The organism is Cupriavidus sp. SW-Y-13, from assembly GCF_009793345.1.
Lineage (GTDB): Bacteria > Pseudomonadota > Gammaproteobacteria > Burkholderiales > Burkholderiaceae > Cupriavidus.
On sequence record NZ_WHLX01000002.1, the window covers coordinates 863,013 to 978,355 of the forward strand.

At 62.2% G+C, this 115,343-nt stretch carries 97 protein-coding genes (1 of these 97 only partly in view); 62 read left to right on the plus strand and 35 right to left on the minus strand.

Annotated features, from left to right (window positions below; genetic code table 11):
* The first annotated feature begins 243 nt into the window (after nt 1-243).
* The 6 genes from GA566_RS19610 to GA566_RS19635 all read left to right on the plus strand — a co-directional run bounded on the left by GA566_RS19610 (nt 244) and on the right by GA566_RS19635 (nt 6,331).
* Nucleotides 244-1,218, plus strand: a complete 975-nt coding sequence (locus GA566_RS19610; RefSeq protein ID WP_160473762.1) for a 3-hydroxyacyl-CoA dehydrogenase — start codon at nt 244-246, stop codon at nt 1,216-1,218.
* A gap of 105 nt (nt 1,219-1,323) precedes the next feature.
* Nucleotides 1,324-2,319: a tripartite tricarboxylate transporter substrate binding protein gene (locus GA566_RS19615; protein ID WP_160473763.1), complete on the plus strand. Its 996-nt coding sequence runs from the start codon at nt 1,324-1,326 to the stop codon at nt 2,317-2,319.
* Nucleotides 2,320-2,358: 39 nt separating this feature from the next.
* Entirely contained in the window at nt 2,359-3,762 is a 1,404-nt protein-coding gene (leuC, locus tag GA566_RS19620; protein WP_202126841.1) for a 3-isopropylmalate dehydratase large subunit, read from the plus strand.
* Nucleotides 3,759-4,364, plus strand: a complete 606-nt coding sequence (leuD, locus tag GA566_RS19625) for a 3-isopropylmalate dehydratase small subunit (protein ID WP_160473764.1) — start codon at nt 3,759-3,761, stop codon at nt 4,362-4,364. Before leuC ends, leuD begins: the two co-directional genes overlap by 4 nt.
* 45 nt (nt 4,365-4,409) lie before the next feature.
* Nucleotides 4,410-5,273: an oxaloacetate decarboxylase gene (locus GA566_RS19630; protein WP_160473765.1), complete on the plus strand. Its 864-nt coding sequence runs from the start codon at nt 4,410-4,412 to the stop codon at nt 5,271-5,273.
* A 56-nt stretch (nt 5,274-5,329) separates the two neighbouring features.
* Nucleotides 5,330-6,331, plus strand: coding sequence for a tripartite tricarboxylate transporter substrate binding protein (locus GA566_RS19635; RefSeq protein WP_237380503.1), 1,002 nt, complete (start codon nt 5,330-5,332; stop codon nt 6,329-6,331).
* 40 nt (nt 6,332-6,371) lie between these two features.
* Here the strand turns inward: GA566_RS19635 and GA566_RS19640 are convergent, their stop codons facing one another.
* From GA566_RS19640 to GA566_RS19655, 4 genes are all read right to left on the minus strand, one after another.
* A complete protein-coding gene (locus tag GA566_RS19640) occupies nt 6,372-7,670 on the minus strand; it encodes a DUF1254 domain-containing protein (protein WP_160473766.1) in 1,299 nt (432 codons plus the stop codon).
* Between the two features lie 41 nt (nt 7,671-7,711).
* Nucleotides 7,712-8,722 (minus strand): tripartite tricarboxylate transporter substrate binding protein, encoded by a 1,011-nt coding sequence (locus GA566_RS19645; RefSeq protein WP_160473767.1) that lies wholly within the window; start codon nt 8,720-8,722, stop codon nt 7,712-7,714.
* 7 nt (nt 8,723-8,729) lie between these two features.
* A complete protein-coding gene (locus tag GA566_RS19650) occupies nt 8,730-9,983 on the minus strand; it encodes an alkyl sulfatase dimerization domain-containing protein (protein ID WP_137927216.1) in 1,254 nt (417 codons plus the stop codon).
* A gap of 200 nt (nt 9,984-10,183) precedes the next feature.
* On the minus strand, nt 10,184-11,140 hold the full coding sequence (locus GA566_RS19655; RefSeq protein ID WP_160473768.1) for a LysR family transcriptional regulator: 957 nt from the start codon (nt 11,138-11,140) through the stop codon (nt 10,184-10,186).
* A 193-nt stretch (nt 11,141-11,333) separates the two neighbouring features.
* Here GA566_RS19655 and GA566_RS19660 point away from each other — a divergent pair, with 193 nt between their 5' ends.
* From GA566_RS19660 to GA566_RS19685, 6 genes are all read left to right on the plus strand, one after another.
* Nucleotides 11,334-12,563 carry a CaiB/BaiF CoA-transferase family protein gene (locus GA566_RS19660; RefSeq protein WP_160473769.1) on the plus strand — a complete coding sequence of 410 codons (1,230 nt, stop codon included), beginning with the start codon at nt 11,334-11,336 and terminating at the stop codon, nt 12,561-12,563.
* A complete protein-coding gene (locus GA566_RS19665; protein ID WP_160473770.1) occupies nt 12,560-13,279 on the plus strand; it encodes an enoyl-CoA hydratase/isomerase family protein in 720 nt (239 codons plus the stop codon). The genes GA566_RS19660 and GA566_RS19665 overlap by 4 nt, the downstream gene beginning before the upstream one ends.
* Nucleotides 13,272-14,468, plus strand: coding sequence for an acyl-CoA dehydrogenase family protein (locus tag GA566_RS19670; RefSeq protein ID WP_237380505.1), 1,197 nt, complete (start codon nt 13,272-13,274; stop codon nt 14,466-14,468). The genes GA566_RS19665 and GA566_RS19670 overlap by 8 nt, the downstream gene beginning before the upstream one ends.
* Nucleotides 14,469-14,477: 9 nt before the next feature.
* Complete coding sequence (locus GA566_RS19675; RefSeq protein ID WP_237380507.1) at nt 14,478-15,647, plus strand: acyl-CoA dehydrogenase family protein; 1,170 nt, start codon at nt 14,478-14,480, stop codon at nt 15,645-15,647.
* Between the two features lie 92 nt (nt 15,648-15,739).
* Complete coding sequence (locus tag GA566_RS19680; protein WP_137927211.1) at nt 15,740-16,738, plus strand: tripartite tricarboxylate transporter substrate binding protein; 999 nt, start codon at nt 15,740-15,742, stop codon at nt 16,736-16,738.
* Nucleotides 16,739-16,852: 114 nt separating this feature from the next.
* Nucleotides 16,853-17,890 (plus strand): porin, encoded by a 1,038-nt coding sequence (locus GA566_RS19685; protein WP_255459592.1) that lies wholly within the window; start codon nt 16,853-16,855, stop codon nt 17,888-17,890.
* A gap of 88 nt (nt 17,891-17,978) precedes the next feature.
* Here GA566_RS19685 and GA566_RS19690 read toward each other — a convergent pair whose 3' ends face one another.
* Nucleotides 17,979-20,621, minus strand: coding sequence for an EAL domain-containing protein (locus GA566_RS19690; RefSeq protein ID WP_160473772.1), 2,643 nt, complete (start codon nt 20,619-20,621; stop codon nt 17,979-17,981).
* A gap of 353 nt (nt 20,622-20,974) precedes the next feature.
* On the opposite strand from GA566_RS19690, the gene GA566_RS19695 reads away from it, so the two are divergent.
* Nucleotides 20,975-21,769 (plus strand): SDR family oxidoreductase, encoded by a 795-nt coding sequence (locus tag GA566_RS19695; RefSeq protein ID WP_160473773.1) that lies wholly within the window; start codon nt 20,975-20,977, stop codon nt 21,767-21,769.
* Between the two features lie 92 nt (nt 21,770-21,861).
* Here the strand turns inward: GA566_RS19695 and GA566_RS19700 are convergent, their stop codons facing one another.
* Nucleotides 21,862-22,374 (minus strand): cupin domain-containing protein, encoded by a 513-nt coding sequence (locus tag GA566_RS19700; protein WP_137927208.1) that lies wholly within the window; start codon nt 22,372-22,374, stop codon nt 21,862-21,864.
* Nucleotides 22,375-22,589: 215 nt separating this feature from the next.
* On the opposite strand from GA566_RS19700, the gene GA566_RS19705 reads away from it, so the two are divergent.
* Entirely contained in the window at nt 22,590-23,837 is a 1,248-nt protein-coding gene (locus tag GA566_RS19705) for a molybdopterin-dependent oxidoreductase (protein WP_370459328.1), read from the plus strand.
* An 11-nt stretch (nt 23,838-23,848) separates the two neighbouring features.
* Nucleotides 23,849-24,214, plus strand: coding sequence for a cytochrome c (locus GA566_RS19710; RefSeq protein WP_160473774.1), 366 nt, complete (start codon nt 23,849-23,851; stop codon nt 24,212-24,214).
* A gap of 88 nt (nt 24,215-24,302) precedes the next feature.
* On the opposite strand, the gene GA566_RS19715 is transcribed toward GA566_RS19710, so the two are convergent.
* Complete coding sequence (locus GA566_RS19715) at nt 24,303-25,817, minus strand: CoA-acylating methylmalonate-semialdehyde dehydrogenase (RefSeq protein WP_160473775.1); 1,515 nt, start codon at nt 25,815-25,817, stop codon at nt 24,303-24,305.
* A 185-nt stretch (nt 25,818-26,002) separates the two neighbouring features.
* Between GA566_RS19715 and GA566_RS19720 the strand changes: the two genes are divergently transcribed.
* From GA566_RS19720 to GA566_RS19735, 4 genes are all read left to right on the plus strand, one after another.
* Nucleotides 26,003-26,968, plus strand: a complete 966-nt coding sequence (locus GA566_RS19720) for a LysR family transcriptional regulator (protein ID WP_160474672.1) — start codon at nt 26,003-26,005, stop codon at nt 26,966-26,968.
* Nucleotides 26,969-26,971: 3 nt separating this feature from the next.
* Entirely contained in the window at nt 26,972-27,184 is a 213-nt protein-coding gene (locus GA566_RS19725) for a hypothetical protein (RefSeq protein ID WP_160473776.1), read from the plus strand.
* A gap of 1,128 nt (nt 27,185-28,312) precedes the next feature.
* Complete coding sequence (locus GA566_RS19730; RefSeq protein ID WP_160473777.1) at nt 28,313-29,350, plus strand: YncE family protein; 1,038 nt, start codon at nt 28,313-28,315, stop codon at nt 29,348-29,350.
* A gap of 219 nt (nt 29,351-29,569) precedes the next feature.
* Nucleotides 29,570-30,097: an SRPBCC domain-containing protein gene (locus GA566_RS19735; protein WP_160473778.1), complete on the plus strand. Its 528-nt coding sequence runs from the start codon at nt 29,570-29,572 to the stop codon at nt 30,095-30,097.
* A gap of 41 nt (nt 30,098-30,138) precedes the next feature.
* Here the strand turns inward: GA566_RS19735 and GA566_RS19740 are convergent, their stop codons facing one another.
* Nucleotides 30,139-31,092, minus strand: a complete 954-nt coding sequence (locus GA566_RS19740; RefSeq protein WP_160473779.1) for a LysR family transcriptional regulator — start codon at nt 31,090-31,092, stop codon at nt 30,139-30,141.
* 138 nt (nt 31,093-31,230) lie between these two features.
* Nucleotides 31,231-32,295: a beta-propeller fold lactonase family protein gene (locus GA566_RS19745; RefSeq protein WP_160473780.1), complete on the minus strand. Its 1,065-nt coding sequence runs from the start codon at nt 32,293-32,295 to the stop codon at nt 31,231-31,233.
* Between the two features lie 268 nt (nt 32,296-32,563).
* Between GA566_RS19745 and GA566_RS19750 the strand changes: the two genes are divergently transcribed.
* The 8 genes from GA566_RS19750 (at nt 32,564) to GA566_RS19785 (ending at nt 44,120) form a co-directional block, all read left to right on the plus strand.
* Nucleotides 32,564-33,565 (plus strand): tripartite tricarboxylate transporter substrate binding protein, encoded by a 1,002-nt coding sequence (locus GA566_RS19750; RefSeq protein WP_160473781.1) that lies wholly within the window; start codon nt 32,564-32,566, stop codon nt 33,563-33,565.
* Entirely contained in the window at nt 33,558-34,577 is a 1,020-nt protein-coding gene (locus GA566_RS19755) for a GntR family transcriptional regulator (protein WP_237380509.1), read from the plus strand. Before GA566_RS19750 ends, GA566_RS19755 begins: the two co-directional genes overlap by 8 nt.
* A gap of 541 nt (nt 34,578-35,118) precedes the next feature.
* The gene (locus GA566_RS19760) at nt 35,119-35,538 is read left to right on the plus strand and encodes a cupin domain-containing protein (protein ID WP_160473782.1); all 420 of its coding nucleotides are present in this window, start codon (nt 35,119-35,121) and stop codon (nt 35,536-35,538) included.
* A gap of 211 nt (nt 35,539-35,749) precedes the next feature.
* A complete protein-coding gene (locus GA566_RS19765; RefSeq protein ID WP_160473783.1) occupies nt 35,750-37,210 on the plus strand; it encodes a CitMHS family transporter in 1,461 nt (486 codons plus the stop codon).
* 49 nt (nt 37,211-37,259) lie between these two features.
* Nucleotides 37,260-38,312: an Ldh family oxidoreductase gene (locus GA566_RS19770; protein ID WP_160473784.1), complete on the plus strand. Its 1,053-nt coding sequence runs from the start codon at nt 37,260-37,262 to the stop codon at nt 38,310-38,312.
* A 13-nt stretch (nt 38,313-38,325) separates the two neighbouring features.
* A complete protein-coding gene (locus GA566_RS19775) occupies nt 38,326-38,628 on the plus strand; it encodes a putative quinol monooxygenase (protein ID WP_160473785.1) in 303 nt (100 codons plus the stop codon).
* 72 nt (nt 38,629-38,700) lie between these two features.
* Nucleotides 38,701-40,092 (plus strand): aldehyde dehydrogenase family protein, encoded by a 1,392-nt coding sequence (locus GA566_RS19780; RefSeq protein ID WP_160473786.1) that lies wholly within the window; start codon nt 38,701-38,703, stop codon nt 40,090-40,092.
* A 53-nt stretch (nt 40,093-40,145) separates the two neighbouring features.
* Nucleotides 40,146-44,120, plus strand: coding sequence for an FAD/FMN-binding oxidoreductase (locus GA566_RS19785; RefSeq protein WP_160473787.1), 3,975 nt, complete (start codon nt 40,146-40,148; stop codon nt 44,118-44,120).
* Nucleotides 44,121-44,164: 44 nt separating this feature from the next.
* Here GA566_RS19785 and GA566_RS19790 read toward each other — a convergent pair whose 3' ends face one another.
* The 3 genes from GA566_RS19790 to acnA are packed head-to-tail and all read right to left on the minus strand — an operon-like array spanning nt 44,165 to nt 48,508.
* Complete coding sequence (locus GA566_RS19790; RefSeq protein WP_160473788.1) at nt 44,165-44,896, minus strand: ABC transporter substrate-binding protein; 732 nt, start codon at nt 44,894-44,896, stop codon at nt 44,165-44,167.
* A gap of 13 nt (nt 44,897-44,909) precedes the next feature.
* The gene (locus tag GA566_RS19795; protein ID WP_160473789.1) at nt 44,910-45,818 is read right to left on the minus strand and encodes a GntR family transcriptional regulator; all 909 of its coding nucleotides are present in this window, start codon (nt 45,816-45,818) and stop codon (nt 44,910-44,912) included.
* Between the two features lie 38 nt (nt 45,819-45,856).
* A complete protein-coding gene (acnA, locus tag GA566_RS19800) occupies nt 45,857-48,508 on the minus strand; it encodes an aconitate hydratase AcnA (protein WP_160473790.1) in 2,652 nt (883 codons plus the stop codon).
* Nucleotides 48,509-48,747: 239 nt separating this feature from the next.
* Here acnA and GA566_RS19805 point away from each other — a divergent pair, with 239 nt between their 5' ends.
* The 16 genes from GA566_RS19805 to GA566_RS19880 all read left to right on the plus strand — a co-directional run bounded on the left by GA566_RS19805 (nt 48,748) and on the right by GA566_RS19880 (nt 66,902).
* Nucleotides 48,748-49,809, plus strand: a complete 1,062-nt coding sequence (locus GA566_RS19805) for a lactonase family protein (RefSeq protein ID WP_237380774.1) — start codon at nt 48,748-48,750, stop codon at nt 49,807-49,809.
* A gap of 23 nt (nt 49,810-49,832) precedes the next feature.
* On the plus strand, nt 49,833-51,167 hold the full coding sequence (locus GA566_RS19810; RefSeq protein ID WP_160473792.1) for an MFS transporter: 1,335 nt from the start codon (nt 49,833-49,835) through the stop codon (nt 51,165-51,167).
* A 91-nt stretch (nt 51,168-51,258) separates the two neighbouring features.
* Entirely contained in the window at nt 51,259-52,335 is a 1,077-nt protein-coding gene (locus tag GA566_RS19815) for a porin (RefSeq protein ID WP_160473793.1), read from the plus strand.
* Between the two features lie 21 nt (nt 52,336-52,356).
* Nucleotides 52,357-53,355, plus strand: a complete 999-nt coding sequence (locus GA566_RS19820; protein WP_237380511.1) for a tripartite tricarboxylate transporter substrate binding protein — start codon at nt 52,357-52,359, stop codon at nt 53,353-53,355.
* Nucleotides 53,356-53,550: 195 nt separating this feature from the next.
* Nucleotides 53,551-54,609 (plus strand): porin, encoded by a 1,059-nt coding sequence (locus tag GA566_RS19825; RefSeq protein WP_160473794.1) that lies wholly within the window; start codon nt 53,551-53,553, stop codon nt 54,607-54,609.
* A 231-nt stretch (nt 54,610-54,840) separates the two neighbouring features.
* Nucleotides 54,841-56,028, plus strand: a complete 1,188-nt coding sequence (locus GA566_RS19830; RefSeq protein WP_160474675.1) for an alpha/beta hydrolase — start codon at nt 54,841-54,843, stop codon at nt 56,026-56,028.
* Nucleotides 56,029-56,079: 51 nt separating this feature from the next.
* Entirely contained in the window at nt 56,080-57,786 is a 1,707-nt protein-coding gene (locus tag GA566_RS19835) for an AMP-binding protein (protein ID WP_160473795.1), read from the plus strand.
* A gap of 13 nt (nt 57,787-57,799) precedes the next feature.
* Complete coding sequence (locus GA566_RS19840; protein ID WP_160473796.1) at nt 57,800-58,669, plus strand: VOC family protein; 870 nt, start codon at nt 57,800-57,802, stop codon at nt 58,667-58,669.
* Nucleotides 58,666-59,826 carry an FAD-dependent monooxygenase gene (locus tag GA566_RS19845; RefSeq protein WP_160473797.1) on the plus strand — a complete coding sequence of 387 codons (1,161 nt, stop codon included), beginning with the start codon at nt 58,666-58,668 and terminating at the stop codon, nt 59,824-59,826. The genes GA566_RS19840 and GA566_RS19845 overlap by 4 nt, the downstream gene beginning before the upstream one ends.
* Nucleotides 59,823-60,272 (plus strand): thioesterase family protein, encoded by a 450-nt coding sequence (locus GA566_RS19850; protein ID WP_160473798.1) that lies wholly within the window; start codon nt 59,823-59,825, stop codon nt 60,270-60,272. Before GA566_RS19845 ends, GA566_RS19850 begins: the two co-directional genes overlap by 4 nt.
* An 18-nt stretch (nt 60,273-60,290) precedes the next feature.
* Complete coding sequence (locus tag GA566_RS19855) at nt 60,291-61,049, plus strand: Asp/Glu racemase (protein ID WP_160473799.1); 759 nt, start codon at nt 60,291-60,293, stop codon at nt 61,047-61,049.
* A 60-nt stretch (nt 61,050-61,109) separates the two neighbouring features.
* Nucleotides 61,110-62,366, plus strand: coding sequence for an MFS transporter (locus GA566_RS19860; protein ID WP_160473800.1), 1,257 nt, complete (start codon nt 61,110-61,112; stop codon nt 62,364-62,366).
* 198 nt (nt 62,367-62,564) lie between these two features.
* Complete coding sequence (locus tag GA566_RS19865) at nt 62,565-63,254, plus strand: TetR/AcrR family transcriptional regulator (RefSeq protein ID WP_237380513.1); 690 nt, start codon at nt 62,565-62,567, stop codon at nt 63,252-63,254.
* A gap of 146 nt (nt 63,255-63,400) precedes the next feature.
* Entirely contained in the window at nt 63,401-64,369 is a 969-nt protein-coding gene (locus GA566_RS19870; protein WP_160473802.1) for a tripartite tricarboxylate transporter substrate binding protein, read from the plus strand.
* Between the two features lie 35 nt (nt 64,370-64,404).
* Nucleotides 64,405-65,607, plus strand: coding sequence for an MBL fold metallo-hydrolase (locus GA566_RS19875; protein WP_160473803.1), 1,203 nt, complete (start codon nt 64,405-64,407; stop codon nt 65,605-65,607).
* 119 nt (nt 65,608-65,726) lie between these two features.
* Nucleotides 65,727-66,902, plus strand: a complete 1,176-nt coding sequence (locus GA566_RS19880) for a porin (RefSeq protein WP_160473804.1) — start codon at nt 65,727-65,729, stop codon at nt 66,900-66,902.
* Between the two features lie 822 nt (nt 66,903-67,724).
* Here the strand turns inward: GA566_RS19880 and GA566_RS33695 are convergent.
* Nucleotides 67,725-68,996 (minus strand): tyrosine-type recombinase/integrase, encoded by a 1,272-nt coding sequence (locus GA566_RS33695; protein WP_370459329.1) that lies wholly within the window; start codon nt 68,994-68,996, stop codon nt 67,725-67,727.
* A gap of 503 nt (nt 68,997-69,499) precedes the next feature.
* On the opposite strand from GA566_RS33695, the gene GA566_RS19895 reads away from it, so the two are divergent.
* The 5 genes from GA566_RS19895 to GA566_RS19915 all read left to right on the plus strand — a co-directional run bounded on the left by GA566_RS19895 (nt 69,500) and on the right by GA566_RS19915 (nt 75,655).
* Entirely contained in the window at nt 69,500-70,717 is a 1,218-nt protein-coding gene (locus tag GA566_RS19895) for a tyrosine-type recombinase/integrase (protein ID WP_008648470.1), read from the plus strand.
* Nucleotides 70,657-72,252, plus strand: coding sequence for a site-specific integrase (locus tag GA566_RS19900; RefSeq protein ID WP_237380096.1), 1,596 nt, complete (start codon nt 70,657-70,659; stop codon nt 72,250-72,252). The genes GA566_RS19895 and GA566_RS19900 overlap by 61 nt, the downstream gene beginning before the upstream one ends.
* Nucleotides 72,253-72,278: 26 nt before the next feature.
* Nucleotides 72,279-74,573, plus strand: a complete 2,295-nt coding sequence (locus tag GA566_RS19905) for a hypothetical protein (protein WP_237380094.1) — start codon at nt 72,279-72,281, stop codon at nt 74,571-74,573.
* Entirely contained in the window at nt 74,566-75,045 is a 480-nt protein-coding gene (locus GA566_RS19910) for a hypothetical protein (RefSeq protein WP_008648465.1), read from the plus strand. The genes GA566_RS19905 and GA566_RS19910 overlap by 8 nt, the downstream gene beginning before the upstream one ends.
* Before the next feature lie 112 nt (nt 75,046-75,157).
* Complete coding sequence (locus GA566_RS19915) at nt 75,158-75,655, plus strand: hypothetical protein (protein WP_008648464.1); 498 nt, start codon at nt 75,158-75,160, stop codon at nt 75,653-75,655.
* Between the two features lie 339 nt (nt 75,656-75,994).
* Here the strand turns inward: GA566_RS19915 and GA566_RS19920 are convergent, their stop codons facing one another.
* Nucleotides 75,995-76,585, minus strand: a complete 591-nt coding sequence (locus GA566_RS19920; RefSeq protein WP_160473807.1) for a cold shock and DUF1294 domain-containing protein — start codon at nt 76,583-76,585, stop codon at nt 75,995-75,997.
* A gap of 321 nt (nt 76,586-76,906) precedes the next feature.
* Between GA566_RS19920 and GA566_RS19925 the strand changes: the two genes are divergently transcribed.
* Nucleotides 76,907-78,298 (plus strand): FAD-binding oxidoreductase, encoded by a 1,392-nt coding sequence (locus tag GA566_RS19925; RefSeq protein ID WP_160473808.1) that lies wholly within the window; start codon nt 76,907-76,909, stop codon nt 78,296-78,298.
* 84 nt (nt 78,299-78,382) lie between these two features.
* On the opposite strand, the gene GA566_RS19930 is transcribed toward GA566_RS19925, so the two are convergent.
* Entirely contained in the window at nt 78,383-79,882 is a 1,500-nt protein-coding gene (locus GA566_RS19930; protein ID WP_137924396.1) for a transporter substrate-binding domain-containing protein, read from the minus strand.
* 192 nt (nt 79,883-80,074) lie between these two features.
* On the opposite strand from GA566_RS19930, the gene GA566_RS19935 reads away from it, so the two are divergent.
* Nucleotides 80,075-80,752: a VIT1/CCC1 transporter family protein gene (locus tag GA566_RS19935; RefSeq protein WP_137924385.1), complete on the plus strand. Its 678-nt coding sequence runs from the start codon at nt 80,075-80,077 to the stop codon at nt 80,750-80,752.
* Nucleotide 80,753: 1 nt separating this feature from the next.
* Nucleotides 80,754-81,392, plus strand: a complete 639-nt coding sequence (locus tag GA566_RS19940) for a hypothetical protein (RefSeq protein WP_160473809.1) — start codon at nt 80,754-80,756, stop codon at nt 81,390-81,392.
* A 271-nt stretch (nt 81,393-81,663) separates the two neighbouring features.
* Here GA566_RS19940 and GA566_RS19945 read toward each other — a convergent pair whose 3' ends face one another.
* From GA566_RS19945 to GA566_RS19955, 3 genes are all read right to left on the minus strand, one after another.
* Nucleotides 81,664-82,122: a DUF2846 domain-containing protein gene (locus GA566_RS19945; RefSeq protein ID WP_160473810.1), complete on the minus strand. Its 459-nt coding sequence runs from the start codon at nt 82,120-82,122 to the stop codon at nt 81,664-81,666.
* Nucleotides 82,119-82,502, minus strand: a complete 384-nt coding sequence (locus GA566_RS19950) for a hypothetical protein (RefSeq protein WP_160473811.1) — start codon at nt 82,500-82,502, stop codon at nt 82,119-82,121. The genes GA566_RS19945 and GA566_RS19950 overlap by 4 nt, the downstream gene beginning before the upstream one ends.
* Before the next feature lie 474 nt (nt 82,503-82,976).
* On the minus strand, nt 82,977-83,978 hold the full coding sequence (locus tag GA566_RS19955) for a tripartite tricarboxylate transporter substrate binding protein (protein WP_160473812.1): 1,002 nt from the start codon (nt 83,976-83,978) through the stop codon (nt 82,977-82,979).
* Between the two features lie 120 nt (nt 83,979-84,098).
* On the opposite strand from GA566_RS19955, the gene GA566_RS19960 reads away from it, so the two are divergent.
* Nucleotides 84,099-84,449, plus strand: a complete 351-nt coding sequence (locus GA566_RS19960) for a glyoxalase superfamily protein (protein WP_137924390.1) — start codon at nt 84,099-84,101, stop codon at nt 84,447-84,449.
* Nucleotides 84,450-84,460: 11 nt separating this feature from the next.
* Here GA566_RS19960 and GA566_RS19965 read toward each other — a convergent pair whose 3' ends face one another.
* Nucleotides 84,461-85,261 (minus strand): SDR family NAD(P)-dependent oxidoreductase, encoded by an 801-nt coding sequence (locus GA566_RS19965; RefSeq protein WP_160473813.1) that lies wholly within the window; start codon nt 85,259-85,261, stop codon nt 84,461-84,463.
* Between the two features lie 77 nt (nt 85,262-85,338).
* Between GA566_RS19965 and GA566_RS19970 the strand changes: the two genes are divergently transcribed.
* Entirely contained in the window at nt 85,339-85,932 is a 594-nt protein-coding gene (locus GA566_RS19970) for a TetR/AcrR family transcriptional regulator (protein WP_160473814.1), read from the plus strand.
* A gap of 8 nt (nt 85,933-85,940) precedes the next feature.
* Here GA566_RS19970 and GA566_RS19975 read toward each other — a convergent pair whose 3' ends face one another.
* The 5 genes from GA566_RS19975 to GA566_RS19995 all read right to left on the minus strand — a co-directional run bounded on the left by GA566_RS19975 (nt 85,941) and on the right by GA566_RS19995 (nt 95,847).
* The gene (locus GA566_RS19975) at nt 85,941-88,550 is read right to left on the minus strand and encodes an autotransporter outer membrane beta-barrel domain-containing protein (RefSeq protein ID WP_160473815.1); all 2,610 of its coding nucleotides are present in this window, start codon (nt 88,548-88,550) and stop codon (nt 85,941-85,943) included.
* Nucleotides 88,551-88,769: 219 nt separating this feature from the next.
* Nucleotides 88,770-89,648 carry a flagellar brake protein gene (locus GA566_RS19980; protein WP_137925585.1) on the minus strand — a complete coding sequence of 293 codons (879 nt, stop codon included), beginning with the start codon at nt 89,646-89,648 and terminating at the stop codon, nt 88,770-88,772.
* 102 nt (nt 89,649-89,750) lie between these two features.
* Complete coding sequence (locus GA566_RS19985) at nt 89,751-91,430, minus strand: site-specific integrase (RefSeq protein WP_160473816.1); 1,680 nt, start codon at nt 91,428-91,430, stop codon at nt 89,751-89,753.
* Nucleotides 91,431-91,526: 96 nt separating this feature from the next.
* Entirely contained in the window at nt 91,527-92,474 is a 948-nt protein-coding gene (locus GA566_RS19990; protein WP_160473817.1) for a response regulator, read from the minus strand.
* Nucleotides 92,458-95,847, minus strand: a complete 3,390-nt coding sequence (locus GA566_RS19995; RefSeq protein ID WP_237380518.1) for an ATP-binding protein — start codon at nt 95,845-95,847, stop codon at nt 92,458-92,460. The genes GA566_RS19990 and GA566_RS19995 overlap by 17 nt, the downstream gene beginning before the upstream one ends.
* A gap of 106 nt (nt 95,848-95,953) precedes the next feature.
* On the opposite strand from GA566_RS19995, the gene urtA reads away from it, so the two are divergent.
* From urtA to GA566_RS20040, 9 genes are all read left to right on the plus strand, one after another.
* Nucleotides 95,954-97,216 (plus strand): urea ABC transporter substrate-binding protein, encoded by a 1,263-nt coding sequence (urtA, locus tag GA566_RS20000; RefSeq protein ID WP_160473818.1) that lies wholly within the window; start codon nt 95,954-95,956, stop codon nt 97,214-97,216.
* A 23-nt stretch (nt 97,217-97,239) separates the two neighbouring features.
* The gene (gene urtB / locus GA566_RS20005) at nt 97,240-98,154 is read left to right on the plus strand and encodes an urea ABC transporter permease subunit UrtB (protein ID WP_160473819.1); all 915 of its coding nucleotides are present in this window, start codon (nt 97,240-97,242) and stop codon (nt 98,152-98,154) included.
* A 31-nt stretch (nt 98,155-98,185) separates the two neighbouring features.
* Nucleotides 98,186-99,325: an urea ABC transporter permease subunit UrtC gene (urtC, locus tag GA566_RS20010; protein ID WP_160474677.1), complete on the plus strand. Its 1,140-nt coding sequence runs from the start codon at nt 98,186-98,188 to the stop codon at nt 99,323-99,325.
* Between the two features lie 8 nt (nt 99,326-99,333).
* Nucleotides 99,334-100,077, plus strand: coding sequence for an urea ABC transporter ATP-binding protein UrtD (gene urtD, locus GA566_RS20015; RefSeq protein WP_137925579.1), 744 nt, complete (start codon nt 99,334-99,336; stop codon nt 100,075-100,077).
* A 30-nt stretch (nt 100,078-100,107) separates the two neighbouring features.
* Nucleotides 100,108-100,797 carry an urea ABC transporter ATP-binding subunit UrtE gene (gene urtE / locus GA566_RS20020; protein ID WP_160473820.1) on the plus strand — a complete coding sequence of 230 codons (690 nt, stop codon included), beginning with the start codon at nt 100,108-100,110 and terminating at the stop codon, nt 100,795-100,797.
* A gap of 54 nt (nt 100,798-100,851) precedes the next feature.
* Nucleotides 100,852-102,081 (plus strand): formamidase, encoded by a 1,230-nt coding sequence (gene fmdA, locus GA566_RS20025; protein WP_137925577.1) that lies wholly within the window; start codon nt 100,852-100,854, stop codon nt 102,079-102,081.
* A gap of 27 nt (nt 102,082-102,108) precedes the next feature.
* The gene (locus GA566_RS20030; protein WP_160473821.1) at nt 102,109-102,423 is read left to right on the plus strand and encodes a zinc ribbon domain-containing protein; all 315 of its coding nucleotides are present in this window, start codon (nt 102,109-102,111) and stop codon (nt 102,421-102,423) included.
* Nucleotides 102,424-102,569: 146 nt separating this feature from the next.
* Complete coding sequence (locus GA566_RS20035; protein WP_160473822.1) at nt 102,570-102,857, plus strand: helix-turn-helix transcriptional regulator; 288 nt, start codon at nt 102,570-102,572, stop codon at nt 102,855-102,857.
* The gene (locus tag GA566_RS20040; protein WP_160473823.1) at nt 102,854-104,185 is read left to right on the plus strand and encodes a type II toxin-antitoxin system HipA family toxin; all 1,332 of its coding nucleotides are present in this window, start codon (nt 102,854-102,856) and stop codon (nt 104,183-104,185) included. Before GA566_RS20035 ends, GA566_RS20040 begins: the two co-directional genes overlap by 4 nt.
* Nucleotides 104,186-104,203: 18 nt before the next feature.
* Here the strand turns inward: GA566_RS20040 and GA566_RS20045 are convergent, their stop codons facing one another.
* The 11 genes from GA566_RS20045 to GA566_RS20095 form a co-directional block, all read right to left on the minus strand.
* On the minus strand, nt 104,204-104,938 hold the full coding sequence (locus tag GA566_RS20045) for a GntR family transcriptional regulator (protein WP_237380520.1): 735 nt from the start codon (nt 104,936-104,938) through the stop codon (nt 104,204-104,206).
* Nucleotides 104,935-106,533, minus strand: coding sequence for an ABC transporter ATP-binding protein (locus tag GA566_RS20050; RefSeq protein WP_160473824.1), 1,599 nt, complete (start codon nt 106,531-106,533; stop codon nt 104,935-104,937). Before GA566_RS20050 ends, GA566_RS20045 begins: the two co-directional genes overlap by 4 nt.
* 5 nt (nt 106,534-106,538) lie before the next feature.
* Complete coding sequence (locus GA566_RS20055; protein ID WP_137925572.1) at nt 106,539-107,228, minus strand: cysteine hydrolase family protein; 690 nt, start codon at nt 107,226-107,228, stop codon at nt 106,539-106,541.
* 29 nt (nt 107,229-107,257) lie between these two features.
* Complete coding sequence (locus tag GA566_RS20060) at nt 107,258-108,184, minus strand: ABC transporter permease (RefSeq protein ID WP_160473825.1); 927 nt, start codon at nt 108,182-108,184, stop codon at nt 107,258-107,260.
* Nucleotides 108,177-109,295, minus strand: coding sequence for an ABC transporter permease (locus GA566_RS20065; RefSeq protein ID WP_137925570.1), 1,119 nt, complete (start codon nt 109,293-109,295; stop codon nt 108,177-108,179). The genes GA566_RS20060 and GA566_RS20065 overlap by 8 nt, the downstream gene beginning before the upstream one ends.
* A 63-nt stretch (nt 109,296-109,358) precedes the next feature.
* Entirely contained in the window at nt 109,359-110,456 is a 1,098-nt protein-coding gene (locus GA566_RS20070; RefSeq protein WP_160473826.1) for a BMP family ABC transporter substrate-binding protein, read from the minus strand.
* A 45-nt stretch (nt 110,457-110,501) separates the two neighbouring features.
* The gene (atzF, locus tag GA566_RS20075; RefSeq protein ID WP_160474678.1) at nt 110,502-112,304 is read right to left on the minus strand and encodes an allophanate hydrolase; all 1,803 of its coding nucleotides are present in this window, start codon (nt 112,302-112,304) and stop codon (nt 110,502-110,504) included.
* Nucleotides 112,304-113,125, minus strand: a complete 822-nt coding sequence (locus GA566_RS20080) for an ABC transporter ATP-binding protein (RefSeq protein WP_137925568.1) — start codon at nt 113,123-113,125, stop codon at nt 112,304-112,306. Before GA566_RS20080 ends, atzF begins: the two co-directional genes overlap by 1 nt.
* Nucleotides 113,126-113,128: 3 nt before the next feature.
* Nucleotides 113,129-113,974, minus strand: coding sequence for an ABC transporter permease (locus GA566_RS20085; protein WP_160473827.1), 846 nt, complete (start codon nt 113,972-113,974; stop codon nt 113,129-113,131).
* 3 nt (nt 113,975-113,977) lie between these two features.
* A complete protein-coding gene (locus tag GA566_RS20090; protein ID WP_370459330.1) occupies nt 113,978-114,994 on the minus strand; it encodes an ABC transporter substrate-binding protein in 1,017 nt (338 codons plus the stop codon).
* A gap of 258 nt (nt 114,995-115,252) precedes the next feature.
* Nucleotides 115,253-115,343, minus strand: partial view of an MFS transporter gene (locus tag GA566_RS20095; protein WP_160473829.1) — the 3' end only. 1,202 nt of this gene lie beyond the right edge of the window; the window shows 91 of its 1,293 coding nt (coding positions 1,203-1,293); its start codon lies off the right edge, out of view — the gene reads right to left on this strand; the stop codon is at nt 115,253-115,255.

Here is a 115,343-nt window from a genome sequence, read left to right on the forward strand (position 1 = left end):
GTGATGGCCTGGCTCTGCGGCCCGACTGGCGACGTTTTGTCCGCATTGGTTATTTTGTCCGGACAAATCGTGAGACAAGCATAGGAAGCCGATCCCAAGCCTGCAAGGCGTAGCGCGTTGGGGGTTTCCCGTAGCGCGCAAATATCGACAGTAGCTAGGGGAAAACCTTGAGTTTGCATACGAATGCATGAAAGTTAGCCTGCATACGTATGCATCACCCACCCCCAGAAAAAGCATTACGAAATGACCGATTCCTTCGATGTACACGCACTCTCTGGCGGACGCCACGTCGCCATCGTCGGCGCCGGCCTGGTGGGCGCGGGCTGGGCCATCGTGTTCGCCCGTGCGGGGTTGCACGTGAAGATGTTCGACGCCAATCCCGACATCACGCGCCGCGCCGTGCCGTTGATTGCAACGCAACTCGATGGCCTGCGCCAACACGGGTTGATCGACGAGGCGCCAGCTGACGTGCTGGCCCGCATCGCGCCCGTCGCCACACTGGCCGAAGCTGTGGACGGCGCGATCTACGTGCAGGAATCCGTGCTCGAACGCGTGGATGTGAAACGCCAGTTGATGGTGGATCTCGATGCGCTGGTCGCACCCGATACGGTGGTGGGCAGTTCCACATCGGGCATTCCGGGATCGGCATTCGCGCTGGGCCTGTCGATGTCGCCACGCGTGCTGATCGTCCATCCGGTCAATCCGCCGTATCTCGTGCCGGTCGTCGAACTGGTGCCGTCGCCGGAAACGGCCGCGCAGACCGTGGATTTCGCTGACGCATGGATGCGCGCGGTAGGCCAGACCGTGGTCCATGTACGCAAGGAGGTGGAAGGGTTCGTCCTGAACCGTTTGCAGGCCGTGCTGCTGCGCGAAGCCTGGGCGCTGGTGCAGGAAGGCGTGGCGAGTTGCGAAGACATCGACAAGACGGTGCGCGACGGACTCGGCTGGCGCTGGTCCTTCATGGGTCCCTTCGAGACCATCGATCTCAACGCGCCGGGTGGCGTGGCCGACTACGCCGTGCGGCTCGGACCGCTGTACCAGCGCATTGCGCAATCGCGGCAGCACGACACGCCGTGGGATGCCGCGCTGATCGGACAGGTGGAAACGGATCGTCGCCAGCATCTCTCGCAGACCGATCTCGAAACGCGGCGCGCGTGGCGCGATGAACGCCTCATGGCGATTGCCGCCACGCGACGTGCTACCACGCCGCCGGGCTGAACGCCGCAACGCCAACGACATCGACATCCATATCGACACCCATATCGACATCGCAAGAAAGGCACGCAGATGCCTTCCCCTTTACAAGACTGGAGACGCCTCATCATGCAACAACGTTCCCCCCAACTCACGCGCCGTCGCCTGCTTGGCATGGCCCTGGCCCTGACCGCCTTCGGCACGTCCGCCGTCTACGCGCAGAACAACTACCCTAACAAGCCGATCCGGCTGGTGGTGCCGTTCGCCAACGCGGGCGTGACCGATACCAGTGCTCGCATCGTCGCCGAGAAGCTCGGCCAGGAGCTGGGCCAGCAGATCGTGGTGGACAACAAGCCCGGGGCCGGCGGCAATATCGGCACGCAGATGGTGGCCAAAGCAGAGCCCGATGGCTACACGCTGCTGCTCGGTTACGACGGCACGCTGGTGATCAATCCCAACGTGTATGCCAAGGTGCCGTTCGATCCGGTCAAGGATTTCGTGCCCATCGGCAAGATTGGGGATGCGCTGCTGCTCATCGCCGCCAATCCGAAGCTGGGCATCAAGAACGTTGCGGACCTGCAGAAGTACGCCAAGACCGTGCCGGGAGGCGTGTCCTACGGCAGCGCGGGCAACGGCAGCACGACCCACCTTGCCGGTGAAATGTTCCACCAGCGCACCGGGATGCCGATGACCCACGTGCCGTACAAGGGTGGCGGGCAGGCCCTGCTTGACGTGGTAGGCGGCACGTTGCCCGTGACGTTTGCGGCGGTGACCGGCGCCATGCCGTTCATCAAGAGCGGGCAGGTCGATGCGGTGGCCGTGACCTCGCGCGAGCGTGCGCCGTCGCTGCCGAACGTGCCGACGCTGATCGAAGCCGGCATGAAAGACTTCGAGATCAATTCGTGGGTCGGCCTGATGGCGCCCACCGGCACGCCCAAGCCCATCATCGACAAACTCAGCGCCGCGCTGCAGAAGGTGCTGAACGACCCGGCCATGCGCGAGCGGCTGTCATCCCTGGGGATCGTCGCCACGCCGGGCACGCCCGACGCGTACGGACGCGAGATCGTGCGCGATCTGGCCAAGAACAAGGTCATCGTCAAGGCCGCCCAGATCAAGCTGGACTGAGCAAGCTGGATTGAGTCTGACGCAGGACACCCTCACATCATGACAACGCTATTCGACAAGATCTGGGCGGCCCACGCGGTCGCCCACAACGACGCTGGCGAGGATCTGGTCTATATCGACCGGCACCTCGTGCAGGAGGTATCGAGCCCGCAGGCATTTGCCAGCATGGCCGAATCCGGCCACACGCTGCGCTCGTCGCCACGCCATATCGCGGTTCAGGATCACAACGTTCCCACCACGGCTGACCGGCTGACAAATATCCCCAATGCGGAAAGTCGCGAGCAGATTGCCACGTTGCGGCGCAATACCCAGGCCACAGGGATGCGACTGTTCGACCTGGATCACCCGCTGCAGGGCATCGTCCACGTCATCGCGCCCGAGCTTGGCTATGTGCTGCCCGGCAGCACCGTGGTCTGCGGGGATTCGCACAGCGCCACGCTGGGTGCGATGGGTGCGCTGGCCTGGGGCATCGGCACCTCGGAAGTGGCGCACGTCATGAGCACGCAGAGCCTGTGGATGCGCAAGCCGCGCACGATGGGCATCGCCATCTCGGGTGCGCTGGCCCGGGGCGTCTACGCCAAGGATCTGGCGCTGGCCATCATCCACCACATCGGCACCAGCGGCGGCAACGGGTTTGGCGTCGAGTATCTGGGTCCGACGGTGCAGGGGTTGTCGATGGAAGCACGGATGACCCTCTGCAACATGACCATCGAGGCAGGTTCCCGCTTCGGACTGATCGCTCCGGACGCGACCACGCGTGAATACCTGCGCGAGCGCGTGCAGGGCGCGGCGCGCGAACATTTCGAAGCCGCAGCAGAGGCCTGGCGCAAGCTGCGCACGGACGACCCGGCCGACTACGATCGCAGCGTCGCGTTCGATGCGTCCACCGTGGCGCCGCTCGTGACATGGGGCACCACGCCGGCGGACAGTGCCGCCATCTCCGGCAGGGTGGGCGATGGGGCCCGGCTGGATGACCCCGTTGAACGCCATCGACTGGAAGAGAACCTGGCCTACATGGGACTGGAGATCGGGCAGGCGCTGTCCTCGGTAGCGATCGACACAGCCTTCATCGGCTCCTGCACCAATGGCCGGCTGGAAGACCTGCGCGCCGCCGCCGATGTGGTGCGTGGCCGCCGCGTGGCCTCTGGCGTGCGTGCGCTGGTGGTGCCCGGATCGGGCAGCGTCAAGCGCGCAGCCGAGGCCGAGGGCCTGGCGCAAGTCTTCGTCGATGCAGGATTCGAATGGCGCGAGGCGGGCTGCTCGATGTGCATCGGCATGAACGGCGACAGCCTGGCGCCAAAGGAGCGCTGCGCGTCTACTTCCAACCGCAACTTTGAAAACAGGCAAGGGCAGGGGGGACGTACTCACTTGATGAGCCCGGCTGCCGTCGCCGCGTCCGCCCTGCAAGGGCGCCTGACCGATCCCCGGGAGTACCTCGCATGAAAGCCGTCATTGCAGAAGTGGAAGGCCGCGCGGCGGTCATGCCGCGCGACGACATCGACACCGATGCGATTTTTCCGGGACGCTTCCTGCGGCTGGTGCAACGCACGGGCATGGGTGCGCACCTGTTCGCGGACTGGCTCGCGGAAGGCCGCTCCGAGGTGGCGTTCATGAAGGCGTCCTCGCCGCCGCGCCTGCTGGTGGCCCTGCAGAACTTCGGCTGCGGGTCCTCGCGCGAGCATGCGGTCTGGGCCCTAGCGGACTACGGCGTGCAGGCCGTGGTCGCGCTGTCCTTCGGCGACATCTTCCGCAACAACTGCGTGAAGAACGGCGTGGTGGCCGCCACCGTGACGCCCGCCAATCATGCGCGGCTGTTGGCAGCGCTGGCCGCTGCGCCCGACGCGCCGCTGCATCTGACAGTGGCCGACCGCAGCCTCCAGTTGCCCGATGGCAGTGTCATCGGCGTGACGCTGGCCGATGGGCACGCGGAACAACTGCTCTCCGCCGAGGACGAGGTTGACCGCACGCTGCGCCACGACGCGGCACTGCGCGAGTACGAGGCACGCGTGCAGCGCGACCAGCCGTGGCTGGCATCGATGGACTGATCCCACTTTTTCCGATTGATTGCTGTCTTGCTTTAAGGAGCCGTCATGGCCAATCCCATCCTTCGACAGAAACTTGCGGCCGGCGAGTTTATCGTCATCCCCGGCGTTCAGGACATGATCGCCACCGTCATGACCACCAAGGTGGGCTTCGACGTCATCTATGGCTCGGGCTACTGGCTCACCGCCTCCAGCCTGGGGCTGCCCGATGCTGGCATTGCCACCTACACCCAGATGGTGGACCGCATGCGCACGATCACGCGCACTTCGAAGGCGGCGCTGATCGCCGACGCGGACACGGGCTATGGCGGGCTGCTCAACGTGCACCACACGGTGCGCGGGTATGAAGAGGCCGGTGTCACCGCCATCCAGATCGAAGACCAGGAGTTTCCGAAGAAATGCGGCCACACCCCGTTCAAGCGCTGCGTGCCTGTGGAGGACATGGTCGAGAAGATCAAGGTTGCCTCGGAAGCGCGTCAGGACAAGGAGAACTTCCTCATCATCGCCCGCACGGACGCACGCGCCAGCCTGGGCGTGGATGACGCCATGCGGCGCATGGAAGCCTATGCCCGCGCCGGCGCCGACATCCTGTTCTTCGAGGCGCCGCAGTCGGAGGAAGAGATGCGGCGCGCCTGCGAAGCCTTCGACTTGCCGATGATGGCCAACATGGCCGATGGCGGCAAGACGCCCATCCTGCCGGCGCATGTGCTCAAGGAAATCGGTTTCTCGCTGGCGATCTTCCCGGCCATGACGAGTCTGGTGGCGGCTGCCGCGATGGAGAAGTCGCTGCGCCATCTCAAGGAAGCCGGCACCAGTCTTTCGCCGGACATCCCCATGGCCGACTTCAACGAGTTCTGTCGCCTGATCGGCTTCGAGGAAGTCTGGGACTTCGAGAAACGCTGGGCGCGCTGATATCGCGACGTCCAAAAAGCCATACGACCATAAGAGATCGACTGGAGGAGACCAACATGCCGATGATCCACAACATTGAATGCCGCCGGACTCCGCGCGGCACACACCTTCTGGCCACGGCGCTGGCTGCCGCAGCGCTGGCAGCGCCTGCAAGCGCGCTGGCGCAAGCGGAATGGAAGCCCGATCGTCCCGTGACGATCGTCGTACCGTATGTGCCGGGCGGCGGCACCGATGCCTCCGCGCGCGCCACGGCCAAGCTGCTCGGGGAGCAGTGGGGCCAGCCCGTGCTGGTATCGAACCTGCCCGGCGCCGATGGCCTGATCGGCACGCGCAAGGTGGCCGAGGCCAAGCCTGACGGCTACACGTTGCTGCTGCAGACGCCTGCCATCGTGCTAACCAAACATGCACCATCGTTCACCGGCACGGACCCGCTGGCTACGCTGGTGCCCATCACCAACATCGCGCAATCGCCCGGCGTTATCGTAGCGAACGGCAAGTTTCCGGCGACGTCGCTGCCGGAGCTGATCCAGTATTGCAAGACGGCATCCACGCCATGCTCGATGGGCACCGGTGAAAACGTGGCCAAGCTGTTCGGCCAGCAGTTGAAGGCTGAAGTGCTACCCAACCTGATCGTGGTGAACTACAAGGGCACGGCAGCCATCATCACGGACATGATCGCCAACAACGTGAACTTTGCCGTGACCGGCGTGGCCTCGGCGCTTCCGCACCAAAAGGCCGGCACGCTGAAGATCGTGGCCAATCAGGGCAACCATCGCTTCAGTGCCGCACCCGATGTCCGCACGGTAGTGGAGACCGGCATGCCCCAGTACGCCTACACCACATGGTTCGGCCTCTTCGCGCCGAAAGGCACCCCGCCGGCGGTCACGCAAAGCATCTACGCCGCCGTGCGCGAGGCCATGCGACATCCCGAGTTGCAGAAGGCGATTGCATCGGCGGGCGCCGAGCCGCTGGTGAATACCCCGGAGGAATTCGCCGCGCAGGTTCGCAAGGAAGACGAACGCTTCACGGCGCTGGCGAAACGCTTTCCGCTGAACTGAGGCGTCGCGGCCTGCCACGCGCAGGCCGCGATGCCCGGGCCTATGCCGAGAGTCGCTCGGTATCCGGCATGACGAACCGGTGCTCGATCAGTTCCGCCTGCGGATGGTAATAGCGCAGCGCCAGCGCAAACCGGCCCTTTGGCGCGGGTAGCCAGTTTGCGCTGCCCTCGCCGGGCTCATCGCACTGGATGTGTAGATCGAGCGAGCCATCGGCATTGCGTACCAGACCCGGTGTACGGTCGCCGATCGCATACCGCTGGATTGGATTCGCGGTGAAGAAGCGGCGGCCATCGGGCTCGAACTCGTACATCGACAGCGACCAGAACGCATTGACGGGCATCTGCGCCGGCACACGCAGCCGGTAGCGATGGGCACCATCCAGCGTCTGGCCGGCGCCGTCGGTCAGGGCGCTTGCGTAGATGGCTTCCTGACGCTCCAGTGCGCCGAGTCCGACCAGTGCGATATAGGCGCGATACACATAGTCGGCACCAAAGTTGCCGATGTGGTCCAGTCCGCTGAACCACGACCCGCGCGGCCCATGCCGTCGGATGCTCCCCTTGGGCGGATGCTCCAGATCATGGCGCAGGGTCGGCCATAGCCGCTGCCATGCGTCACGGGTCGGCTCGGGAAGCGTATCCCACGCGCCTGGCTCACCGGCGCGGACACCGAGGTCGGCGAACCCGTCCACCATTTCCTGTTCATGCGTCGGCACGCCGTTGCGCGCCAGTGCCTCGTTGACGAACCTCAGATAGGCGTCGGGGCGGGTCTCGTCGGGTGTGGCCGCGAAGGGAGCGGGCGGTACGTTGCTCGTGCGGAGGCGCATCTGATCCTGCAGTGCATGCACCGCCGGCAGGTCGTCCGGCCCATCGACGAGCACGCGCGCCAGCATCCAGACGTCATTGCACGGGGCGCGAACCAATACGGCGCCGTCCGGCAGATCCGCCTGCGCGCTGACGTGATGGTTCGGTCCGGCGATGACGAACACATGGGCGCCGGCACCGTTGGTGCGCGGTCCCAGGCAGGCGAAGTTGTTGGTGAAGGCGTCCATCAGCGCCACGCTGTAGTAACGGCTTCCCATGTCGGGCATTTCCAGCGCGGCGGGGCCGCCGGACAGGTCGAGCCATGCGAGGGAGTACAGCGTGTCGTTGTTCGGCATCGTCACCTGTCGGGCACGGTCGTCCAGCAGGTGCCGGTTGTGGTGCAACTGGTTGGCGGGCTTGCCATGCGCGGGGTCGGTCTGGGTGAAGCGCCAGCGCGTGCGCGCCAGGTCGTGCAGCGGAAAGGTGTAGATAAAGGCGTCGCGGATGCGTTGATCCAGTGTTGCGTGGTCTGTGGTCATGCCGATTGCTCCGAATTTGCTCCAACTGCTCGATGTTGTGTTCAGTCGACGGTGATGTGGTTGGTGCGAATCACGTTGCCCCACGCCGCCACGTCATCGCGTACGGTTTGCGCGAATGCCTCAGGCGTCTTGATGGGCGGGTCCGCCATGTTCATCTGCACGAATCGCTCGCGCATGTCCGCGCTGGCCAGCGCGAGGTTCACTTCCGCGTTGAGTCGACGGACGATGGCATCGGGCGTCCCGGCCGGTGCGAAGAGGCCGTACCAGCTATTGGTATCGAACGGATAGCCTTGCTCCGTCATGGTGGGCACGTCGGGCGTGGCCGATCCGCGGCGCGTGCCGCTGATGGCCAGTGCGCGGAGCTTGCCGGCACGGATCAATGGCAGCGACGACGATGTGTCGACCCATCCCACCTTGACGATGCCCCCCTGCATGTCGTTCAGGATCTGCGGCACGGTCTTGTATGGCACATGCCGGATGCGGATGCCGCTCTGCATCCGCAGCGCTTCCATGGTGAGGTGCCCGCCAGACCCGATTCCCCATGACGCGTAGTCATAGACATCGGGCCGCGCGCGCACATGCGCGACGAACTCCTTGAGACTGCGTGCCGGAAACTCCGGCACCACCACCAGGAAATTGCCGCCCGCACCGACCTGCGCCACGGGCAGCAGGTCGCGCAAACCGTCATAGGGCATTTTCGGCTGCAGTGTCTGGTTGATCACCACGGTGGCCGCATAGGTGAAGAGCAGCGTCTGGCCGTCAGGCGAGGCTTTGGCGACGATGTCGTTGCCAATGATGCCCGTGGCGCCAGGCTTGTTGTCGATCACGAACGACTGGCCCAGTTTCCTGCCGATGACCTCGGCCAGCGGGCGCGCGAACAGGTCCGGACCGCTGCCGGCCGAAGCGGGCACGACCAGGCGGATGGGACGCGACGGCCATGTGGCGGCGTTGGCGGGGCGCAGGACTGAGCCCAGACCGAGCGCGGCCAGCAGCCGCAGGGCGTCGCGGCGGCTACGGTCGGACAAGGCGGCGGAGAGGAGAGGATGGTTCATCGCGCGCTCAGTGGATGCCGAAGGTGTCGTCCGGGCGGTCTTCCAGCACCATCGCCGCGGCCACGTAGAGGCTGCGCGATACGTAGCTGCGCACCTCTTTCGCACGGGCGCGCAACCATTCGGCCTTGAGCTGGCGTGCCTCCACCGCATGGGGGTTATCAGCGGGTGCCTGCGCCAGCAGGTCGATCACATGCAGCGCGAGCTGGGTCTCCCCGCGTTCCGCCAGTGCCCGCGCGTGCCGCACGACGGCGCCGTGATCGCCAATGGCCGCTGCGATTTCGCGCGCTACGGCGTCGGGCGCGGCCGGATGCAGCGTAGTGGCATTGCGGTCCCACCAGCCGTTCTCGGAGCGGTAGATATCGCGCGCAATGTAGGTGGGATCGCCGTAGGTCGGCTGCATCCACGGCTGCTCGAAGAGATCGGCGGGCGGCTGCAGCGCGGCAAGCATCTCGCGCTCGTTGCAGCCCGCGTTCATCAGCCGCACCACTTCCTCACGCATCCAGCGCAGCGCCGCTGCGGTGTGCAGCAGCACTTGCTGGCAGGTGTCCGCGCCGTGCAGCGTGGCGCCGAACTCGCGGACCACGGTCTCGGGCTGCAGGCCGGCCAGGCGTTCCAGCGTTTCCGCCCAGCGTACCGTGTCGCGCATCGTGCGAAACGGCGTGCCGATGTTCGGGATGGAGTCGATGACGGCGGGGCCGCCGTATAGCAGACGGCTGCCCGGCAGCCACACGGCCACGGCATCGTCCGTCTCCGATGGCGCCCACAGGATCTCGGCACGCCGCGCTCCATGACCGACCGTGATGCCATCATGAAACGTCTCGGTGGGCGGGATATGCCGCAGTTTTCCGGCCAGGGCGCCACTGGCATGACGGAACTGGATCTCCGCCATGCGCTCCTGCATGCGCTGCGTGTCGCGGTAGCGGCGCTGACGCGCCAGTACGTTGGCGTGTGCCATCACGCGGGGTGCCGGCTCGCCGCGCTGCGCGGCATGGTCGAGCCACTGCTTCACGCCCGCGTTGTAGCCCAGATGGCCATGGCTGTAGCAAAGCGCCAGCACCGGCAGTTGGGTCTGCGTGCGCAGTGCTTCGATCATCCCGGCTGTTACGCCGCCACCAGGACCGCTGTCGATCACCAGCAGCCCGCCGCCCACATCGGCCACGAAACTCTGGCCCTGCCCGTGCAGCAGCCAGATGCCGTCCCCGATGGCATCGATGCCACGCCCGGTAATCAATGCGGCGGGGCGATCCTCGATTGCGTTCATGTGTTCTCCCTCCCAGTTGGCGAAGGGATATTCACGCGCAGAAACGAGACTATATGCAGTGGGGAAAGTCCCTGCGCAGCCCGCCGCCGCAGCCGCGCGGGCAATGCTGGCGCGCCCTGGCGGGTGGTGAAGATTTTCAGGTGTGAACCAGCGGTTATCACCCGTGGCTGGCAAGGAGTTCCCGCCAGCGCGGGGCCGCGCTAGCCGACCGTTTCCGGCTTGCGCGGCACCTGGCGGCGCAGCGGGCTGTCGGGCATCTTGCTCAGGTAGTGCACTTCGCGGCGCAGCAGTTTCGCGAACTGCTCGGCCACCGGGGTCATCGGCGAATCGGCCCGATAGATGAGGCTGACAGCGTGGCTGGGCAGGGGGTCCTCGATGGGCAGCGCCACCAGGTTGGCACTGGCCAGCCGTCCGGGCACCAGTTGACGCGGCAGCAGGCACAGCAGTGAGCGGTCTTCCAGCAGGGTCTGGATCATGCCGATGGTGTCGCACCGCACCGCCACGCGGGGTAGCGGCAGATCGCGGGCGCGGAAGGCATCCATGATCGCGGCGCCGGGCCCGTGCATGCGCTGCCCGGTCAGTACCCAGTCCGAGCCCACCAGTTCACGCAGGGTCCGGGCGTTGCGCAGCGGGTGATCCCGATGCGCAACCACCACCGAATCGTTGTTGTACAAGGGCTCGCAGACGAATTCGCGCTCGATGCCCTCGTCCGGGATCGGGCTCACGGCCATGTCCATGACGCCGACCCGCAGGTCGGTCAGATGGGCTGGATATACGCCGCTCTCGATGCACACCTGCACGTCGGGATGCTGGGCGCGAAAGCGCTTGAGCACGGCCGGCAGCAGCAGATGGGCCGGCCCGCCGGTGGCGCCAATGCGCACCACGCCGTTGCGTGTGCCCAGCATCTGCGCCATCTCGTCGGCCGCCTTGCGCGCCTCGCTGGCAATCAGCTGGGCGCGCCGCAGGAATGCCTCGCCATAGCGGGAGAGCACAACGCCGCGCGTGGTGCGGGTCAGCAGCGGCACATGGAGCTCTTCCTCCAGCATCCGGATGCTCTTGGTGATGGCCGGCGCCGATACGTCGCGCGCCTTGGCGCCGGCACGGATGCTGCCGTGCTCGGCTACAGCGATGAAGTCCTGAACCTGGCTCAGTCGCATGGTTTGTCTCCTGTCGCGGGCGTTCATGGCGACGCCCTGTCCGCCAGCATAGCGCCAACCATCCGGCTACGGGATTACCCCCGGTGATAACCGCTGGTTCACGCCGCAGCGATCTGGGAGGCTGCCGCGCCCGAACCAGGTGCCGCAAGATCCGTTTCATCGATGCCGTTCCCGGCATGCACACGGAAACAGGATGCAGACCCAGAAAGACCTGCCGCTCGCCGGCATTCGCGTGGTGGAGTTCGGCCAGTTCATCGCGGCGCCGGGTGCGGCGATGTTGCTGGCGGATCTTGGCGCCGACGTCATCAAGGTGGAGCCGCTGCGTGGAGACAGTGCGCGGCGCTTCGACGGCACGAGCGCGCAGAGCCCGATGTTCCTGGCCTACAACCGTGGCAAGCGCGCCATTGCACTGGACCTGCGCACGGCGTCAGGGCTGCAGGCCGCCCGCAAGCTGGCGCTGTCGTGCGATGTGGTCCTGCATAACGCGCGTCCCGGCTCGATGGAATCGCTCGGGCTGGACGCCGCCACATTGCGCGATGCCAAACCGGAGCTGGTGCATGCCAGCGTGACCGGCTTCGGCACGCAAGGGCCGTCGCGCCTGCGGCCGGGACTGGATATCGCGGCACAGGCCGAGAGCGGCATGATGTCCGTGACAGGCGAGGCCGGCGGCCCGCCGCTGAAGGCAGGCTTCGCGCTGATCGATGCCGCCACGGCACTGGCCACCGCCAACGCCATCGTGGTCGCACTATTCCGACGTTTCCGCACGGGGCATGGCGACACCATCGAGACATCGCTCCTGACCGTGGGCGTACATCTGCAGGCCCAGCTCTGGGCCGAGTACCAGTGCTCCGGCGCGCTGCCGGTACGCAGCGGCAACAGCCAGCCCAAGGCGGCGCCGGCCGCCGACGTGATCGAGGTAGCCGATGGTCACATCGTGCTCTCGGCCTACCTTGACGAACACTGGGCGCGGCTTTGCACGGCGATTGGCCAGCCCGCGCTGGCCGGCGATTCGCGCTTCGCAAGCAACGCACTGCGTGTACAGAACCGGCCGGCCATGCTGGCGATTCTGCAGGACGCATTGCGAGATTTCGCCGGAGAGGATGCGCGTGCCTTGCTGGAGCGGCATCAGGTGGTGGTGGGCGTGGTGCGCGACTACCGACAGGTGGAGGCCAGCGCCGACGTGCAGGCCAATGCGCTGCTGATGGCGGTGGGCGATGGCCTGGGCGGCGAGATCGTGTTGCCGGGCCTGCCGTTCCGCATGGGAGCAGCGGCGCAGGCTTCGACGCCAGTGGTACCTCGGCTCGGCGAGCATACGGCGCAAGTGCTGCGCGAACTTGGCTATGACGATGAATCCATCGCCGCCATGGCGCGGAACGGAGCCATCGGCATCGACTCCGCATGTGAAGAAGGAGCGCAGGCATGACAGACGCATCCGCAGTCCTGATATCCCGCCACGATGGCTGGGCCGATCTCACGCTGAACCGTCCCGCAACGCGCAACGCCATCGACATGGCCACGGCGGAAGCCCTCGCGGACGCGATTCTCGCGCTGGAGGCCGACGCCACGGTCCGGGCCATCGTCCTGCACGGCGCAGACGGCGCCTTCTGCTCCGGCCTGGACCTGCAGGCCATCAAGGGCCATGCGGAGGGCCTCGCCGGATTCGCAGTGCGCTGGGATCGCGTGCACGCCGCGCTGATCGCCAGCCGCAAGGTGTGGATTGTGGCACTCGAACGCCACGCCGTGAATGGCGGTGCCGCACTGGCACTGGCCGCCGACCTGCTGGTGTGCGGGGAGGGCGCCTTCATGCAGATTGCCGAAATCCGCATCGGCATGAACGCGCCGCGCAACATTGCCTGGCTGGCCTTGCGGCACGGCGAGGCAGTGGCCGCGCGGCTGTGCCTGCTCGGCGAACGCGTGCCGGCGGCGGAATTGCTGCGGCTCGGTGTTGCCACGGAAGTCGCTGCCGATGGCGACGTGCTGGCGCGCGCACGGGACATGGCAGCACAGGTGGGCGGCTTTCCGGCAGAGACGGTGCAGGCCGTCAAGGGCACGCTACGCGCCGCCAGCGCGCGCATGGCGGCGGCCCACTGGTTCGACGCTTGCCGCAATGCCGAACCCGTGGAGGTCCAGCATGGATGAATTCGCCACGCTGCGCCGCGACGTGCGCGCATTCATCGCCGAAGCCCTGCCAGCACGGGTGCGCGAGAAAGTGCGGCTGGGGCTCGAAGTCAGCAAGGAGGAAATGGTGGACTGGCAGCGGCGGCTCGCGGAGCGCGGCTGGCTGGCGCCGCATTGGCCGGAAGCGTGGCAGGGCCAGGGATGGAGCGCAGCACGGCGCGCGGTGCTGCAGGAGGAACTGGTGCTGGCCCACGCGCCCGAGACGGGCGGGATTTCAATCGAGATGATCGGCCCGATCCTGATCTATCACGGCACGCCTGCCCAGCAGCAGTACTTCCTGCCGCGCATCCTGAACCAGGAGCATTGGTGGTGCCAGGGGTACTCGGAGCCGAACGCGGGCTCGGACCTGGCTTCTCTGACCACGCGTGCCGAGCGCCACACCCGTGCGGACGGATCGGCTTTCTACCGCGTCAACGGCAGCAAGATCTGGACGTCGTACGCACAGTACGCCGACTGGATCTTTTGCCTTGTGCGCACCGATACCGAAGCCCGCGCACAGGAGGGCATCAGCTTCCTGCTGATCGACATGCGTAGCCCCGGCGTCAGCGTGCGGCCGCTGATCGGCATCCATGGCTGGCAGTTGTTCAACCAGGTGTTTCTGGACGATGTGGAAGTGCCGGTGGAGATGCGCGTCGGCGAGGAAAACGCAGGCTGGTCGATTGCCAAATCGCTGCTGGAGCACGAACGCCTGAACCTGTCGCGCGTGGCCGAGAACCGCCGTCGTCTGGCAAAGGTGCGAGCCATCGGCAACGAAGTCATGGAAGCAGGGGAACCGCTGCGGAATCGCCCGTGGTTTGCCCAACGGTTTCATGCGCTGGAGGTGCGACTGGAAACCCTGGCGGCCACGGTGCTGCGCTTCCGCCGTCTGGAGCGGCAGGGCGGGGCGCTCGGTCCCGAGACCGGGATGCTGAAACTGCTGGGTAGCCAGTTGATCCAGGACATCGAGAACCTGGCGGTCGACGCGCTGGGTCCCGACACCCTGGCCTACGACCGTATGGCGCACTTCGAACCGGCAGACCTCGAACCTGGCCGGTCGCCCTACGCGGCGGCGGCCTCCGCGCGGCGCTTTGTGACGCGCGGCTACACGATTGCCGGCGGCACAAGCGAGATCCAGCACGAGCTGCTGGCCAAGCAGGTGCTCGGGCTTTGAGGTCCAACGATGACGACACACACATTCATGCCTGAAGACGACGATATCGAGGCACGTCGCATGTTGCTGGACAGCGTCGCGCGCTTTGTGGAACGCGACTATGGCTTTGTACAGCGCAAGGCTGCCATGGCGGAGCCGCACGGTTTCTCGCAATCGGCCTGGCGCCAGTTCGCGGAGATGGGATGGTTGTCGCTCGGCCTGCCGGAAGCATGCGGCGGCATGGGCAGCGCGATGGATCAGGCAGCAATGGCCGAAGCACTGGGACGCGCCTTGCCTGTGGAACCCTGGATCTCCAACACCGCGTTATGCGCGCCGCTGCTGGCCGGCTCGGGTCAGCCAGCCCACCTTGCGACGGCGCAGGAGATTGCCGAAGGGCACACCTTCGCCGCGCTGGCGTGTCACGAATTGCAGGGACGCCACGACGCGTTCGACATCGCCACGCATGCCCGCCAGCGGCCCGACGGCACATGGCAGATCGATGGCAGCAAGACGCTGGTACTCGGCGGAGGCTGCGCCGACATCCTGCTCGTGCTGGCACGCACGGACGGCGGGCAGCGCGAACGACATGGCCTGACATTGTTCGCGGTGCCCGCCAGTACGCGCGGCGTGAGCATCCAGGGCTATCCGACCTACGACGGACGGCAGACCGCCACCGTGACGCTGCGGCGCATATCCGTTGGCGATGATGCGCGGATCGGCCCCGTCAGTGAGGCATGGCCGATGGTGGAAGCGGCACTCGACCGCGCCACGGTCATGGCCTGCGCCGATGCCGTGGGCGCCATGACGCGCGCGTTCGACCTGACACGCGAATACGTGATGACCCGCCGTCAGTTTGGCCGTGCCCTCAGTGCCAACCAGGTGGTGCGCCACCGGCTGGTGGACCTGTACGTCAGCATCGAACAGGCGCGCGCCATCACGGAGGCCGCTGCCGCTGCACTGGACGCCGATCCCGTCGCACGCTCGCGCGCGGTGTCGTATGCCAAGGCTTTTGTCTCGGATGCTGGCCGCGCACTGGGCGAGCAGGCCGTGCAGTTGCACGGCGCCATCGGCATGACCGACGAGGTGGAAGTGGGGCACTGCTACAAGCGGCTGGCCGCGCAGGCCAATCTGTTCGGCGATGCCGCGTGGCATCTGGCGCGGCTCGCCGCCATCGAATCCGCGGCCCGGGCGCCTGCCTGAGCCGCGTCACACCAGGCGGGCGGACGCCTGTTCACGATACGCCGGCCATGTACCGGCATGAGCGGCCAATGCGCCGTGACGGAGACAGCAACATGCATAGCCAGAAACCTGGCGCCCGCATGGCCTTGCCGGCCATTGCAGCGGCGCTGGTGTGTGCCGGAGCCGGTGCAGCCCATGCCGACACCGCACCTTATCCCAATCGTCCGATCCGTGTGCTCGTGCCATCCGGCGCGGGCAGCGTGACCGACCAGACTGCCCGGCTGGTGGCGGAGCGCCTCTCGGTTGCGCTGAAGAAGCCGGTGGTGGTGGACAACCGTCCCGGCGCCAACGGCATCATCGCCAGCGAGATGGTGGCGCGCGCCGAGCCCGACGGGTACACGCTGCTGTTCACCTACTCGGCCACGATGACCGTGAACCCGTGGACCACGGCGAGCCTGCCCTATGACCCGGTAAAGGACTTCACCCCGATTGCGCGGCCCAGCGCTCCGGGCGGCAACCTGCTGGCGGTCACGTCCACCGTGCCGGTGCACAACCTCAAGGAACTGATCGCCTACGTCAAGGCGAGCCCCACGGAGCTGGCGTACTGCTCGTGGGGCGTGGGATCGGGCGGCCATCTGGCGATGGAGTATCTGAAAGCCAAGACCGGCATCCGGGTGCGCCACGTACCGTACAAGACGGCCGTCCAGTGCACCAATGACCTGGCGGCCGGGCACGTGACCATTGCGTTCACGGATTCCATGTCGGCCCTTCCGCATCTGAAGTCGGGGCGCATTCGCGGCGTGGCCGTGTCTGGTCCCGAACGCCTGTTGCCCGCGCCCAATGTGCCCACCATGGGCGAGCAGGGCGTGCCCTTCGAACAGGCGAGCTGGCTGGCGCTGTTCGGGCCCAAGGGGCTGCCCACGCCCATCGTTTCGCGTCTGAATGCCGAGGTGAATCGCATCCTGCAATCGCGCGAGGAACAGCAGCGCTTTGCGTCGATGTACCTGAAGCCAGGCAAGCCCTCCACGCCCGACGATCTCGGCCAGCTCGTACGCGCCGATCTGGCCGCCTGGGGCGATGTCGTGAAGATCGCGGGCGTCACGCCGCAGTAGCGATACGAATACGCAGGACACAAAACACAGAACACAAAACACAGAACGGGAGACAGCAGCGTGAGAGAGAAGAACGGAAGCCGATGGTTGTCTGGCGCGGCGCTCGGTACAAGCCTGGGCCTCGGCACTTGCCTGGCACTGGCCAGCGGCGGGGCCACGGCCATGACGGTGCAGTTGTTCGGCGTGGCCGACGCGTCGATCGAGTATGCGAAGGGTTCGCAAAGCGTGGTACGGATGCGTGAGGGCCAGCAGGCGGCGTCCCGTTGGGGGCTGCGTGGCATCGAAGACCTGGGCGGTGGCACCAAGGCCAACTTCCTGGTCGAGTCCGGTTTCAACATCGATACCGGCGCCGAGTTCTTCGGCAATGGCCGCCTGTTCGGCCGCCAGTCGTGGTTGGGACTGTCCAACGACACCTGGGGAGAGATTCGGCTGGGCCGGCAGTACACGCCGTCGTTCTATGCATTGCTGCGGCTGGACCCGTTCCTGCTGAACGGGATGGTGTCACCGTTCAATCTGTTGAGCGCCACGGCGTCGCAGGGCACCGGCCACGTGGCGTATGGCGCGCGCTTCGACAATGCCGTGCAGTACTTCTCGCCCAACTGGGGCGGCTTCGCGTTCGGTGCCGCCGTGGCGCCGGGCGAGGTACCGGGCAATCCGCGCTCGGGCACCAACTTCGGCATGAACGCGACGTATGAAGCCGGCAACGCGTATGCGTTCTACAGCTATCAGGGCATGTACACCGGCACCAACCTGCCGCAGGTGCCCACCGTGCTGACGTCGAACCACTTCCTGGGTGGCTCGTACCGTTTCAAGCCCGTAGAGGTCGGATTGCTGCTCGCGCAGGCCAGCAGCAAGCTCGCCGCGACACGGGTGGCGCGGCACTACGGCATCACGTTCAGCTGGAACGTCACGCAGAAAGACACGTTCAAGGCCGTGGCGATCAAGCGGCAGATACTGGGTGGCGGCGAGCGTCCCTGGAGCATGACCATCGGCTGGGACCACGATCTCAGCAAGCGCACCACCGCCTACCTGCGCGCGGTCTACGTGCATAACAGTCCGGGCGGCAGCGTGACCAACAACAGCATCGCCATCGATCCCGGCAGCGGCGACGATGCACGCTCGATCAGCGTGGGCCTGCGCCACCGGTTCTGACCGACGGCTGGCGAGCCATCCCGGCCGCGTTGCTGGAGGCGTTCGGCGGGAAGGGGACCGCCAGTGACTGCGCCAGCGAGGCATTGGCTCAAGTTACGGCACTCACGAATGCCTCGAAGGCGCTGGCTTCCACCGGCGGACAGAAGAAGTAGCCTTGACCGTAGTCGCAGCCGGCAGCCACAAGGATGTCGCGTTGCGACTCGGTTTCCACGCCCTCGGCAATCACGCGGATACGCAGCGCATGCGCCATGCTGATGATGGCCCGGCACAGGGCCACGTCGTCCGGACCGCGCGTCAGTGAACGGATGAAGGAGCGGTCGATCTTGATGTAGTCGATATCCAGGCGGCGCAGGTACGACAAGGACGAATAGCCCGTCCCGAAATCGTCGAGCGCGATCTCGATGCCCGCGGCCTGGAAGCGAGAGAGCTGATCCATGGCATCGATGCTTTGCTCCATCAGCGAGCCTTCCGTAATCTCGATGACAAGACCGCCAACTGGCACCCTCCGGCGCTCGATCATGCTGGACCAGGACTCGGGACCGCTCGCCGGCGCGCGGAACTCGATAGGGGATTTGTTGACCGATATCTGGAAGTCCTTGCCCAGCAGCGCCTGCCAGCGCGCGAGCTGATCCACGGCCTCCGCCAGTACCCAGCGGCCAATATCGATAATGAGGCCGGACTCCTCCGCAACCGCGATGAAGTCCGCCGGAGGGATGGGTCCACGCAGCGGGTGGTTCCAGCGAATGAGGGCTTCCGCCTTGCAGACCTTGCCTGTGCGCAGATCGACGATGGGCTGGTAGTGCAGCGCGAACTGATTCGACGCGAGCGCCGTACGGAGGTCCTGTGTGATGCGCAGACGCTCCCGCTCGGCTTGCAGCAGGGATTGGGTGAACACCTTCCAGCGATTGCGGCCTTCCTCCTTGGCGGCAAACATCGCGTGGTCGGCGTACACCAGCAGGGCCTCGGCATTGTCGGCATCCTTTGGGAACGTTGCCACGCCAATGCTTGCAGACACCTCCACAAGCTCGCCGGCCAGGCGATAGGGCGCGGCAATCTGTTTCAGGATGGCCTCCGCGATGTTCGCGGCAACGCCGGCGTCGCCCACCTCGGGCAGGATCACCGTGAACTCGTCGCCGGCCAGCCGCGCAACGGTGTCCGATGCGCGCACCGATCCGGCAATGCGGCGGGCCGCCTCAAGTAGCAACTGGTCGCCCTGATCGTGGCCAAGGGTATCGTTCACTTCCTTGAACCGATCCAGATCGATGAACAACAGGCCCAGCACATGTTGCGTGCCGCGCGAACGCTCGATCTCTTGCTCCAGGCGTCCGAAGAACAGGCGGCGGTTGGGCAGGTCAGTCAGCGCGTCGAAGTTTGCCTGATGCCGGATGACTTCCTCCGCCTGGCGTTTCTCGGTGATGTCATGGATCAGCGCGACCCGACGGCGCTCCCCATACGCGTGGTGCAGATAGGTGTCCACGGTCAGGTAGGCAGGAAACTCGCTGCCGTCCTTGCAACGAATCGAGAATTCGCCGCTCCAACTGCCCTTGGCTTTTAGCGAGGCCCGCAGGCGTTCGACCAGCCCGGCCGCATTGGCAGTGCCGTTGAGGCAATACCCTGGGCGGCCCCTGATCTCCTCGGCGGCATAGCCTGTGGCCGTGGCAAAGGCCGGGTTCACATCGATAATGGTGCCGTCGAGCGACGTCACCACCATGGCCTCGCTGCTGGACGAATAGACGATAGAAGCTAGCCGCATCTCCTCCAGATGGCGCTGTCGCTCCGCCATGGAGCGGCGCAGGCTGTAGTACAGCAGGCCAAGCAGCAGTGTGGAAGCAATCGCACCGGCGAAGGCCACGCGACTATAGACCTTGTACGGGGCCAGCACTAGGTCGACCGACTGACCGACCACGAAATTGAGTCCGAACTCCGGCACGCGGGAATAGCCGAAGACCCGTTCGACGTTCTCCGAGCCCGACACCGCCCTGTAGCTGCCAGACGGGGGCGCATTGCTGGCGAGGTAAGGCCGGTTGCTCACCAACTTTGCAAGCGACCCCTCCAGGGCCGGCAAACGCGCAAGGACCTGGCCGGAATTCTTGATGACCGACGCCACTTCACCATCCCGGTTGGTGAACGTCTGTGCAAAGCTGGCGAACTGCTCCGGACTGACGGAGACCACGATGACGCCATCGAAGCGGCCGTCGCGCAGGATGGGGCGCGTAAACTGGATCGACCATTTGCGCGAGACTTTTCCCTTCACCGGATCGCTGATGAACAGCATGTCACGCCCAGCCGCGTTCTGATGAAACCGGAAATGCTCGCGGTCGCTGAGATCGACCCTCTCGCCAGCGGCCGGCGGCGCGATGGACGAGTAGATGAGCAGCCCGTGCTTGTCGATCACTGCTACCTGGAACGACAAGTCCACGACCAGGTTCTGCCGCTCGCGCACCATGTTGACGAATCCTGTCTCGCCCACCAACCACCCGGCCCGCAGCGCGAGGAGAAATTCCGAGAGTCTCAGGATGCTGGATTTCGAGTACGCGCCAAAGGCCACTGCTTCCGCTTGCGTGCGTGTAGCGGCATCGCGCAGCAAGCGGTCCCGCTCGTTCACGAGCTGGAACGTCGCAAACGCCCATGTTGCGATCAACCATGCCGCCGCCGCCAGATTCAACGGGGAAAATATCTGACGTAGTCGATGAAGGGCTTTGCCATTCAGGCTGGTCGAACGTTCTGGCATCAAATGGGTCTTGCCGCGCTGCGAAGAATCGTTGTCGATAGCAGGCTAGTCGAGGTGAGCCAAGCCGACAAGCATTACCGCCGCGGCCTGGACGTCCTCGCGTGAAGTCGACTTTCCTGCGTCGAAAACATCACGTCACCGTCCTTTTTCAACTGTATGTTTCCTGCCTGCGGGGCTGAAAGCGGTGATAGCGTTGAATCAGGAAGTTCAACGGCCATCCCCTGGCGAAATTTAGGCAATCCGTTATCGCCAGCAGAATGACCGCCTGAACGAGGCGAGTGCCAGGCGAGGGGGGGCTCTGACGATTGGCCGTCATCGTGCTAGGGTTCGCCCATGACAATCTGGAGGCAAACATGGACCTGGACCTTGGCGGCAAGCGTGTGTTGATTACCGGGGGCAGTCGTGGCATCGGCCTGGCCTGCGCCAGAGCCTTCCTGCGCGAGGGCGCAAAGGTTGCGATTGTCGGACGTAGCGAGACAAATCTTTCGGCAGCGCTGACCACACTGGCTGGCGATTTTCCAGCCGCTGACGTGGTATCCGCGTCCGCCGACCTCATCGACGCGAAAAGCGCGGAGCGTGCGGTGGATGAGGTTGTGGCCGCGCTAGGCGGTATCGATATCCTCGTGACATCGGCGGGCGGCGCGCGTCGGACCCCTTTCACGGATCTCACCCCACAAGCATGGCGCGATGCCATGGATGCGAAGTATTTCAGCTACATCAATGTCATCGATCCGGTCATCAAGCGGATGGGACAGGCAGGCAGTGGCGCGATCGTCAACATTGTGGGGATGGGTGGCAAGGTCCCCAGCCCAACCCATTTGCCGGGTGGCGCAGCCAACGCCGCCCTGATGCTGGCGACGGCAGGGCTGGCAAACGCCTACGGACGATCTGGCGTGCGGGTCAATGCGGTCAATCCTTCCGTCACCCGTACGGAAAGACTCAACCAGGGGCTGGAGGCCGAAGCGAAACTGGCCGGCACGACCATCGAAGAGGCGCTGCGCAAAGCCAATGACCGCACCGGGCCGGGAAGGCTGGCGAAGCCCGAGGAAATCGCAGATGCCGTGCTGTTCCTCGCATCGGCGCGCGCCAGCTACATCTCCGGCGCCATACTTTCGATCGATGGTGCCACCACACCGCTTGTGGTCTGAACGTTTGCGGTCTGAACACGGGCGACGGCAAATCCGGTCAGCCCGTTACAACGCGGCAGAGCAGGGCGCGCGTATCCGGGCCAATGCGTGACCTAACAGCGGATCAGCCGCCTCAGAACCTCCGCATGCCCGGGATGCGCTGTCGTGATCGACGCGACATCCGCAAGCTCGAACTCACTGAACTCGAACCCGGGCGCCACCGTACAACCCGCCAAGGAATAGCCAGCGCCGCCGCTGGCACCCGGCACACGTTCCGCGGCAAACCAGCAGCCAGCGGGCACCACGGCCTGAAAGACCGTATCCGGATCCACCAACGGATTCCCGAGCCGATGCGTGACCAGCGTTCCGGCCGAATCCAGCCAGTGCACATGAAGCGGATCACCAGCGTAGAAGTGCCAGATCTCATCCGAGCGAATACGGTGCCACGCTGAATACGCCGCATCGCAAAGCAGGTAGTAGATCGCCGTGGACGCTGAACGCGCTTCACCATCAACGGTACGCGTCACGCGCGCCTCGTCACGATAAGTCTCACGGTAAAAGCCGCCCTCGGGGTGCGGCACCAGGCCAAGCTGCGCAATCAGGCGCTGTTGCGGAGTGTCTGACATCTTGAATATGCGAACCGGGAAGGCAGCCATCATAGCTGCCCAAAGCCGAGAAAGCCGAGAAAGCCGAGAACGCCCTCACCGGAATTGCAGGGATGTGGAGGCGCGGCATTATTAAAGAAATCGATCAGGCATACAAGAAAAGCAAGTTAGACCCACACGTGCTTTCGCCGTTACGCTCCATATGGATAAGCAGGTAAGACCACAGGAGACACCCTATGAAAACTCACTCCCAACCGGTGACCAGCGTTCCACGGCGCCGGCACTTTCTGGCGCGCGGTGCCGCATTGGCCATGGGAGGCCTGTTGGGCGCCCATGGCAGGTCAATTCTCGCCGCGCAGCTCGGACGGGACATGCCCTTTGAGAACGGGCACCGTGAACTTGTCGCATTTCCCCAGAAGCGGCCACTGATCCTGCTGACGAATCGACCGCCGCAGTTGGAAACGCCTTTCGAGATTTTCAATGAAGGGCCAATTACCCCGAACGATGCCTTTTTCGTGCGCTACCACTGGAGCGGCATCCCGACGTCCATCGATGCTGCGACGTATCGGCTCAAGATTGACGGCCATGTCGGACGACCCTTGGATTTGAGTCTCGGCGAATTGCGCAAGATGGGCAAGACGGTTGAAGTTGTCGCCGTAAACCAGTGCTCGGGAAATAGTCGCGGTTTCTTCTCACCTCGCGTGAATGGCGGACAGTTGGGTAACGGTGCCATGGGAAACGCGCGTTGGACAGGAATTCCCCTTCGTACGGTGCTGGAAAAGGCGGGGGTGAAATCAGGCGCAGTGGCGGTGTCGTTCGACGGGCTCGACCGGCCGCCACTGGAAGGCGGACCCGATTTCATGAAGGCATTGACGCTGGACCATGCGATGGACGGAGAAGTCATGCTCGCATGGCAGATGAATGGCAAGGAGTTGCCTTTCCTCAACGGCTATCCCCTGCGTCTGGTGGTGCCAGGCTACTACGGGACTTACTGGGTCAAGCACCTCTCCCATATTGAAGTCCTCGACAAGCCGTTCGACGGGTTCTGGGTCAAGTCGGCGTACCGCATCCCGAAGAATGACTGCGCTTGCGTGGAACCAGGGACGACGCCCAGCGAGACCGTGCCGATTGGCCGATTCAACGTCCGATCGTTCATCACCAGCCACGGCCACAACCAGACCCTGCGCGCGGATGCGAAGACCACGATCAAAGGCATCGCGTTCGACGGTGGTAGCGGCATCGCGGAGGTTTCGCTTTCCGACGACGGTGGCAAGACGTGGCACCCGACAACGCTCGGGAAGGATCTGGGAAAGTATTCATTTCGGGAGTGGCGCATCGATTATCAACCCTCCAGGAAGGGCAATCTCGAGCTCTGCGTGAGAGCCCGCAGCCGGGCGGGAGAGATCCAGCCCATGACGCCGCGCTGGAACCCCGCCGGCTATATGCGCAATGTCGTGGAAGTCACGCAGGTTGTGGTGATCTGAGGGAGCGCGCGATGAAAACAACTCGAGTCGTCATTGGTATTGCCGCCGCAGCGCTCGCCAGTTCCTTGGCGTGGGCCGCGCCTAAAGAAATCAAGTTGCCGCAGGAGACTGCCATTTACAAGCCGAGCACCCTGCCAGGTTACAACCTCGCATTGCAAAACTGCATGACTTGCCATTCGGCGCAATACGTCAGTACACAGCCATCCACTTCACCCCGCGCCTATTGGGATGCAACGGTAAAGAAGATGAAGAAGCCTTTCGGTGCGCCGCTGAAGGATGAGGACGTCGAGCCCATCGTGGACTACCTCGTCAAGACATATGGTGCGGAGGCGAAGAAGACGGCAGCCAGGGAGGCGTCTGCAGCCACCCCGCACTAATACGGTAGCCAGATCGCGTGGCTGCGCAAGATAAAAATCCTTGCCTGGACGAGGCGCGCAGAACAGCGCGGCCTCGTTCTCCACGATGTTACTTGGCAGTGGGCATGGCGAATTCCGCGCCGCGCGCCGTGTCGTTCGGCCACCGTTGCATGATGCTCTTCTGCCGAGTGTAGAACCGCACGCCTTCTTCGCCGTATGCGTGCGTATCGCCAAACAACGAGCGCTTCCAGCCTCCAAAGCCGTGCCATGCCATCGGGACAGGAATGGGCACGTTGATACCGACCATCCCCACTTCGATGCGGCGACCAAACTCACGAGCCACCTGACCATCACGCGTATAGCAGGCGACGCCGTTGCCGAATTCGTGTGCGTTGACCAGCTTCACCGCTTCTGCGAAATCATCCACGCGCACGCATGACAGCACCGGACCGAAGATCTCTTCCTTGTAGATGCGCATCTCGGGCGTAACGTTGTCGAACAGCGTGCCGCCAGTGAAGAAGCCTTGCTCGTGGCCGGGGACCTTGTAATTCCGGCCATCGACGACGAGCTTCGCGCCTTCTTCGACGCCAAGCGCAATGTAGTTCTCGATCCGTTCAAGCGCTTGCCCGGTGACAACCGGGCCCATTTCGGCGTCGGCCTCCATGCCGTTCTTGATGATCAGTTCGCGTGCGCGGGCTTCCAGCTTCGGCATGATCTTGTCGGCCACATCGCCAACGAGCACCGCAACGGAAATCGCCATGCAGCGCTCGCCAGCGGAACCGTAGGCAGCGCCGATCAATCCGTCCACGGCCTGGTCGATGTCTGCATCGGGCATCACCACCATGTGGTTCTTCGCGCCGCCTAGTGCCTGGACGCGCTTGCCAAGCTTCGCGCCCGTTTCGTAGATGTAGTTCGCAATCGGGGTGGAGCCCACGAAGCTGACCGCCTTGACGTCTTCGTGATGGAGGAGGGCATCCACCACGGTCTTGTCACCTTGGACGACATTGAACACGCCGTCGGGCAGTCCCGCTTCCTTGAGCAGGCGAGCCATGAAAAGCGATGCGGAGGGATCGCGCTCGCTCGGCTTGAGGATGAAGCAATTGCCCGTTGCGATCGCAACCGGGAACATCCAGCACGGGACCATGCACGGGAAGTTGAACGGCGTGATTCCTGCAACCACGCCGAGCGGTTGGCGCAGCGTCCAGTTATCCATGCCGGTCGACACCTGATCCGTGAAGTCGCCCTTCAGTAGTTGCGGCACGCCACAGGCGAATTCGATGATGTCGATGCCACGGCTGACTTCGCCCGCTGCGTCGCTGAGGACCTTGCCGTGCTCGGCGGTGATGATCGCCGCAAGCTCGTCTTTGTGCTGATTCATAAGCTCCAAAAACTTCAGCATCACCCGGGCGCGTCGAATGGGCGGCGTATCTGCCCACTTGGGAAATGCCGCGACTGCCGAGGCGACTGCGGCGTCGACGTCTTCGACGGTCCCCAGGCGAACCTGCCGTGCTACCGCGCCGGTGGCGGGATTGAAGACGGCCTGCGACCGCTTGCCATTGCCTGCATACGGCTCGCCGGAAATGAAATGAATGACCTCGGACGTGTTGGTATAGGGCGCAGTCATGGGCATCTCCTGTCAGTACGGGGCGGGAGGAATCGTCCTCCGCGTTGTGGATGCCTGCAGTGTATGGACCGCCCTGAGCCCTCGGTAGTCCGGTGGCGCCGAACTTACTGTTCAGGAATTTGATCCGGTGGCATGCTACGGCTACGAAATATCAACCGAATATGTGCGGTTTAGGGAGCATGGGGATGCGCAAAGAGAACGTCGAAGAACTCTGGGAACACCTGCATTGGCTGGTTGTTCTGCAGCAGCAAGGCAGTTTCAGCAAGGCCGCCGCGCGTCTCGGCGTCAGCAAGGCGTCCATGAGCCAGCACATTACCGACCTTGAAAAGGCAACCGGCATCGCGCTGGTTCAGAGGACCACACGCAGCGCGAGCCTGACCGATGCTGGTCGGCAACTGGTGGAGTCGATGCGCGGCGCCTTCGAGCAGATCGCCACGGGCTACGCCAATGTTCGAGACCTGGCCGGGGCGCCAAGGGGATTTCTGCGCGTGACCGCTCCCGTGGCATTTGCCAGACAACAGCTTGTGCCTCGTCTTCCGGAGTTCCTGCGGAAGTATCCCCAGATCCAGTTGGAACTGGATATGTCGGATCGCCTGCGGCCGCTGGCGCAAGAGGGTTTTGACATTGCAGTCCGTCATACGTCAGCCCCGCCGGAAACCCATGTCGCATGGACGCTGTCGTCGACACGCGCGATTCTGGTCGCGAGCAGGGCGTACCTGCGCAGCCGAGGGTCTCCCGAAACGCCGCAAGCCTTGGTTGACCACGCCTGTTTGCACTATCCGAGGCGGCAAGGGGCGACTACCTGGACGTTCGTGCCGTCGGTGGCAAGTCCGGGGTCGAAGCATGCCGATCCAGTGACTGTCCCGGTCACCGGGCCGCTGACCGTGAACAATAGTGAAGCATTGCGTGATGCAGCGATCGAAGGGGTGGGCATCGCATTGCTTCCGGACTTCAGCGCCCAATCCGCTCTGGAGACCGGCCGCCTGGTCGAAGTGTTGCCGCAGTGGCGATCGACAGGGGCATTTGGCGATTGGTTGTACGCCATTCGCCCTTACTCTGCGCACGCTTCACGCGTGTCGCAGGTGTTTGTGGATTACCTGCGAGAGATCTATTCGGAGGGTTTTGCATCCACTCCACCGGCGCTGATCTGAACCATGCAGAAACAAGTAGCGGACAGCACGAGCATCGCCAGATTCTGGATGCCATTGTGCGACGCGACGCTGACCGGGCAGAGCAACTCGGTGGCATCGCATACCAATCTCGCGCGCAAACGCGTCACCGAATACATCTCGCAAAGCGCCATTGGCACAATGTCCTTGCAGGACATGACAGGAAATGCCGGTGTCGCCTTGAGCTTGCCTCTGTGAAGTAGGCGGATTCAGCGGATTCTTCCTGTCTTCCTTGTTCGACCAGAGTGCTCAAGCGGAATCGTGTTCATCCTTCGTTAGCCTGCAGCCCTAGACCGGTAAGGGATAAAGCCGCCCTATAGGCGATAGCGCTGATTTTTTGGTCTCGGGGCCGAGGGCTTTCGGCAACTTGCACGCCGAGCGGCGGAGCAATCGTGAGCACTCTTGTTGCAGGGAAGAGAATTGACGCAAAGGTGGGCACTGTAGGGCAAGCAGTTACCGGGTGCTGAATGCTGACCTTCGAGATGCCGAAGCCGATCGTCAGAATCTTTAGAATCTGACGTCGGCAAGGACTCTTGCCGACCCATCTGAGACGACTGCGCCATCGTCGTGGAGTGACCGGAAGTTGTCGGACTGCGGACATTGGTCGAGCCGGCGACTGTCGTCAGGCGACAAACAGCGCCGGTTTAGGCTTGAGCTGCATTTGCGAAGAATTGCAACCACGGCTGGCTCCTCACACGCGCAGCAGAAGGGTCCGGGCGATCAAAATGAGTGACGCATGCCGATGAGAGCACCAAATTGGTTTTGCCCGGGATTCGAATTGCCAAACGACTTGCCGCCATCGAAGAATCCGAGATTCGCGGAGCCCTTGTTGACCGGCTTGCGGCGATGATGCCCGTCGACATGCGAACGGAGCTGGAGCCGTTGCCCGGAAGGTGATTGTCGACGGCCGCATCTGTATTCGTGCCGTACTTCTTTGCCTCTATGCCTCAATCGTAAAGCTGCTAGGAACTGGCGAACCACTTTACTGGGATCGACTTACGTTCGCATTGGCCGGAGACCTTGCCATCGTGAATCTGAGCGACGAGAGCATGGAGCGAGGTTTCGTGGCATTTGAATATGTACCAGGCATGCCATTGTGGCCATTTCTCCGCAGCATGAATCTCAATCTCGGCAGCCTCCCACTCGATCGCGACGCTTGCCGTTCCTAGCAAATCATCGCTTGCCCCCTTGACTTCGCTATTCTTGGCACCAACCAGCGTGGCATCGCTGAAGGCTAGATGAAAGCCGGCCCGACCATCATGCGCGATGGCCCACTACCGCGCGGTATCCAGGCAGCCATCCAACACGAGTTGCATCGTCATCGCCATGAATTCGAAGTCCAGCCTTGTCCTCGTCGTTGCCATGCTGGCAATGGCTGTACAGGCGCGGGCCGGCACGCCGGACAGCGCCTTGCTCATCATCTCGAAGACCGATCACGTCGTGGAAGTTCGCGATCCCGTGTCATTTGCGGTACGTAAGCGCATCCCCGTGGGGCCCGATCCTCACGAGATCGAAGTCTCGGCCGACGGCCGCAGCGCATATGTGTCCAACCCCGGCTACGGCGCGCTCCATGAGATTGACGTGCTGGACCTGCCATCCGGCAAGCGGCGAGTCCGTTTCGATACGCTGCCGTTGCTGGGCCCGCATGGTCTGGCACTTGTCAACAACCAGCTCTGGTTCACCGCGCAGGGCTCCAAGGCCATTGGCTGGCTCGATCCTCAAACGGGCCGCGTCGAATGGGCCATGGGGACCGGGCAGGATACGACCCATATGATCCACGTGGCGCCTGATGGTCAGCACGTTTATGCCACCAATGTGAGCTCTGGAACGGTCAGCGTACTGGAGCAAAAGCTCGTGATGCCGGCAATGCCACCGACCGGGGTGATGCCGCCCGCGGCTAAGCCGCGGATGGATTGGGTGCAGACGCTGGTGCCGGTGGGGCAGGGCGCCGAGGGGTTCGACGTATCGCCGGACGGTCGCGAGCTCTGGACCGTTACCCCTACAGGCGCAATCGTCATCGTCAACACTGGGCTTCGAGCCGTGACAGCAACCATCGAAAGCGGCCTAGAGGGCGCGCATCGAATCCGGTTCACTCCCGATGGGCTACGCGCATTGGTGGTCAGCGTCAAAACCGGAAACGTGGCGTTTTATGACGTTCGAACACATGCATTGCTGAAGTCGCTCAAGACCGGGCGCGGTGCGGGTATCTACATGGACGCCGCTGGCAACCGCGCGCTGATTTCCTGTACTCCTGACAACTTCGTCGCTGTGCTCGATCTTGCGACAATGCAGGAGACCGAGCGAATTCCGGTTGGTCGACCCGACGGTATCGCCATTGCGAGATTTGAAACGGTGCAGCGATAGGATCGCTAGGCCGCAGGTCCATGGCGTTTCGCAGTCACGGAGTTATCTTGAGGGTCACCAAGCGGTCTAGAGGCGAACAATTGGCGGTGGGGTATCCCAGGGTTGCGACCGTCGCATGACATAAAAGAACTGTATGTCAAACATAACAAAGCAGGATTGGATTTATATCTTTTGTACGCCCATCATGTGCAGCACTGATACCCTTACTCGACTCCATAAATGCAACAAAATGCGATTATTTGGCCGGAAGGATTCCTGCCGGGCTTCACTGAGAATTTCGCCTCCAATGAGGTCATCGTTTCGGACTTAAGTGCGGCCGAGATCTGGCCATTCCTAAGTCTTCCGGCGCGCTGGCCAACGTACTATGCAAACTCAGCCAACGTGCGCTTCTATGATGGCAAGGGGCCTGAACTTGGTGTTGGCGATCGCTTTTACTTTGAGACCTTCGGTTTCCCCGTAGAGGCTCAATGCACAGAGTACGTGCCTCCTACCGAGGGGCACGCGGCGCGCGTGGCATGGCACGGTTGGGCAGGCAATCCCGGTGCCGACGACAGGCTCGATGTGCATCACGCATGGCTGGTCGAAGACCTGGCTGGCGGGCGCGTGCGGATTCTGACGCAAGAAACCCAGAAGGGAAAGCCGGCTGAGGCGTTGAAGAACACCAAGCCAAATCCGATGATCAATGGTCATCAGGACTGGCTGGAGGGCATGCTCACTGCCGCGCGCGCGGCCAAGCAGCCGAAGTAGCTCTTGTGTGCTCCTCGGCAGTTTCGACTGCGGTCGCACAGCTAAGCATGTTGACGTGAATGGCGCGATGCGCTTGTACCTGGTCGGGCGCGCGTGTCGGCGCAGACTTCGAAAAGCTGCGCTCGGAGCCAGCGATGTGCTGCGTCGCGATGGGTGCGCTTGTGCCAGATTGCAGTCTTGGTGAACCCAGGAAGGGCTATGGGCGGCTCGAATGTTCTTATACCTTCGATGCCCGCAACCAGGCGACTGGGGAGTACGGCCACCAAGTCGCTCGTCCGCAAGATTTCCGGCACGATCAGAAAGGATTGGACCGAGAGGCTGACTTGTCGACGTTTGTCGAGTTGTTCCAAGGCTTCATCGGTAACGCCGCGGAATTCATCGCCGCTATATGACACTAAAGCATGCTCCAGCGAGCAGAACTGGTCGAGTGTTAATTGGTTGCCGTCCTGTATTGCGGGATGGTCCTCCCGAATCGCGCAGACATAATGTTCAACGAATAGCTCGCGGGCGTGCAGGTCGGGAGACGCCTTCTCGGGTGTGACCAGCGCCAGGTCGATCTCCGCCCGTTCAAGTCGTGCGGGGATCTGGTCTCCCTCGACAGATACTAGAGACAGTTTGGTATTCGGCGCTCGTTGCTTAAGTGCCTTGAGAAGGGGCAGGGCGACAGCACGTAGAGCATAGTCGGTCGCGGCGATACGAAACGTTTGCCGCGAGGTCAGTGGGTCGAAGGTCGTCGTCGACAACAAGGCATTGATTTCACTCATCACCTGTTTGAGCGGGCCAGCCAATTCCAACGCGCGTTGCGTGGGCACAATGCCGCGCGATGCCCGGACGAAGAGGGGGTCTCCGAACGTTTCCCTTAGCCGCGTAAGCATGCTGCTCATGGCAGGTTGCGTGACGCCGAGCCGAGACGCCGCCCGCGTGACATTGCGTTCGTCCATCAGCGCGTCCAACGCCTTGAGCAAATTAAAGTCGACGGCTTTGAGGTCTTTCATGGGCAACGGAGTGAATTGTGTTTGTGGCAGATGGGTCCAACACAGGTTCTAGACGTCTGTCTGCCCGGAGATCGATCTTTCATGGGCACTGCGACGACCGCAAGTCAGCGGTCGTTTTTTTGGGGCGGAATGTATGGGTCAGATCGTCGCAAAGGCTGCGCAGGTAGGGCTACCGGTGCTCACTACTTGCCGTGAGGGGCCCAAGGGGCTGCGGAATGCAGCCTCGTTGATTGGATAGGTGTGAATAGTGTGCGATCCCTCATGCGCTACGACCAAACTGGGATGGTCTGGGCAGAGTGTGATGAATCTCGGTGTCCTTCCTGCGCATGGAACCCATCCAGTTACTTGCGGAAGTCCGTTCTCAGGAGCGATGGCTAGGGTTGAAAGCGTTTCGTGTCCACGATTGCTGACAAATAGCCACTGACCAGTCGGATCCAGTGCAATCCCGGCGGCCTGATTGTGACCATCAAAACCAGTGGGCAACAGCTCTGCGAGATCGATGAGGTTGCAATCCGATTCGTTGAGCTGGTACGTAGCTAACGTCGAGTCCAGTTCGTTAACAATATAGAGCAATTGGCGCGACGGATGAACAACCCCATGACGGGGGCCGGCTCCTGGGCGGGCAGCGATGCGGCGAACGGAATTTTGGCGCCAGGCCTTGCGGATGCTGTCGAACTCGGCGAACCAGATAGTATCGGTCCCCTTGTCGGGGAATATGAACCAGTCTGTGCCAGCGAGGCGCAAGACTTGATGAGGGTGCGGACCACGTTGCTCGACTGCGTTAGGGCCAGGTGCTCCAGTGAACTGGAGGATGCTGACGACAGGCGCCAGACTGTCGTCAGTCAAGACAGGAAGTGCGACAGCCGTTCCACTTGCGTAGTTTGCCACTACAAGTTCAGTGCCCGACTGGGTCAGGCAAAGATGCACCGGGTTTAACCCATGCGTGGATTGAGTATTCACGTAGGTCAGTGATCCGTCAGCCCTATCAATGCGGAATGCACTGACCTCACTCTCGTCGCCATGCACGCAGAAGAGACGGAGTCGCTCCTGGTCCACCAGCAGATACGACGGGTTGACCAAATTCGGCATGCTCTGCTGATGAATCCAGCTTCCATCTCGCTCGAGTAGGAATACTTCAATTCCTTGGCCTCTCGCGTTGCGTTTGGTCGTCGTGCGGCAACCGGTATAGGCGATCGTTGGCATGTCTCTTCCTCAACTGCTCGTACGTCAGCGAGGCGTACGAATGCATTATTGGCAACGGAAAGGCAATGAAAAGGCACCAAGAGGTGGGACTTCGCCAGCTATCCCTCGGCCAATTTCCGGTATGTAAACCCTAATTCTGCGACGTTATGTGACGTAATGTCCGCATCAAGCATTGGTATATGCCCTGAGCATGTTGCCACTGCTTTTTATGCATTCTATGATCATAAAAAGCGATAGGCAATCTAGATCAAATACAGGAGACAGAGTCATGACGTCCATGCTCAACCAACGCCGGCGGGCTCTCGTGCAAGCAATCTTCGCAGCGCCGGTGGCCGGCATTGCTTCGATGTCGTCGCGTCCTGCGATGGCCGAAAGTGCCTTTCCATCGAAACCCATTACGTTCATCGTGCCCCAAGCCGCTGGCGGTGGCGCCGATCTGCTGTGCCGGACGATCCAAGGCAAAGCTCAAGGGTTGCTTGGCCAGCCGATCGTGATTGACAACCGACCCGGAGCTGCCGGGAACATCGGAACGGTCGCGGGCGCCCGCGCAGCAGCCGACGGCTATACGATGACCTTCGTGAACCTTTCCACGATGGCGTTGAACCCTCATCTATATTCGCGGCCAGGGTATTCCGTGGCGGATTTTGATCCGCTGGTTTGGATGGCGTCAGTGGCAAACATTCTGGTAGTGAACCCGAATGTCGCGGCAAAAAGCCTCCAAGAGTTCCTGGCCTTGGCAAAGGCCAAGCCTGGCAAACTCACATACAGCACCGCGGGGAACGGCAGCGGCAATCATCTCGGCGGCGAGATGCTCAAATCTCTGGCGAAGATTGACCTCGTGCATGTGCCCTACAAAGGGGGCGCCCCAGCCGTAGTAGCTGTTTTGGGGGGCGAAGTAGATGCGTGTATTGCTGACCCCCTCGCTGCGCTGCCGCACATCAAGTCTGGCAAGTTGCGGGCCTTGGCTGTCACTTCGGCGAAGCGCGCGGCAGCCTTGCCTGATGTGCCGGCAATGTCGGAGGCAGTGCCGGGATATGAGGCAACCTCCTGGGCCGGAGCTGTTGTCCCCAAGGGTACGCCCGCGGCAACCAGTCAAAAACTGAGTCAGGCGCTCCTCGCGGGGCTCAGGGATCCAGAAAACGCGAACAAGCTCAGGAGCCAACTGTATGAACCCACGGCTGCTGGCGGCGCGGAGTTTGCGGCGCTGATTCGGAAGGAGAATGACAAGTGGTCGAAGCTTATCCAGCAGTTGGGAATGCGGATTGACTGAATTCACAAGGGCATGGGCGATTGGCGTCTGTCATGGCAAAATGCCATTTGAAGCCATGACGCCGAGTGCGCCGAATGAATCGGCTAGCTCACTTTCTACTGCCGGTCGACCCATGAACCTCTCTCAACTGCAAACACGCGTAGCGCGGGAAATTGTCGCCTTGGCGCGTCAAGACGCGCTTCGTACAGGCGATCATCTTGCGGAGAGCATACTGGCCGACCGAATTGGGGTATCAAGGTCTCCAGTGAATGTCGCGCTGCGATACCTGGTAGAGGTTGGGGCAGTCGTCCACGACCACAATCGAGGTTTCTTCCTGAATAAGGACGCCTCGGATCTGTCGGCAATTGCGCAGGAGCTTTCGCAGGAGCCAGACGATCCGCTGCATCTTAAGATTGCGGAAGACCGGCTAAGCGGAGCCCTGCCAGATTTTGTGACCGAAGCCGATATGATGCGACAGTACAACGTCGCGCGTAGCGCATTGCGCAAGGCGCTTTCCAGGATTCAGGAAGAGGGTTGGGTCGAGAGGTCCATTGGGCACGGCTGGACGTTCTTGCCGATGATCGACTCGGCTCAGGCCTACGAAGAAAGCTATCTCTACCGGACTGCCTTGGAGCCTACCGGGCTTTTGAGCCCATGGTTTCGCGCAGATCCTGTCGAGCTTGCCTCGGTACGCCGCCAACAGCGTGCGATCGTCGACGGCGGGTACAAGACGATGACGCCAATCGAACTGTTCGAATCCAACAGCCGCTTTCACGAGACCATTGCCAAATGGTCTGGTAACCGCTTTCTCGTGCAATCCATCAAGCGAATGGACTCGCTGCGGCGCCTTGTAGAGTACGGGCAGGCCAAGGACCGCAAGCCGCGCCAAGAACAGGCGATCGAACATCTGGCCATCCTCGACGCAATTGCCGCGCAAGACATGCTGAAGGCGGCTGGATTGATGCGGGAGCACCTGGAAGGGGCTCGTCAGCGAAAGGTACGCAGCAAGTCGGTGTTCAAGAGCGCTGCCTGACAGGCGGGACGCCAAGTCCCAGCTCATTTCCTTCTTCAGGCAACAGTTCTCCGATCCGCTGCCACTTTGTCATAGCCGGTTCTCGGCTGGGCGCTACCACCTCATCGGTGGTGATCACTCTCGCGCGTACCGCGTCCGTAGTGTTCTTGGTACGGATCTCATCCCCATGTCACCGAAGTGCATTTTCGCGCATGTTGCGCGGCTGAGCGAGCCATTTGGCCCGGCCTTATCGAAGTGCACTCCAAACTCTCACGCACCAGATTGCTGTCCTGCCCTGATTTATTGTTGCACAGAGTGCATTTTCTGATATCGCCCACACTGTGTAATGCCATTGAAAGCTCTGGTTTTCTGCGGTTCTAGGGTAAACGCCTAAGCTTTCCTCTTTGCATTCTGTAATCACAAAAAGCTATACTTGGGTCAACGAAGCAGGGTCGCAAATGGGATTTGCGACAGCCCGAGACGCATACCACCATGTGTCGCGTTTTTCCCCAAGCAGCCAGCTCACCTGCAGCCGACCGCAAATCCAGATCGGAGACAAAGCATGACCAGCAAAACCCCTTCCGGCGCCGTCCTCCTGAAGCCCGAAACGCTGCCGACGCATGAGCGTGGCGGTGGCGCACGCACTACGCCACTGGTTTCACGCGAATTGGGTACGACCAGCTTCATCACGGGATACACGTCGTTCGACGGCGGTGTGGAGATTCCCTTCCATAGCCATAACTGCCAGGAAAGCGTCGTTCTGATGGAAGGCGAGGCAATCTTGGATATCGATGGCCTCGAATATCGGCTCAAGGCCCACGATGTCACGTTCATCCCGCCTAACGTCAACCATCGTTTCCGCAATGTGTCGGAGACCGAGCCGATGAAGATCATGTGGATCTATGCGACGGTCGAAGCAACGCGCACGCTGACTGAAACGGGTGCTACGAACCCGGTTTCGGCAGAACACGGCAAGCGCTGATCGCGCTACACCCGCCAGCTCCATCCCAGGTCTGCGGCAGCTTGCCGTTGACCTTGCAGCGCGTGGAACCGACCCGGATCAAGCCGGGGCGAAGGGCTCCTGCGCCCTCGAACTTTGTGACCGGCCGCCGAGCAGATGTCTCGTCAGTCCCCACAGGCTAATAAGTAAGTCATACCCGCCTGCCGGTCCAGAACAATGACGCGAGACAACGATGTTGGTACTTCTCGGTTTCGGCATGATTGCCGCATTCATGACTCTGATCATGGCGAAGCGGCTCACGCCAGTGGCGGCGCTTATCCTCGTGCCGATCGTCTTTGGGCTGATCGCAGGAGGTGGGCTCGACTTGGGGCATTCGATCATCAAGTCCATCAAGACGGTAGCGCCCACCGCTTGCCTGCTCTTCTTTGCCATCATCTACTTCGGCATGATGATCGACGTCGGCATGTTCGACCCCCTAATCAAGCTCATTCTGCGATTTGTTCACAATGACCCGGTTCGCCTCGCGATCGGCACAGCGCTTCTCACTGCGATTGTCTCGCTCGACGGTGACGGCTCGACGACGTTCATCATCGTTACTTCGGCATTCTTGCCGATCTACCTTCGCCTGGGAATGAGCCCCTGGGTGTTGACATGCATTGCCGCGACTGCCAATGGGATCTTCAATACGGTGCCGTGGGGCGGTTCCACCGCGCGTGCAGCAGCGGCTCTGAAGTTAAACCCAGTGGACATCTTTGTGCCGATGGCGCCGGCTATTTTTGCGTCCATGTGCGCATTGCTGTTCCTTGCCTATCTGCTGGGACGGTCAGAGCGTGCGCGCCTTGGAATACTTGCGATCCAACCCGATTCTGGACTTCTGGGCACTGGCGCAAGGCGTGCCGCCCCGGCTGCTGCGTCGACAGGCTATGTGGGTGCACAATCGGGAGCTATGGCTTTGCCGCTTCCTGGCGCGATGGCCGCCATGCGGCTAGATGCCTCCGCGATGCCGACGCGCAATGATGAAGACGATTTTTCCGCACCATTTTCGAACGATGGGCATCTGTTGCAGCGTCCCCACGCTCGCCCGCGCCTCGTCTGGATCAACGCGCTACTGACACTGGCCGTGATGACATTGTTGGTCATCGAAGTCATCCCTTCGCCCGTCGTTTTCCTGCTTGGGGTGGCCGTAGCGCTAGTCGTCAACTTTCCCCGCGTCGCCGATCAGTCGGAACAGATCAAGTCTCACGCATCGAGCATTGTCGGTGTTGTGGGTATGGTGTTTGCAGCGACAGTGCTGACGGGAGTGTTGAGCGGAAGCGGAATGGTCGAGGCGATGGCCAAGTGGCTCGTTGCAATCATTCCTGCCTCCTGGGGGCCCCATCTGGCGATCGTGACCGGCGTCATCAGTATTCCAATGACGTTCTTTACAAGCAACGATGCTTTCTACTTCGGGGTGCTTCCAATCCTCGCGGAGACTGCCTCGCACTACGGCATCTCGGCCGTCGAAATGGCGAGAGCAGCGATCGTCGGACAACCGTTGCATCAATCCAGTCCGCTTGTGCCTTCTTTTCTTCTGCTTGCGGGGCTAGCCAAGGTCGAACTTGGTGAGCATGCGAAAAGGACGATCTGGCGTGCTGTTGTGGTCGGACTGATCATGCTACTTGTGGGCGGGTTGACCGGCGCCTATCCCATCTAACCGGGCCGGTCGTAACCAACAAACGAATATCGCAATACTGGAGATTGATATGCCAACCACCGTCCACGCCGAAGCATTGACTCGTTTCGGAACAGCCATCCTGGAAACATTCGGAGTCCCTACCAAAGACGCGCATCTGCTGGCGGACAGCCTGGTGGTTGCTGAGCTCTGGGGTCACTCCTCTCACGGCATGCTTCGTTTGCCTTGGTACGTAGAGCGTCTGCGTAGCGGCGTGATGACGGCCGTCACGAAGCCCGAGATTGTTATGGATGGCGGTGCGGTGACGGTTATCGACGGCCATCACGGTATCGGCCAGGTATTGTCGGCACGGGCGGTGGATCTCGGTATCGAGCGAGCCCGCAAGCACGGCATCAGTGCTGTTGGCGTTCGAAATTCGAACCATTTCGGCACGGCAGCCTACTTCACGCGCATGGCGGCAAAGGAGGGGTGCGTCGCAATTTTCGCCACGAACGCCAGCCCTGCCATGGCTCCCTGGGGCGGCAAAGCCAAAAGCATCGGGACTAATCCGTGGTCGGTCGCAGCGCCCGCGGGTAGTCGCGGCGTTGCAGTCATGGATATTGCCAATACCGCAGTGGCGCGCGGCAAGATCTATCTCGCCGCCGAGCGTGGCGTCGAGATTCCGAATAGCTGGGCGGCCGATGAAAACGGCGTGCCGACTACTGACGCTAAGGAAGCAATCCATGGCTTGATCTTGCCAATGGCAGGTCATAAGGGCTACGTCATCTCGTTCATGATGGACGTACTCGCCGGGGTGTTAACCGGCAGTCATTTCGGCTCCAATGTCGCTGGCCCCTATGAAGCAAATCGCCCCAGCGGCTGCGGCCATCTCCTGATTACGATTGACGTCAAATCGACGATGCCTCTGCCCGAATTCGAACAGCGCATGGAGGCGTTGATCGAGGAAGTGAAGGCGGTTCCGAAAGCTCACGGCATTGAGGAGATTTTCTTCCCCGGTGAGCTTGAAGACCGCAACACGGTTCAATTGAAAGAGACCGGCATCTCGCTTGCCGATACTACTTGGCAAAGCATGGTCAAGCTTGCTACCGAAACCGGTACGGCGCTGCCCGCCACCATCAACTAAGAAGGACTTTGTGATGATCGCACTGATTGTTTCCCTCGACGTCTATCCGGAGCGCCTGGAGGAATTCCTCGCCGCAATCAAAGAGAACGCGACGCGGACGTTCAACGATGAAGTCGGATGCAAGTATTTCGACGTGACGCGGGACACGAAAAATCCGCATCACTTCATGTTCTACGAGCTGTATGACGACGAGGCGGCCATCGAAGCCCATCGCGCCGCGCCGCATTTCGCGGAATGGCGCAAGGCTGCAGATCGGTGTGTGGTGAAGGGTAGCCAAGTCAACACGATCTGCACCCAGCTCTTCCACCACGCCTGAAAACTACATGGCGCTTGTGCGAGTGTTGCTACGAGGCGCAGGCACTGAACGAAACTGGCAGACAGGATAGCCATGACCAATACCATTACGACCTACAACCCCAGCACTGGAGCGGCGCTTCAAACCTATGAAGGGTGGGGTGCCGAGCAGATCGAGCAAGCAGTGGACGCCGGACACACTGCTGCGCTGGCATGGGGCAAGCAGCCGCTTGAAGTCCGTGTTGCTGCCGTTCGCCGACTGGCCGAAGAGTTGCGCCGCCAAAGCAAGTCGTTCTCCGAACTGATCACGGCCGAGATGGGCAAGGTCGGTGCCGAGGCCGCTGGCGAGCTGGAGAAGTCGGCAGTCACGGCGTTGTACTACGCCGACAATGCTGAGCGCATTCTGGCAGATGAGAAGGTCAACATCGAAGGCGTAGACGCGTGGGTCAGCTATGAACCCATCGGGCTTGTCCTGGCAGTCATGCCGTGGAATTTCCCTGTGTGGCAGGTGATGCGATTCGCGATTCCGGCGATCACCGCGGGTAATGGTGTGTTTCTGAAGCATTCGCCCAATGTAACGGGCTGTGCGCTGGCTTTGGAGCGATTGTTCCTCGACGCTGGTGTGCCGAAGGGCGTAGTGACGACCTTGGTCGTAGCCGAGCCTCAGGTACCGCAGGTCATTGACGGACTGATCCAGGACGATCGGATTGCCGCGGTTACGCTGACCGGTTCGAACAGGGCTGGAGCTGCCGTAGGCGCTGCCGCAGGACGGGCATCCAAGAAATCCGTTCTGGAACTGGGCGGCTCCGACGCGTTCATCGTTCTGGACGACGCAGATCTGACGACAGCGGTAGCAGCAGCGGTCAAGGCACGGTTCCACAACGCCGGCCAAAGCTGTGTATGTGCCAAGCGATTCATTGTCTCGGAGGGTATTGCGAAGGAGTTTGCAGACCGCTTCGTGCAGGCTAGCAAGGACCTGGTTGTTGGCGACCCCACCGATTCCGCTACTCAGATGGGCCCGCTCGCCCGTCCGGACTTGCGTGACGCGCTGGATCAACAGGTGCGGCGCTCACTGGACGCAGGCGCATTGCTGCTTGCAGGCGGAAAGTCCGTAGATGGGCCGGGCAATTTCTACGAACCCACCGTGTTGGGTAACGTCAAGCCGGGTATGGCTGCGTTTGATGAGGAGACCTTTGGTCCGCTCGCCGCGATTGCCGTTGCCAAAGACGATGAAGATGCGGTCCGGTTGGCGAACGCAACGCCCTTTGGGTTGTCCGTCAGCGTTTGGGCAGGGTCGGGCAAGAGGGCCTTGGCTGTTGCCAAGCAGATCACCAGTGGTGCCGCGTTTATCAACGCAATCACCGCATCCGATGCGCGAATTCCGTTCGGAGGCACAAAGAAATCGGGTTACGGACGTGAGTTGGCGGCAGCCGGCATCCGCGAGTTCACCAACGCGCGCACCTTCTGGGCAGTTGGCGCAAAATAATTCCCGCCCATGATCACTCCCGCCCTCAGGGGCGGGAGGCAGACGTCATATCGATGAACGCCCCACTCGTGCTCGACGCCAAACTCGCAGCGCAGGACGCCCCGCCGCGCCTGCGCGAGATCCCCTATAACTACACGTCGTTTTCAGATCGCGAGATTGTTATCCGTCTGCTCGGCGAGGAAGCCTGGCGCATCCTGGACGAACTGCGCGGCGAACGCCGCACCGGCCGCTCCGCCCGCATGCTCTACGAGGTGCTCGGCGATATCTGGGTGGTCCGCCGCAATCCCTATCTGCAGGACGACCTGCTCGAAAATCCCAAGCGCCGCCAGATGCTGGTGGATGCGCTGCATCACCGCCTCGCCGAAATCGAGAAGCGCCGCGCCGCGGACCGTGCCGAGCACGCCGAACCGGCCGCCGAGGATCGCTCGCATCGCGTGGAGCAACTGGTGGTGTTCGCCAAGCAGGCGATCGAATCGTTCAAGCAGGAATTTGCCGATGCCTATGCGCTGCGCAAGCGCACCCAGCGCGTGCTGGGCCGCATCACGCAGAAGGACAACATCAAGTTCGATGGCCTGTCGCGCGTCTCGCATGTGACCGACGCCACCGACTGGCGCGTGGAATACCCGTTTGTCGTGCTGACGCCCGACACCGAGGAAGAAATCGCCGGCATGGTGAAGGGCTGCTTCGAACTGGGCCTGACGATCATCCCGCGCGGAGGTGGCACTGGCTACACCGGCGGCGCCGTGCCGCTGACGCCGTTCTCGGCCGTCATCAATACCGAAAAGCTCGAACGGCTCGATGCGGTCGAAATGACCGATCTGCCCAACGTGCCGCACAAGGTGGCAACGATCTTCTCGGGCGCAGGCGTGGTGACGCGTCGCGTGGCCGACGCTGCCGACAAGGCCGGACTGGTCTTTGCAGTGGATCCGACGTCGATCGATGCCTCGTGCATCGGCGGCAACGTGGCGATGAACGCGGGCGGCAAGAAGGCCGTGCTGTGGGGCACCGCGCTGGATAACCTGGCGTGGTGGCGCATGGTCGATCCCGAGGGCAACTGGCTCGAGATCACGCGCATGGACCACAACCTCGGCAAGATCCACGATGTGCCGGTGGCCACGTTCGAACTGAAGTGGTCCGATGGCGATCGCAAACCGGGTGAGAAGGTGCTCCGCACCGAGACGCTGGCCATCGAAGGCCGCAAGTTCCGTAAGGAAGGTCTGGGCAAGGACGTCACCGACAAGTTCCTGGCCGGTCTGCCCGGCGTACAGAAGGAAGGCTGCGACGGCATCATCACGAGCGCGCGCTGGATTCTGCATCGCATGCCCAAGCACATCCGCACCGTCTGCCTGGAGTTCTTCGGCCAGCCGCGCGATGCGATCCCGAGCATCGTCGAAATCAAGGACTTCCTGGACGGCGAGTCGAAGCGCGAAGGCGGTGCCATCTTGGCCGGCCTCGAACACCTCGACGAACGCTATCTGCGCGCGGTGGGCTATGCCACCAAGAGCAAGCGCAACGCGTTCCCGAAGATGGTGCTGATTGGTGACATCGTCGGCGACGACGAGGATGCCGTGGCACGCGCCACCTCGGAAGTGATCCGCATGGCCAACGGCAAGAGCGGCGAGGGTTTTATCGCCGTGAGCCCGGAAGCCCGCAAGAAGTTCTGGCTCGACCGTTCGCGTACCGCGGCCATCGCGCGCCACACCAACGCCTTCAAGATCAACGAAGACGTGGTGATTCCGCTGCCGCGCATGGGCGAGTACACCGACGGCATCGAGCGCATCAACATCGAGCTGTCGATCAAGAACAAGCTCAAGCTGACCGACGATCTCGAAGCATTCTTCGCACGCGGCAATCTGCCGCTGGGCCGCAGCGACGACGCCAACGAAATCCCGAGCGCCGAACTGCTGGAAGACCGCGTGCAGCACGCGCTGACGCTGATGCGCGAAGTGCGTGCGCGCTGGCACTACCTGCAGGATCATCTCGATACGCCGCTGCAAACGGCCAAGGCATCGCTGATCGGTCATGGCCTGGGCCTGCTGGGCCCGGCATTCGAGCAGCGCCTGCAAGCGCAGCCGGACGCCACGGTGTTCCACCTGCTGCAGGACCGCACGATCCGCGTGAGCTGGAAGCAGGAGCTGCGCGCCGAGCTGCGCAAGATCTTCAACGGGGGCGAGTTCAAGCCCATCCTCGACGAAGCGCAGAAGATCCACAAGCAGGTGCTGCGCAGCCGCGTCTTCGTGGCGCTGCACATGCACGCCGGCGACGGTAACGTCCACACGAATCTGCCGGTGAACTCCGACGACTACGACATGATGAAGGAGGCCCACGTCGCGGTGGCCCGCATCATGGACCTCGCACGTTCGCTGGACGGCGTGATTTCGGGCGAGCACGGCATCGGCATTACCAAGCTGGAATTCCTGACCGAAGACGAGATCGGCGAGTTCCGTGAGTACAAGCAGCGCGTGGACCCGCAAGGCCGCTTCAACAAGGGCAAGCTGCTGCCGGGCGCGGACCTGCGCAATGCGTACACGCCGTCGTTCGGCCTGATGGGACACGAGTCCATCATCATGCAGCAGAGCGATATCGGCGCGATTGCCGACAGCGTGAAGGACTGCCTGCGCTGCGGCAAGTGCAAGCCGGTGTGCGCCACGCACGTACCGCGTGCCAACCTGCTGTACAGCCCGCGCAACAAGATCCTGGCAACGTCGCTGCTGGTGGAAGCGTTCCTGCACGAAGAGCAGACGCGCCGTGGCGTGTCGATCAAGCACTGGGGCGAGTTCTCGGACGTGGCCGACCACTGCACGGTCTGCCACAAGTGCGTGACGCCATGCCCGGTCAAGATCGACTTCGGCGACGTGTCGATGAACATGCGCAACCTGCTGCGCAAGATGGGTCAGAAGAAATTCAACCCGGGCGCCGCAGCATCGATGTTCTTCCTGAACGCGACCAATCCGCAGACCATCAACCTCGCGCGTACCGCGATGATGGGCGTGGGCTACAAGGCGCAGCGCCTCGGCAATGAGGTGCTCAAGAAGTTCGCGAAGAAGCAGACCCAGCATCCGCCTGCAACGGTTGGCAAGCCGCCGGTGCAGGAGCAGGTGATCCACTTCATCAACAAGAAGATGCCGGGCAATCTGCCCAAGAAGACCGCGCGCGCGTTGCTCGATATCGAAGACAACGAGATCGTGCCGATCATCCGCAATCCGAAGACGACGACGGCCGAGACCGAAGCCGTGTTCTACTTTCCGGGCTGCGGCTCGGAGCGGCTCTTCTCGCAGGTGGGTCTGGCGACGCAAGCGATGCTCTGGCACGTAGGTGTGCAGACCGTGCTGCCGCCGGGCTACCTGTGCTGCGGTTATCCGCAACGCGGCGCCGGCCAGTACGACAAGGCCGAGAAGATGGTCAGCGACAACCGGGTGCTGTTCCACCGCGTGGCCAATACGCTGAACTATCTCGACATCAAGACCGTGGTGGTCAGTTGCGGTACGTGCTACGACCAGTTGGCCGGATACGAATTCGACAAGATCTTCCCGGGCTGCCGCATCATCGACATCCACGAGTACCTGCTCGAAAAGGGCGTGAAGCTGGAGGGCGTCACCGGTACGCGCTACATGTACCACGACCCCTGCCATACGCCGATCAAGACGATGGACCCGACCAAGCTGGTGAACGACCTGATGGGCGGCAACCAGGGTGGCGGCAAGATCGAGAAGAACGAGCGCTGCTGCGGTGAATCGGGCACGCTGGCCGTGACGCGTCCGGACATCTCCACGCAGATCCGCTTCCGCAAGGAAGAAGAAATGCGCCGCGGCGCCGACAAGCTGCGCACCGACGAATTCAACGGCGACGTCAAGATCCTGACGAGCTGCCCGTCGTGCCTGCAAGGGTTGTCGCGTTACAACGAGGACGCCACGGTCACCGCGGATTACATCGTCGTCGAAATGGCCAAGCACCTGCTGGGCCAGAACTGGATGCCGGAGTACGTGGCCAAGGCCAACGCGGGCGGGATTGAGCGGGTAATCCTATAACGGCGTTTTGCCCGAGATACCTCGGGCAAAACGTCGAGTCCTGCCTATGCAAGTGGTGCCACAGTAGCGCCACGAATGCCGTGATCACGCAGAGCCTTGGAGACGCGACCCGACGCCTTCATGTCTTCCACAAAACTGGCCAGGAAAGCCGCAGCCTTGACACCGCGCGATTTCGGCACGCCCATGGCCTGACGGATGACCATGAAGCGTTCGCCAAGTAGTCGCATGCCCGCCATGCCGACGATGTCGGCTTCGAGTTGTTGCTTTACCCCGGCAGCCACGTCGTAGTCGCCTTCCAGAAAGGTTTTCACCACGGTAGGGGAAGTGGGCGCGCGGACGATCTGTGCCTGTTTCAGCTCTCGCGTGAGGTACAGATCGTAGGCGCTGCCTTTGCCGACGACCACGCGAGTGCCGGCGCTGTCCACATCGGCATTGCTTTGCACCGGCGAATCCTCGCTCACAAGGTAGTAGCCTTCGATCAGCACGTAGGGCTCGGTGAATGCAATGCTCGCGCCACGCTTGGGATCGACCGCAAAGAATCCAACATCCGCATCCTCCGCCGCGACCACATCGACCGACTTGCCTGCGGCGTCTACCACCACCAGTTCCAGGGGGACATCGAGCTGGGCCGCCAGCGCTGTCGCGAGATCGACGGATACGCCGCCAGCCGAACCCTCGGCCGTGCGGTGGGCTAGTATTGGATTGCCAAGGTTGATGGAGGCGCGAAGCTTGCCAGTAGGAGCGAACGCTTGAATGATGTCTTGGTCGATGGTCATGAACGGCGGAATATCAATCGGGTTCTTCGGATTTCAGAATGCTGCGGATATTGGCCAGCGCGGCGAGTGTGTGGTCAAGATGGTCGCGCATGGCGGCGGAGGCGTCCGCGTTGCGGCCCTGTTCGAGCAGGTCCAGCAGATGCATATGCTGCCGGGCGTGTTCCTCATACCGTGTGCGTTCGCGCATCGAGCGATAGGACAGCAGACGGCGAACACGGTTGACGCGGCGGATCGTGTCGATAAAGAACGGATTGCCCGATCCCTCGACCAGTGATTCGTGGAAACGCACGCCACGGTCGTGCAACTGATCGGCCGTATCAGTCTGGATGCCACCATCCAGCAAATGCTGCTCGGCCGCACGCAGCCGCGCAATGACCTGTGTGTCGAGGCGGTAGCCTGGCTCCAGCAGTGCGGCCGGTTCCAGTGCCAAGCGCATGCGGTACGACTGCAACAGCGAGTCCGGCGTTGTCAGCATGGTGGAGAACGTCCAACCGTAACCAGGGTTGCGTTCGCCCCAGCCCTCCTGCGTGATACGAGTGAGGACGGCGTTGAGTTGCGTGGCGGTCAGTTCGTATCGTTGCCGGATCGTGAGTTCCGGGACTTCGGTCGGCAGCGAGCCGCTGAGCAGGTCTTCGGCGATCTGGAAATAGGCGTCGCCAACGATGTCCGGCTCGGTGATGCCGAGCTCCTGGGCGAGCAGGGCGGCTGGCTTCTCCAGCGACTGTGCCAGGAAGAAACCGCGATTTTTCTCGCGCCTGAGCAGACCTTTGTCGTGCAGGATCGCCAGCGCGTCGTTGACCGGCGTGCGCGAAACGCGGAGCTTGTCCGCGAGCATTTGCGCACGCAGATGCGCGCCGACCGGCAAGCGCTCGGTCTGGATGAACTCGACGATCTGCGTGGCGATGGATCTGTCCTGGGTCATGGTGTCGTACGGCTCAAGCGAATGTTGCGCCGGCATCATCATGAGGTGGCCAAGTCTTTCCCATGTTGCGCCAGCGTCTTGTGCAGAATCGAAGGGATTACGCCCCCGCGCCGCAACAGGTCGACTTCAAGCCGGGTTTCCACGGCGGCGGTAGCATCGAAGACTTCCACCGCGCCATGCTTGCGCACGATCCGCACAGGTATCGTGCAGCGCGGTGCCAGGGTGCCGGCGTCGGCATCGACATGGACGACGTCGCCGGGCTGGATGGCCAGCGTTTGCGGATTCACGCCGGCCGGCATGCGCAGGGGCAGGATACCCATGCCGATCAGGTTGGAGCGGTGGATGCGCTCGAAGCTTACCGCAATCACGGCCCGGATCCCCAGCAAACGCTGTCCCTTGGCCGCCCAGTCGCGCGAGGAGCCGGTGCCGTAGCGCTCCCCGGCGATCAGCACCACCGACTGACCTTCGTCGCGATACCGTTGCGCCACTTCGTGAATTGGCGCGACATCGCCACTCGGCACATGCACGGTATGGGCGGTGGGCACGCCCGGCGTCAGCATGTTGACGAGCGTCTTGTTGTAGAAGGCGGCGCGCATCATGACTTCCCAGTTGCCGCGCCGTGAGGCAAAAACATTGAGATCGTTGCGGTCGTCGCCACGGCTGACCAGGAAGTCAGCCACGAAGCTGTCTCTCGGAATGGCGCTAGCGGGGGAGATGTGGTCGGTGGTGATGTCGTCGCCGAGCACAAGGAGTGGCCAGGCGTCGTAACGCCCAAGCTGCGACCCCTGGTCGAGCGCGGCGAATGGTGGACGCCGCAGCGCGGTCGAGCGGGGATCCCATGGGTAGCGCGCGGTATCGGCCGAGGGCAGGGCGGCCCAGACCGGATTCTGCGATGCCACGGCAAAGGCGCGCCGATAGTCGGAAGGGTCTGCGGCCATGGCCAACGCTTCTTCCACCTCGGCGTGCGTCGGCCAGAGATCCTTAAGAAAGACCGGTGTGCCGTCCGGTGCGATCTGCACGGGCTCGCGGCTCAGGTCGCGCTCCGCATCGCCAGCCAGCGCAAAGGCCACCACGAGCGGCGGAGACATGATGAAACCGAGATTCAGATCGGGGTGAATGCGTCCGGGAAAGTTGCGGTTGCCTGACAGCATGGCGACGGGCCATACCGCACCGGCCTCGGCCGCATCACGAATGGCTGGCGTCAAGGGCCCGGAGTTGCCGATGCAAGTCGTGCAGCCGAAGCCGACGATATCGAAGCCGACGGACGACAGGTCGTCGGTCAGTCCGCAGCGCGCCAGATAGTCAGCGGCTGCAGGTGATCCGGGCGCAAGCGAGGTCTTGATCCACGACGCCACGGTCAGTCCGCGTGCCCGTGCCTTGCGCGCAACGATACCGGCGGCGATCAGCAGCGCCGGGTCCGACGTATTGGTGCAACTCGTGATGGCTGCAATGGCGACGGGGTAGCGCGGCATGCCACCCACATCCGACTTCGGCGTGAACGGGAACTTCGTGAGCGCGGCGGCTGTGTCGGCATAGGACAGCAAGTCCTGCGGGCGGCGCGGCCCGGCCACATGCATGCCGATGCTGGCGAGATCGATCTCAATGGTGCGCGTATAGCGGGGCGCGTTGTCCGGATCGAACCACAGGCCAGCGTGTTTCGCATAGTCGCCAGTCAGCGCCACCTGAGTTGCGCTGCGACCCGTGGCTCGCAGGTACGCCAGCGTCTGATCGTCAATTGGGAAGAAGCCCGTCGTGGCACCGTACTCGGGTGCCATGTTGGCGACCACCGATCGATCACCCGCCGTCAGCGTCGACACACCACGCCCAAAAAATTCCACGAATTCGCCAGACACGCCAATGGCGCGCAGCCGCTGCGTCACGGTCAGCGCCAGATCGGTGGCCAGTACGCCGGGCTGCAGCGCGCCGGTCAGATGCACGCCGATGACATCGGGAATCCGCTGCATGACCGGCATGCCGAACATCACGGTCTGCGCTTCCAGACCGCCGACGCCCCAGCCCAGCACGCCGATGCCGTTGATCATCGGCGTGTGGCTGTCCGTGCCGATCAGGGTGTCGGGCACCGCCCACAGCTCACCATCATGCTGCTGCGTGGTGACCACCGTGGCAAGTTGCTCGAGGTTGATCGTATGCATGATCCCGGTGCCCGGCGGATGGATGCGCACGCCCTTGAGTGCCTTCGATGCCCAGCGCAGAAAGCTGTAGCGCTCCGCATTGCGGGTCGCCTCGATCCGAAGATTCTCGTCCGCCGCGCCGGGCTGTGCGAACGCTTCGACGGCCAGCGAGTGATCGACCGAGGAATCCACGGGCAGCACCGGGTTCAGTGCATTCGGGTCCGCACCGGCTTCCGCCAGCGCGTCGCGCATGGCAGCGATATCGACCAGCGCCGGGGTGCTGGTGGTGTCGTGCATCAACACGCGGCCAGGCTGGAACGCGATCTCGGCTTCGCTTGTTCCGGTCTCCAGCCACGCCTCGATCGCCGCCATCGCTTCGGCGCGTTCTTTGCCCTCCATGTTGCGCGCCACGTTCTCGCATAGCAGTCGCAACACAACCGGCAACCGGGCCAGTGACCCATCGAGCATGTTTGGAAGGTCGACGTAGCGATATGTGATGTCGCCAGCGCGAAACTGGCCTTGCAGCGGAGTCATGGTGGGGCGGTAGGTGTTTTCCATGACTGTACTTTGCATTCGTTTACGTAAAAATGCAATCAAGTGGAAACCCGCATCGGCCACGTAAAACAAGGAGACAACCCGTGAACTCACCCATTTTGTGTCCCGAACTGCCGCCGGATTTCGGCCGACGTCGACTGCTCGGTGGGGCGATTGCCGCCACAGCCGTCTCCGCATTCGGCCTCACTGCCACCGCCGCAACGGCGGCATCGGGACATCCAGCCAAATCGAAAGGAATCAGCATGACCGCGAAGTACGCCTATGTCGGATCGAGAACCACCCGCGAACGCAACGCACGAGGCGACGGCATCAGCGTATTCCGCATCGACCCGCAAACCGGCGCATTGCAACTGACGCAACTGGTCAAGGATCTGGTCAACCCGTCGTTCCTGGCGCTCAGTGCCAATGGCGAACGGCTCTACACGGTGCATGGCGATCTCAGCGACATCAGCGCCTTTGCGGTCGACAAAGGCACCGGCAAGCTCGAATTCATCAACCGCCAGAGCACGCAGGGCAAGAACCCCGTTCACCTGGCGATCGATCCCACCGGCAAGTACATCGTTGTGTCGAACCACATCGGCGCGAGCCTGGCCGTGCTGCCATTGCAGGCGGACGGTTCGCTCGGCGAGTTGACGCAGCTTGTGAAACTGGACGGTCCCCTAGGCCCGCATCGCGTGGAGCAGAAGCAGGCCAAGCCCCACTTCAACCCGTTCGATCCGACTGGCAACTTCGTGGTGGTGCCAGACAAGGGCCTGGACCGCACGTTCACGTTCCGGTTCGCGGAGGGCAAGCTTGTTCCGGCCGCGACCGAATTCGTGCAGGCCCGCGAAACGTCGGGGCCGCGCCATATCGCCTTCCATCCCAACGGCAAGCTTGGCTACGTGGTCAACGAACTCGATTCGACGGTCACGACCTATGCCTATGACGGGGCGACAGGAGCATTGAAGCCGCTCCAGATCGTGTCGACGCTGCCGGAGACATTCACCGGTAACAGCCGCGCTTCGGAGATCGAGGTCGATCCGACTGGGCGCTTCGTCTACGCCTCCAATCGCGGCTACGACAGCATCGCCGTGTTCCAGATCGATCCGGCAAGCGGACACCTTCGCTTTGTCGAGGCAGCCGCCTCGCAGGGCAAGACACCGCGCTTCTTCGCCACGGCGCCAGGCGGCCGTCATATGTACGTGCTCAACGAGGACAGCGATTCCATCGTCGCCATGCAGATCGACCAGGCCACGGGGCGGCTCAAGCCCACCGGCTTCAGCGTGCAGTCCGGCAGCCCGGTGTGCATGGTTTTCTCCGCCTGACCAGCATAGACAGGTAGTACACGATGCAGCAATCCAACGCCCGCCCCGATGTCGATGAACGCGCTACGGTCAGAAAGATCACGTGGCGCATCATCCCGTTCGTTTTCGTCCTCTACATCATCTCGTATCTGGATCGCGCCAACATTGGCTACGCGGCGCTCCAGATGAACAAGGAGTTGGCCCTGTCCAGCGAAGCCTTTGGTTTCGTGTCGGGCATCTTCTTCATCGGCTATTTCCTGTTCGAAGTGCCGAGCAACGTGATGCTGAACCGCTTCGGCGCGCGGCGCTGGATCGCACGAATCCTGGTGTCGTGGGGTGTCATTGCCGTGGCGAGCGCCTTCGTGCAGACCGCGGAACAGCTCTATGTGCTGCGCTTTTTGCTCGGCGTGGCGGAAGCCGGGTTCTTCCCCGGCATCATCGTCTACCTGACGTACTGGTTCCGCGCAAAGGAACTGGCGACCACGGTGGCGCTGTTCACTGCGGCCATCCCCGTCTCATACATCATCGGCGCGCCATTGAGCACATGGATCATGGACAACGTGCACTGGCTGCAATGGAGCGGCTGGCGCTGGATGCTGCTGCTTGAAGGCGCACCGGCCGTCATTGGTGGCGTGCTGTGCTACCTGTATCTGACCGATCGGCCTGCCGATGCACGATGGTTGTCGGACGCAGAGAAACAGTGGATTGCTGACGAACTGGAGCGAGACCGCAAGGCGCGTCCCCAGGCCGAACATCTCGGCACGCTGAAAGTCATGCAGAGTCCGAAGGTGCTGTACCTCGCCTTCATCTACTTCGTCTACCAGTGCGGCAGCCTCGGCGTGGGCTACTGGATGCCTCAGATCATTGCAGGCTTTTCGTCGTCGCTCACGCATACACAGGTCGGCATGATTGCCATGGCGCCCTACCTGTTCGCCACGATCGTGATGATCCTCTGGTCGCGTAGTTCCGACCGGCGCAATGAGCGGCGCCTCCATTCGGCGCTGCCGCTGGCGGTGGCTGCCGTGTCGCTGATTGGTGCAGGCGTGGTGGGCAACCCCTATGCCGCGATCGGACTGATCAGCCTGAGCCTGGCGGGGCTCTATGCGTTCAAGTCGCCGTTCTGGGCGCTGCCCACGCTGTTCCTGAGTCGTTCCACGGCTGCAGTCTCGATTGCAGTCATCAATTCGATCGGTAATCTCGGTGGTTTTGCGGGGCCGTTTGCCATCGGTTACATCAAGGGTCAGAGCCACAGCGCGTCGACCGGACTGCTGTTCCTGGCTGGCCTGCTGGTCATCGCTTTCCTGATGACGTTCTTCATTCGCGTGGCGGAACACCGCGCGAACTCATTCACGGCCGAACCGGCGCATCGTCGCCGATAGTCGCGTTCCGATTCCCAGCGCAGTGATCTGGTGCCCGTTTGCACGGGCGCCGGGCGGCGCACACCCATAAGAAACAGCAAGGAGGAGACAGATGAAGAGAACAGGCTTGCTTGCAGCATCGCTTGTCAGCGGCGCGGCCTGCGCGCAGTCGGGGGTCACGCTTTACGGCGTTGCCGATGTCGGGGTGGAGTACGTCAATCACGTGCGCTCCGCCAACGGGAGTAACTCCGTGGTGCGCATGCAGCCAGGCAATCAGTCCGGCTCGCGCTTTGGCATTCGCGTCGTGGAAGATCTCGGCGCCAACTGGCGCGCCATTGCACGACTGGAGAACGGCACGAATCTCGACACCGGCACGCTCGCAAATGGCACGGGCAGCACGCAGCGACTGTTTGGACGCAGTGCATATGTCGGCATCGAAAGTCCATACGGCGCCGTGACACTGGGCCGGCAGGACGCCCCGATCTACGATTTCGCCAAGACTTACGATCTGCTCGGAGTGTCGGCGCGGTACTCCATTACGTCGATGGACCCGGTGTTTGCGCAGCGCATCGACAACTCGGCCAAGTACTTCGGGCAGTTCGGCGGACTGACCGTCGAAACCAGCTACAGCACTGGCTGGGATGCAGGCTATGGGGGCGAAGTACCCGGAGCGCCGAGGGCAGGGCGGCAGATCGGCGGCCAGCTTGGCTACACATCCGGCAAATCCGGCGTGGCGGTGGTCTACGACCAGACGCAGGGTTCGACGGTGGCGTCGCAAGACTGGGCGAACAAGAACCTGGCGATCGGCGCGACCACCGCTTTTGGCGCCGCCAAGTTCGTTGCAGGTTACCGATGGAACCGCTCGCAGTATGGCGGGGCGAACGGCGCCACGATGCTGACCTCGACGCAGCGCACGGACATGTACTGGCTGCAGGGCAGCTACAACTTCACGTCCGCCTTCTCGCTGACGGGCGGCGCGTTCTACACCAACAACCGCAATAACGCCCAGGACCCCTGGCTCTTCATCGCGCTGGCCGACTACGCCCTGTCCAAGCGCACCGACATCTATTTCACCGCCGCATACGCACGTAACCGTAGCGGTTCCACGCTCGCGGTCGGATCGGGCAACACGGTACAGCCGGGCCAGAACCAGACCGGCGTGCTGCTCGGCATGCGCCACAAATTCTAAGTATCCAGGAGGATGACAACCATGAAACGCAATCGATTTGTCTCGACGTTCCGCTTCATTTCCATGGCATGCATCGCCGTGGCCTCCGGTGCCGCCGTGGCACAGGCGGGAAACTACCCATCTCGGCCCATCACCATCGTCGTTCCGTTCTCGGCTGGCGGCGGCGTCGATGCGATGGCGCGCGTGCTCGCCGAGAAGCTGCGCACGACATTGGGCCAATCCGTTGTCATCGAGAACAAAGGTGGCGGGAGCGGAATGATCGGCGCACAGGCCGTGGTCAAGGCACAGCCCGATGGCTATACGCTGTTGATGGGATCGGCTGGCGAGACAGCTATCAATCCGTACGTGTTCAAGAACCGTATGCAATATGCACCGCAGACCGACCTGTTGCCGATCAGTCTAGTGGTCAAGGTGCCGAACGTGGTGGTGGTCAATCCCTCGCTGCCATACAAGACGGTGGATGAACTGGTGGCCTATGCGAAGGCGAATCCCGGCAAGGTGCGCTACGGTACGAGCGGCGTCGGCAATCCGCAGCATCTGTCTGGAGAACTGATGGCACGCCAAGCCGGCGTCCAACTCACACACGTGCCGTATCGCGGCGCGTCCAATCAGTTACTCGATGTGATTGGCGGCAATATCGAAATGACCTTCGTCAGCCTCGCCGGTGCGCGTCAGTTCATCAAGGACGGCAAGGTCAGGGCGATCGGCATCACGTCGCAAGGCAAGAGCGTGCTGGCGCCAGACATCCCGGCGATCTCGGATTCGACGAGCCTGAAGGGGTATTCGCTGGAGAACTGGTTCGGCCTGTTCGCGCCGAAAGGCACACCCGCGCCGGTCATTGCCCGACTGAACGGGGCCGTTGTAGAGGCGCTCAAGGATCCGGGCCTGTCCACACGCCTGAAGGAACTGGGCGGCAATCCGACGCCCATGTCGCCCGATCAGTTCGCAGCATTCATCAAGCAGGATGCAGCGAAGTTCGCGAAGATCGTTGAGGACGCGAAGATTACGCCGGAGAACTAAGCGGCGGCTCACTTGACACCCGATGCCCTCGCGTGGTCAACCGTTGGCATCGGGAAAACCATTATTTGACGGCCTATCAAAAAATCCGTAACTTTAATTGTGTGGATGTCAATTTCCGCGGGAAAATAGACCGCGGTGCAGGACAGCACATCGACGGCCTGTTGTGCCGCGATCCAAGACAATTACGGAGGAGCAATGAAACGAAGCCTGGCTATCGCCGGTGCGCTACTGGCCACCGGCGCGACCGCGCACGCCCAGTCGTCTGTCACGCTGTATGGCGTGGCCGATGCAGGGATCGAGTATCTCAACCACGTCCCGAACGCCGCGCGGCAATCTTCGAGCCTGGTCCGCATGACGTCAGGCAACATTGCTGGCAGCCGCTGGGGCATGCGGGGTGTGGAGGATCTCGGGGGAGGGCTGAAGGGCATCTTCCTGCTGGAAGGCGGCATGGTGCTCGATAGCGGACAGGCGGCGCAGGGTGGGCGACTGTTTGGGCGTCGCGCCTACGTGGGGCTCGACACACCATACGGGCAGGTCACGATGGGACGCCACCACAACCTGACGTTCGATCTAATCATTCCGTTCGATCCGATGTACTTCGCGCCGAAGTACTCCTCGTATTCCCACGATACATGGCTGGCCGGTCGCACCGACAACGCGGTGAAGTACACGGGCAAATTCGGGGGGCTGACGGCTGCAGCGCTCTACAGTTTCGGTGTCGACTCGACCGTGACCAATGGCGCCGAAGTGCCGGGGAACAGCAGGGTGGGCCGCGAGATGAGTGCGGGCTTCTCGTACAGCATGGGGAATATCCGCTTTGGCGGCGTCTACGATCAGTTGAACGGACGCTCGGCAGCCACGGCGGGCGATACAGAGCGTCGCTACGTGGCATCCATCGCAGGCGACTTCGGGCCTGTCACGGCTTACGTCGGATACCGGCGCCTGGTCAGCCAGTTGATCACCTCGATGACGCGGACGGACCTGTTCTGGCTTGGTGCGAACTACAACTTCAGTCCGGCGTTTGCGTTGACCGGCGCGGTGTACAAGACCAACGACCGCACCTCGTCCAAGGATCCGATGTCAATTGTCCTGTCCGCGGACTACCGATTCTCGAAGCGCACCGATGTCTATCTGACAGGTTCCTTTACCCAGAACCGTGGGGGATCCGCGCTGAGTGCAAATGGCTACGACGGCTCGGTGATTGCCGGGGCCAACCAGTTTGGTGCCGTCGTCGGCCTGCGGCATAACTTCTGATCCGTGTCGACTGGACGCGCCGGCTGGGTCGCGTCTTCCGGTGTGCCGTAACCGCGGCACACCGCTTTTTTTTCGAACACCTTCCGCGCTCATCACCGATTTATTTGACAGCATATCAAATAAACACTAGATTATTGAGACGGTCGCATTTACGAAGGAGACAGCGTGACTGAACAAGACAAGCCGCAGGTGACGGCGGGAATGCGGGGCGCCTCCTGGGACGCCCGATTGATGAACCGGCCGTACCAGATGGTGCCTTATGCGCTGGGCACGGCGGACGGGCAGCGCACGCTGGGTTTCCTGTTCAGCGTGACGGGCAAGGAGAAGACCGTCGTCTCGCTGATGCACCCGCGCGAGATGGCGATCACGCATTACCTTGTGCCGTTCGTGCTCGATGCAGGCTGCGCCTGCTGGGTGCAAGGTCCGCGCTCCATCGGCAACGATCTGAGGCTGGAGCATGAGACTGCGCTGTTCGACGTCGCGGCTGGCATGACGCATCTGCGCGACCTGGGCTACGAGAAAATCGTCCTGCTCGGCAATTCAGGCGGCGCCGGTCTCTACACGTTCTACAACCAGCAAGCGCTGACACCGCGCGAGCTGCGCATCGCTCGCACACCGGGAGGCCGCCCGACCCATCTCGGCGAACTGCATATGCCCGAAGTCGATGCCTTCATCCTGGTGTCGCCGCATCCGGGGCAAGGCAAGCTGCTAATGAGCGGCATCGATCCTTCGGTCGTCGATGAAGACGATCCGATGCAGACCAACCAAACGCTCGATCCGTTCTCGAAAGCCAACGGATTTGATGTCGAAGCAGGCAAGGGTCGCTACGAACCCGCGTTCATTGAACGCTATCGCGCTGGCCAGACCGAGCGCGTGGCGCGCATCGATGCGCGGGCCCGCAAGATGCTGATGGCCAAGCAGGAAGCGCGACAGGCGGTCAAAGCGGGAGCCGCGTCGGATGCAGACCGTCGCACCGCGGCCCACGCGCCAATCTTCGAGGTCTGGCGTACCGACGCCGACCTGCGTTCGTGGGATATCTCCCTCGATCCGTCCGACCGCAAGACCGGCTCACTGTGGGGCAAGGACCCGTTCGTCTCGAATTGGGGAAGCGTGGGATTCGGCCGCGTCGTGACGCCCGAGTCGTGGCTCTCGACCTGGTCGGGACTGTCATCGAATGCGGCGCTCGACAAGACGATCGGTGCCCTGCATCAGCCCACGCTGCTGCTCGAATACACGGGAGATCAGTGCACGTTCCCCGCCGATATCCGCGCGATCTACGACCAGATCCCGGCCGAGCACAAGCGCCATCTGCGCGTGCGTGGCAATCACCATGGCATGGCGCTGAGCCGAGAGGAAGAACCCGGACAACGCGTGGCAGGCAAACACATCGTCGAATGGCTGCGTGAGACCATGGTCTGAGCCCGTAGCATCGCCCCCAATACAAATACAGAGACACAGAGGTAGACAACAATGTTGCAACCCACCCAAGTGCGCCCGTCGGTGTTGCTCGACGGCGTGCGCTATCCCGAGGAAGATCGTCTGCGCCGCTACGTGGCGGATGGCTTTCTGACAGAAGAAACACTCGTTGGCGCTTTCCGCCAGTCCTTTCAGGATCACGGCGACCGTCTGGCGCTGGTCGGCCCGGAAGGCGAGTACACCTATCGGGAACTGGACGAGCAGACCGACCGGCTGGGCGCCGCGTTGCTCGCGCTTGGACTCAAGCCGCTGGACCGTGCCATCTTTCAGTGCGGCAACAGCAACGAACTGCTGTTCGCGTTTTTCGGTTGCCTGAAAGCTGGAATCGTCCCGCTATGTTCGTTACAGGCGTTCCGAAAGCTCGAAGTCGGGTATCTCGGCAATCTCTGCGAGGCGCGGCTGCATTTTGTGCAAGGTGACGACCCGAAGTTCGACGATGTCGCCTTCGCCGAGGAAATGCAGGCCGAGGTGCCGACGCTGCAATACATCCTCCAGGCCCGTGGCGAGCGACGCGGCAGCGCAGTGCTGCTGGCCGACCTGATCCGCGACATGCCACTGGAACGTGCACGGCAGTTACTTGCCGAAGTCAGCCACGAGCCATTCCAGGCTGCGGTGTTCCAGTTGTCGGGTGGTACGACGGGCGTACCGAAGATCATCCCGCGCTTTCAGAACGAGTACCTGTACAACATGCGCGCGGTGGCTGCATGCAACGGGTACGGCCCCGACGACGCATTGTTCTTCCCCACGCCGTACATGCACAACCTCAACATGGGCTGCTTCTTCGGGCCGTTCCTGTTGAGCGGCGCCAAAGTCACGGTAGCGCCGGACATCGGCGAAGACACGCTGCAAGCGTTGGTCCGCGACTATGAGCCGACCTGGTTCGGCGTGGCCGGCCCGATCCTGAACCGTATCGCGCCCGAACTGCTGCGTGGCACGGCCGCAGACAAGGCACGCCGCAATTTCATCGCACCCAAGAATGCGGCCAACCTGGCGCGCCTGACCGGATCGCCCACGCACCACATCTTCGGCATGACCGAGGGCGTGATCATGTTCACGCGTCCGGACGACCCTGCCGAGATTCGCGAGCAGTCCATCGGGTATCCGGTCTCCGCTGGCGACGAGGTTTTCATCGTCCATCCCGGGACAGAAGACCCTGTCGGGGATGGGGAGATTGGCGAGGCACTGTTCCGCGGCCCGTACACGATCCGCGGCTACTACAAGTCCGAAAAGGAAGATGTGACGCGCTTCACTCCCGATGGCTTCTACCGGTCAGGGGATCTGATGTCCTCCCAGGTGGTGGACGGCAAGCGGTATTTCTTCTTCCGTGGCCGCATCAAGGATGTGGTCGATCGCGGTGGAGAAAAAATCAATGCGGAGGAACTGGAGAACGTCATCAACCAGCATCCCGCAATCCTGGCTTCTGCCGTCGTTGGCATGCCCGACAAGGTCTATGGAGAACGGGTGTGTGCGTTCGTGCTGCTGAAGCCTGCGGCGTCGGGCTCGGGCCTCACGCTGGCCGAGCTGACCCAGTACCTGCAGGAAGCCGGTCTCGCCAAATTCAAATGGCCCGAACGGCTCGAAGTCATCCCAGAGTTTCCGCTGACCGCGTCGGGAAAGCTCAGCAAGGTGCTGCTGCGCGATCGCATCGTCGAGATGCTTCGCGCCGAAGCCGACAAAGTCATTGCTCAACAGGCAAAGTGAAGAAGGAAGAGACATGAACACATCCACTCAAGCCGCCGTTCCGGTCGTCGAATTGCATGGTGTCCATCACACCGCCCGCCCGACCTGGAAGCTGACCGAGACCGTACACTTCTATCGCGATCTGCTCGGCCTGCCACTGGTACATGCCATTTCCGCAAAAGGCTGGGGACCGGACAACCACGCGGATTTCCTGCACTTTTTCTTCGATAGCGGAAACGGCAGCACGATCGCCTTCTTCTACTACATCGGCACGGAGCGGCCGGAATGGCTGACGGTGCGCGAGCACTACCAGGACCGCGCCACGCACACCGCATGGCGCGTGCGTGACGAAGCCGAGTTGCTGCAATGGCGCCAACGCGTCGAGGCGGTCGGCATTCCACTGCGCTATCAGATTCGCCACGAAGTCATCGAGTCGATCTACTTCAACGACCCCAACGGCTATCCGATCGAAATCACCTGGCAGGTCCGGCCCTTCAACGATGCGGACCGGGAGGACGCTGCGTTCACGATCGATTCGGCGATCGAGCTGGAGCGGGCACGCGATGAGGGTGCTGCATTCACGTCGATCGAACCGGTCTGGCAGCGCAAGGCGGAGCGCATCGAGCGCGCCATGCCGGACGGCGACAAGGCGTCGGTCTACGTGCTCGACGTCCCCGAGTTCGCGCCGCTGATCGACGTGGCTCGCAAGACCGAGGGCTATCACGCGGTCGAACTCGGCAACGGCTACGTACGGATCGATGGCAATCCCGGCCTGCAGTTCCGCCGCAAGGAGCTCGGCTTCAAGCCTGCAGTCTGGTACGGCGCGCTGACGGGTGGCCTGGCCGGCAACATTCGCCAGTTCGACATGGACGCGCTGGTCGTCGCTCCGGGGAGCGCGCAATGAAGGTAGCCATTATTGGCGGTGGCCCGTCCGGGTTGTTCCTGTCGATTCTGCTCAAGGAGCGGATGTCGAGTGTCGACATTGACGTTTTCGAACAGAACCCGGAAGACGCGACGTTTGGCTTCGGCGTGGTGCTGGCAGATACTGGATTGTCGAACCTGCGGTCTGCGTCACCGACCGTGGTCGATCGCCTGGCGAAGGTGATGCGATTCAATGATCAACATTCGATCGTCAGCCACGAGCATCCCATCGTAATGAAAAAGCCCGGAGCAGGGGGCGGCGCCATTCCGCGCATCAGTCTGCTGTCCGTACTGCAGGAACGTGCCAAGGAGCTTGGGGTACGCGTGACGTACAACAAGCGCATCGCCGACTTCGACAGTCTCGACGCCGATCTCGTGGTGGGCGCAGACGGCATTGGTTCGCAAGTGCGGACGGCGAGCGAAGCAGCCTTCGGCACGACGCGTCGCACGTTGACGAACCACTTCGCATGGTTCGGTGTAGCCAAGCCGTTCGCAAGTCCGGCACTGGTGTTCCGCAAGCATGCGGGCGGCTACTTCGTGGCGCATTACTACCCGTACTCCGATGCGATGAGTACCTTCGTGGCCGAATGCGACCATCAGACCTGGCTCGATTTCGGTATGGAGGAGATGAGCGCGGAAGCACGGCAGGCGCTGTTCGAGAAGGTATTCGCGCCAGAATTGGCCGGACACGGACTGGTATCCAACAACTCGATCTGGCGCCAGTTTCCGGTCATCCTCAATGCCAACTGGCATGTCGGCAAGCAGGTATTGATCGGTGATGCCCTGACCAGCGCGCACTTCTCGATCGGCTCGGGGACACGCATTGCGATGGAGGACGCCATGGCATTGGCAGACGCCATCGTCGCGCATCCGGAAAGCGTACCGGCTGCATTGGCACAGTACGAGGCCGTACGCAAGCCCGAGAAGGCCAAGCTGATCAGCGCCTCGGAGGCTTCGTACAACTGGTACGAGCGCATCCGCGAATGGATGGACCTGCCTACGCCGTACGAGTTCGTGTTCCGCTTCATGACGCGCACTGGTCGCATCGACATCGAACGTATGCGCGCGCAGTTTCCCGCGCTGATGGCCGAGCTTGCTGCGGGTGGTGTCAAGGCGGTGGCCGCGGAAGGGCAGTCATGATTCGCGCCACCGAGTATGTGCTGAGCGAAAGCCCGTTCGTCGTCAGGCGGACGGTGCGATGGGGAGACTGTGACCCAGCCGGCGTCGTGTACACGGGCCGCTTCACGGACTATCTGCTGGGTGCGGTGGGCCTCTATACAACGCATATGGCGGGTGGCGATGGCAGGCTTGGCGAGAGCCATGGTGTCGGCACGCCGTGCAAGGCGATGCGCTTCGAGTTTATCGGGACGCTGTGGCCGGACGACGTGATCGACATCACGTGCACGGTGGAAGCCATCCGTACGCGTTCCTTCGACATTCGGTGCGTGGCCCGCCGACCCGACGGTGCACCAGTGTTCGACGCGATGTTTTCGCCGATCTGTGTGCGGCTGGACAAGCGCGAAGGCACACCCATCCCCGATTCGCTGCGTGCAGTGCTCGATCGCTATCTGTCGCCAGCCCTCTGAACGTTTCTGGAAATCTCAATGATGAAGTATCGAATCGGGCAGATCGTGCCCAGCTCCAATATCACCATGGAGCGCGAAGTTCCCGCCATCTTCAACGCACGCATGCAGGTGCTGCCCGAACAGTTCAGCTTTCATTCGAGCCGCGTGCGCATGCATCGTGTGGTGGCCGAGGAACTGGAGAAGATGAACCGTGACATGGGCCGCTGTGCGCTGGAGCTGGCCGACGCACGAGTGGACGTGATGAGCACGGCGTGCCTCGTGGCGACCATGTGCATGGGCAAGGGCTATCACCGTCAGGTGATCGAGGAACTGGGTGCTGCGCTGGGCGATGCGCCGCATCTTCCGCAGATCATGACGTCGGCCGGTGCACTGGTCGAGGAACTGAAGGATTTCGGTGCGCGCCGTATCTCTCTGATGGCGCCCTACAGCGATGCGCTGACGAAAACCGTGGTCGAGTACATCGAACATGAAGGTATCGAAGTGAAGGACGTGATCAATTTCTCGATCCTCGACAACCTGGAAGTGGGCGAGCGCGATCCGCTGCAGTTGCTGGAAGACGTCAAGCGGCTGGACGTGAAGGGCGTGGATACCGTAGTGCTATCGGCTTGCGTGCAAATGCCATCCCTTGCGGCCATCGAGACTGCGCAGCAGGCGCTGGGTATCCCCGTGACATCGACGGCTGTGTGCACCGCGCGGCAGATGCTTCGACGGCTCGGCCTGGACGCCAAGGCACCGGGTGCTGGCGCGTACCTCGGCAGCCAGGCTGGACTGCGCTAGAACACTGCATGACAAAGGCAGCCGCCCACGGAGGCGGCGCCATACCCCGGAGACTGCTGCATGCACACCGCCCCCAAATCATTGCCCCGCGTATCCGGCTGGGTCTACGCAAGCGTTATCCTCGGTGCCGCACTGGGGATGCTTGCCGGATACGCGCCGTTGTTCAACGCCACAGCCGGCGTGTTCGTCCTGCCATTGGCCGCAGAGTTCGGCTGGGGACGCTCCCAGGCTTCGTTGTCATATGCCGCATCCATGTTCGGGTTGGCTATCGTCAGCCCGCTCGTCGGGGCGATGATGGACCGATTCGGTATTCGCCGGGTGATCGTGTGTTCGGCCATTGTGTTCGGCCTGGCTACGGCGGCGATGTCGCTGCAGGATGGCAGCATGCTGATGTGGGTGGCGTTGTCGGTCCTCATCGGCGTTTCCGGCGCGGCCACGTCGGTGCTCGGCTATCTCGCCGTACTACCTCAGTGGTTCGACCGCCGCCTTGGACTGGCACTCGGCATTGCCATGTGCGGACTCGGTGCGGGCACAGTGATCCTGCCGATCACCGCGCAAGCGCTGGTGAGTGCCTTCGGCTGGCGTACAGCATACATCGCGTTGGGTTTCGGCTCGGTCCTGTTGTCATTGCTTGCCTGCGGGTTGCTGCGCGAGCGGTTTCGCGGCACGCGTCAAGCCCACCAGTCATCCGGTGTGCCGCAGGGACTTGCGCTTCGAGCCGCCTTGCGCAGCTATCGGCTATGGGCGATCTGGCTGGTTTTCATCCTGAGTTCGGCGGCGACGTTGTCGCTGGGTCCGCATCTGCCATCGCTATTTGCAGATCGCGGATTCGATGCATCGATGGCGGCGAAGAGTGCGTCGATGGTCGGGGTGGGGTTGCTTGTCGGTCGTCTGCTTACGGGGTTGCTGATCGACAGAATCCATGCGCCACTGGTGGCGAGTGTCTTCTTTGTCGGCGGTGCCATCGGCGTGTTCCTGCTGCGTGGCGCACATGACTACACGACGCTGCTCGTGGCGGCGACGCTTATCGGACTGACCATCGGGGCCGAGGGCGACCTGATCTCGTTCCTGGTGCGTTCCTATTTTGGTCTTGCCTCATTCGGGACGCTGTTCGGCATTGCCTTCTCCGGTTACGGACTCGGCGCCGTAATCGGTCCCATCGGCCTGGGGATGTGGTTCGACCGGCATGGCAGTTATGACGTACCGCTGCTGGTACTGCCGTGCATGCTCCTGGTGTCGGCCGCGCTGGTACTGTCGCTCGGGCGCTACAACGTAGGGGTGAGGGCAGGGGCCAACGCGGCCGCCGCCTCCGCATAGGCGCGAGGGAGTGGGGCAGTGACGCCGAACCCGGCTAGAATTGGCACACCAACAATTTCGCCAGTCCGGCGCTCTACGCCCATGCCCGCCGCTCGCAAATCTCCTGCTGCAAAAGCTACCGTCCAACCAGCACCCAGCGCGACACCGCGCCGTCGGGGACGCCCGCCAAAGACGGAATCGCCGATCGGTGCCGAGCCCATGCTCAGCCGAACGACGATTCTCCAACACGCCATCAAGCTGACCAAGACCGTGCCGCTTGACCAGATCTCGATGGTGCAGCTTGCGAAGGACTTCGGTGTGGCGCCCGGGCTGATCCACTATTACCTCGGCGGTCGAGACCAGCTCGTATCCGGCGTGCTGAACGATTATTACCGCCAGCGCACCCTTCGCATTCCACCCCTGACCGGCGACTGGCGTGCAGATGTCGAGCGCATTGCACGGCTGAGCTTTCAGGTTGCCGTAGAGAATCCCGGCGTCAGCAACTATGTAGCGTCGCACAACCGGTACCGACTGTTCCAGGATGTGCAGCCCGGCGAGACCGACTACGGACTCGAGTTCTTCAATCGCATGACGTCCGCGATCATGCAGGGCGGGTTCTCCGCGGAGCAGGTGGCGTTGGGCTATCACTTGCTGGCCCAGTATCTCGTCGCCGCCAGTATGGCGGAGGCCTCGCGGCAATTGCCTGCCTACCATCAGGCCTTCATTCAGAACAAGCTTGAAGCAGTGTCCGCCGAGCAGTACCCCGGCGCACGCTTCGTCAGCGAATCCTTCTCCCATCTCTCGTCCGATATCGCATTTGAGGAAGGGTTGCGCTTCACGCTCGACGGCATTGAAGCCTGGCAGCGCGGTGCCAAGGCACCGAAGAAGAAGACGATTCGCTCGGCATAGTCCATCGTTAGCGCGGCAGCATGCTCCGCGCTAGTGGTATCTCCTTATTTGAGATGCAGTCAATAAAACTACAATCACTATTTGACTGTATATCAATAAGTGCGGAGGCGATGAGTCTCCAGCACGCCAGAGAACGTGGAGACAACATGAAACGCCCTATCGCAACGAAGCTGGTCGCACTGACGCTGCTTGCCTTCACGCTCCCCGCGTCGGCGAACACGTATCCCGACAAGATGGTCCGGCTCCTCGTGCCATCGATTGCGGGCAGCGCACCGGACATCATCGCGCGGCAGGTTGCCGAACGGCTCTCGAACGCCTGGAAACAACAGGTGATCGTCGAGAACAAGCCCGGCGGCAACGGCATCGTCGCCATGAGCGCGCTCAAGCAGGCGCCGGCCGACGGCTACACCCTTGTACTGTTCCACGCGGCGGCGGCTGTTACGACGCCCGTGATGTACAAGGAAGCGAAGTTCGACATTCAACGCGACACGGAAGTGGCAGCCACGCTGGCCTACACGCCAATGATGTTTGTCGCGGGTCCTGCCACCCCATACAAGAATCTTGGCGACGTGATCAAGGATGGCAAGGCTCGTCCGGACGACGTCGTGATCGGCAGCCCGACCCGCGGCTCCGTACCCCATCTCACGGCGGAGATGATGGGGCAGTTGCAGAAAGCGAAATTCCGGCAGGTCAGTTTCAGCGGAACGACGCAGGCGATTCAAGCCGTCGTGAAGGGTGATGTGCCGATCTATGTCGATGGCATTGCGCCGCTCGTGCCTCTGGTGCGTGGCGGCCGGCTGAAGGCACTCGCTGTGACCTCGGACACAAACTTGCCCGGCCTGGAAGGCATTCCGCTCGCAAAGGACGTAGCGCCGGGTCTGATCGCCAAAGGCTGGTTCACCATCTTTGCGCCCAAGGGTACGCCAGTGCCAGTGCTGGATCGCGTCAACACCGCCGTCAATCAGACGCTGACGCAACAGGCATTTGTTGACCGTCTGAAGGATCTCGGTACCTATCCGATGCCGATGTCTCGAACGGATGGCGCGAAGTTTATCGAAGCAGAGAAGCTCCGTTGGGAGAAGGTGATTTCGGACGCCGGTGTGAAGCCGGAATGATGCCCGCCCAGCGTTGATTCTGCTCCGGAGACCCTATGCGCGATCATTCTTTTCGGGCTGTCGGCGGCTCGCTCAATGGCTTGCGACGGCTCTGCGCGATGGCATGCGCATCGCTGGCCGTCGTTACCTCGAATGTCAATGCTGAGCCAGTCGGACAGCCGCAACATACTTCGCTGCGGCAGTCCGATGCCAGCCTCGTGCTGCTGGGAACAGCCGGTGGCCGAACTTCATGGCGAGGCACGCAGTCAGCGGGTATCGCTTCCGCAGTAGTGGTCAATGGTCAGGTCTATCTGGTGGACTTCGGCGCGGGATGGCTCCGGCGCTACTTCCAGGCGGGCCTGGGCGCGCCGCCACCAGCACGGGGCCTCGAAACGCTACGCGCGGCATTCATCACCCACATGCATGCGGACCACATCGTCGACTATCCGTCGCTCGTGTTGTTCGGCGCGTCGGACGGCTTGGCAGAACGGCGTCAGAAACTCAAGGTGTTCGGACCAGGCCCACGTGGGAAGTTGCCCCCGGCGAGCGGTGGTGCGGCAGGAGTTGCGGAAGTCGTGTCGCCCGAACAGCCGATGCCCGGCACTGTCGCCATGACCGAAGCGCTATACCGCGCATTCGCCGCCGACATCAACGACAACATCCTGGATAGCCGCAAGCCAAATCCAAACAGCCGTGTCGACGTAAGCGATATCGCGCTGCCTGCCGGGCTTCTGGTCGATCCCGACCGAGATCCGGCGCCTGCAATGACACCGTTCGAGATCTACCGCGACGAGAACGTCAGGGTAACTGCGACGCTGGTCAACCACGCTCCCGTCTATCCGGCATTCGCCTTTCGGTTCGATACCGCAACCGGGTCCGTTGTTTTCTCAGGCGATACCAACGTGAACGCGAATCTGATACGGCTGGCAAAAGGTGCTGACGTGCTGGTGCATGAAGTCATCGACACGGCCTGGGTGGATTCGCTGTATCCGAAGCCAAGAAACGCCGCACAGGAAGCCAAGGCGCACCATCTGGTGCATGCGCATACTGCCGCATCGGAGGTTGGCGCAGTCGCCGAAGCCGCCGGCGTCAAGACGCTCGTCCTGTCGCACCTAGCCCCCGCCGACAGCGATCCCCGGCGATGGGCTGCAGCGAGCAAAGGCTTTTCGGGGAAGGTGATCGTTGGTCACGATCTGCAATGGATTCCTCTTGCGGACGCAGCGGCCGCGTCAACTGGCCGCCGAGCCTCCGCTCCCTGATCTTCCCGATTCCTCTCTTTCGCACATGCACGCGCTTGGCGTGCGGCCGCCGCTCGTCTTGACGACGCGGATGACGATTCCTGCAAGCCAGATGTATCACAACAACAAAGGAGACAGTGGTGAAATTGAATCGTTTTGCAGCAATTGCCCTGGCCGCGTGCTCGGGCTCCGCATTTGCGCAGTCCAGTGTCACCCTCTATGGTGTCGTCGACGCAAGCATCGAGTATGTGAACCATGTTGGCGTGGTGCCGACCGCGGCCAATGGGTTCAATCGAGGGCCTGGGCATGACGTCGTTCGCATGAATTCGGGCGGATTGTCTGGCTCCCGCTGGGGTATCCGTGGCGTCGAAGATCTCGGCGCCGGAACACAGGCGGTGTTTGTACTGGAGAACGGATTCAACGGCGACACCGGCACAATGCAGCAGTCGAACAGGCTGTTCGGTCGGCAGGCGTTCATCGGCGTCAAAAACAGGACCTACGGTCAGATCACCCTCGGTCGCCAATACACCTCACTATTCGATAGCATCGTAAACTTTGTGCCGGCGTACTTCGCCACGCAATACGAGCCGATCACGCTCTTCACTGGCGCTAACTTCCGGGAAGACAACACCATCAAGTACACCTTGAATGCGGGTCAATTTACCGGGGTCGCGCATTACTCGTTCGGCACGGGCGTGGCCTTGCCGCAGACTGTGCAGTCGGGATTGGCGATCGGTGGCAATGGAGAAGTGCCCGGCCAGGCGAGAAGAGATAGCGCCTATGGCGCGTCGCTGTCCTACACTGGCGGTGCGCTGTGGGCCGCTATTGCGTACGATCAGTTCAATCCTTCGATCGGTACCACGACGAGTGCAAGTAGCGGCAGTTTCAAGAAAGCCACCGCCGCGCTCAGCTACAGCCTGCCTTGGGGTCGAATTATGGGTGGCTACAGGTGGGGGCAGAACAAGACCCCAGCGGGAGCGACAATCGGGCGAGATGACTTCTTCTGGATTGGCGGAATCTACCAGGTCACCCCCGCATTCAGCCTCACGCTGGAGTACGACTATGACAAGGTGCGCAACGTTTTCGGCAATGCCAACGTCGCAAATCCCTGGCAGGTGAACCTGATTGCCGATTACAACCTCTCCAAGCGAACTGACGTGTACTTGTCCGCCGCGTATGTCAAGAACGCAGGGTTGATGTTCGACTCTGCCTTGATCGCCTACGCGAACAGCCTTGCGCTTGGCAACAGCTACGCGCTTGGCAACGGTAACTCGTCCATGGTCGGCGTATCGGTCGGCGTTCGGCACAAGTTCTGAGATTCGGGTAGCTGCCGCCGTTCGGTTCGATACCACATTGAGTTGGTACGGGACCGGACGGAGTATGTGTGTGGGCTAATTTGAAAGGCTCTACACCGTTCAAGCGCTCACCATTTCTACGAATGTAGAGTGCGCCATCGATCGTGCACCACCGCGAATTCTGCATGCGGGAATCGGTCTCGTTTCTGATTCTCTTCAGGCCACGCTATCCTTGCGCGGCCACTTTCTTCTCCCGCACACGCCTATTCCCCCGTTTGGGTCATGCACGCAGAACACTTCTTGTGCGATTCTGTTCGAGCCAAGAAATTGGCCCCTTTGCAAGACAACTTCCGCCACGACCACCCCGGCCGTGGCTTTTTTTCAGCGCCAATCAGCTAATAGCTGATGGAACAGTCTCCACGTCAAGGAAGGTTCCATGACACAGGCGCCGGCGCGCATCCTCGTCGGAACCTACCGCAATCAGTTAATAGCGACTGCGAGCTCTTGGATTCCCAACCAGGCCAGGCGACCTGATCGATTTTTTGGACTTGGAAGTATTTTTGTGCGGAAGCAATGACACAAAAGGGAAGGGTGTATCGTCCTGTAAGAAAGCTTTCATGGGCCGAGCCCGCCAAGGTTATCAGGCGGCAGAGCCCAGGCATGACTGGTATCTCAGCTGCTAGCTCTCTCGATGTGCATGGACTTTCAGAGACCGCGACAAATGGCTGGGTGGTTCTAGCTGTTGTGTTAACTGTGGCGAGCGCCGTTTTTGTCGGATGGCTATTGGTTAAATTCTCCACGTTACCGGGAACCACGGGGGCTTGGGGGAGCCTTGCACCGGAACTAATCTCGGAGTAGCCGCCAGACATTTTGAATCTGCACGTTGTCTGCGGTCGTCACAATTGAACGATGACGTACCTGCCGCTGGATTGTGGGGAGGCTGTGTCCAGTATCAGCAGCATTTCTGCAATAAGTAACCCTGAGCCAATGGGGGGTAGCCTTCCTGAACCGAGATGCATCTTCCGGATACTCACGTTCGATATTATCTGCGACGCGGCTTAATGCCTTTTTAAATAGATAATATACTGCGTCGCGCGTCAACGGGATTGACTGTTGGTTGCTTCCAAGTCGCGAAAGCAGCGGCACGCTAGAACAGGCGGGAGGGAATGGAATTCCTCTCGCTGTAAGATAACGCCAAATCGCATAAACCGCAGTGCGGTTGAGAGAAATAGATTCAAGTCGTTCTTTCGCACTGCCAATGAAGAGGCTCCACGACTCGTCGCGATAACTTGTCGGAGGAAGACAGCAAAGATCCGAAAGGCGGACGCAAACCAACTCCTCCGCTCTAATCCCTGTGCTCGCCATGAAGAGGATCACGAACAACATTCGCTCGGCTTCCAGGTGTTGTCGGGATCCTGCTCGAACTCGGAGGCACTCTGCCTTCAGTTGCTCGACCAACAGATCAAACGATTTCCATGGCAACGATGCGGAAGGCTTTTTTCTTCCACTGGTAATCGCCTTTCGAAGTCGTCTCAATTCGCGAACTGGGTTCTGCACTACTATTTTCGCGTCAACCAGGAATGAGAATAGATTTTCTAGGACGCCAAACGCAAACGTGCGACTTTTCTCGGACAATGCACCCTCAAAAGGGCGCCAAGCACCATCATTTCTGCGCCGATTCCGAATCGCGCACCACGAGCCAGGCGGATCAAGTAAAAATGTCTCATATGCTTCCAGATCGCCCCGCGTCATGGCGCGTAGCGGTTTGCGCGCAACGAACAAAGCCCAGCAACAGAATCGATGGACTTCTTTCTCGTATGCGCGCTTGGTAGCGGGGGCGAACGCAGACGATAGCCACCGCAGTATCGTAGTGACTTCGGTATATGCAGTTGATCGCAAAGTTTCTTCATGCAGTGCAGGGGAAGACGGGTCGGGATGGCATAGCGCTCGGAGGTCCTCCAAATAAGGAGGGAACGGGCATATCGATGGCTCTGCTTGTGCACCCATGATCGCTCCTGGAAATAGGAATCCATCTTCGCACGGGCAAGGACGCAGTGTGTGAGTTATTCTTAAGGCTAGGAGCGTCGTGCCGTTTCGTAGAAGACGTAAATGCATCGCGTATTTGGCGCGGATGCATCAAACGTCATTTGATGATGGATTTACGTCTCAATGCATGACACTTTTACGTCTTTTGACTATTAGTCTGCTTATCTCGATAGCAAATATAAGCGTGGCACCTGGTGCGCTCGCGCAGGGGACCGGCGACAGTGGTGGGGCGAAGTGTCGCCTGGAGCGGAGGCCAATGGCGGGATGCCATGCACTCCGTGGCAGGTGCGGCGTCTGGACGGAATGGCGCGCACTCAAGGGCAGAGTCCCGGATCGATATCTTTCCGGGGTGAGCCTGCCCGCGAGTGCTGAAATTCACGTTCGAGCGCTACCAGCCAATCCCGAAATTACAAAAAAACGAAAACTATGATTTAACATAACACTAATTATGCTCACTGTTGGTATGTTCTGAAGTGTTGCGTGTGGGACGGCACGGAGACTTCAGATACCGCAACGGAAAAGTGCTTTTATGGTATCTTTCGCCGTTGCGTTTTGTTGTGGGTTTAGGTTTTATGTTCGTTCAGGTCAGCGCCGCCGCCGTGCCACGGGCGCTCCGGGGGGTTGCGCTGGTCGACAGCAACCACATGCCCAGGTACTGGGCCGCGGTCTGGCTGGTCATCGCGGGTGCGCAATGGGCAACGTCCACGCAGACCATGCGGCTGCGGTACATCGAGAACCTGTATGAGCATGCGGATCGGTCATTCAAAGCGAATGCGCTGGATGACGCGCTATCCGACCTTGACGATGCCCGGCTTGCGGACATTCTCGAGTCGTGGTTCGTGAGTCTGCGTAATCAGCCTGTTGCCACTCGCAGCAATGAGGACCGGTGGCAGACCGGACTGGCATTCGTGACATCGGTGGTCACATGGCTGTCGAAGTCGGCGGACGCGAAGATGCGACAGATCGAGGCGCGCATCCACCGACTATCAACGCTTTACCGTCAGCTTCACATTCGCCAAGGTGCCCGCAGCGAGACCGTTCGGTCGTTGCCCTCCAGCGTGGTCGAGAATCTCTATCAGATCCTGGATCCGGAATCGGATGCCAATCCCTTCCAGCGCGCGCACACCCGCTGGCGGGTCTTCATCGCCTTCGTGCTGATGCTGCATCAGGGTCTGCGCCGCGGCGAACTCTTGCTGCTGCCAGCAGACGCCATCAAGAGCAGCTATGACCGCGAACTTGGCCGGACAAGGTACTGGCTGAACGTCCGGCAAAACGAGTATGAAGAAGTTGGCAGCGACAGCCGTTACTCGAAACCCAGCATCAAAACGCTCCATTCGGTCAGGCAAATTCCCGTCAGCGACGCAACGGCGGGCCTGGTGCAGATCTATTGCGAAAATTACCGGGGCCGGCCTTCCCATTCGTTCATGTTAAGCGCCCAGACTGGCGGCCCTCTTTCCACAGAGTCGTTGACGAAGATCTTTACAACGATATCGAAAGCGTTGTCTACGGATGTGCTGCAGGAACTGCACGACCGCACCGGAAAGAAGTCGGTCACCTGCCACGACCTCCGGCACACCAGCGCCGTATTGCGGCTTCACCAGCTGCTGGAGCGAGGCGACTCGATGCCCGAAGCGCTGCAGAAACTGCGTACATTCTTCGGATGGTCGAAAGAGTCGGACATGCCGTCGCGCTATGCTAGGGCTGTCTTTGAAAGCCGACTCGCGAGCGTATGGAACGACGCATTCGACGATCGTGTGGCCTTGCTGCGCGCGCTGCCGCAGGGACGCTGATCATGCTGGAGGCCTTCCCATCCCGGCTTCGTGGGCAAGCCGAGCCATCGGTGCTCGAAAGCATGGTGGCGTCACTGCCGGAGCTACCGCCCGTTGTACGCTACTACGACGACTTCGACGACCAACTCCGCTCCATCCCGGCAGTCCGTCAGACAGATGTCTTCGGACTTCACATCAATGGTCGGATGTCCCGGCTCGACTTTGGCCGGTATCCTGCTGTCTACGGCGCTGTGCAGAAGCATCTACTGGTCTTCCTGTTGGGCGAAGACTTGCATATCTCGACCTGCTTCAATGTATTGATCGCAGCAATGCATCTCGATGTGCATGACGTCGACCGCGTTGTTGCAGCCGGCCCAACCCGCATATCAACGATATGGATGGCGCTGCGCGCCCGTCAGTTGCCGGTTCACGCCTATCGTTTCGTTAAGGCGGTTCTGCGGCTGCTATGCAGACATCGCCAGCACGGGTGGTCCGAGTCCTATCTGACCTATGTCAGCGCTGCCCTGCCCGGCCCCGCGTCGGACTCATATGCCGGTGTGCGGTCGGGCGATGTCTTCCTGAGTGCTGATGAAGAAGCCGTAATCGTTCGCTACCTGGACGAAACGTCGGACCTCGTGAGGGCCCGAGGCTGGTCAGGCATCGCGCACGACGAGCTTTGCGAGGCTGCGATGGTGCTCTGTTCCTATCAGTTCGCCATGCGCCCAATTCAGGTCGCGATGCTGACGATGCGTGATGTACGGGTCTGGCAGACAGAGCCCCGCGGCGAACCGGCCGTTCACCTCACGTTTCTCATGGTCAAGCAGCGGGGAAGGCTTCGAAAAAGGCCGATGGTCCGTCGTGTGAAACAGGAGTGGGCGGTGCTGTTCACGGCCCTGGTCGCCTATGCAGATTTGCAAGGTCGTGACGCGAGCGATCGCGTCTTCGACGTCAGTTCCAATCATGAGGCCGGCTCTCGCATCGCCCGCTGCATGGAACGCCTCATCGGGGACGGCGCTTGCGCGATGGACCTTCGTCATACGGCAGCCCAACGCCTCGTTGACGCTGGTGCAAGCCACGAAGAACTCGCCGAGTTCATGGGGCATTCCGATGTACGGACGGGGCTGGTGTACTTTGCGGCATCAGCCTCTCACGCGGAACGGGTCAACAGAGCACTCGGCGCGTCAGATATATACCGGCGGGTGGCAAAGATCGCGCACGATCGGTTCATCTCCCCGGAAGAACTCACCCAGCTCAAGGGAGAACAGCAGATCGCCGGCGTGCCTCACGGCATCCCGATCGCCGGCATCGGCGGCTGCACGTCGGGGCAACCAGCCTGCCCCTACAATCCGGTGACGTCGTGCTACGGGTGCAGGAAGTTTATGCCTTTGCACGACAAAACGATGCACGAGAGTGTGCTGGCCGCAATGCGTGAAGTGGTCTTGCTCTTCGAGCAGAGTTCTCGTGGTGATGCCCAATCGCCGGCCTACCTGCAACTGCAGCGCACGATCGCCGAAATACAGGCGGTCATCGACGAGTTGGAAGGCGAGCGCCGATGAACCCACACTACTCTGCCTTCATCGAGTTGGGCAAGGCACTCGTCCGTGAAAAGGGCCTGCACTGGGACATACCTCTGGACGAGGCAGGCACTGCTCGTGACGGTGTCGGCTGGAATCTGACGGCGGTTACCGGTGACGTGCCACCCCCAAACCACTACCTGCGAGATCTCGGCGCTGAGGCGAAGGCGCTGGCTATCGTCAATGCAGAGCGCGTCGAGCGTGGCCTGATGCCACTGCCCCGGCGAGCGCTGGCTGTCTCGTGGCAAGACCTGATTAAAGCAGCGGTGGCTGAACAGTTGCTGTTCAGGCGTAACACCACGCGGTATGTGGCACATAGCATCGCGCGTCCATTGCGGGTGCTCGCTACGTGCGTGGACAAGGCCCCGTGGCAGCTGACCGCCGACGATCTGCGTGCGGCTGTTCGTATTGCAACAGCATGTCAGGCGACCGGCAAACTGGGGGATCAGGTGGTCGGCATCGTCAAGACGGTGTTTGATGGTCAACACATTTGCGATGCGGGCCCATTGTACTCGTCGCTAGCTGTGCCGCGCATGCAAGTAAAAGGTACGAGCAAGGCAAAGCATACCTGGTCGCAGGATGAACTACGGGCCGACTTGGAGGCTCGCAAGCGCGGCGAACGCCTGCCTGAGCGCCGGGCGTTCTGGGAGCTGACCCGCATCGTGATGACCGAACGGCCACGCACGTTCATGGACGAGCTGCGATTCGCTGCAGTGCGCACTCTGATCGTGACCGGCATGCGTGCAGGGGAAGTTGCGTTGCTGCCGGCCGACTGGAAGCGTGAGCGGACGTATCTGGACTCGAAGGGTCGTCCAGCCGGTGAGTCCGGTGGCATCTCGACATCCTTGATGGTCCGCCACTTTGCGGAAAAGCAGCAGGACGCTGAAACGGACAGTCGCGTCCTGTTTGAAAGCGCTCAGCCGGTCCCGGAAATGTTCCGGGCGTTGCTGACAGAGACACTCGACCGTGTAGCCAAGCTCACAGAACCGCTCCGCGCGACGCTGAAACTGCAATGTGAGACGGAGCGACTATTGCCATGGTATCCGGTCGACAGTCTCGTACCTGTCATCGAGCTTTACACCCGTCTGGCAGGCAACCCGTTCTGGCTAGGCATTGAGCGAGATCCGTTCATAAAACGCTACCGCGATGGCCTCGATCCGTCAGTGTTTGATGAACTGTATGACCACCAGTGTGCGCTGTGGCGAAATGGCACACTGACCCTCGACATGTCTGTCTACGTGTTTGGGAATCGTCTGGTGAAGGCGATGCGTGAAGGCAAGACAAGCATGCGCTTCCGATACGCTAATGGCTCGCCGATCAGCCTTGTAAAGCGAATGGAGTGGCACGCTGCGTACTTGCACGTTGGCGAGCTCGAGGAGCATATGCGGTTCACGACGCCAACGAAGATATCCGACACCATGCGGCTTCCGCTGGCCACTGGGTTCGTTGGGCCCTGGGAGTTACTGTTCGTGCAGCCCAAACGGTCCGTGGCCGAGGAACGCGACGACGGGCTTTGCGATGTGACCCGCTACATGTCGGTCAACCGACCAGACCCTACGTTCATCGGACAGTCACTGGGTGACGCAAAGCAACTGCCGACGCTGTTTGAAAAGTACGGACAGACTGACGAAGACCGGGCCTTGAAGATCGAGGCACACATGCTGCGCCACATGCAGAACACCGAGCTGTTCCGGCTTGGCGTTGCCGACACGATCATCTCAAAGCGCTTCAACCGGCGCAGCGTTGCACAAAGCTATGAATACGACCATCGCAGCCTGGCGGAGGATCTTGACCAGATTGAAATTCCACAGGACGTCGAGATCCTCCTCGGCGAAAAAGCCGGCACGGTTGCCCGACTCATCAAGGGTGGCAAGGCAAGCGGTCCGATCGTCGATGCCTTCCGGCGCATCCAGAAAACGGAGGGCGACGCGGCCGCATACGAGTACCTGCGCGCCGAAGCGGACGGATTCCATGCCACCCCTTATGGGCACTGCCTGAACTCGTTCACGGTCGATCCGTGCGCCAAGCATCTGGAATGCTTTGCCGACTGTCGTCACCTCTCGGCCACTGACCTGCCGGAGCACAGGCGGAACCTGATCCGGCTCGAGGGTCAGCTCAAGCTCGCCGTGGAAACGATCAAGGCCCGCCCATCGATCAGCATTGGTTGGCAAAACCAGCTCGACCACGCGGAAAAACGGCTGACTGGCGTACAAGGGCTGCTCAAAACGCGGCCGGGCGACCGTCCCTTCCCCGACGGCATTGACCTCTCCTTGCCCCGACAACAGGGAATACTTGATGAATAAAGCCAATGAAGCGGCGTCGGCCGATGATGGGAAAATGCGCGAGATTCTTGAGCTGTTGCTGACCGACGACGAGGACATCTCGGCGCGCGCCGTCGCCCGGCTGCATCCGTCCATCAAGGCAGCGTCGTCGATCACCCGCAGCGAGTCACGCCGCAGGCTGCTTGCCGAGTATCAGCAGCGCCAAGCGGAATACCGGCGCTGGCGTGGCCGCGCTGCCAAGCGACCTGGCGCTGACATGGCCGCGACGCTTGCCGACAAGGACCTCAGGATTACGGAGCTTGAAGCCACCGTGCAATTGCTGACGGCTTCCCACCTCGCAATGCTACGTGCCGTTGGTGAGCTGGGCGGATTCAGCAAGTGGGCCAGATTCTACGAGCAGTATCGTGACGCCCGGGACAAGCTTGCAAAACTTGGCGCCCTACCCGAAGCGGCAATCGTCGCGATGCCTGAGAATCCTAAACGCCGGAACTAAGCGCGGCGACGCTGAATGCCATCCGGCGTGATACTGTCTGCATTGATGCTCGCAGCCACGAAATGGCTGCGGTTCCGCGGCGGAAGCCGTCTCTCTCCCGAAAGGAGCGTTCATGTCCTATTGCCCCTTCTTCCAGACCCTGCATGACGAAACCCGCCCTGTGGGCAACCTCGGCCGGGGAACACATTACTCCATCCTTCGGGCGCCGGTCTGGCATGACGAGCTTCTGAACCGGCTCGATCGCTGCGCATTCCTTGACCTCGCAGTCATCTGGGACGAGGACCATGACGATCGCGTGATCGACGCGCTCATGATGCTTTACGTCGGCGGCCTGCTCTCACCTGTGCGGTATATCGGGGAGCGCAAGGGTACGCTCTCTGTGTTGTTGGCTCCAAATGCAATGCGGACCTGGACCCCGAAGGCGCTGCAGCAGTATCGCGACGATATTGAGGATGTTTGCCAGTGCCTGGAAGATCCGTGGACGGCAAAAGTTGACTCCGTCGATGGGCGCGAGCACTCGATCATCCACAGTTCGGCCGAGAACGTCTCCATATATCTCCGCAACATCGACGTGCTGTGGGAACTGGGGGTCAAACCAAGGACGCGATAGTAGTCCCACGCCCAAGTGTGCAACGCGCAACACCGCAGCCGTCAGACTCCCGGCCTGGCGTGTCCTTCCGTTGCGCCTCCACACAAAGCTCAACGCAACGAAGACTGGTGCCACGGGCACGCAACACGTGCTAGCCAAAAAAGTGGGGGCCCTGTGGAAAATCCGTCCGTCTTCCGGCTGAAATACAACAAAATCTGAAAACCAAAACCAACGCAACACTAGGCCATAGGTGCCAAGAATGTGCACAACAGGTTGTAAGGGCTGTAAGGGCCAAACCAGAATGTCCGCTTCCAGCCAGATCAGAATGTCCTCTGGCAAGACCTAACGCCGTGAGACACGCTAGGCCGTCGTGAAATCAACAACTGTTTTCCACAGCACGAGCGCGCCAATGTTCAGGACCACTGTCGCCCAGAAGACCATCTGAAATGCCTGCTTCCGATTCTTATGCCGAAGCAGGTGTTGCGCAGCCAGCGCGCCTGGCCATCCTCCGCATAGTGCAACGAGATGCAGATTGGCCTCCGGAATACGCCAGGCCTTCCGATTTGCCCGGGCCTTGTCGTCAGCGTACGCGATGAAGGCGATGACACTGGCCGTCACGCTGACAATGCCGACGAATCGAGGAAGATAGCCGCCCAGTGCTCCCAGGACGATTGCGACCAACGCCATTACTCCGACTAGCGCCGGTATCCAGTTCGCCCCGGCGCCACTGCCTGACTTTGGGGCGCCCGCGATGGCGACGTTTAGCGCCTGCATTCGACCATCCTTGCCTTTGGCAAGTTCGAAGCTCACGCGGTCGCCCACCTTCGGCTGAACAGCGCGCGTGCGCAGCGCAGTCACATGAAAGAACACGTCCTTGAGATCCGCGTGGATGTCGATGAAGCCATAGCCCCTGTCGGCATGCCAGGATTTGATCCGCCCTGCTCTCTTCATGTTCTTTGGCTTGGTGTTATGGGTTGGTATTGCTGGAGGCACGCAGTGTACGCTTTTGGTGACGTGTCCCCACGTAAATCGATCGAAAGCTATATAAGTCGAAATCGCACGGTTTGTGGGTGAAAGGCCAGGCTCGCCGGCGGCGCCAAGTCTCGCGTGCGCCGCCTCACCGATGCAACCGATTGCGTCGGCCCCCACTCCCTCAGCAGGTACAACATCGCGCCGACCTTCGCGCCGGGGCGGCTTGGTGGACGCTGGCGCGTGCCTTGCATGAGTCTCTCTACTGTCAGCGATCTTCGATACAAAAATGGGGAGCCCATCATGCCCACGCTAGCCGCCGATCATGTCGACATGCTGCGCCACGCCGTACGCGGCAAGGTGCTGTTGCCGAACGACCCTGGATACGACATCGCGCGTACCGTCTGGAATGCCACCGTCGACCGCCGGCCGGCGGTCATTGTGCAGTGCACCGGTACGGCGGACGTCATGCAGGCCGTCAATTTCGCGCGCGATCATGGCTTGTCGATTGCCGTGCGCGGCGGCGGGCACAACATCGCCGGCAGCGCCATCTGCAACGACGGGCTGGTGGTGGACCTGTCGCAGCTGCGCAGCGTCCATGTCGATCCCCGGGACCGTGTGGCCTGGGTCAGCCCGGGCGCCACGCTGGGCGATTTCGACCACGAGGCGCAGGCATTGGGCCTGGCCACGCCGCTCGGCATCAATTCCACCACGGGCGTGGCCGGACTGACGCTGGGCGGTGGGTTTGGCTGGCTCACGCGGCAGTACGGCATGACCGTCGACAACCTGCTGGGCTGCGAAGTGGTCACGGCCGACGGCCAGCGCCATTGGGCCGATACCACGCACGAGCCGGAGCTGTTCTGGGCGGTGCGCGGTGGTGGCGGCAATTTTGGCGTGGTGACGCTGTTCCAGTTCCGGTTGCATCAGGTGGGCCCGATGGTCACGGCCGGGCTGATCGTGTTCCCGGCGGCGGAAGGCAAGTCGGTACTGCGCCAGTACCGTGCCTTTACGGAAACGGCGATGCCCGACAACATGAACGTCTGGGTGGTATTGCGCCGTGCACCGCCGCTGCCTTTCCTGCCGTCGTCGGCGCATGGCGCCAATGTGGTGGTGCTGGCCGTCTTCCACACGGGCGACGCGGCTACCGCCGACAAGGACATCGCGCCACTTCGCACGTTTGGCCAGGCCGTGGGCGAGCACGTGGGCCCGGTGCCCTACGCGGCGTGGCAGCAGGCATTCGATCCGCTGCTGACGCCGGGCGCGCGCAACTACTGGAAATCTCACAACTTCGCACGGCTCGACGACGCGGCCATCGACCTGATGACCGACTTCGCCGCGCGCGGGCCGTCGGCCAATGCCGAGATCTTCATCGGCCAGGTGGGCGGGGTGGCCAACCGCGTGTCGCCCGATGCCACGGCGTACCACCACCGCGACGCGCGATATGTGATGAATGTGCATTCGCGCTGGGACCGGACCGACGAGGATGCCGCCTGCATCGGCTGGGCGCGCGACTTTTTCAACGCGGCGGCGCCGTATGCCACGGGTGGCGTCTACGTGAATTTCATGACGGAGGACGAGACCGCGCGCGTCAACGCCGCGTATGGACACAACTTCGACCGGCTGGCCAAGGCCAAGCGCATCTACGACCCGCAAAACCTGTTCTGCACGAACCAGAACATCAAGCCGGCGCCGTGACGCGTGCCGGCACACACCGTCGCGCCATGCGTTGCCATGGATGCCTCGCATGGCCGACGACTTTCACATTTCCCACCACCGCAGTCAACGGTTGATCTGTTGGACTGCGCGTTGGCGCTGGGTCTCCGCATCTTTCAACAGCCGATAGGATACGTAGTACTTGTAGATATTCCGTACGTAAGTTGTCGTCTCCGTTCCAATCTTTTCCGCCACGACAATCTCAACGTTGTTGAACCATACGTCGGGATTCAATCCACGCTCCGTCGCGAGCCTGCGCATTTTTGCTATGTTTCCGGGTCCCGCGTTATAGCTGGCAAACGCGAACAGCGGCCGGTCAACGTCGGAAAACCTCGCATCCTGAAAATAGCGTGTCATGAGCTGATCCAGGTATTTGGTGCCCGCGTGGATGTTTGACTCGGCCAACCTGATGTCACCTACATTGAGTTCCTTGCCCGTTGCGGGCATCAATTGCATGATCCCGATTGCGCCAACCCGGCTCTTGGCATCCTGTTTGAGTTGGGATTCCTGAAAGCCTTGCGCAGCAAGCATTAGCGGATCGAAACTGTACTGTTGGCCATATTTCTCGAATATCGTCACGGTCTGCGCAAACCGCTTGAGTTCGGTGCTTTCTGCGTTGCTATGGATCTGCTTGATTCCCTGCATGTACTGCTTCAGACGTATCTCCGCTATGCTCTGTTTCTTGATGTAGTTGTCATAGAAGTTGCTGAGAGCCGCCTGCAACTGGGGACTTTGCTTTCGCATGGCCCAGCCAACATGGCCCCCTTCGCGCACGGAAATGCTCTCGTGGACCGTGACATTCGGCAGCATCTGCGCCCACATGCGCGCCTTCCAGTCGTCCACGACGATGATCTGCAGGAGGCCAACATTCATCATCTCCATCGCATCCTCGTCCTCCAGCGCGTCTGGCAGCAGCACGATCTTCATGGGCGGCTTGGCCGCCTGGCGGAAGCGGCCATTGAGCGCGTTCAGGCTCTCGTAATAGCTGCTGTAGCGGCGAACGTGCACCGTCTTCCCGCTCAGATCGTCGAGGTTTGAGAGTGCCGGTGACTTTGGCCCCGTCAGGACCAGCTCCCGGGAGGGCTTCCGCGCGCTGGCGGTCACGAAGTCGACCTGTTTCAGTCGCTCATCGGTGACCGTCAGATTACCGGCGGCGATATCGCCGAGGCCATCGTTGAGGGCCGGTAGCAAGCGGTCACGCGTCGTCGGGATCATCACCACGGTCACGGGACGCTTGTCTAGCCTGCTCGCGTATGTCTTGTTGATGTACCGCTCGAAGTCGCGCACGAAATCCGCAGTCAGGCCGCGCTCCTGCCCCCGGTCATTGAAGTACAACGTGCGGCTGAATGGCACGAGCACCCGAATCACGCGTCGTTCCAGCATCGCGTCGAAGTCGCCGCGCCAGGGCTTCACCGTGAGGTCCAGTTTCCTGGCAGGGTCTGCTGCAGGCGGTGCTGACGCAGGTGCGGAGGGAGGCGCGCACCATACCGTTCCGACAAGCGCGCCCGATAACCACAAAGCCACCGAGAGAAGGCCGGTCCCAAGCCACGCGCGCGCAGATTGCATCACATGCACCATTCGGTTGGAGTCCTGCCGGCCGAAATTTATTAAACGCGTTCTTATGAGAATGGCGGCACTGGCGGCGACTCATTTACAGAATAGGCCATTGGTCCAATGGATGACGGACATGCTTGGGTCTACTTTCCAGAAACACGTCAATTGTGACGGCGATTCTGCAGGCAGAGAGGGAGAACTTGCATGTCGTCTGTCAATTCGTCGCAAGAGGAGTCCGCTGAAAAGCGAGGGCCGACTCTCGATATCGTCGATCGCGTATCCGAGACGTGCTTCGGGCTCTTCATGGCGCTGACATTCGTCGGCGCAGTTTCCTCCGCTACCGCCGGCCCCGATGCCGGCCGCACCATGTTGAGCACAGCCATAGGTTGCAACCTCGCCTGGGGACTGGTCGATGCCATCATGTACCTGGTGCGGACGCTGGCAGGACGCGGCATGCTGCAGAAGCTCGTCGTCATTACCAGACGCGACGATCCTGCATCCGGCATCGATGCGATTCGAGACGCACTGCCGCCAGCCATGAATGCCCATGTTTCTGATGAGGATCTCGAACCGTTGCGGCGGCGGTTCCTCAACGGCGCGGCAGTGCCCGCGCGTCCCAGGTTGCGGAGTGGCGACTTGCTGGCAGCCTTTCGGATCTTCTGTATCGTCGTGCTGGCGACCTTCCCCGTCGCATTACCCTTTGTCATTTGGGACGACGTCACAACGGCCCTCGTCGTTTCCCGGGTTCTGACCCTGATCATGCTCTTCGCGAGTGGCGCGGCATTGGGACATTACGGCGGCATCAGCCCGTGGCGTGCCGGCCTCGGCATGATGGCGCTCGGTGTTGCCCTGACTGCGGCGGTCATCGCATTAGGGGGATGACGTGCGTGCATTGTTGGCAGGCGCTGCGATTGGCCTGGTTTTCCAGTGCGCATACGCCCAGGAAATCGACGTGGCCCAGGCGGATGCCAGCGCGCCACCGCCGGCCTGGAGCTTCTTGGCCACTGGCTTCTGGAACATGCCACGACATGAGGGTAGCTACGGCTCGGGCATCTTCACTGCCGATCATGGTTCGCTTCATCTGGAGGCACGCGTCAACTACGAAGCGATACATGCCCAATCGGCCTTTATCGGCTGGTCGTTTTCCGGTGGCGAGACCGTGCAGTACAAAATCACTCCCATCGTCGGCTTTGTCGCAGGCAGCGCGCACGGCCCCATCGTCGGCGCGGAAGCAAGCCTGGCGATCAGCAAATTCGATTACTACATCGAAGCCGAGTATCTGCCCGGCACAGGCTCCACCACGCCCTACACCTATGCCTGGAGCGAACTCGGATACCGCCCCTTGCCGTGGCTGCGCTTAGGGCTCGTTGCACAGCGCACGCGAATCTATGGAGGAGATCGCGAATTCCAGCGCGGCGGATTGCTGCAACTCACGTTCGGCAAAGTCACAGGCAGCGTCTATTGGTTCAACCCGGCATCCCAGGACCAAGTGGTCATCGCTGCCGTGAGCCTGGCGTTTTAACGGCAAGATCCACGCCGCAAGCACAGTCAGACATGCAAGATGTGGAAAAGACCGAATCTGTTGGTAGCGGCTTTCGGTGCGTTGCTGCGAAAGGTAGCAGCAAGCCATGTTGGTTGAAGGAGGTTGAACTCGTTGGCTCCGGGACCGTGTCAGTCTGATACGACGATCGCTCTAGGCGGCCGACATCGCTATGGGACTTGTACGAGTCCTCGTGGATGCTGGATCGGGAGGAAAGCCACGTAGCTTCGCTCCCGAAACCCGCGTCTGTAACTTACTTGGCTGCGGTCTTGACCGGCGTACCGGTGTAGCTCAGCGAAGACAGTTCCTCCTTCGCTTTTTCGGGCGTCTCGAGTTCGAGCACGACACGGCCCACCATCAGGCCCATCGAGGGCGAGCTACGCACGTATTTGGTTTCGCCGGCATCGAGCACGAAGCTGAGCGTCTTCTCGGTTTCCGTGGCAGCCGAGGCAACATACTTGCCAGCCGGACGATCGACGAAGAAGAAGCCACCTGGCTTGGATTCGCCAACAACTTCGTTATTCAGGCGGATATCGGGCTGAATGGCAGCGCCGAACATCGATGCGGAGCGCATGAAGTAGACGCGCCCTTCTCCCGTCTTCACCGTCGGCATCGATGCAGCCATCTCGCTATGCTTGACTCCAGAGGCACAGCCAGCCAGCAGCGACGTAACGGCTACTGCGGCAAACATCATGCGTGCGACCCGTTTCATTGTATTTCTCCTGTTGTAATGGGAACTGCAGTGGTAAGGGGTGAGTAGCTCTGCTCACCCGGAAGGTAGAAACCGACAAGCCGCTTGTCCTGAATGACGAGATACGCCTCGTGGACCTGCCGGCCTTCGATCGTGAACACGGTGCCTGCGGGCCGATACACAGTCCCCTGCGCCAATCGCCCGGCCGGTTTCCAGACCGAGCTCTGCGCGAGGGTGCGCGTGTAGCCGGTATCGAGACGAACTTCCGCGTTGCTTTCAAAGCGGACGGCTCGCACGGATGCGCCATCGGCGAGCGGTTTGAGTTGCACCGGGGCGGTCTGGACCATCGGGGCACAACCCGCCAGTGCCAGCAGGGCGAGCAATAGAATTCGCATCTTCATCGATCGGCTACCGTGATGTCCTGCGACAGATCGCGCAGGTGTCTGTGAATGACATGCCGGTGAAGATAGCAAATCGCACCACTGCATAAAATGCCGTCACCTCCAGCCGACGGAATTCGTATGAAATGCGCAACGCGTGCCGAGCCTGAGCGGGCACACTCTATTTGCGAGCGCTTTCAAGCATTAATCGCCACAGGCAGGCATAGACCCGTGCCTCAAAGCCTTATGACGTCCCTCGATCTAAAGATATCCCGTCATGACGCCGATATATGTTTCTAATGAGGGCAATTCCTGGGCCGCACGCATTTTGTCCTTTCTTCAGCGTCCCCTTCCGAAGCAGGGTTGGCGGTGTCGGCGAACTAGCAAACACAGGTTTGGGGATGATTTAGGCTAATCAGCCTCGGCCTGACTCCCTGCAAGAAGGCGGTCAGGCCGTACATCGGCAAGACGACTGAACGTCTGGCGTCATCTACCTCAGTCGATCTTGGCCCCCGACACCTTCACGGCCTGCCCCCAGCGCTTCTGTTCGTTGACGATGGTCGCCGCAAAGGCTTCCGGCGACTGCCACGCAGGTTCGGCGCCCTGGGCCTCGAACTTGGCTTTCGTATCCGGGTCCGCCAGCACGGTACGCAGCGCACCCGACAGCTTGTCGACGATGTCCTTCGGCGTGCCTGCCGGTGCCAGCACGCCGTAGAAGCCCACTACCTCGAAGCCCTTGAGGCCGGATTCTTCCATCGTCGGCACATCGGGCAGCGCCGGCGAGCGTTTGGCCGACGTCACCGCCAGCGCGCGCACCTTGCCGCCCTTGATGTATTGGGTGAACAGCGGAATGGAGTCGGCCATCATCTGCGCCTGGCCGCCCATCACGTCCGTCAGCGCCGGTGCGCTGCCCTTGTAAGGGATATGGACGATGAACGTGCCCGACGCCTGCTTGAACATTTCCGGCATCAGGTGCGAAATGCCGCCGTTGCCGCCCGATGCAAAGTTCAGCTTGCCCGGATTCGCCTTCGCATAGGCGATGAATTCCTTCAGGTTCTTCGCCGGCACGTTGTTGTTGACGACCATCACCAGTGGAATCAGCGCGGTACGTGCCACCGGGGCAAAGTCCTTCGGCATGCCATACGGCAGTTTGGGATAGAGCGAATTGTTGATTGCCATCTGGCCGGTATTGGCAATCAGCAACGTATAGCCATCCGGCGCGGACTTGGCCACATTGTCCGATCCGATACTGCCGGCGGCGCCAGCCTTGTAGTCAAGCACGATCGACTGGCCGAGAATGGGCTGCAGTTTCTCGGAAAGGATGCGCGCGTGCGTATCGACCGGCCCGCCTGGCGGAAAACCCACCACCAGCCGGATCGGCTTCTCCGGCCAGGCCCCATGCGCGGCGCCGGTTGCGAATGCCAGCGGAGTCAGGGCCAGGGCGGCCAGGGTATGCACAAAACTACGGGAAACACGGCGGGCAACGGACTTCGTCATCATCTCTCCAGATTCGGCCACGCTCTGTGCGGCGTGGATCAGCCTGGTATTGTGACTTTTTTATGACATTCTTGTGAAGTCCCTGAGAACCAACAAGGCCATCCAGCGGAGGAGTGGAAATTGAAAGTCAAACGTGTCGTTGCCAATGTGAAAGCCGTTGACCTGACGCGGGCTCGCGCCTTCTACCAGGATGTCCTTGGCCTTGAACTATTAATGGACCACGGATGGATTCGCACCTACGGCTCGCCATCAGAAATGACCGTTCAAGTCAGCTTTGCATCGGAGGGCGGGTCCGGGACGCCCGTGCCGGACCTGTCGATCGAAGTGGATGATGTAGACGAGGCGCACCGGCGCATGAGCGATGCAGGCTTTCCGACTGAATATGGCCCAGCCGACGAACCATGGGGCGTGCGCCGGTTCTTCGTCCGCGATCCATTCGGAAAGCTGGTCAATATCCTGGCTCACGCGTAGCGTGCCATGCGTCAGAACACGGAGCGGATCGTGCCGCCGTCGACGCGGATCGTGGCGCCGCTCATGTAGTCGGCATAGGGGTTGGCCAGATAGGCGACTGCTGCCGCGATCTCGTCGGGACGGCCCAGACGGCCGATGTCGTTCGGGACCATGTCACGCACACAGCCACGCTCGATGTCCTCCCATGTATCGCCCCATCCGTGCTGCGGCGCGATCTTCTCAAGCAGCTCCCGGACCGCTGGCACCAGAATCGCGCCGGGCGCCACGATGTTCGATGTCACGCCGGAGTCCTTGAGATCGCGGGCCAGCGAGACGGCCAGGTTGTGTCGCGCAGCGAGCGAAGCGTTGTAGTCAGGCTGCATCGGGATCGGCTGACCGGCGAGTCCTCCGCCGATCTGGATCACGCGGCCCCATCCGGCTTCGCGCATGGCAGGCACCAACCGTTGAATCATGCGCACGGCGGACAAGACGTTGACGTCATAGGTCTCGATCCACTTGTCGGGCGAGGCCGTGCTCCAGTTCAGATGATGGTAGTAGCCCGCGTTGTTGACCAGGATGTCGACATGACCGCCCTCTTGCGCCGTGGCGGCCACGGCGTCGGCGCCAGCATCTGTCGCCAGGTCGCCCAAGGCGATTTCAACCAGACCACCCGCCTCCGCAATGTCTGCCGCAACGGCCTTTGCACGATCGCTGCTGCGTCCATTGACGATCACGGTCGCGCCCTCCGCCGCCAGAAACTTCGCAATCGCCTCGCCCAGTCCGGCAGTCGATCCGGTTACCAGGGCGCGCTTTCCTTTCAGTTGAAGATCCATCTGGAGTGTTCCTCGGTGACACCAAAGTTCTACGAGTGTATACTTCGCAAATCAAAAAATCTACGGCTGTTTGATTTATGAAGACACTCGGCAAGAAAGGGGCTGCCACGCGTCAGGCCATCCTCACGTCAGCGCGCCAGGCGTTCACGGAATCGGGCTATGACATTGGCGTACGAGATATCGCGGAGAAAGCGGGGGTGACCGCGATGCTGGTCAATCGCTATTTCGGATCGAAGGAAGAACTGTTCGAGGAAGTGGTGGACGTGGTCCTGTCGACGCCGGGCATTCTCACGGGGGACGTCATGGAGCGCGCGCCCGATGTATCGACGCTATGCCGCGAGGCTGCTGCCGCCCTGGTGGCGAAGACGGCGCCAGACCTGACGCCGATGGATGGATTCCTGATCATGCTGCGATCCGCGAACAACAAGCAGGCCACGGACATCCTGCGCAGGAAATTCGAAACGCATTTCGCCAAACCGCTCGCCTTGCTGCTGCCGGGCAAAGACGCGTGGCAACGGGCCGCGATGTTCTTGTCCGTCATTGCCGGCTTCCAGGTCATGCGGCAAATAGTCGAACTGGCCGCTTTGACGCAGGCCGACCCGAATCAACTGGCAGCAAGACTGGAAGCGGTATTTGAGTTGCTCATCATGGATGGCCCGCGCAGCGCGTAGCTCCCGCCTCAGAACCTGGCGCGCAATCCAGCCATCAACTGCACGCTGTAGCTATCGCCGAAGTTGCGCAGCGGCGTGTTGACCGATGCTTCGGCATAGACCATGGTTCGGTCGTTGTTCCAGGCATAGCTGCCGCCCACGCCTGCCCCCGTCCAAAGGCGGTTGTCGCGCCGCAGGAAGGCAACGTCTGCCACATTGACGCGGGCGGCATCGAGGAACTCGTAGTTCAGGTTGAAGATGCCGTACACGTTCCGGCTGCGCGATTGCGTGGACGTTTCCTGCCAGCGGTTCTTGTGATCGATGGAAATTCCGGCGCGACCCAGCAGGCTCTTGCCGTTCTGCGAGGACACCCGCGCGCCGAAGCGGTCGGTAAAGTCATCGAAGCTGGTCTGTGACCACATCAGTTGCGCCTGCGGCGTCAACGTCAGCGCGTTGCCGACTTCGGTGCGTTTGCCCAGTTCCAGGCTGAACGCCTTGCCGTCGCCGTGGTTGCCACTGGCCATGCGGCCAGCCAGATCCGAATTCAGATCACTGCGATACCACGTGAACTGCGCCTGCGCATCGGCATACACGCCATTCGCGCCATACCAGGTCATCGTGCCGCCCAGGCCGTATCCGTCCGTATTGACGCGGCCATCGCCGCTGGGGGAGCGTGCCCGCGCGTTGCCCCGGACGTAGGTGGCGGCCAGGCCGGCCACCAGCGCACCCCCATCGCGCGCCTGCCACAGCGCGTGGTCAGCCCCCGCCTGCACCCGCCAGACGTCGGTGTCCACTGCCGTGCCGCTGGTGGAGTGCTTCGACGATGAGCCACGCAACTCGCCTTCGGTACGTGCCCATGCACCCGTGCCGCCTGCGAGGCCGCCTTCGCTCCACTGACGGCTGCCCACGCGCTGCTGAAGCGTGGGCAAACGCGTGATGGCCTGCAGGCTCTGCGCGTAGGCTTCGTAGACGGGCACACCGGGTTGGTACAGCGGCTGGACGGCAGAGACTGTCTGCGTGGTATCCGATGGCGGCTGGGTCGAGGCGCTGTCGCTGGGAGCCACCTCCGTCACGGTCGAGCGCAGATACCAGTCGCCATCCGTCGGCGTACTGCTGCCGTTCTTCTGCAAGGTGTAGGCATAGGCGCCTGCCACGACAGCCTGCCTGCCCCGGAACGTGTAGTCGCCGCCGACCAGCGTGAAGCTCCCGCCCGAGGTGCCGCCGACATCGACCACCTTGATGCCCTCGACGGTTTGCGCCCCGCTGCCGCCCACGTTGATCACCCGCACGTTAGTGCTGCCGCTGGTGTTCCCCGTGACCACCAGCTTGTCCGTTGCGCTGTTGTCCCCGCCCAGTACCGACTCGATCTCGAGCGCGCCGCCGTTGCCCGCGTAGTTGCCGGCCACCGTCAGCGTACCGAGCGAGTTGCCAGGGGCAATGGTCCCCGCATTGGTGGTGTTGCCGATGATGCCGCTGCCCTGGAGCCGCGCCGCGCTCAGCACATCCATCGATCCGCCCAGGCGTCCGTTGACAGCCAGTGTGCCGGACTGGACGGTGGTGTTCCCGGTGAAGGACGAACTGTCGCCCGTCATCACGGTCTTGCCCGTGCCTCGCTGGACAATAGCCCCGTTGCCGCTGACCCCGCTATCGAATGTCCAGTTGTCAGCGCGCTGGAAAGCAAGCGTGCCATTGGCGGCCACGTCGCCCGTGATGCTGCCCCCGCTGCCGCTGTTGCCGAGTTGCAGCGTGGCACCCGATGCAATCGTTGTGCCGCCAGCATATGTGTTGGCGCCCGAGAGCACCTGTGTGCCGCCGACGATGCCGAGGCCGCCCGTGGTCTCGATGTTGCCGCCGAACACGGTAGCCGAACCATTGGTGATGTCCAGCCGCTTGTTGCCCATCACCACACGACCGTCGCCAGACAAGCTCTGGATGGTCGCACTGCCTGGCGCCACGCCCGATGCATCGAACACGGCGCCGGACTTGACGTTGACCTCGCTCGCGTTGGCGAAGGAGCCGCCACCGGTCAGCACGACACTACCGGCATCGACGAACAGCCGGCCGATGTACTCATGCGCCGCCGTCGTGGCGAATACGCCAGCGCCTATCTTGACGACATCACCCTGCCCTCTGATCGCAACACCCAGATCCGTGCGATTGACGGCGTTCACCATATCGAAGGTCAATGTATGGCCATTGAGATCGATGCCCTTCCACAGCCCGGCCACGGTGAGGCCATTCGGCATCGTGTACCCACCGCCGTTGACGTTGGTCGCGCGAATGGAAATGTCGTTCTCGAGCACGGTGCGGCGGAAGAATGTCTGCATCGTGATGGCGCTGTCGTTCTGCACGCCCACGCCATCGGTGCCGTACAGATGCACCTCCGGCATCGCCTCATTGTCGAAACGTGACACCACACTGCCATCGCGAATCCATACGGAGCCGATTTCTATGGCAGGGCCATTCAGGAAGTTGATCCGGGTGGCCGAGGTGCCGCCAAGAATCGCGCGGTCGTTGCGCCCGGGCGCTGCGCCGCCTGTCCACGACCCGGTGGCCGACCAGGCAGCCAGCGTGCTGCCCCGGAAAACGATGTCCGCACCCAGCGCCGCGCCCGATCCCGACAGCGCGGCAGCCGCCATGAGCAGCGAGACACCCTTTGCAACGGGAGAGCGCCGTGGAAGGTCAGAAGACGAGGGAAATGCGGGAGAAACGGGGGATGCGGGGGATGCGGGGGCTTTCTTGTTATGAATCGACATCGCTTGTGTACAGCCGGGAGAGAGCCCGCATGGTAAGCGCTAATGTCGCAAACGTATCTAAATCGCTACATTTACTGTGGTTTTTGCCACACCTCGCTGTCGCTACAGCCCGCCCGGCTTTCCCCCCGGCCGCATCGTCGCATTCTCCAGCAACTGCTCGTGGATATACGAATGCAGCAGCAGCGCCTCACGCTCACCGTACGCATCGAAGGCCACGCCGACATGGTGGAAGGGGTCGGCGGGGTCCGCGTCGGGATCTTCGCGGGTGCAGCCTTCCACCGAGAACTTCTTTTTGAGTCCGGCGGCGCGTAGCGTGAATTCCAGCCTGACCTGTACGCCGGGCTGGCCGAGTTCGCTCGATGCGGTGGAAACGGACGCGCCGCCCAGGCTCAGGTCGGTAATCAGCACGGTTTGCGGCGAGCCTGTGCCATCGGCAGCGGATAATGCGCCCACCAGTCGCACGGGCACGCGGATACTGCCGCGCATTTCGCGCGCGTCGAGGTGCTGAATATCGCCAAGCATCCAATAGGGGAATGGCGACCGGGACGTTGCCTGAATGCGGGCGGAGAAACTATGAATGCTGGTGCCCGAGAATCCACGGAACAGCACCGTTTCGCCATCGGGGATTTCCGGGACGGGATTACCGGACAAACTCGGCCATCCGATAAAAATCGCGCCATCATGGAAACCGATCAGGCGGCTGACTGCGGCGCGATTCGGGTCTGCCGGACGTTTGACGTGCAGCAGCGTGCCGATCAGCAACCCGTAGCCGTCGTGCCACTGGGCGCTGGGCGCGTCGGCGCGCAGCGGCGCCATATCCCCGGCCCAGAAGCAGCGCCCAGCCTGGAGCACCAGCACAAGTTCCTCGGCCGTGCGGAATACCGTGCCCTCGTCGGCCACGGGAAAGCCCAATTCATCGACCAGCGCCGATTTCAGCGGACTGCCCAGTTCGATATCGCCAGCCTGCACTTCCCTGCGCATTGGATGCACTTTTCATCCCTTTCGAATAATTCGCTACTTTAGATAGTCTTTGTGTCTTTGTCAGGTACGCGCTGGTTAACGCTGATATGCCGCGCGTTTTAATCAGCCGAACGCCGATTCCATCTGGCGCGCACGCTTGACGCTGTCGCCGTGCAGATACAGCGAGGTCGTGGAGACCGAGGCGTGGCGCAGATTGTCGCGCACCGTCGTCAGTTCCGCACCACGTGCCAGTGCATGGGTGGCGTGGGTGTGGCGCAACCAGTGCGGGCTGGCCTTGCGCAGTTTCTCGGCAGTAGCCGGACGCTCGGTTTCGAGCTGGTCTGCTGCCGTGGCGAAAAAGCGCTTCATGACCATCCACAAGCGCGCGCCCGTGATGCCGCCGCTTTCATCGGGACCGAGGCTGCTAACCAACGGCGTAGCGGGCTCCCACAACGCCCGGGTGACCGGGAGCTGCCGCTCGACGAGATAGCGATCCAGCGCATTGCGCGCCAACGGCGGCAGCGCCACGCGGCCGGCCTTGGCCCCCTTGCCGACCAGATGCAGCCAGTGATCGCCATGCACATCGGTTTCGATACCGCGCAATGTGGCCCCCACCAGTTCGCTGGCGCGCAACCCCGTGGCATACGTGAAATCCAGGATAAAACGCAGCCGCTGCGCAGCCGGTGCATCCCAACCGTACGACCACTCCAGCCCATCGGCAATGCTGCGCGTGATCATCCATTCGCCTTCGGAAAACGCATGCGAGACGTCGAGTGCGGCGGTCTTGGCGCCACCGCGCACTTTCAGGCCGGCGAACGGATTGGCCAGCACATAGCGTTGCTGAACGAGCCATCGGAATAACGCGCCGATGACTTGCAGCGCGTAGGCAGCGGATCGCGGCGACAAGGCATCGGTGAACGGTTTCCAGTCCGCCGCGCTACGTGGCCGGGCCGGTCCCACCCAGCGCTCGCGTGGCGACGGTTCGCGCAGGAAATTCCGATAAGCGGTGGCATCTTCTGTCGTCAACGATGAAAGCGGACGGCCTTTCTCGATGATGGCCCACAGAATCAGCCGCTCGGCTTCCTTGCGATACGCGCGCTGCGTGGCCGGCGATTCGTGCAAGGCCAGCCATGCCTGCACCGCCGCGTAATCGTTGTCCGCAGAGAGCGAAGAGGTTTCGCGCGGCGCGCGGAACTGGCCCAGCGAACCATCCACTTCATGCGGCAGACGCCCCATCTGCTCCCACGGCACGATCATCCCGCGTGGCTCGGCGGCAATCATCGCGCGTGCACGCGCAGTCAACTCGGGATGATCGGCGAAAAACGCTTCGATACGTCGCGCACCGTTTGGCCCCAGCCCCGGAATCGTGGCCCACCACTGCCTGCGGCGCGGAATGCGGACGGTCAGGTCCGCGAGTGTATGAATGTCCTGCGCGCGCAGTGCCTCCACGGCAGCCGGCGCGAGCCACAGCCCGATATCGTCGGAGATCGCCGGCAGCGGCGGCGGCAGATTGCGCAAGGTCTCGATCGCCTGATTAGCAGCCCTGCCCTTCTCCGATCGCTCCGACGCCGACATCTCGAACAGCACCGCCAGATCCTCGCGCAGCCGGTATCGCGCATACGCGGCAAGCTGCCGACGAATACCGCCGAGAATCCCGCGCGAAGACTGCCCCTGAAGCCGATCCGCATCCAGATACTGCGCCACCGCCGCTCGCGTGGACAACCCGGCATGCCAGGCGCGCAGCATCGCCAGTTCGGCAGCGTCGGGGAAATCGAATGGATGGGGATTTGGGCGGCTTTGCATCCGCCGGATTTTATCACCCGACCATATGTATTGCGATAACTTTTCTTATCGCAATATGCTTGCCATCGCTGACAACTCGTCGCGCACGGAAGCGCTTCAGGAAAAAGCCTGAGTGTCCCGCTCGATCGATACCCCAATCGGCCGCACCTGCCGCTGCGCTGCCGCCACGGCTGCCGTGCGTGTTTCCACGCCGAGCTTTTCGTAGATGTGCTCCAAGTGCTTGTTAACAGTGCGCGGACTCATGCCGAGTATTTCGGCCACGTCGCGGTTGGTCTTGCCGCGTGCCACCCAGGCCATGACTTCGGCCTCGCGCGTGGTGAGCGATGGTGCGGATGCCGGCGACGGTTCGGCGCCTGTCGAGGTGGCGTTGCCAAGTTCTACCACCGTCCATTCGGAAGTCTCTCCCGTCAACCGGCGCAGATGCAGATGGTCGATCTCGCACTGCCCCGTGCCCTTGAGCATCTGCAGTGCATCGACCAGCGGCGACGGCAACATCGTGCCCGGTGCCGGCGTCTGCCAGCCTTGCGCAGTCAGAAGCTGCGTGGCTTTCGCATTGCTCCAGAGCCATCGGCCATCGGAGCCCGCTGCGAACATCGGTGTCTCGCTGCGCATCAGCGCCTCGCGCGCACTGCGCGCCAACCTTGCCTTGCTGCTGTGGGCACGCACCCGCGCAATGACCTCAGCAATGGCGATGGGTTTGGTGACGTAGTCGCAGGCGCCGACTTCAAAGCCTCGCACGATGTGTCCCGTATCGCCCAGGCCCGTCATGAAGATCACTGGCAGGTCTGCGTGACGATCCATCAGCGCCTCGCACGTGGCGAAGCCATCCATGCCCGGCATGTCCACATCGAGTAGTACCGCATCGGGTGCGAAGAACGACAGTGCATCGAGTGCTGCGTTGCCGCTCGATGCTTCATGCACAAGCATGGATTCCGCACCGAGCGCGCGGGTGAGAAAGCCGCGTGCGTCCGGACTGTCGTCCACCACCAGCACACGCGTTTCGACGGCGTTCGAAGCAAGTTGGAGATCAGGTTCGATTTGCATGAAGAGCCTCGCCAAGAGATGCAGTCAGTGCCGCCGCATCGGTGCGTGCGAGCGTCAGCATCTGCTGCGCCCACACGGCCACGTTGCCGCCGCCTTCCACTAGTTCCGTGAGATATGCTTCCGCCGCGCGCAGGCGCCCCGTGGCGCCCATCGCCAGCAGTTCGCGTAACGTGTCGGGCGCTGGCGGCACCGACGACAGCGTTGGCACCGCTGTCAGCGCGCGATGCACGATCTCGATCAGTTCCGCCTCGCGCACCGGCTTGCTGACAAAGCCGAGGTAGCCATGCAACTGCCGCGCTTCCTCGGTGTTCTCGTGCGCATTGGCGGAAACGATCACCACTTGGGGCGGCGGCTGTTCGGCGCGAATCAGTCGGCACAGATCCCAGCCCGACGCATCGGGCAAATTCAGATCGAGCAATACAAGATGCGGTCGCCATTCACGGACCACGGACAACACGGCTGCGCCCTCATCCAGTTCCTGCACCGTCAATCCAAATGGCGCGAGAAAGCCGCGCAGCACGGCGCGATGGGCGGCCCGATCGTCGACGATCAGCACGCGCGCATCCGCAGGCAACGGTTCGGACGGCATGGCCTTGCGTGGCCTAACCACCGCCGCGACGGCTGGCAGATAGAGACGCACGCGGAACTCGCTGCCTTCGCCCGGTTGGCTATGCACGCGAATGTCTCCGCCCATCAGGTCCGCCAGCAGCCGCACGATGGCCAGCCCCAGACCGATACCTTCGCGGTCGTCATGCGGCGTGCCACGTTCGAATGGATCGAAGATCCGCGCCTGATCCTCGGGCGGGATTCCCGCTCCGGTATCGCTGACGCGAATCGTGGCGAGTTCGCGTTGATGCTGCACGGTCAGGGTGACCGAACCGTGATCGGTGAACTTTATCGCGTTGCTGACGAGGTTGATGACGATCTGCCGCAGCCGCTTGGAATCGCCATGCACATGCGGCGGCAGCTTGCCCACCACGCGGTAGTGAAACGCGAGGCCACGCGCAGCGGCCAATGGACGGAACATGCGCACGAGATCGTCGAACAGGGATTCAAGCGAGACGGCTTCCTGTTCGAGCCGCAGCTTGCCCGCCTCGATGCGCGACAGTTCCAGCAATCCGTCCACCAGACTGGAAAGGTGTTCGCCGGCACGGCCAATCGTGCGCACATCCTCACGATATGCTCCTGGTAGTGAAGGTGCCCGCAAGAGCAACTGTGAATAGCCGAGAATCGAGTTCAAGCCGGCGCGCATTTCATGGCTCATGCCGGTAATGAACCGGCTCTTGGCCACGTTGGCTTTTTCCGCCACTTCCTTCGCATGCTGCAGCAAGGCATCGGTCTGACGGTGCGCATCGATTTCCTTCTGCAGCAGCACGTTCTGGCGCTCCGATTCCTCCTGCGCCACCGTGCGGCTCTCGTTGACCAGCACCAGCCACCATGCCGCCACTGCCGCGAACAACGTGAGTCCCGCGCCAATCTTGAGGAACAGCGCACCGCCGTTAGTGCCCGCCATCGCCAGCGGGTTCGACAACTGTTCCTGCGTATAGAACAGCCATAGCAATGTGCCAAACGCGAACACCATCCCGGCGAGCACCAATACGAACTGGCCGATACGCCGCGCCGTCACGGGTGGCGTGCCGGCCGGAAGCAGCCGCGCGAGTGCCGTGGCAATCTGCTCGGGCGCACTCGCTCCCGGCTTGCAACGGTCTCCACATCGCGCATCGAGCGTGCAGCACAGGGAACAGATCGGGCCGCGATACGCCGGGCAACCGGCCATGTCCTCTCGTTCGAAACGATTGCGACAGATGATGCAGCGGATCACCGCGTGGCGTGCGCCGAAATCCACTGGCACGCGCGCCATGAAGAAGCGGCGTTGCGTAACCAGTGCGATGAGCGGCGGAAGCACCGTTGACAGCAACAATGCCAGACCAATTGACGCGGGCCGCAGCGTATCGCCGAAGACGCCCAGGTGCATCAACAAGGACAACGCCGACGCCAGCGCCATGCTGCCAAATCCCGCCGGGTTGATATCGAACAGGTACGCACGCCGGAACTCGACATGACGCGGCGACAGCCCCAACGGCTTGCTGATCACCAGATCGCCGAAGATCGCACCCACCCACGCCACGGCAAGATGCGCATACAACGCCAGCACCTGTTCCATGGCCTCGAAGACGCCCATCACCATCAGCATCACGGCAATCAGCACGTTGAACGCCAGCCACACGACGCGGCCCGGATGGCTATGCGTCAGCCGCGCGAACACGTTGGACCACGCCAGCGATCCGGCGTACGCATTGGTGATGTTGATCTTGGTTTGCGAGACCAGCACCAGCAGGCCCGTCAGCACCACGGGCAGCCACGCGGGCCAGCCTTCGCCCAATCCGCGCGCGAAACCGGCGAGATACATCTGGGTGGGTTCCAGCGCATGCGCGATCGGCAATTCCGCCTGCAACACGATGAACGCGAGGAACGCACCACCCGCCATCTTGGCCGCACCCAGCACAATCCAGCCCGGGCCTGCTGCAATCAACGCGCTCCACCAGCGCACGCGATTGCTGCGCGTGAGCGGTGGCATGAAGCGCAGGAAGTCCACCTGTTCGGCAATCTGGCCGATCAATGCGGCCGCAACGGTTGCAGCGGCACCGAAGGCGGGCCATGAGAAGCCATCCGCATCGGCCAGCCGTCCGTTCAGTGTCAGGAACGCACTGTAGTGCTGCGGCTCGCGCCAGAGGATCAATGCGTAAGGCAGCACCAGCAACAACAGCCACAACGGTTGCGTCCAGAGCTGGATGCGCGACAGCAGCGTCACGCCATGCATCACCAGCGGAATCACGATCACCGATGACAGCAGGTAGCCGAGCCAGCGTGGCATGTCGAACAGCAGCTCGAATGCCTGCGCCATGATGGCCGCTTCCAGCGCGAAGAAGATGAATGTGAAGCTCGCATAGATCAGCGAGGTAATCGTGGAGCCCAGATAGCCGAAGCCCGCGCCGCGCGCCAGCAGATCCATGTCCAGGCCGTCGCGCGCGGCGTAGTAGGAGATGGGCAGGCCGGTCAGGAAGATCACCAGGCTCACGGCGGCAATCGCCCACATGGCATTGGTAAAGCCATAGCTCAGCGTGATGGCCGCACCAATCGCTTCCAGCGCCAGGAACGCCACTGCACCAAAAGCGGTATTGGCCACCCGAAACGCGCTCCACTTCCGGAACGACCGTGGTGCATAGCGCAGGGCGTAGTCCTCCAGCGTCTCGTCGGCGACCCAGCGGTTGTAGTCGCGCCGGATCTTGCTGATGCGCTGAACGGGCTGGGAGGCAATCGGCATGGCGTGGAGGCGGACAAGGTCGAACCCGACCGGGGATGCAAGACGCATGCCTTGCCGTGCGTACGTTGAATGACGTATATCGCGCTACGCAGGTGCGCCGCATGATCCGCTCAACGCAGCACCCACCCTCACCTGCCGCCAAGGAGCGTTGAACATGCGTGACAACAAAGACCAGCCGCTATCGTCGAATCGCCGCCGCCTGATGCAAGGGCTGGCCGCCCTGCCCGCACTGCCGCTCGCTGGCATGACTGCGCAGGCGCACGGCGCCAACCTGCCGACCTCCGCGGTCAATACAACCAAGCTCGCCGTGACCGATACCGAAGTCATCGTCGGCCAGCTTCATTCCGCCACGGGGACGATGGCGATTTCTGAAACGGGTTCGATCCAGGCCGAGCAACTTGCCATCGATCAGATCAACGCAGCAGGCGGCGTTCTCGGTCGCAAGATCAAGGTGATCAAGGAAGACGGTGCCTCGGACTGGCCCACCTTCGCCGAGAAATCGAAGAAACTGCTCGTCAACGATCGCGTGGCCGCCGTGTTCGGCTGCTGGACGTCGGCATCGCGCAAGGCCGTGCTGCCGGTCTTCGAGAAAGAGAACGGCCTGCTGTACTACCCGACGTTCTATGAAGGGCTGGAACAGTCGAAGAACGTTATCTACACGGGTCAGGAAGCCACGCAGCAGATCATCTGGGGTCTGGACTGGGCCGCCAAGCAGAAGAACGCGAAGAGCTTCTTCCTGATTGGTTCGGACTACATCTGGCCGCGCACGTCGAACAAGATCGCGCGCAAGCACATCGAGAATTTCCAGAAGGCCAAGGTGGTGGGCGAGGAGTACTACCCGCTGGGTCATACCAACTTCAACTCGCTGATCAACAAGATCAAGATCGCCAAGCCCGATTGCATCTACGCCATCGTGGTGGGCGGCTCGAACGTGGCGTTCTACAAGCAACTCAAGGCAGCGGGTATCACGGCGGACAAGCAGTTCCTGCTCACGATCTCCGTGACCGAGGACGAAGTGCTGGGCATCGGCGGCGAGAACATCGCTGGCTTCTACGCGGCCATGAAGTACTTCCAGTCGCTGGACAACCCCAACAACAAGCAGTTCGTGGATGCCTTCAAGGCCAAGTACGGCGCAAAGTCCGTGATCGGCGATGTGACGCAGGCAGGCTACCTTGGCCCATGGTTGTGGAAGGCCGCCGTGGAAAAGGCTGGCAGTTTCGATATCGACAAGGTAGTGGCGGCATCGCCCGGCATCGAACTCAAGACCGCGCCCGAGGGCTACGTGAAGGTCGATACGAACCATCACCTCTGGAGCAAGACGCGCGTGGGACTGGCGCAGCTTGACGGCCAGTTCAAGGTGGTAGCGGAATCGCCGCAACTGATTCCGCCGAACCCGTTCCCCAAGGGCTACCAGTAATCCATCCACGCGGGAGCACGGTCATGAATCTCTCCGACATGCTGAATATTGGCCTGATGCAAGGCTTTGCCGGCCTCAGCCTGTTCTCGGTCCTGCTGCTGATGGCATTGGGACTGGCAATCATCTTTGGGCAGATGGGCGTCATCAACATGGCCCATGGCGAGTTCATGACCATCGGCGCCTACACGATCTACCTGGCCTCCACCACGATGGAACGCCTGGCGCCGTCATGGATGGGCTGGTATTTCCCGCTGGCAATCGGCGCGGCCTTCGTGTTCGCGTTCGCTGCGGGATGGCTGGCCGAGTGGGCGCTGATCCGGCATCTGTACAAGCGTCCTCTCGATACCTTGCTGGCGACATGGGGGCTCTCGCTCGGCATGCAGCAACTGTTCCGCTCGACCTTCGGTCCGAAGGAAGTCAGCCCCACGCTGCCCGAATGGTTGATGGGTTCGTGGGCACCCGCCCCCGGACTCGATATTCCGATCAACGGCTTGTTCGTAATGGCATTGACGCTGGCCGTGGCCGGGCTGGTGTGGCTGGCACTGTATCGCTCACGATGGGGCTTGCGTGTACGCGCCACCACGGCCAATCGCGCCATGGCCAATGCGGCGGGCATCAACACCAAGCGCACGGATCGGCTGACGTTTGCCATCGGATGCGGCATCGCGGGTGTGGCAGGCGCGGCGTTCACGACGATTGGTTCCACCGGCCCTACGAGCGGCGCGCTCTATATCGTCGATTCGTTCCTGGTGGTGACGTTCGGGGGCGCGGCAAGTCTGGTGGGCACCGTTGCCTCTGCTTTCGGCATCGCACAAATGCAATCGATCAGCGAGTTCTTCCTGACGGGTTCGATGGCGCGCGTGCTGACGCTGCTGCTGATCGTGTCGATCCTGATGATTCGTCCGCAAGGACTGTTCGCACCGGCGGTGCGGCGTTGATCGCTAACTTGATGGTTCACGGAGTTCGATGATGTCTCCCACAAAATCGCTGCCGCTACGGCAACGGCTGCACGCCCTTGGCGGCGAATGGGCCGGTTACGCGCTGCTCGGGCTGACGCTGGTCGTCGTGCTGCCGCTCGCGCTCGATGTGTTCCGCCTGAACCTCGTCGGCAAGTACCTGAGCTACGCATTCGTGGCAGTGGGACTTGTCATGCTCTGGGGCTACGGCGGTGTACTGAGTCTTGGGCAAGGCGTGTTCTTCGGGCTGGGCGGCTACGCCATGGCGATGTTCCTGAAGCTCGAAGCCTCGGACCCGAAAAGCACCGCCATCCAGTCCACGCCCGGCATTCCCGACTTCATGGACTGGAACCAGCTCACCGCGCTGCCCTGGTGGTGGGAGCCGTTCCGGCACTTGCCGTTCGCGCTGATCGGCGTGATCGCCGTGCCGGTGCTGCTGGCCTTCGTCGTCAGCTTCGCCATGTTCCGGCGCCGCGTTGGCGGCGTGTATTTCGCGATCATCACGCAGGCCGTGGCGCTGATTCTCTCCGTGCTGATCATCGGCCAGCAAGGCTATACAGGTGGCGTGAACGGCATCACCGATCTCAAGACCATGCTCGGCTGGGATATCCGCACCGACAGCGCAAAGATGATTCTCTACTTCGTCAACGTGGCGCTGCTGTTCGGCACGATGCTGCTGTGCCGCTGGATTCAGCGCACCAAGCTTGGCGTGCTGCTGCTGGCGATGCGCGACAAGGAAGACCGCGTGCGCTTCTCCGGCTATGACGTGGCGATGTTCAAGGTCTTCGTGTTCTGCCTGGCGGCGGCGCTCGCTGCGGTAGGCGGTGCAATGTTCACGCTTCAGGTGGGTTTCATGTCGCCGTCGTTCGTCGGCATCGTGCCATCGATCGAAATGGTGATCTTTGCCGCAGTGGGTGGACGCATGAGTCTCGTCGGTGCGGTGTGGGGCACGTTACTGGTCAATGCGGGCAAGACGTACTTCTCGGAGAGCTTCCCCGACCTGTGGCTGTTCCTGATGGCCGCGCTGTTTATCGGCGTAGTGGTGGCCTTCCCCGAAGGTCTCGCGGGTCTCTATCACAAGTTCATGGCCCGGCGCCGTCGTGGCAGTGAGTCCGGCGAGCCGGCCAGCAACGTCCCCGGCAAGACAGCATAGGAGCGACCATGAGCAATACCGATTTCATGCTGGCTGTAGAGGACTTGTCCGTGTCGTTCGATGGATTCAAGGCCATCGACAACCTGACGCTGTACGTGGACCGCGACGAACTGCGCGTGATCATCGGCCCGAACGGCGCGGGCAAGACTACGCTGCTCGATCTGGTGTGCGGCAAAACACGCGCCAGCGGCGGCAGCATCAAGTTCGTCAATCGCGAGATGACCGGCCTGCCCGAATACGAGATCGTCCGCGCCGGGGTTGGGCGCAAGTTCCAGACCCCTTCGATCTACGAAAACCTCAGTGTGTTCCAGAACCTGGCGGTGTCGTTTCCGCGTGGACGTGGCGTGTTCGGCGCCCTCGCCTTTCGCACCACCGACGAGGTACGCCAGCGCGTGACCGATGTCGCTACAGAAATTGGCCTGGCCGATACGCTGGAGCGCGAAGCCGCGCAGTTGTCGCACGGGCAGAAGCAATGGCTGGAGATCGGCATGTTGCTGATGCAGGAACCGCAACTGCTGATGCTCGACGAGCCCATTGCCGGCATGAGCGTGCGCGAACGCGAGCTGACCGCCGAACTGCTCAAGCGCATCAGCAAGGGACGCGCCGTCATCGTGATCGAGCACGACATGGATTTCGTGCAGCAGATCGCAGACAAGGTCACCGTCATGCACCAGGGAAAGATCCTGGCCGAAGGATCGATGGCGCAAGTACAGAAAGACCCGCGCGTCATCGACGTCTACCTGGGCCACTGAGCCCCGAGCCACAGCTAAGGAGCACATCGCATGCTGACCGTCGATAACGTGGTGGTGAACTATGGCCAGAGCGAGGCGCTGCACGGCGTGTCGTTCGCCGCCGCACAGGGCGAGACCGTCGCCATCATGGGCCGCAACGGCATGGGCAAGACCACGCTGTTCAAGGCGATGATCGGCATGCTGCCGCTGCGCACCGGCCAGGTCTGCGTCAATGGCCAGGACGTGTCGCACGACGAGAGCTACCGCCGCGTGCGCGCCGGTATCGCCTATGTGCCGCAGGGGCGCATGATCTTTTCGCACCTGAGCGTCGAAGAAAACATCCTGACCGGCATGGAACAAGGCAAGACGCGACGGATTCCCGACGAGATCTTCGCCATGTTCCCGGTGCTGTTCGATATGCGGCGCCGCAAGGGCGGCAACCTGTCCGGCGGGCAGCAACAGCAACTGGCCATCGCCCGGGCGCTGGTATCCAACCCCAAAGTCCTGCTGCTGGACGAGCCGACGGAAGGTATCCAGCCGTCGATCATCAAGGACATCGCGCGCGCGCTGAACGAGATCCGCCGCACGCGCGACATCACGATCGTTTTCTCCGAACAGGTACTGAGCTTCGCAATGGAGGTGGCGGATCGCCTCTTCGTCATCGAGGGCGGGCGCTTTGTCCACGAAACGCAGCGTCATAGCACCGATGTCGCGCATATCCGCGAGTACCTGTCCGTCTAGCCATCCCTCACTCGTTTTCATCACCACCCCTGCACGCATCCAGGAGTCAATCTCATGACCGATACCCTGATCCAGGTCGATCTGGCCCAGTCGCCGTACGAGAACCCCAACGTCCACAACCGCTGGCACCCCGACATCCCCATGGCCTGCTGGGTCAAACCCGGCGACGATTTCATCCTGGAGACCTACGACTGGACGGGCGGCTTCATCAAGAACAACGATTCCGCCGATGACGTGCGCGACATCGACCTGTCCATCGTTCACTTCCTGTCCGGACCCGTCGGCGTGGAAGGCGCGGAACCGGGCGACCTGCTCGTGGTGGACCTGCTCGACATCGGCGCCAAACCCGAAAGCCAATGGGGCTTCAATGGCTTCTTCTCGAAGCAGAACGGCGGCGGCTTCCTGACCGATCATTTCCCGCAGGCGCAGAAGTCGATCTGGGATTTCCACGGCATGTTTACGTCGTCGCGCCATATTCCCGGCGTGAACTTTGCGGGCCTGATCCATCCGGGCCTGATCGGCTGCCTGCCGGACAAGGCAATGCTGGAGACGTGGAATCAGCGCGAAGCCGATTTGCTGGCGACCGACCCGAACCGCGTCCCCGCACTGGCCAACCCGCCGTTTGCGGCCACGGCGCACATGGGCAAACTGCAAGGCGATGCGCGCAACGAAGCTGCCGCCACGGGCGCACGCACCGTACCGCCGCGCGAACACGGCGGCAACTGCGACATCAAGGACTTGTCGCGCGGCGCCAAGGTGTACTTCCCGGTGTATGTGGATGGTGCCGGCCTGTCCGTGGGCGATCTGCACTTCTCCCAGGGCGATGGCGAAATCACGTTCTGCGGCGCCATCGAAATGGCCGGCTGGGTGCATATGCGCGTCACGCTGATCAAGGACGGCATGGCGAAGTACGGCGTCAAGAACCCGATCTTCAAGCCCAGCCCCATCACGCCGCACTACAACGACTACCTGATTTTCGAAGGCATCTCGGTCGATGAATCGGGCAAGCAGCATTTCCTCGACGTGAATGTTGCATATCGCCAGGCGTGCCTTAACGCCATCGAATACATGACGAAGTTCGGCTACTCCCGTGCGCAGGCGTACTCGATCCTCGGCACAGCGCCGGTGCAGGGTCATATCAGCGGTGTGGTCGATGTGCCGAACGCATGCGCCACGCTCTGGCTGCCAACGCAGATCTTCGACTTCGACATCCGCCCCAGCGCGAGTGGCCCGACCAAGATGATCCAGGGCACGGTGGACCTGCCGCTTTCGCCCGATCTTTAATCCACATCGCGAGTCACCGGAGCCGCCATGCCCACCTACGATTACCGATGCCACGGATGTGGTGTGTTTACCGTGATGCGCCCGATGTCGCGGCGGGACGAGCCAGCGGCTTGTCCCGACTGCGGCGCGGCGGCGGCCCGGGCGCTGGTGGCGGCGCCGTCGCTTGGCACCATGAGTACGGCTTCGCGCGCCGCGCATGCCACCAACGAGCGCAGCGCGGCGGCGCCCAAAGAGAGTCGTTCGCACGGTGCGGGATGCGGGTGTTGCAGCCCGGTCAAGCTGCCGACCTCCCCCAACGCAATCAAACAGCCCAGCGGCAGGCCGTGGATGATCAGTCACTAATTGCCCGCGAAGCGTAGACTTCCACGCCAAACTGCATGCTATCGCATTACTTTTTATAAAAATACATGCGATAACATGCGATACGACTTGAATGCACTCAGGGCGTGATGCATACTATCGTAGCTATTTTGCTGCGGATGCATGCTATGTCATTACTCTCTGAGTCCCAGGCGATGCGCAGTCGCCGCCAGATCTCGATCTCCAATCTGGCACGCCTGATCGGTATGGCGCATCAGAACCTGTCTGCTATCCTTCGCGGTGAGAAAGACAGCCGTGCCTCGACTTTCGAGTCTCTGGCGGGGGCGATGGATGCCGAATGGGTCATGGTGCCCAAGGAGAAACTGGCCGAAGTGCGCCAGGTTCTCGATGGCAAAGGCAGCGGCCCCGACCGCACGGCCCGCTCCACGATAGACCACCTGCTGGGCCAATCATGAGCTTTGAACTGCACCCCCGCTACCTGGAGGTTCATCTTCATGATCGGCTCTGCGGCTTTCTCTGTGAGGCGGGCGGGAATACGCGCTTCGTCCCCACGGAGGAATACCGGGGCAACAACAACCGCGACACGCTCAGCCTGTCCATTACGCTGCCGACCGACCTTGGGCGTGAAGCCACGTCGGAAGTCTTCGACAACGCGTTCCACCCCGCGATCTACAACACGGGCGGCGAACTCCCGCCGTACTTTGCCGGCCTGCTGCCCGAAGGCGAACTGCGCAAGCGTCTGGAAGCCACGCGAAAGAACCCCGAGGACAAAGACGATTTCGGCGTGCTGGCCTCCGCTGGCAACGATTTGCCCGGCGCCATCGTGGTGAAACCTGCCGACACGCGCGCGCTGCCCGAATACGTGCGCACTTACGGCGTGACAGGCGGTGCGGACAACCTTGAAATCGCTGTCGTCGAAGGCGCCACGGAAGGCGCGGCGTCGGTCTCGGGCGTGCAGAACAAGCTGGCGCTTTCGACCATGCGAAAGGGCGAGCGCTACACCCTGCCGACCAAGACCAGGATATCGGACATCATCGCCAAGCTGCCAGCGAAGAACGACGACTCCCAGGTGCTCAATGAATACGTGTCGATGCATCTTGCGGCGGCGGCCGGTGTGAACATCGCCCCGATTCAGGTGCTTCCGATGTCGAGCATCGATGTACCAGACCTCGCGGACTCGATGGGCCAGGGCCTGCACTACCTCGCCGTGGAACGCTTCGATCGCACTGGCGACGGTGCCTGCATCCATGCGGAGGACGGCTGTCAATTGCTCGCCCGGATGCCCAGCAGGAAGTACGCCAAGGTTGAGGAGTACATCCGGCTCGTGGCGGCCCTGTACCGGCTGAGTCCGAACGGACTGGAGAACATTCGACAGTTCTTCACGCGTCAGGCGGTCAATACGCTGATCGGCAATAGCGACGCGCATCTCAAGAACTTCTCGGTGATCTACCACGATCGGAAGCTGCCGGAGCTTTCGCCCGCCTACGACATCGTGTGTGTCTCCGCCCTGCCCAACTTCACGTCCTACGGCCAGAACGTGGCGATTGACGAGTTCCAGCGCAAGGAAACGCTGGACCTCTATGAAGTGATCGCGGACAAGGCCGGTATCCCGAAGCGGATCGCTACGGCTGCGGTCAAGGAAGCCGTCTCCATGGCCCAGACCCATTGGCCGGATCTTCTGAAGACCATGGATGCGTCGCAAGCGGTGCGCGATGTGATCACCGAACGGCTGGCAAACCTGCCGCTCGCCAAGGTCGGGAGAGCCGGGAAGAAGGCGTCGTGATGCGCGTGATGCACCGCCTCAGCTGACAAATGCAAGCTTCTGATTGCGCGCATCGGCGAGCATGGACAGCGTGATCTTGCGCACTTCAAGCTTGCTCTGCGTGATGTGCGCACGCAGCAGGATTGCCGCCTCCGCGTGGCGATTCCGCGTCAGCAGTTCCAGCAGCGTGCTGTGTTCCTCGTAGGTGGCGCTGGTGCGCTTCGGTTTCAGGAAGTCGAGCCGGCGCATGATGCGGATGCGCTCCGTCACGTCGTTATGGACGCGCAGCATCTCGTTGTTGCCGATGGCGGCGACGAGCCGACGATGGAAATCCTCGTCCATCTCGAACATCGTCGCCGGATCGCTCTCCCGCTGATCTTCCGGCACGCACCAGATAGCGCGCAGTGCGTCGATGGCTGCCTGCCCACCCTCCACATGCTGGATACGCTCGATAGCGGCCAGCTCCAGCACGATCCGCAGATCGTAAAGCTGGTCGAGCTGATCGAAGTTCACCGGCAAGACCTTCCAGCCACGCCGGAAACCAACTTCCAGATAGCCTTCGCGTTGCAGGCGAAACAGCGCATCGCGCATCGGCGTACGCGATACGCCGTAGTGCGCGGCAATCGCCAGTTCGGCGAAGCGGTCACCGGGGCAGAGCAGGAAGTTGAAGATATCCTGCTTGATGCGCAGGTAAACCTGCTCCGCCATCGCGTTCGGCGCATTCGACGTTGCGTCCATACGTTGTGGGTCGGAAATCGTTGCGATGGCCGTCATTGTGCGCCCGCGACCGTAGGGATATCAATCAGGCTTGCGTGTCCGGCCATGTGCCGGCCCAGTTCCGTCCTGTCTGCAGCGTCGGCCGGACCTTCGTGCACGATGGTGCCTTCGGCCATCACCGCGATGCGGTCGGCCAGTTCAAGCAGTTCGTCCAGGTCCTCGCTGATCAGCAGCACGGCGGCGCCGGCGTTGCGCGCGGCCAGCAGCCGGGCGTGGATATCGGCTACCGAAGCAAAGTCCAGCCCAAAGACTGGGTTGGCCACGATCAGAACGTCCACCGGCTGGCCAAGCTCGCGCGCGAGCACCGCGCGCTGGACGTTGCCGCCGGACAGGGTCCCGATCTGCTGTTCGGGACGCGGTGGACGGACATTGAACTGGGTGATCAGATCCACCGCCCGCGTGCGCATGGCGCCACGGTCCAGCCAGCCACCCAGGCGCCGCAACGGTGCACGGTCGAACGTTCGCAGCGCCAGGTTCTCCGCGACGCTCATGCCCGCTACGCAGGCGTTCCTGAGTGGCTCCTCGGGAATCGCGAACAACCGCCGCGCGGTCATCTCCGCACGCGTGGCGCGATACGACAGTCCGGATACCTCCATCGTGCCCGCTGCCAGCGGCCGCTGGCCAACCAGTGCATCCACCAGTTCGCGCTGGCCGTTGCCCGATACGCCCGCGATACCAAGAATCTCGCCTGCCCTGACTGCCAGAGCGAGATCCCGCACGGCGGCATGGCCGCGATCGTCGCTGACGGTCATCCCGGTTACCCGCAAGCGCACCGCCGCGTCGGCTTCAGTTGGTGTCCGCGTCACGCGGCGTGCGCCGGCTGCCGCTGACGCTTCGGCGTCCACAACGGTACCGGCCAGATCGCCCGCGCCCATCATCCACCCCGCAAGCTGCCCGACGTTGGTATCGGCTACGGCGCTGCCGCCGGCCCTGCGCCCCTTGCGCAGCACTGTCACGTCATCGGCGTAGGCGGTGACCTCGCGGAACTTGTGGGTGATCATCAGCACGGTCAGTTCGCCGCGCGACGTCAGCGTCCGCATCAGCCCGAGGACTTCGTCGGCCTCATGCGGGGTCAGCACGGAGGTGGGCTCGTCCAGGATCAGGAAACGCTGCCGCAGATAGAGCTGCTTGAGGATTTCCAGCTTCTGCTTTTCGCCGGCGGCCAGTGTCCGTACCAGGCGGTCCAGAGGCAGCCGGAACGGCATTTCCTGCATGAAGGCGTCTAGCGCGGCCCGTTCGGCGGCCCAGTCCAGCTTCCATGGCAGCGACCCGCGTGCGAGCAGCAGATTCTCCTCGACGGACATCCCTTCGGCCAACGTGAAATGCTGGTAGACCATGCCGATACCCAGCGCCTGCGCGGCGCGCGGGGAATCGATACGGACCTCGCGCCGGTCGGCAACAAGTTGCCCGGCATCCAGCGGCGCATAGCCGACCAGCCCTTTTACGAGCGTACTCTTGCCCGCGCCGTTCTCGCCAAGCAATGCGTGAATGGTGCCGGGCGCGATCTTGAGCGATACGTCATCGAGCGCCCGGAACGCGCCAAACGATTTCGTGGCGCCGATGACTTCCAGTCCAAGTGCCTCGCCAGCCATGGCGGCTAACCCAGCGTGGCCAGCAGGGCCTGCGAGTTCGATACCGTACCGAACACGCCACCCTGCATGGTGACCATGTGGAGCGCCGCATCATGGTTGCCCTGATCGGTCGCCCCGCAGCAATCCGCCAGAATCGTGCACTCGAAGCCCCGGTCGTTCGCTTCCCGCATTGTCGTGTGCACGCAGACATCGGTCGTGATACCGGTCAGTATCAGGTTCACGATGCCGCGCGTGCGCAGGATCAATTCCAGATCTGTGGCGCAGAACGAGCCTTTGCCGGGCTTGTCGATCACGATTTCTCCGGGCAGCGGTGCCAGTTCGTCGATGATTTCCCAGCCCGGTTCGCCCCGGACCAGGATCTTGCCGCAGGGGCCCTCGTCGCCAATGCCCACGCCGCCGATACCCGCCTGCCGGCTGCGCCAGCGCTTGTTGGCGGGCAGGTCCGACAGGTCCGGCCGGTGTCCTTCGCGCGTATGGATGATCGTGAAGTCCTGGGCGCGCATCGTGGCCAGCACACGGCGGATGGGCTCGATCGGGGCGCGGGTCATGGACAGGTCGTAGCCCATGCGGTCTACATAGCCGCCGAAACCGCAGAAATCGGTCTGCATGTCGATGATGACCAGTGCCGTGTTGTCAGCGCGAAGGTTGCCGTCATAGGGCCAGGGATATGGCCTGGCGTCGATGGTTCGGTTCATGTTGTCCTCGATGGAATTGAGTCGGCGGGTCAGCGGGTCAGGCTCAGTTCGCCCGGCGCCCCGGCCAGTGCACGGTTGGGGCGGCAGCTGATGGTCATGATCGCGAGCGTCAATACATACGGCGCCGCATTGAACAGGTAGTAGCCGCCAGTGATGCCGATGGCCTGCAGTGCCGGGCCCAGCGCGCCAGCCGCACCGAACAGCAGCGCCGCCCACAGGCAACGCATGGGCTGCCAGCGCGCGAAGATGACCAGCGCCACGGCCATGAGCCCCTGCCCGCTGGACAGTCCCTCGTTCCAGCTTCCCGGATAGACCAGCGACAGGTAGGCGCCGCCCACGCCGGCCAGCAAGCCGCCCACGGCCGTGGCCGCAATGCGGATGCGTGTTAGCGGGTAGCCCATGGCGCGCGCGGTCTCGCCGTGATCGCCAACCAGCCGCAGCACCATCCCCCAGCGCGTGGCGCGCATGCCCCATTGCAGCGCGAAAGCCAGCGCTACGCCGATCAGGAACAGCACGTTGATGCGCAGGAGTTGCTGCACCTGCGGCGAGGCCGACCACGCACCCAGCTCGATCGATGGCAGACCGGGCGCCTGCGGTGCAATGAACGGCTTGCCGAGGAAGAACGCCAGCCCGGTTCCCAGCAACATCAGCGCGATGCCGAAGGCGATGTCAGACACGCGGGGCAGCGAGCACACCAGCCCATGCAGGCCACCCAGCAGCAGGCCCACGCCTGCGGCGGCCAGCACACCCAGCCACGGGGAGCCCGACAGGTAGGACACCGCGTAGCCGCTCATGGCGCCCGACACGAGAATGCCTTCCAGCCCCAGGTTGACGCGCCCGCCCTTCTCGGTCAGGCACTCTCCCAGGCTCACGAACAAGTACGGCGTGCTGACGCGGATCGCGCCCGTGACCAGCGACAGTATCAGCACGAGCCACGTCGACGAAGCCTCATGCATGGCGGGTCTCCAGTTCTGCCTGCGCCTTGCCGGCCAGGGCAATGTCCTGCAATTTCACGCGCCAGCTGGAAAGCGCACCGCCCATGGCTTCCCACGCCAGCAGGTTGGCAAACAGCAGGCCCTGCAGTACAAACGTGGTGGCATCGGGCAGATGCAGCCGCCGCTGCAGCAGGCTGCCGCTGTTCTCGATGCCGCCGATCATCAGTGCGCAGGCAACGATGGCCAGCGGATTCTGCCGGGCCGCGAACGCCACCAGGATGCCGCTGTACCCGTACCCCGCCAGCAGTGCCACGTTGGCGCTGCCCTGTACTGCCGCCACCTCGAACATGCCTGCCAGGCCTGCTGCCGCACCGCCCAGCACGCAGGCCGCCAGCGTGAGACGCCCCACCGGCAGCCCTACCAGCCGGGCCGCCCGGGCGTTGCCGCCCGTCACCCGCATGGCAAATCCGAACGTCGAGCGCCGCACCATCAGCCACGCCGCCGCGCAGGCCAACACGCCAGCCAGCAAGCCCCAGTGCACGTCGATGCCCGGCAGCGTGCCGACCATCCATGCATCCGGAACGGGTACGGTGGAGGGCTTGTTCAGGCTGGCGGGATCGCGCAATGGCCCCTCTACCAGATGCTTGAATACGGCGATGGCGATGTAAGCCAGCAGCAGGCTGCTGATGGTTTCATTGACCCCGCGCCGTTGCCGCAGTGCGCCGGCTGCACCGATCCAGCAACCTCCCGCCAGCATGCCCGCAGCGGCCATCGCTGGCATGACGATCCACCACGGGGTAGCCGCAGGCACGCACTGGGGCACCAGCGCGGCGGCCAGGCCGCCGAGCGCCAACGCGCCTTCGCCGCCGATCACGATCAGGCCGACCTGCGCCGGCAACGCCACGCATAGCGCGGTCAGCATCAGCGGCGCAGCGCGCGTGAGCGTGCTCTGCCAGGCAAACGGCGTGCCGAACGCGCCCTGGAAGATCAGTTGCATCGCCTCCAGCACCGGCGCCCCCTGCAGCAGCAGGAACAACGAGAACAGCAACAACGCGCTGGCCACGGCCAGCAAGGTAGGCAACGCGGGCAGGACGGCCAGCGTCAGCGTGGCAGTGCTGGCGGGGATGCGCATGGGAAGCTCCTGAGGCAACGTCGATCCACGGATTCGGCGGGGTTCGGCGGGGTTCGTCGTTCGTCAGCCCTGCCCCACCACGCCCGCCACCAGGTAGTTCATGGATTCGAGCGCGTAGTCCGTCTGAACCAGCCTGGTGCCGGCGGGCACTGCGACGCCACCCTTGTTGTCCTTCAGCGGCCCCTTGAAAATCACAAAGTCGCCGGCCACCATCTTCGCCTTGATGGCATCCGCGCTCTGCTTCGCTGCCGCGCTGACCGCTGCCCCGTACGGCGACATCTTCACGTAGCCTTCCTTGAGCCCGCCGCGCAGCAGATTGGGCTGTACCTTGCCGGCCTGGGCATTGGCAACAATCGCCTTGTAGGGCGTGGCCCAATCCCATTCGGCGCCGGTCAGATAGCCCTTGGGGGCCAGCGCTGCCTGGCTGGCGTGATACCCACAGCTCATGACGCCGCGCTTCTCGGCGGTCTCGACGATGACCTTCGGACCATCGACATGGCAGGTCAGCACGTCGCAGCCCTGGTCGATCAGGCTGTTGGCTGCCTCGGCTTCCTTGACCGGCATCGACCAGTCACCCGTGAAGATCACCCGAGTCGTGATGGACGGATCGATGGATTGCGCGCCAAGCGTGAACGCGTTGATGTTGCGCAGCACCTGCGGAATCGGCTTGGCCGCCACGAAGCCAAGCTTCTTCGACTTGCTCATGTGCCCGGCGATCACCCCGTCCAGATACTGGCATTCGTCGATGTAGCCGAAGTAGCTGGCGATATTTGCCGGGTTGCCGGCCTTCCACAGTCCCCCGCAGTGCGCGAACCGCACCTTGGGGTACTTGGCCGCGACCTTCAGCACGTGCGGATCGAAATAACCGAACGACGTAGCAAAGATCAGCGAGACCCCGTCCTGCTGGATCATGGCCTCCATGGTCTTCTGCGCCGCGATGGTCTCGGGCACGTTTTCTTCCTCCACCAGCTTCACGTTGGGCAGCTTGCGAATCACGCTGGTGGCCGTGGCCTGCGCCTGGTTGTAGCCGAAGTCGCCGCGCGCCCCGACATACAGCACACCCACCGACACGTTCTCGGCGGCCAGCAGCGATTCAAACGGCAGGAGGGAGCCAAGCGTCAGCGCGCTGGTCTGTTTCAGAAAATCACGACGTTGGGTCATGGCAAGGTCCGATGGATAGGATGGAGAGAAGTACGGCGTGGCAATTCAGCTTGCGGCAACGGCTGGCTCGGCAGCTTCGACGCTACGCAGATAGGCCCGCCAGCCGCCAAACGCGGTGATGTCTCGTGCGCCGCTGCCAGCCGCCACGGCAAAGGGCTCGCAAATGAAGCCCTTGACCTGCCGCCCATCGGCCAGCACGACCGAGCCGATACCAAGTGGTGCGGGCACATCGGCCACGAACTTGCCGAACTGGTGCAGGGGCACGTCCCACACCTCGACTTCGATGGCCGCGCCAGCATCGTCACGCACCAGTCCTGGCTTGGGTGGCACCGTTCCGGCCAGTGCATGGAGCCGATAGTTTGGCGATGTGGTTGTCGATTCGATGAATCGGGCGCCCGCTTCCTGCAGTTGCCAGTTCAGCGGCTGACCGCGCAGATGCGCGCCCACCACAGCCAGCGCCACGGATGGCTCGTTGAGCGGCAGCGGTTCCGGCAGAACGTCGGCCGTGCCGCGCAGGCTCGCTTCGATCTTTGCGCCCAGCACCGCCAATCGATGATCCGCACCAGCAGGCCCGATCAGCGTGATGCCAGCAGGCAGCCCATCGGCACGCGGCAGGCCAGGAATCGCCAGCGCGCACAGGTCGAGCAGGTTCACGAAGTTCGTATAGCGCCCGAGCTTGCTGTTCTCGACCACGGGATCGGCCTGCACGGCGGCGATGGTCGGATGCGTCGGCGCGGTTGGCACTACCAGCACATCGATCCGAGCGAACAGCCCCTCGGCCTGGCGCTTCAGATCGGCTAACTGGTACTGCGCGTTGAACGCATCGGCAGCACTGAACTGGTTGGCCTTTTCGATCACGGTCACGACGGTTGCATCCATTGCATCGCGATGCGTGACCAGAAAATCGCCCACCGCAGCACGACGCTCGGCCACCCATGGGCCGTCGTAGAGCAGCGCGGATGTCTGCGCCAGCGGCGTGAAATCGATGGTCTCGGTCTGGATACCGAGCCGCGAACCGAATCGATCGAGCGTGGCCATGAACGCCTGTTCGGCCTGCGCATCGTTCTCGAAGCTCAATGCATCGGGCAAGCCCACGCGCCACGCACGCGGCAGTCCCAGCATCGGCACGCGCGACGAGTAGCTATCCGCGGCATCGTAAGCCCCGATCTGCTCCAGCACGCGCCAGGCATCGGCCACATCATGCGCGAACACTGAAATCGTATCGAGCGTGCGGCACGCGGGCACCACGCCGCGCTTGCTCACCAGACCCAGCGACGGCTTCAAACCGACGAGTCCGTTCATGCCAGCTGGCACACGTCCCGATCCTGCGGTGTCAGTGCCGAGCGAGAACGCCACGCAGTTGCCCGCCACAGCCACCGCCGATCCCGAACTGGATCCGCCCGAGACATACGCAGGCGAGGTGCTGTGCCGCACCGCGCCGTAAGGCGAACGCGTGCCCACCAGCCCGGTAGCGAACTGATCGAGGTTGGTCTTGCCGACCAGAAGCGCGCCGGCGTCGAGCAATCGCTGCACCGCGAATGCCGTGGATTGCGGCACGTAGGTGAACGCGGGGCACGCTGCCGTAGTCGGCAGCCCCGCCACGTCGATGTTGTCCTTGACCGCGAACGGCACGCCGAACAGCGGCAGGCGCCGCAGGATGGCCTCGCCTTCCTGGTCGAGCATCGCCTTCAAGGCTTGCGCCTTCGCCATCAGCGTTTCGACCGGCACGCGATGGATCCATACCTCGGGGCGGTCGAATGACTCGATCTGGCGCAGTACTTCCGTGGCGCACGCCATCGGATCGAGCGTGCCTCGCGCATAGCGCGCGTGCAAGTCGGCAATCGTCATCATCGGCGCACCTCGCGCTGGAAAATCTCCAGGCTTTGTCGCTTGGCTTCAACAAAGCTGGCTTGGGATAGCGTATCGACGGTACGTGGCCGCGCGTCGGTGTAGTCAAGGATTTCCGCCACGCGCGTGGGGCGCTTGGTCAGCAGCAGGATCTGGTCGGCCAGATACACCGCTTCTTCCAGATCGTGCGAGACCAGCAGCATCGTGGTGCCGGTCTGCATGAACACCTCTTGCAGCTTCTCGCGAATGAACAGCGTCATCTCGAAATCGAGCGCGGAGAACGGCTCGTCCAGGAACAGCACTTCGGGCCGGGGCGCCAGCGCGCGCATGATCGACGCGGTCTGCTGCTGTCCGCCCGACAGTTCATACGGATAGCGGTTCAGGTCGAACTTGACGTCGAAGGACGCCACCAGTTCGGCCATGCGGCGATCCACCTCTACCTTGCTGCAACCTTCGAGCAGCAGCGGATAGGCGATGTTGTCGATGGTGCGCATCCACGGGAACAGTGCCTCGCGGTAGTTCTGGAACACGTAGCCGATGCGCGTGTCCTTGAGCGTCTTGCCATCGAACAGGATCTCGCCGCGATCGATCGGGATCAGGCCGGCAATCATGTTGATCAGCGTGCTTTTGCCGCAGCCGTTGGGACCGAACACCGAGACAATGCGGCCCTTCGGAATATCGAGATCGAAGTTCTCGTACAGCGGCCAGCCCGCGAAGTATTTGGTGAGTCCGCGAATGGTGATGTGTGTGCCCGGCGGCCCCGGCCGGAACGCCGGCACGGGAACGTCGACATGACGGGCAGGTGTCTGGATTGCGCTCATGATTTACCTCCCGCTCCAATGGACGATGCGTCGTTCCACAACAAGAAACACGATATTGAGCAGATAGCCCAGCGCACCTGCGGCCAGAATCGCGGCGTACATCGTCTTGACGTTCAGCACCTGCTGCGCGTCGATGATGGCGTGGCCCAGACCGTTCTCCGAGCCGATAAACATCTCGGCCACGATGACGATCACCAGTGCCATCGACACCGCCGAACGCAAACCCACAAAGCTCGGTTGCAGGCTTTCCCAGATCAGCACGTCGCGGAACACGCGCCAGCGCGAGGCGCCCATGACACGCGCCGCCATGACGCGCTGCTTGCGGGCGTTGATGACACCGTAGGCACTGTTGAACACCACGATCAGCATGGCGCCGAATGCTGCAATGGCAATCTTGTTGATATCGCTGACACCGAAGATCAGCAGGAACAGCGGGATCAGCGCGGACGACGGCGTGGATCGGAAGAAATCGATCACGAACTCCACACTGCGATAGGCACGCTCGTTGCTGCCCAGCAGCACGCCCAGCGGCATGCCCACCACGGCGGCAATCGCAAATGCCTGCAACGTGCGCGACACCGTGACCACAAAATCGGTCAGCAGCGGACCACCGGCCAGGCCGGTCATCAGCGCGGCGATGGTGTCAGCGGGACTCGGCAGCAGAATGGCCTTGATCCAGCCCAGACGCACCACGGCATCCCAGATGATCAGCAACACCAGCGGGCCCACAGCGGGAAGCAAACGATCCGTGAAAGGCCGGCGCGGTGCGGCATCGGCTGACGCCGGCGGCGACCACGGCTGCTGGGCGATGCCCGCAGCGGGCACCTTGGAAGTGGAGGCTTCGGACATGACTTACCCCTTGTAGAGCATGGTGCTGACATCCACCTTGCGCGAGAAGATGCCCTTGTCCGAGAACAGGTTGTAGAACTGCTGGAAGTAGGCGACGTCGCTGGCCTTGAACTCGTCGTAGAACAGGTAATCGGACATCGGCACCTCGGTCGTGAGCGGACCTTCGATGGCCGTGTAACCCTTGAGGAAGGGGCGTGCCTCCTGCGGCTGCTGCTTCACGAGGTTCACACCGCGCCGATAGGCCGCCATGTAGCGCTTGGCGACATCGGGCTGCTTGGCGAGGAATTCGGCCGTCAGGCTGGCCGAGCCGCCATGCCACGGCGCCATCGGGTCACCGAGGATGTAGCGCGCCACCACGCCGGCTTCCAGCGTGCGCGTCACGCCCTTCAGGCGCCCCACCGTGCCGGTAGGCTCCAGCGTGTAGATGCCATCGACCTGGCCAGCGGCCAGTGCCGCCACGTGCTGACCGATCGGCAGTTCGGTCACGCTCATCTGCCCTGCTCCCGCGCGTTCCAGCATGGTCTTGGCGAGCACCACGTTCTGCACGCCGGGGCCGCACGCCACGCGCTTGCCCTTGAACTCGGCCACGGACTTGATCGGACTGTCCTTGGCCACGATGAACTCTTCGAGCACGAACTTGGCGTTGGTGGGGTTCGTGCAGAAAATCTTGAGCAGGCCCGGTTGCGCGATCTCGCCCAGTGCCAGCGCCGCCGAGGCGGTGCCATTGGCGCTACCGTCGCAACGGCCAGCGATCATCGCCTCGATCACCTGTTGCGCGCTGGCGAACTTGAGCGGTTCCACATCGAGCCCGGCTTCCTTGAAATAGCCCTTTTCGATGGCTGCGAAGAACGGCAATGCCGACGCCACGGGCCAGAATCCGACGCGCAGTTTCGGGGTGCCCTGTGCGCGGACGATGGCCGGTGCGGACAGTGCAGCGGCAGCGGCGACAGACGTCTTGAGCAGGCGTCGGCGCGTGGCGGAAACCTCGGAACGGAAAGGGGGCAGCTTGGACATGGGCATTTCCTCGTGAATGTTCGACTCGCATCCAATCTTGAATACAAGATGGTTTGTGCGAGTACAGCAAAGGCTGTGCCATGGAACATTCGCCGTCCGTCACGAACAGCCAAGGAAAACTAATCTCCTTGTAAATCAACAAACTAAATAAAAAACCTCCAGCAGTACTGGAGGTTTTTTACATGACATCGAACTCACGCATCGCGCCGGCTTTGATGCACCGCCGCAGCGCGCGGCCCGACGCTGGTGCAGGTTGCGCACCAACTAGCGCAAGCCGAGCTGCCTGATCAAGAGCAAGGTTGCAACGCTGATGGCTGCGGCGGCGCTCAGGTAGAAGCTTGGGGCGAGCGGGTTG

Bases quoted from the DNA above. Each gene is read 5' to 3' on its own strand.
- GA566_RS19610 (WP_160473762.1), top strand. From the start codon at position 244: ATGACCGATTCCTTCGATGTACACGCACTCTCTGGCGGACGCCACGTC.
- GA566_RS19615 (WP_160473763.1), top strand. From the start codon at position 1,324: ATGCAACAACGTTCCCCCCAACTCACGCGCCGTCGCCTGCTTGGCATG.
- leuC (WP_202126841.1), top strand. From the start codon at position 2,359: ATGACAACGCTATTCGACAAGATCTGGGCGGCCCACGCGGTCGCCCAC.
- leuD (WP_160473764.1), top strand. From the start codon at position 3,759: ATGAAAGCCGTCATTGCAGAAGTGGAAGGCCGCGCGGCGGTCATGCCG.
- GA566_RS19630 (WP_160473765.1), top strand. From the start codon at position 4,410: ATGGCCAATCCCATCCTTCGACAGAAACTTGCGGCCGGCGAGTTTATC.
- GA566_RS19635 (WP_237380503.1), top strand. From the start codon at position 5,330: ATGCCGATGATCCACAACATTGAATGCCGCCGGACTCCGCGCGGCACA.
- GA566_RS19640 (WP_160473766.1), bottom strand. From the start codon at position 7,670: ATGACCACAGACCACGCAACACTGGATCAACGCATCCGCGACGCCTTT.
- GA566_RS19645 (WP_160473767.1), bottom strand. From the start codon at position 8,722: ATGAACCATCCTCTCCTCTCCGCCGCCTTGTCCGACCGTAGCCGCCGC.
- GA566_RS19650 (WP_137927216.1), bottom strand. From the start codon at position 9,983: ATGAACGCAATCGAGGATCGCCCCGCCGCATTGATTACCGGGCGTGGC.
- GA566_RS19655 (WP_160473768.1), bottom strand. From the start codon at position 11,140: ATGCGACTGAGCCAGGTTCAGGACTTCATCGCTGTAGCCGAGCACGGC.
- GA566_RS19660 (WP_160473769.1), top strand. From the start codon at position 11,334: ATGCAGACCCAGAAAGACCTGCCGCTCGCCGGCATTCGCGTGGTGGAG.
- GA566_RS19665 (WP_160473770.1), top strand. From the start codon at position 12,560: ATGACAGACGCATCCGCAGTCCTGATATCCCGCCACGATGGCTGGGCC.
- GA566_RS19670 (WP_237380505.1), top strand. From the start codon at position 13,272: ATGGATGAATTCGCCACGCTGCGCCGCGACGTGCGCGCATTCATCGCC.
- GA566_RS19675 (WP_237380507.1), top strand. From the start codon at position 14,478: ATGACGACACACACATTCATGCCTGAAGACGACGATATCGAGGCACGT.
- GA566_RS19680 (WP_137927211.1), top strand. From the start codon at position 15,740: ATGCATAGCCAGAAACCTGGCGCCCGCATGGCCTTGCCGGCCATTGCA.
- GA566_RS19690 (WP_160473772.1), bottom strand. From the start codon at position 20,621: ATGCCAGAACGTTCGACCAGCCTGAATGGCAAAGCCCTTCATCGACTA.
- GA566_RS19695 (WP_160473773.1), top strand. From the start codon at position 20,975: ATGGACCTGGACCTTGGCGGCAAGCGTGTGTTGATTACCGGGGGCAGT.
- GA566_RS19700 (WP_137927208.1), bottom strand. From the start codon at position 22,374: ATGTCAGACACTCCGCAACAGCGCCTGATTGCGCAGCTTGGCCTGGTG.
- GA566_RS19705 (WP_370459328.1), top strand. From the start codon at position 22,590: ATGAAAACTCACTCCCAACCGGTGACCAGCGTTCCACGGCGCCGGCAC.
- GA566_RS19710 (WP_160473774.1), top strand. From the start codon at position 23,849: ATGAAAACAACTCGAGTCGTCATTGGTATTGCCGCCGCAGCGCTCGCC.
- GA566_RS19715 (WP_160473775.1), bottom strand. From the start codon at position 25,817: ATGACTGCGCCCTATACCAACACGTCCGAGGTCATTCATTTCATTTCC.
- GA566_RS19720 (WP_160474672.1), top strand. From the start codon at position 26,003: ATGCGCAAAGAGAACGTCGAAGAACTCTGGGAACACCTGCATTGGCTG.
- GA566_RS19725 (WP_160473776.1), top strand. From the start codon at position 26,972: ATGCAGAAACAAGTAGCGGACAGCACGAGCATCGCCAGATTCTGGATG.
- GA566_RS19730 (WP_160473777.1), top strand. From the start codon at position 28,313: ATGAATTCGAAGTCCAGCCTTGTCCTCGTCGTTGCCATGCTGGCAATG.
- GA566_RS19735 (WP_160473778.1), top strand. From the start codon at position 29,570: ATGCAACAAAATGCGATTATTTGGCCGGAAGGATTCCTGCCGGGCTTC.
- GA566_RS19740 (WP_160473779.1), bottom strand. From the start codon at position 31,092: ATGAAAGACCTCAAAGCCGTCGACTTTAATTTGCTCAAGGCGTTGGAC.
- GA566_RS19745 (WP_160473780.1), bottom strand. From the start codon at position 32,295: ATGCCAACGATCGCCTATACCGGTTGCCGCACGACGACCAAACGCAAC.
- GA566_RS19750 (WP_160473781.1), top strand. From the start codon at position 32,564: ATGACGTCCATGCTCAACCAACGCCGGCGGGCTCTCGTGCAAGCAATC.
- GA566_RS19760 (WP_160473782.1), top strand. From the start codon at position 35,119: ATGACCAGCAAAACCCCTTCCGGCGCCGTCCTCCTGAAGCCCGAAACG.
- GA566_RS19765 (WP_160473783.1), top strand. From the start codon at position 35,750: ATGTTGGTACTTCTCGGTTTCGGCATGATTGCCGCATTCATGACTCTG.
- GA566_RS19770 (WP_160473784.1), top strand. From the start codon at position 37,260: ATGCCAACCACCGTCCACGCCGAAGCATTGACTCGTTTCGGAACAGCC.
- GA566_RS19775 (WP_160473785.1), top strand. From the start codon at position 38,326: ATGATCGCACTGATTGTTTCCCTCGACGTCTATCCGGAGCGCCTGGAG.
- GA566_RS19780 (WP_160473786.1), top strand. From the start codon at position 38,701: ATGACCAATACCATTACGACCTACAACCCCAGCACTGGAGCGGCGCTT.
- GA566_RS19785 (WP_160473787.1), top strand. From the start codon at position 40,146: ATGAACGCCCCACTCGTGCTCGACGCCAAACTCGCAGCGCAGGACGCC.
- GA566_RS19790 (WP_160473788.1), bottom strand. From the start codon at position 44,896: ATGACCATCGACCAAGACATCATTCAAGCGTTCGCTCCTACTGGCAAG.
- GA566_RS19795 (WP_160473789.1), bottom strand. From the start codon at position 45,818: ATGACCCAGGACAGATCCATCGCCACGCAGATCGTCGAGTTCATCCAG.
- acnA (WP_160473790.1), bottom strand. From the start codon at position 48,508: ATGGAAAACACCTACCGCCCCACCATGACTCCGCTGCAAGGCCAGTTT.
- GA566_RS19805 (WP_237380774.1), top strand. From the start codon at position 48,748: ATGACCGCGAAGTACGCCTATGTCGGATCGAGAACCACCCGCGAACGC.
- GA566_RS19810 (WP_160473792.1), top strand. From the start codon at position 49,833: ATGCAGCAATCCAACGCCCGCCCCGATGTCGATGAACGCGCTACGGTC.
- GA566_RS19815 (WP_160473793.1), top strand. From the start codon at position 51,259: ATGAAGAGAACAGGCTTGCTTGCAGCATCGCTTGTCAGCGGCGCGGCC.
- GA566_RS19820 (WP_237380511.1), top strand. From the start codon at position 52,357: ATGAAACGCAATCGATTTGTCTCGACGTTCCGCTTCATTTCCATGGCA.
- GA566_RS19825 (WP_160473794.1), top strand. From the start codon at position 53,551: ATGAAACGAAGCCTGGCTATCGCCGGTGCGCTACTGGCCACCGGCGCG.
- GA566_RS19830 (WP_160474675.1), top strand. From the start codon at position 54,841: ATGAACCGGCCGTACCAGATGGTGCCTTATGCGCTGGGCACGGCGGAC.
- GA566_RS19835 (WP_160473795.1), top strand. From the start codon at position 56,080: ATGTTGCAACCCACCCAAGTGCGCCCGTCGGTGTTGCTCGACGGCGTG.
- GA566_RS19840 (WP_160473796.1), top strand. From the start codon at position 57,800: ATGAACACATCCACTCAAGCCGCCGTTCCGGTCGTCGAATTGCATGGT.
- GA566_RS19845 (WP_160473797.1), top strand. From the start codon at position 58,666: ATGAAGGTAGCCATTATTGGCGGTGGCCCGTCCGGGTTGTTCCTGTCG.
- GA566_RS19850 (WP_160473798.1), top strand. From the start codon at position 59,823: ATGATTCGCGCCACCGAGTATGTGCTGAGCGAAAGCCCGTTCGTCGTC.
- GA566_RS19855 (WP_160473799.1), top strand. From the start codon at position 60,291: ATGATGAAGTATCGAATCGGGCAGATCGTGCCCAGCTCCAATATCACC.
- GA566_RS19860 (WP_160473800.1), top strand. From the start codon at position 61,110: ATGCACACCGCCCCCAAATCATTGCCCCGCGTATCCGGCTGGGTCTAC.
- GA566_RS19865 (WP_237380513.1), top strand. From the start codon at position 62,565: ATGCTCAGCCGAACGACGATTCTCCAACACGCCATCAAGCTGACCAAG.
- GA566_RS19870 (WP_160473802.1), top strand. From the start codon at position 63,401: ATGAAACGCCCTATCGCAACGAAGCTGGTCGCACTGACGCTGCTTGCC.
- GA566_RS19875 (WP_160473803.1), top strand. From the start codon at position 64,405: ATGCGCGATCATTCTTTTCGGGCTGTCGGCGGCTCGCTCAATGGCTTG.
- GA566_RS33695 (WP_370459329.1), bottom strand. From the start codon at position 68,996: ATGCATTTACGTCTTCTACGAAACGGCACGACGCTCCTAGCCTTAAGA.
- GA566_RS19895 (WP_008648470.1), top strand. From the start codon at position 69,500: ATGTTCGTTCAGGTCAGCGCCGCCGCCGTGCCACGGGCGCTCCGGGGG.
- GA566_RS19900 (WP_237380096.1), top strand. From the start codon at position 70,657: ATGGAACGACGCATTCGACGATCGTGTGGCCTTGCTGCGCGCGCTGCC.
- GA566_RS19910 (WP_008648465.1), top strand. From the start codon at position 74,566: ATGAATAAAGCCAATGAAGCGGCGTCGGCCGATGATGGGAAAATGCGC.
- GA566_RS19915 (WP_008648464.1), top strand. From the start codon at position 75,158: ATGTCCTATTGCCCCTTCTTCCAGACCCTGCATGACGAAACCCGCCCT.
- GA566_RS19920 (WP_160473807.1), bottom strand. From the start codon at position 76,585: ATGAAGAGAGCAGGGCGGATCAAATCCTGGCATGCCGACAGGGGCTAT.
- GA566_RS19925 (WP_160473808.1), top strand. From the start codon at position 76,907: ATGCCCACGCTAGCCGCCGATCATGTCGACATGCTGCGCCACGCCGTA.
- GA566_RS19930 (WP_137924396.1), bottom strand. From the start codon at position 79,882: ATGCAATCTGCGCGCGCGTGGCTTGGGACCGGCCTTCTCTCGGTGGCT.
- GA566_RS19935 (WP_137924385.1), top strand. From the start codon at position 80,075: ATGTCGTCTGTCAATTCGTCGCAAGAGGAGTCCGCTGAAAAGCGAGGG.
- GA566_RS19945 (WP_160473810.1), bottom strand. From the start codon at position 82,122: ATGAAACGGGTCGCACGCATGATGTTTGCCGCAGTAGCCGTTACGTCG.
- GA566_RS19950 (WP_160473811.1), bottom strand. From the start codon at position 82,502: ATGAAGATGCGAATTCTATTGCTCGCCCTGCTGGCACTGGCGGGTTGT.
- GA566_RS19955 (WP_160473812.1), bottom strand. From the start codon at position 83,978: ATGACGAAGTCCGTTGCCCGCCGTGTTTCCCGTAGTTTTGTGCATACC.
- GA566_RS19965 (WP_160473813.1), bottom strand. From the start codon at position 85,261: ATGGATCTTCAACTGAAAGGAAAGCGCGCCCTGGTAACCGGATCGACT.
- GA566_RS19970 (WP_160473814.1), top strand. From the start codon at position 85,339: ATGAAGACACTCGGCAAGAAAGGGGCTGCCACGCGTCAGGCCATCCTC.
- GA566_RS19975 (WP_160473815.1), bottom strand. From the start codon at position 88,550: ATGGCGGCTGCCGCGCTGTCGGGATCGGGCGCGGCGCTGGGTGCGGAC.
- GA566_RS19980 (WP_137925585.1), bottom strand. From the start codon at position 89,648: ATGCGCAGGGAAGTGCAGGCTGGCGATATCGAACTGGGCAGTCCGCTG.
- GA566_RS19985 (WP_160473816.1), bottom strand. From the start codon at position 91,430: ATGCAAAGCCGCCCAAATCCCCATCCATTCGATTTCCCCGACGCTGCC.
- GA566_RS19990 (WP_160473817.1), bottom strand. From the start codon at position 92,474: ATGCAAATCGAACCTGATCTCCAACTTGCTTCGAACGCCGTCGAAACG.
- GA566_RS19995 (WP_237380518.1), bottom strand. From the start codon at position 95,847: ATGCGTCTTGCATCCCCGGTCGGGTTCGACCTTGTCCGCCTCCACGCC.
- urtA (WP_160473818.1), top strand. From the start codon at position 95,954: ATGCGTGACAACAAAGACCAGCCGCTATCGTCGAATCGCCGCCGCCTG.
- urtB (WP_160473819.1), top strand. From the start codon at position 97,240: ATGAATCTCTCCGACATGCTGAATATTGGCCTGATGCAAGGCTTTGCC.
- urtC (WP_160474677.1), top strand. From the start codon at position 98,186: ATGTCTCCCACAAAATCGCTGCCGCTACGGCAACGGCTGCACGCCCTT.
- urtD (WP_137925579.1), top strand. From the start codon at position 99,334: ATGAGCAATACCGATTTCATGCTGGCTGTAGAGGACTTGTCCGTGTCG.
- urtE (WP_160473820.1), top strand. From the start codon at position 100,108: ATGCTGACCGTCGATAACGTGGTGGTGAACTATGGCCAGAGCGAGGCG.
- fmdA (WP_137925577.1), top strand. From the start codon at position 100,852: ATGACCGATACCCTGATCCAGGTCGATCTGGCCCAGTCGCCGTACGAG.
- GA566_RS20030 (WP_160473821.1), top strand. From the start codon at position 102,109: ATGCCCACCTACGATTACCGATGCCACGGATGTGGTGTGTTTACCGTG.
- GA566_RS20035 (WP_160473822.1), top strand. From the start codon at position 102,570: ATGTCATTACTCTCTGAGTCCCAGGCGATGCGCAGTCGCCGCCAGATC.
- GA566_RS20040 (WP_160473823.1), top strand. From the start codon at position 102,854: ATGAGCTTTGAACTGCACCCCCGCTACCTGGAGGTTCATCTTCATGAT.
- GA566_RS20045 (WP_237380520.1), bottom strand. From the start codon at position 104,938: ATGACGGCCATCGCAACGATTTCCGACCCACAACGTATGGACGCAACG.
- GA566_RS20050 (WP_160473824.1), bottom strand. From the start codon at position 106,533: ATGGCTGGCGAGGCACTTGGACTGGAAGTCATCGGCGCCACGAAATCG.
- GA566_RS20055 (WP_137925572.1), bottom strand. From the start codon at position 107,228: ATGAACCGAACCATCGACGCCAGGCCATATCCCTGGCCCTATGACGGC.
- GA566_RS20060 (WP_160473825.1), bottom strand. From the start codon at position 108,184: ATGCATGAGGCTTCGTCGACGTGGCTCGTGCTGATACTGTCGCTGGTC.
- GA566_RS20065 (WP_137925570.1), bottom strand. From the start codon at position 109,295: ATGCGCATCCCCGCCAGCACTGCCACGCTGACGCTGGCCGTCCTGCCC.
- GA566_RS20070 (WP_160473826.1), bottom strand. From the start codon at position 110,456: ATGACCCAACGTCGTGATTTTCTGAAACAGACCAGCGCGCTGACGCTT.
- atzF (WP_160474678.1), bottom strand. From the start codon at position 112,304: ATGACGATTGCCGACTTGCACGCGCGCTATGCGCGAGGCACGCTCGAT.
- GA566_RS20080 (WP_137925568.1), bottom strand. From the start codon at position 113,125: ATGAGCGCAATCCAGACACCTGCCCGTCATGTCGACGTTCCCGTGCCG.
- GA566_RS20085 (WP_160473827.1), bottom strand. From the start codon at position 113,974: ATGTCCGAAGCCTCCACTTCCAAGGTGCCCGCTGCGGGCATCGCCCAG.
- GA566_RS20090 (WP_370459330.1), bottom strand. From the start codon at position 114,994: ATGCCCATGTCCAAGCTGCCCCCTTTCCGTTCCGAGGTTTCCGCCACG.